A 115,343-nucleotide genomic window follows, 5' to 3' on the forward strand; every position below is an offset into this window, starting at 1 on the left:
TCTTTCATCTTCTTTTTCTTTTGATTAGCTGTCATTGTAGAAGGCCTCATTTCTAAAGATCCGAAGGCATCTTCTCCAGCTCTTTCCCACTTTTTCACCCATCTACGAACCATAGTGGGATCAGGGATTTGAAATATGGCTGATGCCTTTCGAATGGAGCAATTCTTCTCCGAAATAAATTGAATTACCCTCAGTTTAAAGGCAGAAGGATAGTTTGTATAGGGAAAGGTAAATGCTTCATCCCCATGATGACGAACTAACATTACCCAGTAACGGAGAATGGAATCGTCTATGCCAACTTGATACGCTAGGTCTCGATAACTGACTAGTTCATTTAGATAACGTTTGGCAACGTAAAGTTTATGTTCCTGTGTAAACTTGGCCATTGGTGCGGGCACCTCCTATTGTTGATTGGGGTGTCCAACAATAGGGGTGCAGCTCAAAACCGCTTCCGGGGTCTCGGCACGCCCGTTTTCCGTAGGAGTCTTCGCAGTTTCCTTCACCCTCTAAAGTAGTAAGTAGTTGACAGAGCATAATGGTTTGTGACCATCAGTTTAAAAAAAGTAAAGGATTATTAAATAAAATCAGTCACTGCAACGAATGATAAAGCAGTGGTATACGCAATCTCCACATTTCCTTTGTGATAGTCAAAGTTTTCGTCAGTTGATTGGAGCGGAAGGTGCTCGACTCCTGCGGGAAACGCTGGACAGGACGAAAAGCGAAGGCGGCTTGGTCAGGCCCGACTCGCCTTATGACCTCGAGGGGCTAGCCGCCATAGCTGGATCTTGAGACCGCGCAGGCGCAGCCGAGGAGGCTCACCGCCAGCCCCGCGGAAAGCGAGCACCTGTAGCGGAAATCAACCGCCACTCGCTACATCCAAAAGCAACAATGTTTACGAAAACAGCTTTACAAATAAAAAGACCAACTCCTTAAAGAGTGTAAGGAGTTGATCTTTTACATTTAGAATTACTGAAGTAACGCTTTGATTCTTGATACAACATTATCTGAAGTGAAGCCATACTCTTCCATGACTTTCGCTCCAGGAGCAGATGCACCATAACCATTGATCGCTAAGATGTCACCTTCATCCCCAACATAACGATCCCAACCCATTGGAGATCCCATCTCAATTGCCAAGCGCTTTTTAACTGCTTTAGGCAAGATAGATTCTTTATATTCTTTTGATTGTTTTTCGAAACGGTCCCAAGAAGGCATACTCACAACAGATACACTGATGCCGTCTTTCTCAAGTGCATTTTGCGCGTCCACGGCAAGATGCACTTCAGATCCAGTCGCAATCAAGAGCGCATCAGGTTGGTCTTTACCAGAAGCTGAAACGACATATGCTCCTTTATTTACCCCATTGTATGCTTTATCTGCCGTACCTTTAAGAGTAGGCAGGTCCTGACGGGATAGAACTAACATCGTTGGCTGATCCTTAGATTCCAAGGATAACTTCCAAGCAGCTGCCACTTCATTACCATCACCAGGGCGAATGACAGAAAGGTTTGGCATAGCACGCAGGGATGCAAGTTGTTCTACAGGTTCATGTGTTGGACCGTCTTCCCCTACAGCGATGCTATCATGTGTAAATACATACGTCACAGGTAAGCCCATTAGAGCCGCTAAACGAATAGCTGGTCTTAAATAGTCACTGAATACGAAGAATGTACCTCCGAATACATGGAGGCCACCATGTAGGGCCATACCATTCATAGCACCACCCATACCGAATTCACGAACACCAAACCAGATATTACGGCCCTCATATGATTCAGGCATGAAGTCTTTTTCATCTTTGATCATCGTTTTGTTCGAACCTGCCAAGTCAGCAGAACCACCGATGAATGAAGGAAGATTTTTAGCAATTGCATTTAATACTTCTCCTGAAGAAGCCCGGCTCGCTAATGCCTTTCCTTCTTCATAGACAGGGATGTCCTTATCCCAGCCTTCAGGAAGCTCACCTTTGATTGCTGCCTCTAATTGAGCCGCTAGTTCAGGATGATCTTCTTTATATTTAATGAATTGATTAGCCCAATCCTGTTCTTTCGCAGATCCAGCTTGTTGTATTTTTTCCTCGAAGCGGCTGTAAACTTCATCAGGAACATGGAAATCCTGGTCGAACGTCCACTGGTATGCTTCTTTAGTCAGCTTCATTTCGTCTTCACCAAGAGGGGCACCGTGAACGGCTGATTTACCTGATTTGTTTGGAGCACCGTATCCTATGACTGTCTTCACTTCGATCATTGTTGGACGGGTAGTATCTCCTTGTGCTTCTTCGATGGCTTTCGAGATTTCTTCAAGGTCATTACCATCTTCAACACGGATGTATTGCCAACCATATGATTCAAAACGTCCTTTTACACTTTCAGAGAACGATTTATCAAGGTCTCCGTCAAGTGAAATATCGTTCGAATCGTATAAGACAACAAGACGTCCTAATTTAAGGTGAGCTGCAAGCGATGCCGCTTCAGAGGATACACCTTCCATCAAGTCACCATCTCCACAAATGGAGTATGTATAGTGATCGACCATGTTGTGCTGGTCTTTGTTATATGTAGTGGCCAGATGTCTTTCGGCTAATGCCATACCAACCGCCATTGCGATTCCTTGACCAAGCGGACCTGTCGTGGCTTCTACACCAGGTGTGTGCTTGTATTCAGGGTGTCCTGGAGTTTTACTTCCCCACTGACGGAAATTCTTAAGATCGTCCATTGACACATCATAACCTGATAAATGAAGCAGGCTATATAACAGCATCGAACCATGTCCTGCCGATAAAACGAAGCGGTCACGGTTGAACCAATCAGGGTTTTTAGGATTATGGTTCATGAATCTTGTCCAGAGTGCATACGCCATTGGAGCTGCTCCCATAGGCATCCCCGGGTGACCGGAATTTGCTTTTTCAATTGCATCGATTGATAATGTACGAATTGTATTAATTGCTAATTGATCTGTGTTATCAAACATAAGTCAGACATCCTTCCTTTTAATGTACCTTATTAATATTAATCTTCTTTGGTAGTTTATACAACTATCTTGAATGATAACATGACTTTATCATCCATGAAAATAAAAAACCTTTGAACATGCCTATTTACGGGTTTATCCAATCGCTGCTGATCTCTGCCAGACGTAGTCAATCAGTGTGTGCTTGATCGTGAATAAATATCATTCATATATCCCCACCCTTTAACACACATGTAAAAAGCTGCCAGATCTCTTACAAAGAGACCTGACAGCCATTCAAATCAGTGCATTTTTTTCTTGGTTTGTATATCCTGAATCTTTTTCGGTGTTACTTCATTACCTTCCGGATCAAAGATTCTCGTATTTTCAATCGTGCCTTTCATCGATTGACGGAACGTTTCAAGGTATTCTTTCCTCAATTTAGTCTGTTCTTTAGCTTCTTGTTCTGTAAGTCCTTTTTCTTTGGACTTTTTGGCAAGTTCGTTGATTCGGTTCATTTTTGTTTTTGAAAGCATCTATAAAAACTCCTTTATTGCATAGTCAGCTAGTTCCAACAGTTGTATATTATACTACCGTCATGTTACTAGATTAAAGGAGATAAAACAAGAGTTAAGCATCTTCAAGCGAGGCCATATATTCCTTGAATCGTCTATGTACCGTTGCCTTTGAGACATCGTAGCCGAACCCCCTTAGGGTAGCTGCGATCTCAGCAAATGTCAATTCATTTTTCCTTAACCTTATAATTTCCTCGACAGGCACTTCAATGCGTTCCCTTCCATCCTGATTGCCTTTGTTTTTTAAATTTTTATGTGGTTTAAAGCCATTTCTAACAGCCCTTTGCATACCCCTTTTGATTTTCAGGTTATGAAGCTTCCTTTGATATTCCTCCACCATACTGACGATGTTTATGACCATTGAGTCGGATTCAGATAAGTGAAGTTCACCACTATGAGTCTGGCTGACAATCTTCACTTCTTCTTTTAATAAGCAGTGTATAAGGGCAATCTTCGCATTACCCCTTCCGATCCTTGTCTCGTCCTGTATGAACACAGCTTCGATCGATTGGTCTTTCACCATGTCCAAGAGTTCCAATACACCTGGACGGTCCAACTCGAATCCGCTCGCTTGGTCCTTTATGATCGCTTCGATTTCATACTGATGATCTAATGCCAATTTGACCAGTTCTTCCTCTTGACGTTCCAAGGAAGTTTCCTGCGTATTTTTCTTCGTACTTACCCTGCAGTATATTACCGCCTTCATCTTCTATCCCTCTATTCTTCATTCATGACAAGTTCATAATCTGATTGGGTGGATATGGTTGGATTTTCTATCGGCAACACAAGTGATTCTCCGGGTTTGATAGAAAAGGAGGTTAAGTCGTTTTCCTCTCCCACCCAGGCGATAAATTCTTCCACTGTCATAGAATAGTCTTCATTATACTGTTTTGCAATGGTCCAAAGAGTGTCACCATTCTTGACCGTGATACTTTGGTAGGATGGTTGGTTTGTGATATTGATTAATAAATAGACAGCGGATAAAAGAGCTAAAACAAATAATATGATTATATAAGAGAATCGAGACCAAATATGTGTTAACATATAAATTACCTCCATGCGAATGTTTGTTCTGTTTTCGATATATTCATTGTAATACGAACATCCGTTTGGTGTCAACACAAATTCGAACTTATGTTTGTATCTATTGGAAAGACATGCTATAATGGGAACATAAGATCTATAATAGAGGTGCGTGAACATGACAAAATTGTCTAAAAGACAGCAAGACATACTCCAATATATTAAAGTTTCAGTTAGAGAAAAAGGTTATCCGCCTTCCGTACGTGAAATCGGGGAAGCCGTCGGTCTTGCTTCTAGTTCCACCGTACACGGACATTTAGCCAGGCTTGAGAGCAAAGGTCTGATACGTCGCGATCCAACCAAACCAAGAGCAATTGAAATTCTGGATCTTGAAGAGGATACCATTCCTCGACAAAGAGTTGTCAATGTCCCATTAATCGGTAAGGTAACAGCCGGTCAGCCCATTACAGCAGTCGAAAACGTGGAAGAATTCTTCCCCCTCCCCGAACGGATGGCCCCTTCGGATGAACAGGTCTTCATGCTGGAAATCATGGGGGATAGTATGATAGAGGCCGGAATCCTCGACGGGGACTTTGTCATCGTACGCCAGCAGCAAACAGCCAATAATGGCGACATTGTCGTTGCCATGACAGATGAAGATGAGGCAACAGTCAAACGTTTCTTTAAAGAAAGGGACTATGTTCGACTACAGCCCGAAAATTCAACCATGGAGCCTATTATATTGAGAAATGTTTCGATTTTGGGTAAAGTGGTCGGAGTTTATCGTCAAGTGCATTAATAATCATCCCGCTACGAATTGTGCGTAGCGGGATTTTTGTTTTTTGTTAACATTTATATAGGGAATACATCTGCCAAAGGATTGAATAGGAAGTGTGGAGCATGTTCGCAGCTGCTTTATACTCAAGATCAGTATCAGGGAGTTAAGGTGTTTTATTGGTTTAACAAAGAACTAAGAGGTTGAAAATGAGACGTAGAAAGACTGGCTTCACGATGGAAAAAGTGTATAAAAACCAAAAAAACCTCGACACACAAGATGTCGAGGTTTTTTACTTCTATTAATACATTTGGATGTATTGCTCGCGCTCCCAAGGATGTACTTGTGTACGGAACATATCCCATTCGATTTCTTTTGCTTCTACGAAATGTTCGAAGATGTGTTCTCCTAGTGATTTCACGATGACTTCATTTGTCTTAAGGTTTTCAAGAGCTGCATATAATGTTGCTGGAAGATCTACGATACCTGCTTCCTCACGCTCTTTTTTGTCCATGACATAGATGTTACGGTCAATCGGTTTAGGAGCTTGCAGGTTATTCTTAACCCCATCCAATCCTGCTGCTAATAAGACAGCCATTGCAAGGTAAGGGTTTGCCGCAGGATCGACACTGCGCACTTCTACACGAGTACTCAATCCACGTGATGCAGGAATACGGATTAACGGGCTACGGTTACGTGCAGACCACGCAACATAACATGGCGCTTCATATCCTGGTACTAGTCGCTTGTATGAGTTTACAGTCGGGTTTGTGATCGCTGTAAAGTCAGTAGCATGCTTAATGATACCAGCAAGGAATTGGCGTGCTGTATCACTTAGTTGTAAGTCACCTTTTTCATCAAAGAAAGAGTTTACACCGTTTTTGAATAAGGACATATTACAGTGCATACCAGAACCATTGACACCAAATAATGGCTTCGGCATGAATGTTGCGTGTAAACCATGTTTACGTGCAATCGTTTTAACCACCAATTTAAATGTTTGAATATCGTCACAAGCTTTTAATGCATTCGCATATTTGAAATCGATCTCATGCTGACCAGGAGCTACCTCATGGTGAGATGCTTCGATTTCAAAGCCCATCTCTTCAAGTTCCAATGCGATGTCACGACGGCAGTTCTCCCCAAGATCGGTAGGAGCTAAGTCAAAGTATCCGCCGTTGTCGTTCAGTTCAAGAGTTGGTTCGCCATTTACATCTAATTTAAAGAGGAAGAATTCCGGCTCAGGTCCAAGATTGAAGTCAGTAAACCCTAGCTCTTCCATCTCACCTAAGATACGTCTTAGATTATTACGAGGATCTCCCTCAAATGGAGTGCCATCAGGATTGTAAATATCACAGATTAGTCGGGCTACTTTACCTTTTTCGGCTGTCCATGGGAATACTAACCATGTGTCTAAATCAGGGAAAAGGTACATATCTGATTCTTCAATACGAACGAACCCTTCGATTGAAGACCCATCAAACATCATCTTGTTATCCAATGCTTTTTCAAGCTGACTTAAAGGGATTTCTACATTCTTTATCGTCCCTAAAATATCAGTGAATTGTAGTCGAATGAATTTAACCCCTTCTTCATTCGCTAATCTTAACACATCTTCTCGAGTATACTTTGCCATTTACGTAATTCCTCCTCAAGTTTAATTAAAGGTTTATTTAATGAAAAAAGCGTGACATATCACCTTGACGAAGACTTGATCGATTGAAACGACCGGAATGCATCAGTTCATTTCGTAGCAATTTACGAAGTTCGTCGTCAGATAGATCCTGTCGTGCCTTTTCTTCCTTTTCATCACTTACGTCAGATACTACTTTCTTTTCATTATGACTGGAAACAGAAAAGATTTTCTTGATACCGGCCATGTTGATACCTTGATCTAACAAATCCTTTACTTCTAATAACTTATCAATGTCATTCAAGGAAAAGAGCCTGCGATTCCCCTCGGTTCTTGCCGGGTTAATCAATTGGTGCTCTTCATAGTATCGAATCTGACGAGCTGTTAAGTCCGTGAGCTGCATGACAATACTAATTGGAAACAATGCCATCGTTCGACGAATTTCACTTTCGCTCATCTTGATTCCTCCTTTTGTTTTCCTTCTTGAGTATATTATATGTAACGTCAGGAGTTCTGTCAATGAAATGTTAGATTTTCTTACATGAGAAACCAAAAGAAAAGGATAGTCAGAATTAGACTATCCAATTACTACTTTATTATCCTTTTCAAATAGTGATTAAACCTTTTTCGATCAAATTGTCTACTGCTGAACATACAGCAATTTTGACATGAGAATATGTCAATCCACCTTGGACATACGCTACATACGGTGGTCTAATTGGTCCATCAGCTGATAATTCGATGCTTGATCCTTGTATAAATGTTCCAGCGGCCATAATGACATCATCCTCATAACCGGGCATATAGTTTGGTAATGGAGTGAAATGTGAATTAATCGGGGACGCAAACTGAATCGCCTGACAAAATGCGATCATTTTTTCTCTATCGTCAAATTGCACCGATTGTATCAAATCAGTACGAGTAGCATATGGAGATGGATTCGTATTCATCCCGATTTCTGTTAACAGAGCCGATGTAAAGACTGCCCCCTTCAGTGATTGAGCGACTACGTGAGGTGCCAAAAAGAACCCTTGATACATTTCCTGCAGGCTGTATAGGGAAGCACCGGCTTCAGCTCCAATCCCTGGAGATGTCATTCGATAAGAACAGGCTTCTACGAATTCTTTCTTACCTACGATATAGCCACCAGTCTTAGCAAGTCCTCCACCCGGATTTTTTATAAGGGATCCCGCCATCAGATCCGCCCCGACATGACAAGGTTCCTGTTCTTCTACGAATTCTCCGTAGCAGTTATCGACAAATACAACGATTTCAGGATTGATCTCTTTAATGAAGGTTATCATTTCTTTTATTTCTTCTATTGTAAAGGAAGGTCGGTTTGCATACCCTTTCGAACGTTGAATTCCCACCATTTTCGTTCGTGATGATATTCTTCTTGAAACCTCTTCAAAATCGACCTTTCCTTCCATATCTAAATCAACACTTTGATAGCCAATTTGAAAGTCCTTAAGGGAACCCGTCGATTCACCCCGTTCACCGACAATTTCCTCCAATGTATCATATGGCTTTCCTGTGATGTAAAGAAGTTCATCACCTGGTCGAAGTACTCCGAATAAGGCAATGGAAATGGCATGAGTCCCGGAAATGATTTGTGGCCTTACAAGACCTGCCTCTCCCCCAAATACATCCGCGTAGATACTTTCCAACGTGTCTCTCCCTGCATCATCGTAACCATAACCTGTTGAAGGTATAAAATGCGAATCACTGACCCGGTGTTTCTGAAATGATCGCAAAACCTTAAATTGGTTACTTTCAGCACGTCCATCGATTTGCTTGTGGATTTCTTGTATGTTTTGTTCCACTTTTGTTACAAGTGGTTTTAAAGTCATTTCATTTACTAATTGTTCAAACATAAGATTTTTGTATCCCTTCTACCTTTGATATTTCTTGATGCTCCCTGCGACAGGGTGGTCTTCCAGGTAAAACCCGGTTAGTTCATAAACTGTTCTTTCTTCCAGAAAATCTAATTTCGTTAAGATAGTATCATTCTTTAGCTGAGAAAGGAGCTTTCCTTCATCTGCAGGAATGAACACATGATACTGAATCATATGTTTTTTCACGATTCCCTCTATTTTCATTAACAGTTTTCCTCGGTCTTCCTCGTTCAAGGCACTGATCTGGATAGTGTCCGATTCCCCGGAAGGAACAAAATCCGGAACCATGGCATCCATTTTGTTATAGACAGTAAGTTGTGGCAACCCTTCCATATTCAACTCGGTCAACAACGATTGTACCGTCTTCTCATGCTGGATGTAATCCGGATTGGAACTGTCTACGATATGAAGAAGAAGGTCAGCCTCCTTCACCTCTTCAAGGGTCGATCGAAATGCAGCAACCAAAGTGGTCGGTAAATCTTGAATAAAACCTACAGTATCCGTTAGTAACGTCTGATAACCACTGGGTAAAGGCATTTTTCTTGTCATTGGATCCAAGGTAGCGAATAATTGATTTTCTTCGTAGGATTCCGCCATTGAAATCCGATTGAATAAGGTGGATTTTCCAGCGTTTGTATAACCGACCAGGGCTATTTGAAAAGCTTTGTTCCGTTTTCTTCTTTCTCGGTACCTTTCTCTATGATCCACTATGATTTGTAAGTGCTTCTTAATCTCGTCGATTCGTCGATGAATATGGCGCCGATCGCTTTCCAGTTTGGTCTCACCTGGTCCCCTCGTGCCTATCCCTCCGCCTAATCTTGAAAGGGATGCGCCTTGCCCGATCAGTCTCGGAAGCAAATATTGAAGTTGAGCAAGCTCTACCTGTAATTTCCCTTCCCTGGAACGGGCACGTCCGGCAAAGATGTCCAATATCAGCTGGGTACGGTCGATCACCTTTGCGTTTACCTCTTTTGATAAATTTCTGATCTGACTGGGAGATAGTTCATCATTAAAGATGATAATATCAGGTTCAAACTGTTCTTCGAGAAGAATCAGCTCCTCCACTTTCCCTTTTCCAATATATGTACTCGGGTGAACCCGGTCACGCTTTTGAGTTATCACATTCACAACCTGACCTTGTGCGGTTTCGGTCAGCTCTTCAAGCTCAGTCAAACTATATTGAAAACGCAGGTCGTCTTCTTCGAGCTGACAGCCAACCAGTATGACTTTTTCTTTCCGTTCTTTCTTCAATCATCATCCTTCTTTCTTCATTTTTGATTCTATTTCTCATCATACCAAATCCATCTCGTAAACTCTATGTAAAAAGCAATGAAAAATGGTTGCAAAAACGCGCATTCGTGTTAAAATCAGTATGTTTGATTACGACAATAAACACACTTTCAAGATTCTACATAATGGCATGTAGCATATTGTAATAAGGTGAGAGGGGGATGTGTATGACATGGGAAGTATTGAGCATCATAGGTACCATTGCTTTTGCTATTTCAGGAGCTATCATTGCCATGGAAGAGGAATATGATATTCTAGGTGTATATATATTAGGGATTGTCACTGCATTTGGTGGAGGAGCCATTCGGAATTTACTGATCGGTGTACCAGTTTCGGCTTTGTGGGAGCAGGGCATGCTATTTCAGATTGCCCTCCTTTCCATTACAGCGGTTTTTTTATTCCCCAACAATCTTTTAAAGCATTGGAGAAGATGGGGAAATTTCTTTGATGCTATCGGGCTATCAGCTTTTGCTATCCAAGGGGCATTATATGCTTCTGAAATGAATCATCCTATCAGTGCGATTATCGTAGCAGCCGTTTTAACTGGTAGTGGCGGGGGAATCATTCGCGATCTTCTAGCCGGCCGGAAACCTTTAGTCCTGCGATCTGAAATTTACGCGGTGTGGGCAGTCCTTTGCGGAGCTACCATAGGACTTGACATTGTTCATACTGCCTTAGAACTGTATTCGCTATTCATCATTACGACGGCTTTACGCGTTCTTTCCTATTTATATAAGTGGAGGCTGCCGAATCGAAGCTTACGGGCCCATGTATAAAAAACAATGCATTCACATCTGAATGCATTGTTTTTTTATTGTTCTTATCATGACTCTGTTGTACTTTTCGTAAACACCAGGTCGTTACTGCGAATGGTTAACAGATCGTGTCGATCAAAACAATTCTCCAATAATAGTCTCATTGCCTGAGCTCTTATCGACTTTTCAAGGATGTTCCTCACATAACGGCCATTGGAAAATGCCATTGGAGATAATGTATTTTTAGCTGCATTCAAATGATCGCGAATCTTTCTTTCTGCATCATGACTCAATAAGTACTGTTTCTCATCCAACATCCTTTTACCGATTTCCATAAGTTGATCAACAGAATAGTCAGGAAAATGAAACACTAGTGGAAATCGTGATTGAAGACCAGGATTCAATGTAAGAAAGTGTTCCATCTCTCTGGAATACCCTGCCAGGATCAAGATGAAATCATGCTGCTTATCTTCCATATGTTTCACAAGCGTGTCGATTGCCTCTTTTCCAAAATCCTTTTCCCCGCCTCTTCCAAGTGAATAAGCTTCATCGATGAATAGGATGCCCCCCAAAGCCTTCTTCACCAAGTCCCTTGTTTTTTGTGCCGTATGACCTATATATTCCCCAACCAGGTCAGCCCTCTCAGCCTCGATCAAATGGCCTTTCGAGAGCACATTCATCTTCAGGAACAGCTTTCCTATTATTCTTGCAACGGTGGTTTTCCCTGTTCCCGGATTGCCTTTAAACATCATATGAAGAGCTTGTTTTCCAGCCTTCAGCCCCATAGCTTCCCTTTTTTTATTAACATATATCCAAGCATAAATTTCCTTCACCATCTTCTTCATCTCTTCCATACCAACAAGAGATCCAAGTTCTTCTTCAATTTCTTTTAATGCTACGTGCTCTTGAGGAATGGATTGAGGGATTGACTCTAATGTTTCACGGACTGAACTCCTTTTCTGAGAATTTAGCACAATGCTGATTTGACCGTTATTTTTCATTCTCATTGGTTGATCCAACTAATTCACCTCGCCATTCTAAGGACAAAATACGCTTATAGGGTGTAAGGGTGATACGCATCTGCTACTTCATCTATTTTTTTCGACAAATAAAAAGAATCCTGTCTATTCCTGCGCTTTCCCGAGAAATAAATAGAATTACGTTGTTCATGCAATGATTCGTTTATACCCTCCGTTTATTGCTTAACAAGTTTCATCAGTTAATAGCCCCTTCATATAGATTACAGGGTGCATTTTCTTGTCAAGGGAGGCATTTGATCATATCAAAAAAAGCCTCTCTTATCATCCTATTCACTTACAAATCATTTCATTAATTAATCTTTCGATAATCAAGCCAAAATAAAAAGCTGCCACAAAGGGCAGCTTTTACTATGAACCTTAATTCGTTTGTTCTTCGAAATTTATTTGAACATTTCGCTGTGGTGCGAATGTTGAGATGGCATGTTTGTATACCAGTTGTTGCTTACCTTCTGTTTCAAACAGGACGGTAAAATTATCAAACCCCTTTACCTGGCCTCTAATCTGAAAGCCATTTAAAAGGAATACTGTTACGAGTGAACCGTCTTTTCGCAATTGATTAAGGAATTGATCTTGGATATTAATGGATTGTTTCATGGTTAGTCCTCCTCTTCTATCTCTACATTTACTTATTCGACTTTAATTGAAGCTTTCCTGCAATAAATTCTGAAATATCATCAATAATTTTGGAGTGTTGACTTCCTTCCGTCATATCATACCAGGTAACAGCCATTTTATTTCTGAACCAAGTAAGTTGGCGTTTGGCATACCTTCTGGAGTTTTGCTTAAGGGTTTCAATTGCCTGATCCAGACCGATCTTACCGTCGAAGTAGTCATAAAGTTCTTTATACCCTATCGCCTGTACCGACTGAACGTCCTTTACACCTTCATCATAGAGTCCTTTCACTTCATCTAAAAGGCCAAGATTCATCATGACATCTACCCGTAAATTGATTCGTTTATATAAAATATCCCTGTCCATAGTTAGACCAACCAACGCCACATCATACTGCAGTTCATGTGATTGACCTTCCTGGTACTCACTCATGGTCTTTCCTGTACAATGAAATATTTCCAATGCGCGGATCACACGGCGTATATTGTTGGGGTGGATATTTTTCGCAGAGATAGGATCGACTTTTTCAAGCTGCTGATGGAGCCAAACGGATCCACGTTTATCTCCCTGAGCTTCCAACTCCGCCCGATACTCTTCATCGCCAGGCGTTTCTGTGAAATGGTAGTCATATAGGACCGCTTGAATGTATAGGCCAGTTCCTCCAACAATCAGAGGAATTTTCCCCCGTGAATGAATCTCGGATATCTTCTTTCTGACGAGCTGTTGAAACTCTGCTACAGAAAAAGGCTCATCAGGATCTTTTATGTCAAGCAAGTGATGGGGGATGCCCTCCATCTCATCTGTCGTTATTTTGGCAGTGCCTATATCCATTTTTCTATAGATTTGCATGGAGTCCCCACTTATAATTTCTCCATCAAACCTTTTTGCAAGCTCAATGCTCGTATTGGTTTTCCCTACAGCAGTTGGACCAATAAGAACAATCACTTTCTCTTTTTCCATTCTAGTCATATGTTCACTGCTTTCTATGTAAATGCTCTTTTACATATTATCGTACCATAATAATAGAGGCGATGAAATCACATCTTGTCAGTATTTCCTTTTCCAGTACGTTTTATTCAAACCAACTTTCTTCTTTGAAATGATTGTACCCCATTCTGAAAATGCTAAAACGTCATTTTAGCATCCGTTCCAGTTAAAACAGCTTGAAGGAGTATCTCTTCAAGCTGTTCATGTTTATTCCGGTTTCAATATCAATTGATCCCTACCTGAACTTTCAAGGGAGGTTTTATGATAATCTCCATTTACCCAGGCGTCAATTTGATCTTGATACCACTCACTTTTGTAGTGACCTGCCTGGCCTGGACCAACGATATGATAGCCACTGGACATATCTGACGTATCGATCACGAATCTCCAGGAGGCACCGTGATTGACAATCCCTTCATCATTATAACTGGCAGCTTCCACTGTCACCCTGCTCCCTCCTACAGGTACGGGCTCTTTATCATTCAAGAACCTCTTTAGGATTGGAGAAGCACTTGATAATGGGTGTTCGAAGTACACTTTATGATACATTCCCCATTCCCAATCGTTCATTGATGATCCATATGCCACCTCAAGCTCCTTCACTGCTTTTGACAGGGATGAAGCCAGAAATCTTTCATAGCCCCCACGATCTACAAACCACTGGGACTCTTCCCCGGCGTGAGCTCTGCGTAAGAGTTCATCGACTACACTTTGGCGACCTTCGAACATTTTCATCATTTCCTCAGGTACTTCGTTTTGAAAAAGTCCCGTAGATATTTCGTTCATCCACTGATGAAATATAAGGGGTGCCGCTGAATCTTTGTCATCTACATAATTCCACGAATGTAATATTTCTAGAGCATTTCTTTGTTCAGCTGTTAACGAAGCTTTCTCTAAATCCACAGTCATGATAGGAACAAATTCCCTGGCATGTAAATTCGTTTGATCCATTTGAAGTTTTTCCATATCAGAAAGAGTCAGTGTATCTTTTTCTTTCAAGTATTCTGAGATCCTCATATAGCGATACGGCTGTGCCCAATGATGACTGATATGGTATGGATAGTCGTCCGTCACGACTTTATTGTTCGCTGTAGCCACAAAGCCTGCTTCCGGGTTTATCACTTTCGGGAGTTCATCAAATGGGATGTAGCCCTGCCATTCATAATCGGGATCCCAGCCAGGAACAGGAAGAAGTCCATCCCCTTTTTTCCTGATCGGTATTTTACCATTCGCCTTGTATGCTATCGTCCCATCCTTAGAGGCAAATACGAAATTTTGTGTGGGCACATGAAAGTCTTTTAATGCTTCTTCAAATTCTGTCCAATTCTTCGCCTTGTTGATATTAATAATGGCAGAGAGTTCGAGACTCGGATCTAAGGCTGTCCAGCGCATCGAGAGCACCTTTTCGCTTTCATTTTGATGAGCAAACTCAGAAATGACCGGCCCATGCCTCGTGATGGTCACTTTATAAGGGATGGTCTCGCTGTCTTTTACTTTGATCGGTTCATCCACGATGGTCGCTTTTTCCCATTTTCCATCATACAAAAACTGTTCGGGATTTTCTGTATTTCTTTTTTCTACGTACAAGTCCTGTACATCAGGACCTGTGTTTGTGACACCCCATGCAATTTGTTCATTATGACCAAGGATGATTCCGGGTATTCCTGCAAATATCACCCCGCTCACATTTACATCCTGTGATTCAAGATGCATCTGATACCATATGGAAGGAGTCCCTAATGAAAGATGGGGATCGTCTGCTAGTAAAGGCTTACCACTCTCCGTTTTGTCCCCGCCGACCACCCAGTTATTGCTTCCATTAAATTCAGGGGGGATGACGGCTGATGCGAATGATTGCTTCAGATCGATGTTTCCTTCCCCACTATCTGAGAGGATAACAGGTGCTTCTTCCGGATAAGAAGGAAAAAGATCATATGCCTTGTCTTTTGGGAGATTCTCAAGAGCCCAGTACCGGAATGCCTGCCCCTGCCAATGACCACCTAAATCAAATGCCATATATTTACCTATCGTTAATGAATCGATCGGTGTCCATTTTTCAGGCTTGTATCCTAAGAGTGTAAATTCAAAAGGTAGTCTGCCTTCGTCTTTCGCTTCTTCTATAAATGCATTGACCCCATCAGCGTACCATTCCAGAAGCTGCTTCGATTCATTAGGATAAGCGGTAAAGGAAACCTCCGCTGCCCTCCTCAAACCAAATGTACGAAAGAATTTATCACGATCTACCGCTTTCTCTCCAACTACTTCGCTCAATCGTCCAGATGCCTGGCGACGACTTAGATCCATTTGGAATAATCGGTCCTGTGCTTGTACATACCCCTGAGCCATATAAAGGTCTTTTTCATCTTTAGCCTGAATATGAGGCACCCCTTCATCATCTCTCATAACGATTACATCATTTGATAATCCTTTCATTGAAATGGTACCTGTCGTAACCGGGAGTGATCTGTCAATGTAATAATTTACGAAGATCAAAAGTCCTAGCAGGATAAATAATATGGCTCCCGCCGTATACAATGTCAATTTCAGACGCTTATTCTTTTTCTGCCTTTGAAGCTCAATACCTCCATTCATTTCTAATCCCCCTGTAATATATAGAATTTTCCGAAAATGATGCTATATTTAATATTAGCCTTTTTGAAGGGTAATTCCTTCTCTTATACAGGAGATTTTATTTACATCCAGTCATAGGACGATCCGTGTGCTTCAATTTGGACCAAAATAATAAAAGTACGAACCCACTGGCTAAGAAGAAAAGAGAGCACGCATAGAAAAGAAAATGAATCGTAAAATACTCCAAAATCAAACCGGTTCCCATCACGGCAATACTCGAGAAAAGTGCGGTCCAAAAATGATACATCCCGATATTCTTTCCTCTTGATCCTTGTACTGTCACGTCACTGATTACCACTTTCTCTGACGTCTTTTGGAGAGCACCGAGGGTTCCAAGAACAATCTGTATGAGGTATACCTCCTGGATGGAACCTGTAGAAGGTATGAACAAGAACAAGAAACTCATACCCAAACTATATACGACTAGCAGAATTTGCCCTCCTACTATATCAGACAGTCTTCCTATGAATCGGTGACTGAGGGCTGAACTTAACGTAAACAATCCATATGCAAAACCAAAACTTGATATGTCACTACCGATGTTTTGGATAAAAAGTAAATAAAACGGAAAAGACACACTGGCTGCCACCATGGCAAAGCTTTGAGACACAATTAACCATTTCATTTTCCATACTCCTCATAAAATAAATTCACAAAACGTTCTCCTGGGTCGAATGTTCGCTTATAGTTAAAAAACTCTTCTGCATATGGATACGCTTCATGAAACTGATCGAGAGTAGGGTATTTGTAATAAGGGAGATAATAGCTTCCTCCATGTTCAATGGTGATATCGATCATGCCACGGATGGTATCACCTGTCTTCTTTTTTTCTTTTACTCCCATTCCCTGGTTGATCAACAGGACAAGTGCGAACATGTCTTCTTTCGCATAAGATAGTAATGCTTCTTCACTCCTGTTGACGTACCTTACTGTTATGTTCATTAAATTTATGTCTTCTTCCGTTAAGTACACCCTTAAATCGTCGATATATTCCTCGTACTCATCTACAGGTATAAAATACTCCTGCAAAATATCTGTGTCGTTTTTACCGTTGTATTCTAAGAACTCTGACTCTGATCGCATGACATTATTTCTGGTTTCCAGCTGACCATTACTCTTATCGAAAAATGACTTCTGCATATCCCAAAAGAGATCCTTCCCCCAATCAAAATCTCTTGAGAGACCCAGGAGGAATTTTGTTAGAAACGTATATTCTTCTTTTTTCAAAGTATTATATTCATTGTATAGCTCCTGTTGGTCACTAGCTTTGTAATTGGTCACGTACATTTCTTCCAGAAACGAATCCGGTGCAGTAGAAAGCCTTGCTAAATGCATTTTCACTTTTTCATCCGATAAGACATGCTGGTTAAAATATTCTTCATATTCATCAGATGTCATTTCCTCTGTATCCATTGTTAGTAATTCATCTGATGTAAGTTGAAGTTCAACGTCCAATATCACTCCAAACAACCCGTATCCCCCAATGACCAATGGGAAGTACTCTCTGTTCTCCTCTCTTGAAACGGTGATGATATCACCGTCTGGCTTTAACAAGCGGAACCAATTCACCGTTTCAATTAACGATCCATTCCGTATATCCCTGCCATGGGCATTAACGGATAATGACCCTCCAACTGTAAAAATATTTTGCGACTGCATCACTTTCACAGAAAGCCCATGTGGATTTACAGCTTGTTGTATATCATCCCAAGTAGCCCCACTCTCCACATGGACAGTCTTATTAACAGGATCAACACCAAGCACTTTATCAAAATTCGTCATATCCAGTACGACCCCATCAGGGTAAAACGTATGCCCGCCTTGACTATGTCTCTTACCGGCAATCGATACTTTTAGATCTTCCTCTCTTGCTTTTGTCAATGCAGCCACAATGCTCTTTTCTTCATTCCCCTTGACGACTTTTTCAATTTTTGTGGGCATTAATCTGCTGACATCTGTAATGATGTTTTTCGATTCACTATTAGTTGATTCCAACCTATATATCAACATATAGGAAATAATGATAAAAACGATTATCAACCATAATCTTCTCTTCCCCTTGATGAATGTGCACATTAATTACATCACCCTTTACTCTTTTAGTGTAATTTTACACTAACAAAAGAAATATTCAATGGATTTCTCAAAAATAAAAAGCCTCAGATTATATTAATCTAAGGCTTCTTACTCTTTACCTTGCTTTCGCAATGACTCCGTTATGAACTTTAATATAACCGTGTTGTAAAATATCCGCTCCATTTTCATATAAATACAGCCCCATTTGTTCTACATTCATTAGTTCTCGGTAAGTATGATTCATGACATCTGCCATTACTTCATAATACACTTTGGATTTAAGCTGTGCTCTTGGTGTGGTAAGTACCATATACCCACCAGGCTTTAAGAATTTACGATGCCATTCAACCACTTCAGGCTTATATTCATCCGGAAAATGTTCTAGTAATCCTACACTCAATACAATATCAAATTCTTTTCCGAAGGTTAACTCTCTAATATCCGAAACAATATAAGATATTGAAAAATCACCTTTGTAATAGGTTTTAAACCCTCCGGTTGAGGGATTTGGTCCAAGGAAAGGGTAAGAATCAGGAAATTCGTGATAACGGGTATCTCGGCAAAATGGATCATAATCCACCATTACAATTTCACTACCGGGGTAAAGAGCTGCAAGCTGCATTCCTTCATACCCTTCTGCTGCACCTAAAAATAATATCCTAGGCTTAACGACATCCAGTCCACTGAATAACGCTCTCTTTCCTCTGGGGTCCCACACTCCATCCTGAATTCGATGCACATAATTCCATAAATGTAATCTGAGATAGTCTCCCAATGCTTTTTTAGAGTTTCTCACATTCAAATTTAAAGCATTTTGGACTATGCGACTTCGCGTCCCTTTCAATTCAGAAGGAACGTCCTTCACAAACCATTCATGGAAAGAACGGTTAAACATTTCCCAAGAGGTATGGACAGGTAGTGATGTTCCATTATCTTTTTCCCAGTCTGTTTTCTCTTTAGCAAAAGTCGTAACCTGATACGGTTTTCCAACATCTTTCCAAGTTAAAGTAGACCAATCCCTGACACCCTTCACTTTCACAAATTTATTATACTCCTTCTCAGAAAACTGCCTCTTGTCTACCCGATGAGATGCCTCCAGATACGTTTCTTCCCGTAATATTTCATTGTTGATAGATGTTTCGACCTCTATCATCCAACCCTTCCTCCCTTTTTAGAGCAACATTCATTCCTCACTATATACATTAACGAAAGGTTGTAAGAAACCCTCTTTTTTTCAGTCAATATTAAACATGTTCCTATAACATCTAGTTACCATAATAATATTACAGGTAATAAAATGGAGGTACCCTCTCTCGTTTCTTCTGTGATAGATTTGGGTAGAAATATTTTAGGAGGTGAAGGACGTGCCCTTTGATTACGATCTTGACTTTGAATCCACCGACTTTCGGAAGCATCCAGAGAAATATCGGGTTGGACGCGGGGAACAAGGCGTATTACTCGTAGAACCATATAAAAGTGAAATTCTCCCCGAATGGAGATTTAAGACACCGGATATAGCTGAAAAATCATCTAACAGCATCTATTGCATGTTTCTCAAATATAAAAAGGAGAATGATTTTGTAGGAATGGACATGGCCAGGAAATTTCTTCAGATGGGGTATACACGTTCCAGACGGTACGCCAATTATCCAGGTGGGAAGAAATATAATAAAGATGGGGAGATTAACGAGCGAGAGATAGATGAACAAAAAGCTGAATCTGCTGCTATATTCGAAACTAAATGGACATTAGCAAGAGAGGATGAAGACTATTTAAAACGGAAAAAAGAACACCAAAAGAATTACGGATAATCATCAAAGGGGGAATGAACCGCTTCATGGTCCATTCCCCTCTTTCTTTACATGATTCGTTTGAACATTTTCTCCATTTCATACGTCGAGTAGTGGATGATGATGGGACGACCGTGCGGGCAGGTGAACGGGTCACTCGTCTTTCTCAGTTCGTCCAGCAATGCCTGCATGTCTTCATGGCGCAGATAATGATTCGCTTTGATGGAACCTTTACAGCTCATCATGATGGCCGCTTCTTCACGAAGTTTTTTAATATCGACTTTGTTCATTTTAATGATTTGTTCGATCATATCTTCAATGGTCTGCTGTTCCTCCCCTTTTGGAAACCATTGAGGATGTGCCCTTACTATGAAACTATTATGTCCGAAATCTTCAAGGAACACCCCGACTTCTTCAAGGAGTGAGCGATGTTCATTGATTTTGATATACTCATCCGTCGAAAACTCCAGAGTAAGGGGGACAAGGAGTTCCTGAAGTTCTTTGGCAACTTCTCCGACCTTTTCTTTATAGAATTCATACTTAATTCTTTCCTGGGCAGCATGTTGGTCAATGATATAAAGCCCACGTTCATTTTGAGCAAATATATATGTGCCGTGCATCTGCCCGACTAGATATAGAGGGGGAACCCTGGGAAGCGCATGTACATCCTCGATGTCTTCGATCGTCTTTTCTTCCTGAAGAATACCCTCCAAATTATCGGATCGCTCTCGAACTTGTGCGTCATTCAATCCTGACGCCTCAGAATCCCTGCCGGTATCGAAAGAAGGCGTCGACTCATACAAGTTAACACTCTCTTCTTTTGGAGTAAGCCGTTCTCGAACTGTCTCCTGACTACCTACCTTTACCTCTGTCGGTTTGGATGAATGGTCCAGATTCATAAAGGTTTGCTCCGATTTTGGAATCATTGCCTTAGGGCTTATGGATCCTGCGGGGATTAATTCCTTCCCTTTGAAAACCTTTTTGATCCCTTCCGTCACCAATTCGTTGAGTTCAGATTCTTTGCTGATGCGGACCTCCATCTTTGAAGGATGCACATTCACATCCACCAGGATCGGGTCCATTTCTATATTGAGAAGAACAATGGGGTGCCGCCCTATAGGAAGAAGGGTATGATACCCTTCTCCGATTGCTTTTGCCAGAGCATAGTTCTTTATGAACCTTCCGTTGATCATGGTAGAAATATAGTTCCTTGATGCCCGGGTTACTTCAGGAAGGGAAACATACCCCTTCACGTTAAAATCGAGGGATTCCATTTCAATGGGAACCATTTTCTTCGCTATCCCCACTCCATAAATGGCCGCAAGAACCTGAAGGACATCTCCATTGCCACTCGTATGCAATAAAGACTTCCCATTATGAAGGAGCTTAATTGAAACGGCAGGGTGAGCAAGCGCGATCCTGTTGACAACATCTGTTATATTCCCAAGCTCCGTATGAATGGTTTTCATATATTTCAATCGCGCAGGTGTATTGAAGAACAGTTGGGAAACTGTGATATCCGTCCCTTTTCTGGACGAAGTGTTTTCAAATGCATTCACTTCCCCACCTTCAAGTTCAATGATTGTTCCGGGTCCATCCCCCGTACTCGTTTTTAACGTGAAGTGAGAAACGGATGCAATACTCGGTAGAGCCTCTCCCCTGAAACCTAAGGTCCGGATACGGAACAAGTCATTTTCGTCTTTGATTTTACTTGTGGCATGCCTCTTAAATGCCGTTCTAACATCCTCTTCTTCAATGCCGTCCCCGTTATCTATGATGCGTATGGACTGAAGTCCTGCTTCCTCAATGTGGATCTCAATGACGTCCCCACCTGCGTCGATGCTGTTTTCCAAGAGTTCTTTCACAACTGAGGCCGGGCGCTCCACCACTTCACCAGCAGCAATCTTATTGGAAAGGGAATCATCAAGCTGGAAGATTTTCACCACAGTTTCACCCCCTTAGTTTTTTAATTTTTTTTGGATTCCATAGAGTGTGTTCATAGCGTCTAACGGCGTCATCTCCAGGATATCCAGCTTCTTAAGCTCCTCTATACATTTCTTTTCTTTAGAGTTGAGCTTTTCTTTTTTAACAGAGTTCCCTGCTTCAAAGAAGGACAACTGGGCAAGATCCGCTGTTTCCTGCTCCTCTGGAATAGCCTCTCTTGAAGCCGCTACTTCCATCGTTGTTTGGTGGTCCCCTTTTTGTTCGAGCTCAAGAAGGATTTCATTCGCTCTTTGGATTAAGGCATCAGGCAGTTCAGCAAGCTCGGCAACGTGTATACCATAACTTTTATCCGCCGCCCCTTCCTTGATTTTATGAAGGAAGACAAGCTTTCCGTTTTGCTCCATTGCACTTACATGTACATTCTTCACTTTAGGGAGCTCGGCTTCGAGCACCGTCAACTCATGATAGTGAGTGGAGAATAATGTTTTCGCACCAATATTTTCATGGATGTATTCAATGATGGCTTGTGCCAGCGCCATTCCGTCGTAAGTGGAGGTACCACGTCCGATTTCATCAAACAGAATCAGGCTCTGTTGAGTGGCATGAATGATGGCATTCTTTGCTTCGAGCATTTCAACCATGAACGTACTCTGACCGGATATTAAGTCATCCGCTGCTCCGATTCGGGTGAATACTTGATCGAATATCGGCAGATTCGCTTCACTTGCAGGCACGTAACAACCAATTTGAGCAAGGATGCTCGTCAGTGCCACCTGCCTCATATAGGTGCTCTTACCTGACATATTCGGTCCTGTAATGAGGAGCACTTCTCTATCCTGATCCATGTAACAATCATTTGGAACATACTCCTGAGCACCCATTACTTTTTCCACCACAGGATGCCTTCCTTCTTTTAATTCGATCCTTCTCTCATCATTGAATACTGGACGTGTGTAATGGCGCTTCTCGCTTACTGTAGCAAAGCACTGTAGGACATCAAGTTCGCTGACGAGTTTCGCCAATTTTTGAAGTCGGGGAATAAATTCCTTCACTCTTTCCCGAATACCAAGGAATAGTTCATATTCCAAATCCACGCTTTTTTCATCCGCTTGAAGGATAAGCGCTTCCTTCTCTTTTAATTCAGGAGTAATGAACCGTTCTGCATTCGTTAAGGTTTGTTTCCGTTCATAGCGGCCTTCTTCAAGATGATGAAGGTTTGCTCTCGTTACTTCAATATAGTAGCCGAATACACGGTTAAAACCGACTTTGAGAGACCTGATCCCGGTTCGTTCCCTTTCATCCCGTTCAAGTTTTGCAATCCATGATTTCCCGTTCTTACTTGCATCACGATACTGGTCCAGTTCAGCATGATAGCCGTCCTGAATCAAGCTTCCCTCTTTAATGGACAACGGAGGATTTTCTACTAAAGCCTGTTCCAAAAGATCTGTCAATTCTTCACAAGGATCTAGCTTGCTGACAAGATCATCGGTCGCTTCATTCTCCAGGGATTCCACTAAATGCTTTAACACAGGTACTTGCTGTAAAGATTTCTTTAACTGAATTAAATCCCTAGCATTGACATTGCCGAAGGCTACCCGTCCTGCAAGTCGCTCTAAATCGTACACTTCCTTTAACCGTTCCCTGAGATCCTGCCTTTCGAAGAAACGTTCCAATAACACTTCTACTACAGTTTGACGCTTCACGATATCCTGTTTGTGGATAAGAGGACGATCAATCCATTGCTTCAAAAGTCTTGCGCCCATAGCTGTCATCGTTTCATCAAGCAGCCATAGAAGAGATCCCTTTTTCCCTTTCGAACGAATGGTCTCCGTCAGCTCCAGATTCCTCTTTGAATAGTAATCCATTTTCATAAATTGATGAAGCTGATACGGTTCCACAATTTGCAGATGGTCCAAGCTTCTCTTCTGAGTACGGAAAAGATAATGAAACAAGATAGAAGAAGCTTTAATGAGTTTCTCTTGTTTCAGTGGATCAACAAGTTGGCTGAACGCATGTCCTATGCTAGAATCACGCTCATATGATAAGGTGACCTCGCTTCTTTCTTTGATTTTTGCCTGGACTTCTTCGGGCAATTCCGGGTGAATGACTACTTCTTTCGCGCCAATCGTGGATAATTCATTCAACAGCGCTTGCAATCCTTCCGAAACGACGGTTACCTTTGTTTCACCGGTCGATAAATCACTGTAGGCAAGACCATACGTTTGATCTTCAAAATCGCTTACGGATGCAATATAGTTGTTTTCTTTATCATTCAAGCCCTTTCCATCCATAACGGTACCTGGAGTAATGAGCTGAACAACTTCTCTTCGGACAACTCCCTTTGCATGTTTCGGGTCTTCTGTCTGTTCGCAAATCGCTACTTTGAACCCTTTATCAATCAGTTGCTCTATGTAGTTTGGAGCGGAATGATAAGGTACACCGCACATGGGGATTCGTTCCTTTCCACCACCGTCACGGCTTGTCAGAGTTATTTCAAGTTCCTGCGAGGCAGCGATGGCGTCATCAAAGAACATTTCATAAAAATCGCCTAAACGAAAAAATAAAAAGGCATCCTGATATTCTGCCTTCACTTGTAGATATTGTTTTATCATTGGAGTATATTGTGTCATGGTTTCATTCAAACCTTTCCAAGTAAATCTGCTATTTTCAACTATTCATTATATCATAAGGACAAGGGTTGAGGCATGTAGTAGATTGAGGAAGTGTATTCCCTTACCATTCGTGGATATCCATTTTCCAACAAAAAAATCCGCTCTCTATTCGTAAAGAGCGAACTTTCTTAATATCTATTCTGCTTGTTTGATCATACTTGAATCTTCGTTTAAACAATCAGACTTTTCTTTTCGTTTATACCACTTAAAGAGAAAGTAACCACCGATAAGTACAGTCCCTCCAACCAGAAGGTAAGTTTGGAGATCGCTCATCAAGGCTTGGACGGATTTCAAATTGCCATTCATCCCGACTATTAACATTGTGAGTGTAATCGGGAATATTCCAATAAAGGTCAATCCACCAAACTTCCACTTATTCACTTTGCTAATTCCTGCAATATAAGAAATATAATTACCGATGCCAAGAGGTCTTGTAATGGCTATACTCCATAAACCACATTTACGGAACCATTTCTGCCCCTTTTCCATTTTCTTTGAACTGGTTTTCTCTTTGATCTTGTCCTTCAGCTTATATCCAATTCCATATGGAATGTAACTAAAGATGGTGTAAATAATGCTGCTTGCAAATGCCAACATGAATACTTTCATCCAGGATGGATCTAATACATAACCATAAGTCAGTGTTACAAGGGCACCTGGAAATGGCAGCGAGGACGCTTCAATGGCATTTCCTGCGAATAACCCCCACATCCCCAGCTCCTTTATGAAATTCATGACAAACTCCAACATCGGTTATTTCCCTCCACAATTCATTTATCTATCCTTTTCCCTCTTTTCGAGATTAAAAACGCAAGAAAAGGATAAGTTTCCATCCTATTCAGGGGAATTTTCCCATGCTAAAAGCCCATCTCACCGGCAAAAGTTTGACCGTCGATTTTCCACTGATCCTCAGGCGTGTCTCTGAGTAAATAAAACTGGATCTTTTTTTCCTCTTGAGAGTGATCTGATTTGATCCACTTCACCCTAAACTGAAAATCCAACGCTACAAATGCAGGCAAATCCTCTACTGGCAGGATCGATCTTTGCGTAATTTGGACATGTTTCACGGAGGACAGAGCCTTACGAACCTGACCCTTGTTTCCTGTCATGATGCGTGAGAGAAGTTTTTCATCCTGTTGATTAATGGCTATTTCCAGGAAACTGATTAATTCATATGGATCTGACTGGTACAGAAATTGATCCAGTTTACCTCCCGCTTTCAATATCATGATTTTATGAGCTAAGTCTGGAGTGGGTGTCTTATGAGTTGTACTTCCATAAAAATGTACACAGAAATGGCCTGGAAAATTATTTTGGAGGGCACCTCCACCGTGTGGCATCCCATTCATGGAGGCAGAAATGAGCTTGTCGTTTACCAACACAAGAATTGCACGACGGTCCCAGCTCCAAGTCCCACCATAAATAGTTTTCATCATTTCTGTGTCTTTTTCTGTAACCGGCTGCACATCTGCATGTTTGCTTCCAGCCCTTCGTTGAACGTTAAAAGACAACCCGGTATCTACATCGATGATTGTAAAATATGAATATTTTGGAAGAATTTCTTCAACTTGATTCCAGGGCAGGATTTCCACTTGAAAACTCGGCATGGCTCCTGCAGGCTTCTCTCCGAACACTAGGAGCAATGACATAATAAGCGTAAGTCTAAAAAGCATGTACGAAACCTCTTTTTTTCTTTATTTTCTGTTCCCTGCTCATCGATTCATTCATTCAATTTTTGGCAATTCACCATGAACATGAATTTGGTCTCCATTAGAGATACTATCATCGAAAGGGAGGGTTCACATGCTTTGGGTTAAGCTTACTGCGATCTGCTTATTACTGTATCCGACAATGTCGAATGATGATCAACTACATATTCAAATGCCTGATGGGACTCATATATCCGTCGAACGTCATTCCTTAGTTGTGCCTTTGATAGATGAACCATTAATAAACGTAAGAAACTATAATCGTTTTGTTTCGGAAGTGCAGAAAAAAGTCTACACCCCTCCACAAAATGCCTATATCAACGACCTGGGAAGAATTGTTCCCGAAAAGGCAGGAAATAAACTTGACGAAAGGAAATTTCGTGAGTTGACCACTGACTACTTATATTCAAGGGGAGACAAATTATCCGATCCGCCCTTATTAACGTTGTATCCAAAAGTCGATAGCGAGATCCTTGCTCATATACGAACACAAAAAATCGGACAATATGTCACATACTTCAATCGTCATAACGAAGAGCGTACGAAAAATATATCCCTTGCAACGGAGAAAATTAATAATACAGTGGTGTTTCCCGGAGAAGTCTTTTCATTTAATAAAGTAGTTGGAAAAAGAACGAAAGAAAAAGGGTATAAAAAAGCACCGGTAATTGTAAAAGGGGAGTTATCAGAGGATATAGGTGGAGGTATCTGTCAGGTATCTTCTACCTTATTTAATGCGGTAGATCAAGCGGGTGTTGCAATATTAGAACGATATCATCACTCGAAGCGGGTTCCTTATGTCCCTGAAGGAAGGGATGCTACGGTTAGCTGGTACGGACCAGACTTCACGTTTAAGAATGCGTATAACCAGCCGCTTCTCATCCGGGCAAAAATCCTTGGTGGACAAGTAGTCGTTACGGTTCATTCATCAGACCTCATAAATGTTAGAAAAAGGAAGGTCCCAAGTGCTTCACAGGAATTACCTCAGGAAAAACAAGTCGATCACTCTGTGGAAGATTAACCTGCACCTCCCCTTTAAGGAGGTGCGGAAGGTATTAATTAAATTCTAAAAATTCAATTCGATTTCCAAAAGGATCAGATACAAAGATGCGATCTCTACCTTTGATTGGAGTATCCTCCTTTATCGTAATACCCTGCTCCGTTAGTCTCTCTCTCAAGGATGCTAAATTAGCAACAAGTAAACCAGGATGAGCTTTCGTAGCAGGAACAAAATCGTTTTGAACCCCTACATGGATTTCCTGTGGACCATATTGGAACCAACAGCCACCTCTTCCTTGCAGGTTTTCAGGCTTAGGTATTTCTGTCAATCCAAGGATGGTACCATAAAACATCCGGGCTTTCACCTCACATTCCTCCGGAGCTGCAATTTGGATATGATCGATTCCTTTAAATTCAATATTCATGTATTCTCCCCCACCTTGATTATGATTCCCCTTACATTTTACCATAATATTCTAAATTAACATCATGAATAAAGGCATCTGCTTGTGCAGATGCCTTCATCTTTGTTACGAAAGTTGTTGAATCCCTTGAATGACAGTTGAAAGTAATACATCCAGATCATCATCTTCAATGTTTAATGGAGGAGATAAGGTTAAAACATTATTGAATCCAGCGACAGTGGCGCCATTTTTTCCGATGATTACTCCATGCTGCTTACAATATCCAATAACAGCATTTACTTTATCCAGATCTAACGGTTCTTTAGTATCCTTATTACTCACCATCTCTATACCGATCAATAAGCCCTTTCCTCTTACATTTCCAACATAATGGTGATCCTGCAAATGATTTTTCAATGTATTCATTGCTTTTTCTCCAAGTTCAGCCGACCTTTCAAAAAGCTTTTCATTTTCCATGATCTCGATGTTTTTCAAGGCAAGGGCACAAGCTGCTGGATTCCCTCCAAACGTATTGATATGACGGAAATAATCATATTCTTCAGATCCTTTAAACGCATCATAGATCTCACGCTTCACTGCAGTGGCAGAAAGAGGAAGGTAGGCACTGGTGATCCCTTTAGCCATTGTAATGATATCAGGTTTCACATCATAATTCATAAAGCCAAAAGCCTTTCCGGTCCGCCCAAAACCACAAATGACTTCATCTACTATTAGTAGAGCACCATGCTTATCACAAACTTCTTTAGCTGCTTTCATATAGCCGTCCTGGGGCATGATAATTCCTCCGCCAGTGATAATCGGTTCCATGATCAAAGCTGCCACAGTTTCACTCAGTTCCCACGTCATGGCCTGATCAATGGCCATTACTCCTGGAAGTTCACTGGGGTCAGAACTTGTTTCTCCATCGCGATAAGCATCAGGCGGTGCGATATGGTGAAAGCCCGGCGCCAATGGCTCATACTTATACTTGCGCTGAGCCTGACCTGTAGCGGCTAACGCCCCCATCGAGTTACCGTGATAGCCTCTATATCTGGAAAATATTTTATATCTACCATGTTCTCCTTTTTGTTGATGATACTGACGGGCAATCTTAAAAGCCGTTTCATTTGCTTCTGATCCACTGTTCGAAAAGAAAATCACATAGTCATCACCAAGTAATTCGTTTAATTTTTCTGCAAGTTCAATAGCTGGTTGATGACTTTGAGTAAGTGGAAAATAGGCCATTTTTTTGAGTTGCTCGTAAGCAGCTTCAGCTAGTTCCTGCCTTCCATACCCAACGTTCACACACCATAATCCCGCCATGCCATCCAGAAACTTCTGTCCATCCTGGTCTGTAATCCACGATCCACTGGATTCTGTCACAACCATTGTTACGTCGGGATTATATGGTTTCATCGAGTGCCAGATGAGTTTTTCATCATTTTGCAACCATACATCTTGTGATTGACCTGCTTTTACCATGAAGGTTCCTCCTAACCTTGATTAAAAATCAAATCGGGTAGTGATCATTTTCTTCCTTGTATAGAAATTTACTCCGTCTTTCCCGTTTACATGCATATCTCCATAGAATGAATCCTTCCATCCAGAAAACGGGAAGAAGGCCATTGTTGCAGGAACACCAACATTTATACCAAGCATGCCCGCGTCTGCTTCCTCTCTGAATTGTCGTACGGCACTTGCGTCTTTCGTATAGATAGTGGCACCATTTCCGTATCTGGATTCCCGGATATAATCAAGCCCTTGATTTAAATCCTCCGCTCTCAGTAAACTGAGGACCGGGGCAAACATCTCTTCTTTTGCAATTGTCATTTCCGGGGTCACATGATCAAAAATCGTTGCTCCTAAGAAGTTACCCTCCTTGAATTCGTCCATTTCCTTCCGGCCATCCCTGATCAGCGACGCTCCTTCTTGTAATCCTTTATCTATATAGCCCAGTGTCTTCTCCCTATTTTCCTTCCGGATGACAGGTGTGAGCAGTACATCCTCATCCATCCCATTGCCAATACATAATTCATCTGCTTTTTTACTTAAAGTCTTAACAAATTCTTCATTTTCCCCAACCACTACAACTGCACTACATGCCATACATCGCTGACCTGCACTGCCAAATGCTGAACTAATGATATGCTCTGCCGCTTTATTGGGGTCTGCATCAGGCATGACGACATGATGGTTTTTGGCTCCGGATAATGCTTGCACCCTTTTCCCCTGTGAAGCAGCCTGCTGGTATACATATTTAGCTACCGGCTGGGACCCCACAAATGAGATAGCAGCAATGTCCTTATGTTCCAAAAGGCCATTCACTACATCATGGGCTCCATGCACCACATTGAGGACCCCCTGCGGCATCCCTGCTTCCGTTAAAAGCTCTGCAAGTCTATTGGCTAATATTGGAGTTCTTTCAGACGGTTTCAGCACGAATGTATTTCCGCATGCAATCGCGAGTGGGAACATCCATAAAGGCACCATCATTGGGAAGTTAAATGGTGTGATCCCCCCTACAACACCGAGCGGGTAACGAAACATCTCAGAATCGATATCTTCCGCGATCCCACTAAGCGTTTCTCCCATCATTAATGTAGGCGCACCACAAGCGAATTCAACGCATTCTAATCCGCGTTGCACTTCTCCATACGCTTCTTTAAATGATTTCCCATTTTCCTGTACGACCAATTTTGCCAACTCATCATGATTTTCTGACAATAGAGAGTGATATTTATACAAAATACGAGCTCGTTTAGGAACAGGTGTCTTCTTCCATGTTTGTGAAGCTTCCTTGGCTGCTTTTACGGCCATCGCAACATCTTCTTTAGTGGATATCGGAACTCTGGCAATCTCTTTATTCGTGGCAGGATTTAAGACTTCCAGTGTTTGTGAACTGAGAGACTCCACCCATTTTCCGCCAATATAATTCTTTAATACCGCCACATCTTTTTTGATTACTGTCATTTTCAGTTCCTCCTAATTCACTTTGTATTGGATATTCCCCAAGAAGTACAGGATCTTCTGTATGCTAGATACTTTCATTATGAAAGAAATTGGCAGTGCTTTCATTAGACATTTCGTTAAAAAGCCACACATTGCAATTGGACATAACAGCATATTGTATTGATTCATATTATTTGATAACCTCTCAGTCCATTGATCCATTCAAATTGGACGAGGGACTTACAGTATAAATTCATTGACATCAGACTTCTTCATGGATCGAAGAGGTTGCAAATATTCTTGAGCAGCAAGTAAAAACTCGATTGCCACACGTTTATCCGGTGTCATGAAATCTTCTCCGAGTAGCTCCTCCATTTTCTTAAGACGATGATAGAGTGTTTGTCTGACGATAAATAACCTTTTAGACGTTTCTTTCTTGGAGCCCTGACAAGAAAGAAATACTTTAAGTGTCTTCATCAAGTTTCCATCATGATCTCGATCATATTTCAATAAGGGAGAAAGGTACTCCTCAATCATTTCCGAAAGATTCACATTATCATTAACAATTGAAATCAACCTAAAAAGATGAAGGTCATCAAAGAAGAAAAAATGTTCATTCTCATCCTCTATACGACGGAACTTCAGCGTTTCCCGTGCAGTTTCATAGCTCTTATGGATATTCACCATCTCCGATTGATACTTACCGGTAGCAAATAGGGCATTTGACGTGTCGCTAATAAATCCTGAATTCAATATTTTTTCAAAAGCGTTGGTCAATCTGTTCTTCCATGTTCCCGTTTTCCGTTTGTCAAGCAGGATAAAAATGTAATCATTACCCAACCTTTCTGGTACCATTTGAAAGCCATGCTGCTCAAAAATACTTCCTGTCACCAGATTAAAATAAGTTAGATCGAGGGTGTCTTTCTCTTCCAGCCTATTCGTTTGGCAAATACATACGACACCTCCTTGAAAAGCCGCTTTCTGCTCAGCTATAAAGGTGGCAAGCGTTTCGTACGACTGTTCCCCTTTTAACCACGACATGATCCATTTTGATTCTTCCAGTCGCTTTTGCTCATTGAAATACAATTCTCTCATCAGACATTGTGCAAGTGCCGTAGAAGTTCGATCGAGAATTAACAACTCATATTCACTAAAAGGCGGATGGCACCTGCAGATACAAAGCTCTGCATATTCTCGGTCGAATAGGATTACTTTCGTCGATGCCAAATCATGATTGTGCGTCTCACTTTGACTTTCATATTTTTTTAAGAGCAGCTCTTCATCAATTGAGCTCATGTGTGGATGAATCTGTGCTTCTTGATCTTTCACCTGAAAGATCACCGGCACATCCAGCTCATTATGTAACACCTCCAGAATATCACTACATTGGTTGACTCCAAGAAGCATTTTATTCAAGTTCTGTGCATAAGAATCAAGTTTTTTGACCATGTCATATTGCTGATTGATGATAACTGAGTGTATATCCTGCGTTATACTGACAAAAGGGACTTCCCTTTCAAAAACAAGGATCGGAAAGTCAAACTCATCGGCGCATTTCATAACAGATTCTGGTATGGCAGAAATATTCGTATCCAGCTCGATGCAGATGGCAGCAGCTTCACATTCGACTAACTGGTGAATGAGAGAAAGGAAAGTGCCTTCCTCCTGCAGGGCAATGCCTGTTGACAGGATCAGTTCATTCCCGTTAAGAAGATTCCTTATTGAAGTGACTTCGACGATATGGACCCACTTGACTTGCCTCTTAAGACCGTTATGTCCAGCGATCACTTTTGCGTGTTCAAAATATTTTCGTTCTAGAATGTCTTCCACTGAAAAATAATAATGACTCTTCATCCTCTACTCCTTCCGCAGTAAATGGAGAAAAAGGATTGGCAGAACCAATCCTTCATCTTTCTTCAATATAGGGGATCGCAAACTGTATCTCTTCGCTCCACCATTTCACTAATTCCTCATCAGTCAGGTGATTCGACGATAATACACTTAACACCCAATCTATTAATTCATCGGATGTCTGAATCGTTCCAGGGCAGAGGATCCATTCTTTGCCTGTATGCGAATCCCTCAAGTCACTCATCAAAGTCCCCCTTTCGTTATTGAGTATGAAATAAGAGATTTGAAAAATACTTTCGTGCATTTGCCGTTTTCACATGTAGAGTGGCACTTCTTTTGTTTTCAGTGTGCTTAAATAAGACAAATGCACCACTGAGATTTTCGGTGATTTTCTCAATTTTAAAGCCTTTTTGTATAAGAAAATCTATCTTATCCCTTTCACTTAAGAACTCTTGATATTCAGACATATAGAGCCCTTCCCCTCCTTTACGTTGGACTTCAGTGAATTCCCTGAGTCTGGATTAAGTTAAACTTGTGCCTGTCGGAGATCCTTCTACAACCATTTCTTCTTCCTCCTCAATGATCCAATCACGACCTACCGACAATCCAAGGTATTTCTCATCACTCGGATCAGAAATCTCTGCCTGTTCATACTTCTTAAACCACCAGAATTTTGCTAGAACAAAATAACAAAGGGCACCGACACCAAATCCTACCAAGAACGAAAAGTTAGGAACGAAATATGAAGCGACCGCTCCAAGAATCCATGATATAAACCCTGCAAGGTTGACTCCATTCATATAGCTAAACTGTCCTCTATCTTCGTATAAATCAGGTACATTGACCCTTCGTTTTCTAATAAAGTAGTAATCTGATATTAATATGCCAACAATTGCTGATAGAATTCCTCCTACAAAGAGAAGGACCGGAATGATGACACCGAATAGGTTCCAGGGCTGAACAATCGTCCCTACGATCCCGGCAGTTAATACACCCGCCCAGAAAGGAAATTTTGGTCCGCCTACATTTGAAAAGATAGTGGCTGCCGGCACAATATTTGCAGCAATATTCGTCGACCACTGTGCCAGAACGATCATAAGGAGGAGTACTCCTAAAACAAACCCGCTTGCTGCTTCCTGCAACGCAACTACAGGATCATAGTTCAATACGGCGATATAAGATATCCCACCTATTAACACCATAAATGCTTGAGTAATCGGAAGAGCTACAAGATTACCAATCAATGAACTCCGATTTCTCTTGAACCAGTTACGTTCATTGCTTGGAGCCTTCATGAAGCGGGAAATGGAAGGGATATCGGCTGAAAGTGTCGCCCAGAATCCCATATTACTAAAGATGACAACCAGAAAAGCTGTAAAAGTGGCTGCTCCCGTTACCGGACTCTCCACCCAGCTCCAAATGTCTCTTCCTTGACTGGCAGCAGACTCAGATAAAGAAGAATACATCCATACTGAAATCAAAATGATGACAGGTGCTGCAAGATCTGCAAAACGTTCTACAGCTTTAATTCCCAGAGCTGTATTCACTAATTGAAGAACAGCAAAGATCAAGAAACAAATAAACCAATTATCAAAACCAGATAATATATTAAGAATTCCATTCATCGCTGTTGCACCAAAATAAGTGTTGATTCCAAACCACATGGAAGCCGCGAGTCCCCGGACAACTGAAGGGATGTGCGTCCCAATCGTCCCAAATGGTGCTCTCATGTAGACTGGGAATGATACTCCATGCTCGATCCCGATATCACCCGTTAAAGTAATAAAGAACCCAATGGCAAGAGAACCGATGATTGTGGCAAGAACAACGAGTGGTAATGGCAATGATACAACCCCTGCTCCCCCGATTGCGAAGGTAGCCAGTACCACAACCATGCCTACCCACATAAATGAATAACCAAGCTTTGTTATTTTTCTTTCACTTTGTTTAATTGGTAATAGATCAGGAGATTTTAAGTAATTACTTTTCAACATGAACACCCCTTATTCGTTTGCTTCGAATGGCAAAACCAATCTTATTACAAGAGAGGCAAGCTGATGGCGGTATTGAATCCCTGCCATCAGCTCACAGGAGTAGTTCTACATTTAAGATGGATGTTTTTAAATAGAATGTTTTAGGACTTGGATGATTGTAGCGCTTCACTCTCTTCATTTGAAAGAAGCTCACCGTATTTCGCTCTTTTAACATAGTTACCAGAACCCAATTTCCCTACAAACTGTTTATCTTTGATGACATATTCACCTCTTGATAAAACTGAAACCGGTTCTCCCTTCACCTTCATACCTTCAAATGGGTTATAATCAGCGGCCATATGATGAGTCTCTGCAGAAATGACTCTTTCAGTATCAGGATCAAAGATGACGATATCTGCATCAGAACCTACGGCTACTGTACCCTTCTGAGGATACAAACCAAATAACTTTGCGCTCCTTGTCGACATGATATCTACAAATTGATTCAAGCTTATTCGTCCTTTCTCAACCCCTTCTGAAAATAATATGGATACACGGTCCTCTATAATTGGTCCGCCATTCGGAATTTTAGTGAAATCTTCTTTGCCAAGATCTTTTTGGCCTTGGAAATCAAATGAGCATTGATCAGAGCCCAATGTTTGAAGCTGCCCGCTCTTCAATGCATTCCACAGAACATCTTGATTCCATTTCTCCCTTAGTGGAGGCGACCAGACATATTTGGCCCCTTCAAAGTTCGGGCGCTCTAAATAGGTTTGATCAAGGACCAGATACTGCGGGCACGTTTCTCCCCATACATTTAAACCTTTGCTTCTTGCAGCTGCAATCTGCTCCACTGCTTCAGAGCAGGAAACATGAACGACATATAATTGGGAATCCGCAAGGCCTGTTAATTTAGCTGCTCGGCCAGTAGCCTCCCCTTCTAGTTCAGGGGGTCTTGTCAGTGCATGGTAGATAGGTTCGGTTTTACCTTCTTCTAAAGCTTTTTCCGTTAAGTACTCAATGACATCACCGTTTTCAGCATGTACCATGACAAGGGCACCCAGTTCCCTTGCAGCAACCAATGTTCTAAATAGCGTTTCATCGTCTGCCTGGAATACATTTTTATAAGCCATAAATACTTTGAAAGATGTGATTCCTTCTTGGTCCATGACTTCTGGTAGTTGAGAGAGGACTTCTTGATTGATCTCCCCGATCATCAAATGGAAGCTATAATCAATGACTGCTTTATCTTTTGATTTGGCATGCCAAGTATCAATAGCATTTTGAAGCGGTTCTCCTTTATTCGTTAAACAAAAATCAATCAGTGTGGTCGTTCCTCCGAATGCAGCCGCAATCGTACCACTCTCAAAGTCATCCTTTGAAACCGTTCCTCCGAATGGCATTTCAAGATGGGTATGTGGATCAACTCCGCCGGGGAAGATAAATTTCCCACTGGCATCAATCACTTCTGCTTTGTTTGCTTCAAACCCTTTGCCAATTGCAGCAATCTTTCCGTCCTGAATGAGGACATCAGCTTTATACGTGTCTGTTGCTGTTACGATTGTTCCGTTTTGAATGATTTTATCCATTACATTACCTCCTGAATTATTTCACTGCATTCATTTTCGATCCCGATAGGTTACTCATCACAGCCTGACGATCATTCCAAGTCATCGGCATTTGGCCACTCGGAACTTCTATCATATCGATGGCACCATCAACCGGGCAGACAATCGAGCATAAATTGCACCCGACACAATCTTCTTCCCTTACCTTTAAAATGCTATTCCCGTTTGGATCCTTCAGCATGTCAATACATTGATGTGAAGTGTCTTCACAAGCAATGTGGCATTTATTGCAATTGATGCATACATCATTATTGATCTTTGCCACAACACTATAGTTAAGATCAAGATTACCCCAATCGGAAAATTTAGGAACGGATTTACCGACGATCTCCTGCACGGATGATATGCCTTTTTCATCAAGATAATTATTCAAACCATCGAGCATATCCTCCACGATCCTGAAACCGTGGTGCATGGCAGCTGTACACACCTGTACTCCTGATGCACCCATAAGCATGAACTCAACTGCATCCTGCCAGTTTGACACACCACCCATTCCTGAAATCGGGACGTTGATTCTTGGGTTCCTTGCACACTCTGCCACCATGTTAAGTGAAATAGGCTTCACAGCAGGTCCACAATATCCTCCGTGTGCGCCCTTACCACCAACGTGAGGGATGGTATTCCATGAATCAAGGTCAACTCCGGCAAGGCTATTGATGGTATTGATCATGCTTACAGCGTCGGCCCCCCCTCGTACAGCAGCCTCAGCTGTCACGGTAATATCCGTAATATTAGGGGTCAGCTTTACAATGACTGGAGTTTTTGCCACTTCCTTGGCCCAGTGGGTTTGTTTCTCTACTAACTCTGGTACTTGACCGGATGCGGATCCCATTCCCCGTTCAGCCATCCCATGGGGGCATCCGAAATTAAGTTCTAACCCGTCAACACCAACATCTTCTACCTTCTTTACAATTTCATGCCACTTCTCCTGTTTCGGTTCGACCATTAAAGAAGCAATGATGGCGTGACCTGGAAACCTCTTCTTCGTCTCGTATATTTCTTTCAGATTCACTTCAAGTGGGCGATCAGTTATAAGTTCGATATTATTGAATCCAGCTACCTTTTGGCCATTAAAGCTAACAGCTGCGAAGCGCGAGGAAACGTTTATGATAGGTTCGCCTAATGTTTTCCACACAGCTCCTCCCCAACCTGCCTCGAAAGCCCTCTGAACTTGATAACCCGAATTCGTTGGTGGTGCAGAAGCCAGCCAAAATGGATTTGGTGATTTGATGCCAGCTAAATCGATGTTTAAGTTTGCCATGAAAATCCCCCCTCTAATACACTCTTAATTCACTTCGACAGATGAACATTTCTCATGTAAATGATAGGCTGCCTGCTTTCCTTGTTCGGCTGCAGTTACGACCATGGCTTCACCTACACCTTTTCCAAACACAATATCCCCACAGGCAAAAATCCTTGGATTTGACGTTTGGAAGGTTTCACGGTCAACTTTAACGACACCATCTGAGTGTTCTAAACCGAATTGTTCGATCAAATTCAGGTGCCTGGTTTGGCCAATCGCTTTGATGACGACGTCAACCGGTAAAGTAAATTCTGAGCCCCTGACTGGGACCGGTCTTCTTCTTCCATCCTTTCCTGCTTCCCCAAGCTCCATTTTGATGCATTCAATCCCGGTAACATCACCGGCTTCATTTCCAATGATTCTCTGTGGAGCCGTCAGCCAACGGAATTCCACGCCATCCTGCTTGGCAAATTCATATTCAAAGTCATAAGCTGTCATTTCTTCTTTTGTTCGGCGGTAGAGGATTTTTACATTTTCTGCCCCTAACCGTACTGAACAAGTAGCTCCATCAATGGCTGTGTTCCCTGCACCGATCACGGCCACTTTTTTACCCACATAGTTGTGATTTAAGGTTCCACTTTTGGTTTCCTTTACAAATTCAATGGCATCATGCACACCATTCAGGTCTTCTCCTAGAATTTTTAAATCTGGAACAGAAGACATTCCGGCAGCAAGTATGACAAAGTCATGTCTTTGGGTAATATCATCAGCGGATATATCTTGACCTACCCTTACATTTGTCCGGATATCAACATTCAATTTCTTGACTTGCTCCACTTCCCAATAAGATATACTTTGAGGTAGGCGGAAGGAAACGATACCATAGGTATTTAACCCACCGGCTTCTTTTTCAGCTTCATAAATGGTGACTGCATATCCAAAACGGGCAAGTTCTCTTGCAGCTGAGAGCCCAGCTGGCCCCCCTCCGATAATCCCCACACTCTTCCCATTTGCTTCTCCTGCTTCAAATAACACCGTCTCATTATGCCTCGCCCAATCTGTTGCATACCTCTGTAAGTCGCCAATCATGATCGGCTTTGTGGAATCGTTTAATACGCAAGCCCCTTCACATAGCTCCTCTGTCGGACATACCCGGGAGCAACTAGCCCCAACAGGATTGGCAGACATGATCGTCTTTGCGGATCCCTTTAGATTCCCAGAAGCGATCTTTTTGATAAAGGATGGTATATCGATACTAGTGGGACAGGCTTGAATGCACGGGGCATCATAGCAGTACAAACAACGATTGGCTTCTTCCACTGCCTCTCTGCCCGTTAAGCCCTCATGAGCTTCAAGAAAATTCTTCTCGAGATTGAGTAACGAAGGTGTACTAGACATACTGACTTCCCCCTCTTCATTTCATAAAGATAAAAACCTCATTATGTTCAAACAATGAAACATTTCATGATATCAAGGTAGTAAAGCCGTCATATCATTATAGGTTTCCGGTCTGCGGTCACGGTAGAACTGCCACGTATCCCGTACTTCCCTTAATAATTTTTTATTCATCTCTCCTATGACCACCTCGTCGCGATCCCTACTTCCTACTGAAACAAAGCTTCCTCTTGGGTCGACCAGATACGATTGACCATAAAATTCACCCATGTTCCAGGGTCCTTCATATCCAACTCGATTGATGGCTCCTAAATAGTATCCGTTTGCCACTGCATGAGCCGGCTGTTCAAGTTTCCATAAATATTCTGAAAGGCCCGCTACAGTCGCAGATGGATTGAACACTATTTCCGCACCTTTTAACCCTAGTAACCGTGCTCCTTCAGGAAAATGTCTGTCATAACAAATATAAACCCCTACTTTAGCGTAAGCCGTGTCAAATACCGGATAACCCAGATTTCCTGGTTTGAAATAATATTTCTCCCAGAATCCGTATCCTTCTTCGCCGACTCCCACGTGGGGAATATGCTGCTTTCTGTATTTACCAAGGTACGATCCATCTGCATCGATGACAGCTGCCGTATTGTAGTATGTGGCAATGCCTTCCCGTTCATATATTGGCAGAACGATAACGACACTCAGCTCTTTGGCTAAATCCTGAAATTGTTTTGTAGTCGGGCCGTTCGGGATTTCTTCTGCAGAATCATACCATTTGGGGTTTTGCTCGGAGCAAAAGTATGGACCATAGAAAATTTCCTGCAAACATATGATTTGAGCACCCTTTTTTGCTGCATCTCTCACCAATTCCACATGCTTTTTAATTGCTTGCTCCTTATGGGTTTCAACCGCCTCACTTCCATCCACATCATGAGAAGCCTGAATCAGCCCAATCTTTACCAAATCCGACATTTCATTTCCCCCTAAACATTTAGATTATATAAAAATAGTAAGCGCTTTCATTATTTTTTGCTTCATGAACTTACACTTACTAGATTTCAAAATAGAATTAATTTCTGAATTTTTGATATTTTCACTTTATTTTAACCCTTAGTAAATTGTATTGCACTAAACATTTTGTAACATGAACGGCCTTCATCATTTGTCATTATGTATATTTTTCTTTTACATGCGTCAACTTGTCCGTTTCTCATAAAGTACCATACTCAAATTGCGAAATTTGTAGAATAATTTAATTAAATATTAAAAATATTCAGTTTTTATTCGACAAAATTCTTTGCAACCCCATCTTTCCCTTAATCGGCATGATTTCAGGTGGAGAAATCCTAATCATAAAAAACAGCCTAATCTATTGGAAAAGGCTGTTTTTTGTCGAAGCTATGAATTTACAGATCTCATTTTCAGTGATTGGTTCCTTACAGGTCTGTATTTTATTACTTGTACAATAAACCAAGTCAAAACCGCCAACCATATGATTGATCCAAGCACCATCGAAATGGAATAGGAAAGGCCAAATCCCTCTGGGGCATAAAAAATGTATGAGCTTACCACCCCTGTCATAAATAAAGCTGGCACACTGCATATCCAGTGAAACTTTGCTTTTTGTAATAAATATATGGCAGCCGTCCATAACATGACTGTCGCAACTACCTGGTTCGACCAGCCGACATATCTCCAAAGAAAAGTATAATCGATTTGAGTCAAGAGGAATGTAGGGACTGCTACTGGAACAACCAGGAGCAACGGCAACCACTTTCCTTCTACATCTTTCTTTGTTAAGTCAGTTAATAAATCAGCAAGCATCATTCGAGAGGACCTGAGAGCAGTATCCCCCGTCGTCACTGGCAGTATGATGACACCAAGAATTGCCAGCACCCCACCGAGCGTCCCTAAGGTCGTTTTACTTATTTCATTGACTACTCCTGCAGGTCCTCCCGAAGCCAATGCTTCTTGAAGCCCGCCAGTTCCATTGAAGAATGCCATACCCGCAGCAGCCCAGATCAAAGCGATGATCCCTTCAGCAACCATGGCTCCATAAAATACTTTACGCCCTTCGCTTTCTCTTTTAAGCGTCCTTGCCAAAATCGGGCTTTGTGTGGAATGGAATCCGGAAATGGCACCACAGGAAACTGTAACCATTAATAGCGGCCATAAAGGCAGTTCAGCAGGGTGCAGGTTTTTAAATGTTAGATTCGGTACAGGATGTTCAAAGAAGAATAAACCGATTCCGATTGCTACTGCCATGAAAATTAGGATTGCTCCAAAGACCGGATAAATCTTACCGATTATTTTGTTAATCGGCAATACGGTTGCAATCAGAAAATATGTAAAGATCAGGACCAGGCAGGTCATAAAATTCAGCGGAGTGACTTCTGCCATAAGTTGTGCGGGTCCCGAAGTGAATGCAGCCGCTACTAGAATCATCAATACAATGGACAAGATGTTCATAAGAGATTGAGCAGACTTACCTAAATATTTCCCTACAATGAATGGAAACTGTGCCCCATTATGTCTGAGAGAAAGCATCCCTGAGAAATAATCATGTACAGCACCAGCGAACAATGTACCTATAACAATCCACAGAAAGGCTACAGGTCCATATAATGCACCTAGAATTGCACCGAAGATCGGACCTAACCCCGCAATGTTCAAGAGTTGAACCAAACTTGCTTTCCACCAACTCATCGGCATATAATCCAAGCCATCCTTTTTAGAATATGCAGGTGTTAAATTGGAATCATCAACACCGAAAATCTTTTCTACCACCTTTGAATAAATGAAATAACCAATTACCAGAATACAGATGGATGCAAGAAATGTGAGCATCACGATGTCCTCCCTTCGCAAATTGAAATTACCGTTTATTCTAATACGGATAACGACAAAAAACAACAGAATTTTCTAAAAATAAAATGATTTCAGAATTAAAAACCACTTACACTTCTACAAAATAAGGATGACTCCAACAATGTATGCGCATACATCACCCGAAAAATTTTTTTGTTCATAATAAAAAACGCACCCCTGTCAGGAATGCGTTTCATTCAAATACAGTATTATTTTTTTAATTTTACAAATGCCTCATGTGCGTTTAAAAATTCTTTATTGTCTCTTTCAATGGCAATTTCTATGGGAGATTGTGCCTTACCTGATTGCATCTCTTGCCCGTCTCCATATGCAAGAAGCAAAGACACGATTTCTGCACTGCCGTCGAAAGCTGCAATATGTAATGGTGTGTGTCCCGATGAATCAAGCTGATTTACATTTGCACCCTGATCCAGCAAGAACTCCACTAGTTCTTTCGAAGCTTTGCCGGCAATTCCTGCATGTAAAGCTGTGTTCGATGGAATATAGGATACGTTAGAATTGGAAACGGAATTGATATCTGCCCCAAAATTAAGGAGAAGCTTGACAATTTCAAAGCGGTCAAAATGCGCAGCCACCCCAAGTGCTGTTAAACCCTGATCATTATTTGCATTACAAAGATTTGTATCATTTCTTAACGTCTGTTCTACTCTTGTTTTATTGCCCGCTTCGATTGCTTCAAAAAACTCTTGTACGGTGATAGATATCATTATTCCACCTCTTTTTAAATAATTATAAATATTCTACCAATTCTATCAAATAAAAGATAGGGGTGACCACCAATATTGGCAATCACCCCATTTGTTATTTATCCAGTTTTAATTTAGCCAATGCATCAGCTAAAGCGGAATTGACAGGCTCATCCTGTTGCTGTGTTTTTAAGTATTTATTTACATCCCTTTTTGTTGCTTTGCTATTCTTTTCTTTCTTTTTTCGATCATTAAATGTGGAGAACTTCTCTCTATGTCCGCATACACAGGTGAACATCTGTCCTTCCCCTTCTCCCCTCAAATCCAGGCGTTTGTGGCAATTCGGGCAGCGGGCATTTGTTTTTTTACTGATATTTTTACGATGTCCGCATTCCCGGTCTTTGCAGACAAGTTTCTTTCCGTGCTTATTTTTGATTTCAAGCATCAAATTGCCACAGTCAGGGCACTTTGTCCCTGTAAGATTATCATGGGAGAATTTCTTTGTAGAGTTCTTGATTTCACTGACGGATTTCTTCGTATAATCCTTAATTTCTTTCAGGAATTCCTGTTTCTTAAGAGTTCCCTTTGCAATCCTTTCAAGCTTCTGCTCCCATTCTGCAGTCAAAGTAGGCGACCTGAGTTCGAGGGGTGCCAGTTCCAATAGTTGCTTTCCTTTTGACGTAATGAGAATTTCTTTCCCTTTAGGCTCTATGACACCTGAATTGAAGAGTTTTTCAATGATATCGGCTCTCGTGGCAACGGTGCCGAGTCCCCCTGCCTCATGGATCGTGGCAATCAGGTCTTTATTACTTTCTTTCATGAACTTCTTTGGGTTCTCCATCGCGGATAATAAAGTACCTTCATTAAACCTACCTGGAGGGTTCGTCTGCCCTTCTGTTTCTTTAACAGAGCGGACAGAATAGGTACCTCCTTCTTCCATTTTCAATAGTAGTTGATCGTTTTCAGAGTCAAAATCATAGATTTCTTTCCAGCCGGGATCAACGATTCTTTTCCCTTTTGTCTGGAATGATTCTGAACCCATCTTTGCTCCTACTGTCGTTTGTTCGTATTGATAAGGAGGAAGGAATACGGCAATGAAACGCTTGACGATTAGATCATATATTTTTCTTTCCTTATCTTGTAACCGCTGAAGGGAAGGTGTTTCTTCAGTGGGGATAATGGCATGATGATCCGTGACCTTTTGATCATCAACATATGCTTTGGACAGATGCATTCGCCCCTGCAATGCCATATGTACCAATTTACGGTATGGTTGTATGTTCACAGCTTCCAATCTGTCCTTAAGTGTAGACACCATATCATTCGACAGATGTTTACTGTCTGTTCTCGGATAGGTTACCAATTTATGCTGTTCGTATAGCTTCTGCATAATCGAAAGTGTTTCTTTAGCAGAATAACCAAAGAGTTTATGTGCATCTCTTTGCAGTTCAGTCAAATCATAAAGGGACGGTGCAAAATTTTTCTTCAGTGCTTTCTTGACTGATTGAACGGTCATTTGATTTTGCCCTTTGATTGATTTCATCACAGAGGTTATTTCTTCTTTTGAAAACGTTTTTGTATCATGATTCTTATTGTTCGTCCATACAAAGGTTCCTCTGTCTGTCACAGCCTGTATCCCGTAATAAGATTGCGGTTTGAAATTCTTAATTTCTTCCTCCCTCTGAGCAATGATGCTTAGAGTCGGGGTTTGTACACGTCCGCATGACAATTGTGCGTTATGCTTGGTTGTCAACGCTCTCGTAGCATTCATCCCTACATACCAGTCGGCTTCAGATCTTGCCTGTGCTGCCTCATATAAGTTTTCGTAACTCTTTGCATCTTGGAGCTTGCGGAATCCGTCCTTGATAGCTTTGTCGGTTACAGAGGAAATCCATAAACGTTTTAGCGGTTTGTTCACACGCGCTTTCTCTATGATCCAGCGGGCAACTAGCTCACCTTCACGCCCGGCATCGGTGGCGATAACTATTTCTTTAACATCCGATCGATTCATTTGTGCTTTAACGGCGCTGAATTGTTTTCCCGTCTTCTTGATCACTACCAGATTAAGTGACGATGGAAGCATGGGTAAATCTTCAAGCTTCCATGATTTATATCGGTCATCATAGCTTTCAGGCTCTGCCAGGGTCACCAGGTGTCCAAGTGCCCATGTGACAATATAGTCGTTCCCTTCCAAGAATCCATTTCCCTTTTTCGCACATTGAAGTACTCTTGCAATATCTCTGCCTACAGAAGGTTTCTCTGCCAGGACCAAAGTCTTTTTCATGTAAAAAATCCTTTCATTACGGGGTGTTTATTTTCTATATCTTTTCTATTTTAACATACAATAAAAAGACTAGGGCATTTTGGTTCTCGGCACATGACCGGCCATTGAGTTGAAACGCTTCCTATTGTTTGATCATCATGGTCATGGCAGCTGTAGGTGATCAAGTTTAAGTCTTTCATCGAAAAAAAAACCAATCATCATGTTCTCGACGACTGGTTTTTTGCATAAAAAGAGAGCATCTGGACAGATGCCCGTTGTTTCGTTATCCCATCCTGCAGTTTTATAGCTAAGAAGAAATACTAGGAAGAGGCCGTCTTCCTAGTAAACGTTATTCTTCGTCGCCTTCTAAGAAGTCTGGATCTAACTCTTCAAATTCTTCATCATCCAAGTCGCAATCCCAATCTTCATCGTCGCAGCCTTCTGGATTCACAAGGACACATACTTTCGTTTCTCCGATAACTTCTACCAGGAATTCACGTTCTACGTGAACGATGATTTTGTTACCGTTTGGTGAAATGACCGCTTCGCAGCAATTAGGCTGTTGCAGTACTCGAGCACACACTTCAATGTCATCTAAGCAATCGGGATCACGGTATTTTAGTTTAATGCAGTCTGTATATTCTACTCTCTCCGTTACAACCGATGTCTTCGTGTTGTCACTGTGGGAGTACCATACGTTGATATCATATGATCCGTGAACTTCGACTTTCTTGCCGACTTTGTGTGCTTCATACTGATGATTGATGATCCAGCAGCCTAAAATGCTCGATGGATTATGCGGCGGGCAAATCGTATGATGAGACTGTGTAAATTTACGTCCCTTCGCTACGACCGCTTTCGTAATAATCTCTCTATATTCTGCCATTCGAGCGAACCTCCTCATTCATTTTCAATTCATCTTATGCGACTATCTAGGTGTTTGTGCGAGTAAATTTTATTACATAATGGGATTGTTGCGAGATAATGTATTGTATGCGAATACCCATTGAATGTTCCGGAATGGACTACACAGCAGTATAGAAAAATGGTAAGCTAAATTGAGAAAGTTCATGCCTGTTCAGGGTATGTATTCATTTCGTTGAGGAGGTAACACGTATGGCGAAAAGTAAAGCAAAGAAGAAAAGAGACCATCATCTCCGGAATACCGGCCAAAATGTCACGATGCGGAGGGGGATCGATCCTGATTTTTGTATGATGGTGCGTACAACGAAAACCCAAAAGGAAACATTGGCTAAAAATGAAACCAAACATAAAAAACGATCTTTGCAAGAAAAGGATATTCCTTTAAGCAAAGATCGTTTTTTATTTCTATGTCTCCCTTAGGAATTCATTCCATTATAAAATGAATAGCCCATGGATTATGAGCAGCTTCCAGGAGCAGAGTTTTTCACATTTGACCCCGTCTCACCGCGGAGCAGGTCTCCTCCTGTTGACTCGATGATATGATCAGTCACGTTATTCGATATGACCGAAGCGACAATTTGCAGTAAATCATTCACATCTGTCTGTGATTCCTTAAATTGTTGGACCACTGGAATTTCATCAATTTCCTTTTCCAGGTTTTCAATTTTGGCTTCAACCATTTTTAGAGCTTCTATCTTCCCGTAGTGTTGGAAGTTAACAGCTTGTTTTTGTAAACTCTTAATACTTGCGATCATTTCCCGGACCTTTTGATTTTCGTGAATTTGTGCTTCCGCACGCTTAAAGAAATCCACTTCCTCTGTTTCTGCAATCATGGTTGCAAGCTCTTCTGCACGCTTCATAATATCGTCTTTTGTATACTTTGCCATATTATTTCACCTCTACCGCTTCTTGAAATTCTGTTCCGATTTGGCCTTCCTCGATCATTTCCCCATCCAATGACCAGGACTTGGCATCTGTGATCTTGACTTTCACTATCTTCCCAATGGCTGTTTTAGGAGCCTTGAAGTTTACAAGCTTACTGCGTCTCGTATAGCCGGCAAGAATCTCAGGGTTCTTCTTGCTTTCCCCGTCTACTAGCACTTCAACGATTTGACCGGTATACTTCTTCATTGCTTCAGCAGAATATTCTTTCACCACTTGATTCAAGCGCTGTAGCCTCTCTTTTTTCACTTCCATCGGCACATTATCATTCATCTTCGCTGCAGGAGTACCTTCACGAGGAGAGTAAATGTATGTGTAGGCTGATTCAAAGCCCACTTTCCTGTATAACGAAAGTGTTTCTTCAAATTGCTCATCGGTTTCATTTGGATACCCGACAATGATGTCTGTTGTAAGGGCTACATCAGGCATGGCCGTCTTAATCTTTCTCACTAACTCTAAGAACTGTTCGCGGGAATATTTACGCGCCATAATTTTCAGGACGTCTGTTGAACCGGATTGAACCGGTAGGTGAATATGCTCAACCAGATTTCCCTTTTTGGCAAGTACTTCGATCAAATGATCGTCGAAATCCCTTGGATGACTCGTCGTGAATCGGATACGTGGAATATCCACTTTACGGAGATCATCCATCAGGTCTCCCAGGCCATATTCGAGGTCTTCGATATCTTTGCCGTATGCGTTAACATTTTGCCCCAAGAGAGTGATTTCTTGATATCCTTGTGCAGCCAGGTGACGGACTTCTTGAATGATCTCTTCAGGACGACGGCTTCTCTCTTTACCTCGTGTATAAGGAACGATACAGTATGTACAGAACTTATCACAGCCGTACATAATGTTGACCCATGCTTTGATGTTGCCACGGCGGACCTTTGGAAGGTTCTCAATGACGTCCCCTTCTTTCGACCACACTTCAACAACCATTGCCTTAGACATATACGCATCAGATAGGATCTTTGGAAGGCGATGGATATTATGGGTTCCAAAAATCATATCCACCTGCTGGTAGGTTTTCAGAATCTTATTCACTACAGACTCTTCCTGGGACATACATCCGCAAACTCCGATTAAAAGCTCAGGCTTTTCCCGCTTCAAATGTTTCAGATGTCCTAACTCCCCGAACACCTTATTTTCAGCGTTTTCGCGTATGGCACATGTATTCAAAAGAATGACATCTGCATCATCCGTTGAATTCGTAGGTTCATAGCCGAGAGCCATGAAGATTCCTGCCATCACTTCGGTATCATGTTCATTCATTTGGCAGCCATAGGTACGGATATAAAATTTCTTTCCTTCCCCCAGCCCCCTAAATTGATCATCAATTGTAAAGTCATTATGATATTTGATTTCTTCTTTCCCACGCTTTTTCGCATCTTTTAATGACGGCGGGTTATAGACACTTTCAAAGTACTTGCTGTAATCCTTTTCGGATTTTTGGTCCGCTGGTGATACAGACTTCGATTGTTGTCCATGTTTTCGTTGCTCTTCGTTCATGAAAAATCCCCTTTCTACCACTATAACCAAACCGTTTTCTTCTATATATAAAGCCGGCCGAATTAACAGGATATACATTGTTGCACATTACTATAGTATAAAGGTTTTCACCCCTACATACAATAGAGGTGCTTAAGTGTTGAAAAATGTTTCAATCCCATCTCAGCTAGTAAAACTGCAGTAAAGTGATAGTTTCTTTACATTTATGTTCTCCTTCGAGCCCCCAAGGTAAACACCTCCCTCTCTCGGCTCAATTCTCAAGACCAAACAACTATCAATTATGTACCTGGAATCTATTTTTATCTTTTTAGGCTAGAGGCTCAATCGAATATTCCCTTATGAACGTATGATAATTAGTAGTAAATTGTAAAGGAGTGTTAAATAATGAGTTATAGTCAGAAAGAAAAGTCCCAGGACACCTATTACCATGAGGATTATAAAAACCATAAATGCAGTGAATCTCGTCCCAGCCATTATGAAAATTGTGTCGGAGACGTTTTAGAAGCAATCCTTGAAGCCCAGGAAAAAGTAAAGAAAGACCATGGATGCAATTCATCCTGCAAAAAATCCATAGAGGATTTACTATGCGAAAAAAAGAAACACAAAAAGAATACCATTCCCTTTATTTTATATTGTGGATGCGATCCATTCAAAGGAACTGGTGTTACCGCCTATCATTGTCATACAAAGAAGAAAAAGACATTGAAATGCATTGAAACCTACGTTTTCAAAATAATAGACATTGATCATAAATGTGCGACTCTGGAATTATTGACATTTAAATCCGAACATCATAAGGGTGATTCTCACTCTCAAAATGACAGTAAATGTTCACTCACTTCACCTTGTAAACAAATTGACCACAAATGCGTGGATGACTTGATGGAAACAGGGATTTGTATAACTGTCGATTTGTCTTGTTTCTGTGCAATTACCTGCTTGCCTGCCGTTCATTTATAACACACACTCGAAAAAAAAGGTGAACGAGAGTCGTTCACCTTTTTCATCCTCCAAAAGCTTCAAGCAAATCGTCTATTTCTTTCAATCCAACGGGGGAATGTTCTTGTTCCTTTCGGCTTACGATGGTACCTTCAGGCAAGCTCTTCGGGGAATTATATCCATTTTGAAGAAGTAATCTTTTTAAATCTAATAGTTCTTCTAGTATGGTATCATCTGGTGTCATGTTAAGTTGAACAGGCTTAGAATGGTGCAAGTAATCATGCAGAGCAGAAAAAACAAGATGCATTAACGTATTGTTTCTTGAATGATAGGCAATTTGCTCTTGAATCTTAGAGGTGATGGCTTCTTCCTCCCCAGTTTTAACATTTATGAAATGTTCGGGGATCGTAAGAATCGTGTCCTGAAAGTAATCCGAGTATTTCTTAGACATGCCCATCACCCTTTAGTTTTTGTATATTCAATCTGTGCAGGATTGTTTTTTAATTGATTTAACTTTGCAAGGATCATCAATCCTGACACATTTAACTTTTCCATATTTGGAGGGAAGAACAATTCAATGGGGCGTCCTCTTTCTGCCCATTTTACGGCCGCTTCCCTAATATGAGATTCAGCAATTTTAGCCGCTCCACCTACTGCAATATATTTGACTGCCCCTTTGATTTCATTTGAGCTATTTCTAACCCGATCGAAATGTTCCAAATATTTTATGGCCAATGATTTCAACTGAGGAATAATATACTTACTAATATCCTTTTTCACGCCGGCAAATGGTTCTACATACCACTCGGATTGACCAGCTACAATTTTTTCCTCAAGTTCAGATCTTGAGTCGAACTTGTATAACTCATATTTACTCACTTTTTGTATGATATGATCTAAAAACTGATTGATCCCAAACGGCTCTCCTTCAATGGAAGCTACTGGCTTATTATTTTTGATTCCTACAAAATCGACTGAGTCTCCCCCCAGATCACCGATAAGGATTCCTTTGGCAGAATCTTGTAAGAGAGCTTCGTCTTTAACTCCCAATGTCTCTTCATCCCTTGTTAATGCCAGGTAAGCACAAGCCCCTTCAGCACCAACAATAACATCTTTAATATGAAGTCTTACAACGGTTTCTTGAGGGGCAATCATTCCTGGAACCTTGTGAAGATAAACGGTATGAGTCCCGATTAGACGACTTTTCAACGTATCTTTACGTTCTTTATACTGAGTAGTCGGTAGAGAAACTGCCAATTGATCTATATCAAAGAATACATCTATATCTGATTGATTGCTCATTACAGCATGATGGGCCAACAGTCCAAATAAAAGAGTGTAAGTACGGTCTTCATCTACTTTCTGATTATTAAAGGATGTTAAACTCACATTACGCTGTCTCGCTGCTGATTTACCTATATAAAAGATTTCTCTCTTCTCATGCAGCGCTGAACTGTTCACTTCCACAATCAAGTTGTCTCCTAATAAAACATCTTCATCATCGTAAGGTTTCTCATAAAATTCTTCATCAAATAAAGCAATGGCATTCGGCATGGAGTATTCTGTCATTTCACCATTTGTTGACACAATGGCTTTATAAAAGCTGTTCCCCAAGTCCACAGCAACATAATTATGCCTATTCATTACATCCTCCTCCTTCCTTAAAGCCTATGCCGGAATAGAAAACATCGGTGCAAGTACCCAATCATAAATTTTAAAATCCAGTATAGTAATTCAGGAAAGAGTTATTTCCTCTTGAATGATTTTCTCTAGTAAATTTCCACTCTTATACTGATTCATATAACCACTCTTAATAGATTCGCCAAGCATACTATAAAGTGTAGTAAAAATATTGTTTATTAAATAGGAGGAAAAAAAATGAGTGATTATAATAAGAATAAAAATTGTGTGAACGTAGATCAATCTGCTTCACTCGATCACTGCGACAACGCAACTGTAGACTCCATTCTTACCCCGGCCGGTGAAAGAACTGTCCATGTTCCAGTAGATTTAGGAGTATATCGTGTATCTAGTAACCTAGAAGCCCATATTAAATTTCCGGAACCTGTGATGGAAATTAAAGATGTAAAGAAGAAGGTCGAAATTGTACAATGCCGCCTAATGACTATTCCAACCAGCAATGGCGACTTCAGTGAAGACGGTGCACAATTTCCCCTGTTGTTATCAGGATATGTGCGCAAAAACATTCAATACGCTACACCATGTGGAGGAACTGGATTTGATGGATCATGTGTATCTTCTAACATTAAATCATTAACTGTCCGCGTTCCTTTCAAATGCATGACTACGATTACCCTGGAATCTCCCGTACAACTCCCAAGAACAAATAGTCGTCAGGAGTTTGACTTCTTTAGAGCTCAAGACTTAGGGACAGGCTATCCTGAAAAAGACCAATATTTATCAAATGATATCTCTCAATTCCATCAATACTGCACGAATTACTATAATCAGCTTCCATATTGTGAATTGATTTCAAGCAGCATTCTAGAGTGGGATGAATCAACAGATCGTGTATCTGATGGCCCTGTAGGTGAAGGATATTTCTATAATATGCTAGAAAAAATGTCCCTCAACTTCACCATTAAAGTATTACAAAAACAGCAAGTTCGTCTTGAAGCATTAAACGGAGATGCATAGTATTCACCAGCATTCCCCCTACTGTTAGTCATAACAACAGGGGAATGCTTTTTTCTTCACAACATTCCCCGCAGTGTTTGTGACCTGATTCAATAATTAGTCTCTTTACATATAGGCTCTGGCCCAAACAACAATCAACCTTAATCATAAGATGGCATTATCTTGCTTTAGGAGGTCCCTTATGTTTGATAACCATAATAAAATGTCAGATTGCAATGAAACGTCAAATATGAATGATTGTAAAAGCCATTGTCATCATCCAAAAGTTAGTATCGGAAAAATCGTAACTAAGGTCCCAGTTGTATTGGCTGAACTGATTCTTCAGGTAAACGTAGATGCGACGATTACCTTTCCAGAAGCCGTTTTAGAAATTAAAGATATAAAGAAAACGATAAAGTTAACACAGTGCAGGCTTCTTCTTCCTTCTAATAAACTATTTGTGAAAGGTTTTGTAAGAAAAAACATCCAATATGCAAGCCCTTGTAAAGAAATTGAAGAAACTTCCCTTTCTTCCATTGCTTCAGATCTGCACTCTTACACGGTTGATATTCCTTTTCAATGTGTGACTGACATTAAGCATTTCTTATCAATGCCTGTAATGCCTGAAGTAAATAATCGCCAAGAATTTGATTTCTTTATTTCGAAGCCATTACCTTCCGGATATCCAGAAAAGGATGAGTTACTAACACATGATTTATCTCAATTCCATCAAGAAAGTCATCAGTATTACAATGAGATCCCATACTGTGAACTAGTTTCAAGTAAAATCATTGAATGGGATGAAGCAATCGATCGCTGCCCTCTCCCTCATTCAGGGCCTATCGGAGAAGGATACTTCCGTACAATAGAAGAAAAAATGGTCATAGATTTATGTATAAAAGTCCTTCAAAATCAACAGATTCGAGTCACCTCCACTACAAACGATGATTGCGACTGAAAAAGATGATCATTCTTATAGAGAGGAGGCAAAGGATTTGGTGTAGTATCGTAACGCACCAATCACACTGATTATGAAAAATGATCAATATGATGATATTGAAAAACACTTTCTAAATAAGATGGATGAATTTCAACAAGAAAAACACAGAAAGGAAACGATTAGAAAAGATCAACCTCATCATTCATTTTCATTATTTAATCTTAATCAGAAGCACGCTCCTTCCACTGAAACGAATGTAAATAATGAAGAAGATTGTCCGACAGATTCAACATTGACTAAGGAGTTCCAAGAAGGAATTCTTTCTCAACCTACATTCTTCCCACCTCCCAAAGTGATGGATATGGAAATCATTCAAGACGGGAAAACAATTGATGAAGAATTGAAGGAAATGGTTAATCAGGGTGAAGGAATAGAGGAGGAAAACCTGCTCTCTAATCATTTCAGAGAGGATTTACATGATGAGAGGAACAAGGTTGAGCTTTCAGCTTCCGGTCACAGTGAAGTAAACGAGCTATCCTCTGGTGAGGAAGATAAAGGAAAAGAGCCTATTTCCATACGTAAAGAAATATTTATGATATTGGATGAAGAACCGGGTGAAGAATCTGCAGGAGGTTTGTCATCCAAAATATCGACCTCTAAGATAACAAAAGATAAAAATGGAGAAGTAGATTCCCTTAAAATGAAAGAAAATGACAAAAAAGAAGATGAGCACACTAACGAACAGAATGTAATATCTGAGGATCATTCTCATACTTCACGTGAGGAAGGTTGTATCAATTCTTATCTGGATTATGATCATAAAGCAAATCATCCATCTTCATTCACCCATTTCTTGGAGACAGAATACTGTGAATCAGAAAATAAATCGAATGAATTCAATGAGTCAATAAGTTCCCTGACATCTGTTCTCAAAAAAATTTCCACCGCGATGATGAAAAATGATCCGAAATATCCCGAAGAATGCGAACAGGACCGTAGTGAACTAACAGCCTTAAAAAAACATTTCGAAAATGAACTATTTTCACCAGAGCCACATACAGACGAAGCGATAGCTACTTACCCATTTGACTTTCACTTTTTAACTGTGAAGATTCCTATTGTATTGTCTACTTTAAAGATTGAATTAACCATCTTTGAGAATCTAGATTTACCCTTTCCGATTGAACATATCCAGACAATCCGTTGGTCTATTCAATCTCTTAAGACATATATCCCTTCTCCTGCTTCCATTGTATTTGTGAAGGGAACTCTCATTGCTGCAATAGATTATGTAAATCCAGGAGAAACAAGCTCTGTCCATTCAATAAAGATTCCAATTGAATGGAATCATACCTGCACACCTCGTTGGATAGTTCAACCGAAAATACCCATTTGTGTTCATAGAGAATACACCTTCTTAACAAAAAACAATCAAAGAATGACCACTCATCACGAAAGTCATGATTCCTTTTGTGATTCAATCCACCATTCACTACAAGATTTCAAGTTTATTAGTCAGGAAGAGCACCAAAAGGATGAGGTGAATTCCACCCTGAAAGTACAAGGGTTTTTAGCGTTAAGTCTGCATTTAACGCAAGAACAATTTGTCCAATTAAATGTGAATGAAGTGCTTTAAAATATGTAATATGAGGAAGGGGCACACCCTCATTGTGAATCCTTTTTTGACGTTCACCCTCCCTTTCATATATCTCAGTATTAAAAAAACGCCTAAGAGGCAGACTCTTACCTTTCTAGTCTGCCTAGGGCATTTTGAGCTAGCCATTATTGTTGAATGATGTTTCTGAAACGATTAAAGACTACTTCTGGACCTTGCTGATCTTCTCCTCCACCTGCATCAGCATCTCCAGCCATTTGTTGTTTCTTTTGGGTTAATTTAATAAGAAGGTTAATGTCCATCTTTTCAGTGATTTTATTAAAACGTCCCCAATTATCAAAGTTTTCGGTAATATCCCATTGATTCACTGCAGATGCAAGAAGTTTACATTTAATAGGCTCGTTATTGATTTCGAACGTTAATGAACCAAATTCGCAACGGGATGCACCCATTCCATCTTTGGCAAGTTCTCTTCTTTGCAAAACATTCTCCTTAATGCTGAAGTCAATTCCAAATGGTTTATTGACAGGATTAGCGAGTTTCACTCGGTCATAAGCTTTAAACGGAATGTCAATACTATAATCTTTTACTACCCCATATGAACCTTCTACATACTGAATATTCTTGTGGACAATTCCTTCCACAAATAATTTAACGTATTCTGGAAAACCTGGTACAGGTATCGCTTTACTCTGAGTAAGGGAAACGTTTTTCTCGATGTTTTTAATTGCACTTGCATAAGTTGGTAGATAAATATCTGCTTCTGTTAGGGATTGAAGAAATACATCCCCCAGAACAACCGTAACTTCTTCTAAATCAAGATCCGGTACATACGTTTCTGTAAATAAGCTTCTTGACTTTGCCATATCACTGGATGGTTGTGAAGGGCACCCGTGATATCCGAACCCGCAGCTCGTATTCTTTTTCAAATTATTCACTCCTAGTAATCATAATTAATCAATAGAAATGCCATAAATGTAGCGTAAATAGTGTATATTCCTTTTCTATTGACTTACTATAATCTATGTTTATTTAACAAAAATGAGTGGACGTGTGTCGGTAGGCTACAACATATTTCTAGTACATCTATTAATCTATGAAACATTGGAATACTCATACTCAAGAAGCTTTGATCCATATTAATTGCTTGGGATTTTGTAACCTTTACCCAAATTGCTCCATACAATAGAGTAAAAGTCTTTAGGAGGAGATTATTATAAAGGAGGAAGCCAAATTACCACCAATGTACACCACTACTGATCAAGAAGTCCTTTATTTAAAATCTGAAATAGAGAATCTGAATAAAAAGATCCGAACTCTGAAAAGCAGTTATCTGTATGCCGAAAATGAATACCATAAGGACCAACTTCAAATGGTGAAGGAGGAATTAACACTTGCTCACCATCGAATTAATGAGAACGATACAGTTGAACGGGAACTTATTGTAGATCGAAACCTGTTTAAAGAAGGGAAAGAGAAATTAGAAGACCAAGTAAGGGCACTTCATGACGCCATTCATGTAAAGGAGGAGTTATTACAGCAGCACCTAGTTGCGAAGAATGAACTCCAACAAGAACTCCTTGCCAACAAGCTGACACAAAGACAACTATCTCAAAAAATATCGGAATTAGAGAAGGACCAAAAAGAACTGTTCAGTAAAAATGAAGCAGTATCGGAGGAAAATATCCTTCACCTTAGAAAAATTGACAGCTTAAACAGTGAACTGCAAGGAAAAAAACTCCATATTTCAGATTTAAATTCAGCTTTAGCTCACTCTGAAGGTACAAAGAAAGAAATTTTTTATAACCTGATCTCAAAAACTGAAGAATTAGAAAAAGTAATGTCCGAGAGAAAACATACCCTTGATTCGTTGCAATTTGCAAAGGACCAATTAATAGAAGCAGAAAAGCAAAAGTTGGAGTACATTAAGTCATTCATCAGTCAATATCAAAAACATTTTGAAGAAAATGAATGGTGGCTGTCTTCCCAATTTGCGGATATCGATCAACGAACCAAACAACAGGATGAACGAATTGAAGCGGTTGAGCAGGATCAGGAAATTCACTTTACTCTACAGAATGAGGTGCTGAAGGAGAAGTTTGAGCAGGTTGAGCAGAGGTTTCTGAATTTCATTTCAGAGGTCGACTCCATACGTGAATATAATTCTACATTGACACATAATTTATTGGAGCTTAAGAGGCTGGTGGAGAGCCAGAAGCGCAGTCAGACTCATATTATAACTGCACGTCAAAAACCTCCTGTAGAGAAGATCTCAGCAAAGATGGAGAGTCAATGTTCTGAAGATGAGAAGGAATAAAAAAAACGATGCCACAACCATTCGTGGCATCGTTTTTTAGTTAAAATGTAATTTTGATCTTATTATTGGAGCTAAGCTGGAGCTCCTGATCTTCAAATAAAACAAACCCTATAATGGTCGATGATTCCTGTTCTTCAAGATTTTCTACCGTAAATTGCAGTCCTTCCACTGCTAGCGTTTCACCAGGAGGTATAAATGTTTCCTGTATCGACTCAATCCAATATTCTCCAGTGGAGAATGCCTTTTCAAGCCAATCCTTCCCCATATACTTCCATCCTTGTGCACCATTTTGACCTTGTATAGAAAAAATCTCGCTCATCTCAGGTGGAAGAATCTGTCCTCCAATTTCAATCTTATCAGGTGGGTCCACCCGAAAGCAGATCTTGGGATTGGATAAATCTACATTCCCTGTGTTCTTTATAAAAAGATCAGCTTTAATGGAATAACGTTCAGTTTTTCGATTCGGTATAACATTGTAATCAAAATATATTTCCGCATATAGCTTCCTTTCCTGAACTTCATGAACTTTCCGGTTTGCTTTTCGCATTTTCATCTCTTCGTACGTTTTATCATCAATTTGGATATCTTTACTTGCCTTTTTCTTCTCAACCGCTTTTGGATCAGCAGGTCCTGTTTGATTACTCTTCGTTAATAAATGGAGAATATCCAGATCCAGCAAATTGGGTTTTTGATTACCGAGAAGCGTTTTAAGGACACATTGTGTTAGAATTGCAGGCCCTTCTTTTAACAAGAACTCTTCGTCTTCGCAACTCATGGAACATCTTAAATGGGGAATAGAATGATTCTCCGGCATCAAATAGTAACCCATAAAGTGCAGCTCATCTTTATAGATTGAGAGATTTTTTTTAACATTGATGGAATTCAGTCTTTCATTATACCCAACAGATATAGTCTTGTTATCTCCCTTCGATTTACTCGACACTAAATCAATAAAGAGATCCCCGTTCCTGATCTTCCCAGTATCACTTTTTGTAGATACGTCAATTCCATAATTAGCTAATATTCCTGACACTTTTTCATCAATTTCATCGTTTATACTAACATTCGGTGTGTTTACCGATACCCATACTTTCTTTCCATGAAGCGAACTTTTCACTTCCACCATTTGTTCTTCTTCGTTCAGACGAAATTGATGATTATTCTCCGCACAATAAAGTTGGATGGCAGCTATGGAATGTGCTGGAATCGTTCCCCAATCATGATTGTTAATTTTTAATTTCATGTACATGCTCACCGCTCTTCATTCTAATTTGGTCTCTTTATCTTATGACTCAAAATGATCAACTATGATGCATGAACACGATCTCTCATTCCATGTACACCAACGGAGAATATATACATATGATAAATTGATGGATAAAAAATTAAAGGAGAGAACATGTAGTGCATAAAGATCATTCAAAGGTATCTATTATCTTTCCTGTAAAAAATGAAGGTTCCAATGTAAAAAAAACATTAAACTCGCTTTTTTCCACTGCCACTAAAATTGAATATGAAGTGATCATCGTGGACGATGCTTCTGACGATGGATGCTGTGATTTCTTGGAACAATCCCACTTTAAAAATAAAGTGAAAAAAATTCGAACTTTAGGTGTTGGGCCATCTGTAGCACGGAATATTGGGGCTGAAAACGCTACTTCTGACTATCTGATGTTTTGTGATGCTCATTTAACTTTCCAACCTCATTGGATTGATAAACTATTGACTCCTTTGAAATCCGATTTGACGGATGTTGTTTGTCCTGCAATAGCTTCTATGGATGATCCAAAGGTTATAGGGTATGGGCAAACTTTATCCAACAGCTTAAGAATTCAATGGCATAAGAAAAGGCCATATCTATTCAATACCGCGATTATTCCTGGGGGATGTTTCTTGATCAAACGAGATGTCTTCTTCAAAGTGGGCGGATTCGAAACTGGTTTTAAAACCTGGGGGCATGAAGATGTAGAATTGTCTATTAAACTGTGGTTATTCGGATACAGATGTAGCTGTGAGCCATCTGTGACGATACTGCATTTATTCAGAAAATCTCATCCATACAATGTGGATTATGACGGGGTATATTATAATTTGCTGCGGATGGCCTACCTCCACTTTGATCAGGAGAGAATTAAAAAAACCAAGGATTTGATCATTCATCGGAGTCCAAAGAAAATCGAAAGCTTGGTTCTTAAAGATGGGGTGGAAAAACGAAGAAGAGAGTATTTTCAAAAGAGGGCTTTCAATGACGAATGGTATTTCAAACATTTTAAGATATATTTTTAAAAGAAACAAACCATTTATTAAACTATCACTTAACATGCCAACGATAAAATAAGGTCGCTTCTTATTTTCCATTCTAGAAGGGTTGGTGCATTAGCAGCAGTTATAAGACAATATCGAGATAATTTCTACCAGTGACTATACTTTTATGTGATATGGAAATTCAATTATAAAAAAAATGTCAGGTATCAACCACTCCCCAAACAATATATCAAGATCTTTTTTTAAGATAGGATGTGTTATGAAATGATTAATTTTTCGATAATCATCCCTTTTCATTCAAAGGATCCCTATCGACAAAAAGCCTTAAGTGTTGTTATGAATTATTACAAAACCTTTTTTCCAAAAAGTAAGATTATAGTCGCTTCTGAAGGCAACGTTCCTTACTCAAAATCTGCCGCCATTAATAAAGCAGTAAAACAAGCAAAAACTGAACTAATTGCCATTATTGATGCAGATATCCTTTGCCCAAAAGAAACTATGGTTTCAGGTTTGAAGCTTCTTGGAATCTATCCGCTTATACTTCCATATAACAAGGTCATAGATTTATCACAACACCTGTCTCAATTAATATATGAGAAGCCACATATTTCTCTAATCCACTCCAAATTACACGGTAAGGACCGTCTTGGTAAAAAGGCGATTCCTGTAGGTGGAATAAATTTAATAAAAAAGTCATGTTTTTTGAAAATCAAAGGCTTTGACGAACGTTTTATTGGTTGGGGAGGTGAGGACGATTCATTTGTAGCTGCCAGTGACACTATTTGTGGGTCACATAAGAGATTAAATGGTTGCATTTATCATTTATGGCACCCTTCAGAGAAAGGCAAAGGGAATCCTTACTATTCAAAAAACCATCTTATTACAGAGGAATATTTTAACGCCTATAATAAGAAAGAAGAAATGATGAATATCCTTTCCAAAAGGAAGGACATATAATATCACAAACTTGAAGAAGAAAATATCTCTTCTTCATCTTACATATTTTTAATAAAAAGGAGTTCTGCTGGCATGCAGAACTCCTTTTTATCCGTAAATTTCGATATCAACCTCTTTAACTTTATTTTCACTAATTTTATAGCATCTAATATCAATATTTACTCTTTCCAAAGCTATTATGAAATAATAAATATTTTGTCTGGGAGCATGTTTAATATCATCTTCAGAAGGTATGGCTTTTCCATATGGATGTGAATGATATATCCCCACAAAGTCTTCGTTATTCCTTTTCACCTCGTTCAGTATTTTATCTTGATCGTTGAGGTCAATGGCAAAAGTATACGGACTGGGATTAGTATTTCTAGTTGGCCATATTCTGTTACATCTCGTATTAAAACCGGAAATAAATCCACATGCTTCATTAGGTAGTTCTTTATTACATTCTGCAATTAATGTTTGAAACAGTACTTTGGATATAAATACTTTCTCTTTATGCGTTACAACCGCAGCCTTTAAATTTAAACTTCGTCCGCTTCGCTTCCATTTTTTTTTGTTCTTCTTTTTTAATCCCAATGGGTGTACTTTTAGATTGCTTGTAAATTTTATTTAGATCTTTCGATTGCATCTTCTTCCCCCCTTTCAGTTTCATCGAATATATTTATTCGGGTTAAACATGGTTCTCTTCGATTCAGAAGACATAGGGATATTTCCATATTCTTCGAATTGGCTATTTACTTGAGGAGCTTGATTCTTTTGTTGTTTCATTCTGTTATAGAGGTCATTTTTCTTATTCGATTGAGATTTGAGATCTTGACGAAGTTTCACAAGTTCTTCTTCCAATTCGATTTCCCTTTGATTCTTTTCGCTTTGCTTCGCCTTATTTTTTTCATCTAATAAGGCCATCTGTCTTTCTAAATGTGACTCTCTTTGCTTAAAATCTTCAATTTGATTTTTCAATGCATGGAGTTCTTCCTCATAATGTTCCTCGATTTTTTTTAGCTCATCATGCAAGTCACTCGTTTTTTGTAAGAAATTTTGAGTGATCTCCTCTCTCGTATTGCCCATATTCAATGTTTCCTTGACTTCATTAAATTTGGAGGAATATAAGACTAATTGTTCTTCAATCAGATCAAGTTTCTTCAGAATTTCAGGATGATTATTTTCTTCTTTCCCCCATAAAAATTTCCACATTTTTGAATACCACCTTTCATTTTTCCCCACCATGTATTGTTTTCGTTGCTTTCTTAACCACTCCAGTTGAGTAGTGAAAGTGTTTGAGTATTCCTCAACCTCAATAGACATATTACTCTCTGGAAAAAAGCACCTATTTGCTTCAACCAACAAAGATAATGCATCATTTTTTATTTTTTTGAGTAGAGATTTATTGTGACTTTCAGTGCTTTCATAAATCACTCTAATCTCTGGGATGGGAGAAGGAAATGTATGTTCAGTAACTTCCCAAAAATCCCCTTGAGAGTTGTCTTCATCATTAGCATTTCGGGTTGTAGTTGCTAAGCTGATCTCCTTCAAGTCATTTTGTAACGATTCTTTTTTTAGTTCATTCTTCAACTGAATATAAAGCTCATGCTTCACTTCAAGATTTTTCAGTAAATATTCAATCTGTTCCGTCAACATCTGAATGGTATGGTGATTCTCAGCGATTTCTAATTGATAAACCTTATGCTTTGATCGTTCGCTGGACAATTCCTCTGACACTTTTCTTATCCTGTTTGAATAATGATTATAAAGCGACTCGAGTTCTTCAGATATCAAATGAATATCTTTTAATACTCCCGGAAATTCTTGTGACTTACTCCCCTCCTCGTTCATCTTTTTCATCACCTCCATTTAGTTTTTTTATTATCTTATGTATGGTTTGTATACATGTTAAAAAAAAGGAGAGAGTTACCTCTCTCCCAGATTTAATTATTCATCAATTCCACCAAGTAAGTCCGCAAATGTATCACATTCACTGAATTCTACCAATGCTTCTACTACTCCACTGTCAAAGACTACTACATTAGCAGTATTTCTTAAGATTAAGCGGAATCCTTCAGAGACTGGACCTAATAATTCTGTGAAGATTTGTAATTCGTAGAACATCTGTTCAGGAACACCATCAAAATAGCGAATTCCTTCTCCTACTGCTGTTAGTGAAAACACATCGCAAGTAACGTTGTCGATTGAAGATGGATCGAAACTAAAGCTGAAGTCAGGTTGGAAACCTGTTGCAGTCGGAGCTGGAGTCGGACCTACTTCAGTATCGGTGAAGGAGTAGGACCATGTGCTGTCTGCAAGAGAGCATTCTTGACAAATTTCTGCTCTTAAAGTGGATAGACCTGTTACCATGTCTGCTGATGTACCAGAACCGATTGTTGCAATAGTATCTTCATTTCTTGCTAGAGCAGTTGCCTGGCATTCACAGTTATCAACCGGGAATAATCCCGGACATTGACGAGGGAACTCAAGCAGGCTTAGGTCACATTTTAGTTTTTCCTCACGTACTGGAATATTGTTCGGACGTGGGAAGCAGAATTTCGCCAAAACTTCAAGTTTAACTGGATACTCAACCTGAATATCTTTACATAGTACAACTTTCAATGGGATCATTGGTCCAAATGGATCTGGGCCCATTAATACTCCCATATTAGAAGTAGCAATAACCTGAGTAGCTCTGACGTTTAAGTTTTCGTTTGTAATACCGACAGGTACACAAAGCATGATTTCGTCTGTGAACTGAGTACGAATAGTAAATGAACACTCAGCTACTCCATCAATCAGGATCGTCACATCTACAGGTACTGTCCAGACAATAAGGACTTTTCCAGGGTTACCATTTTCAATGATGGAAGCTGATACGCTGACGTCAGACGGATCTACAGGGGCAGTTTGCACCTCCACTCGTTGACCAGCTGCTAAAGCTGCACTAACTGCCGCACGACATGCTTCATCTGGAATAAAGTTCTTGTTCTCATACTTATTTGCGAAGAACACCCAGTCATAAACTTTATTTACGAAGATACATTCCGGTGCTAAATCATTGGGATCCAAAGGTATACCCGTTGGTGTTGGTGTAGGAGTCTGGGAACCCCTAATTTGTTTACGCTTCTTCAAACAAATCTTCCTTTCTTTTAATGAATATTTATATCACACTATATCCTATGGACGAGAACGAAATTGGTATAGAGTAAACACCTATTTATTCAAAAAAAAATTAATAGGCATTTGATAGTTTATTGAAAATCATCAAAAAATAGGCTGATTCTATAGACATTTGTCAGTACATCATCTTCTAAACCGACATATCATATACCATAAGAAAGGAGGAATTATGAAGAATCTTAATGAACACGTAACATTTTTTAATTATCAATAAATGAAAAATTAATATATATTTAGTTTCAAATCATATTGTTTCGCTGCTTCCTTTAAATGAATATTACGAACGTGAACGATTATCCTATCATTGCAATGATATTAATTATAAATATAAAAGCCATGTAAACGCTGGGAAGTTTACATGGCTTCTTTCATGGACAAATACCGTTCATCCCGATACTGACATATACATATTAATAGAAAATTGCCGAAAGGAGTAAATAAGCATGAGACAACTTTCTCCCTTACAGCTTCAGCAGCAAATCATTCATTACAAATCGGAAATGGAGAAGTACAGAAGAAAATGTGAAGCATTAGAGGATGAATACCTCGCGAAGAAATATATGGCCATCAAAAAAGAAAATCTTCAGTTACAATCCATGATGGAAACTCACCTTCAGGAACTGCAAAACAATGAAACACAAAAGAATCAAGAAACTTCAAAATATCTTGCCCTTCTATCCTCACAGGATAAGGAAATAAAGAAGCTACACTATTCTCTAAACCAACTGAAAGAGCAACTACGAAAACACTCACTTCATGTAACAAATTCAACAAATCAGATTGAAGAATTGAATCAGAAGAATGAGGTGCTACAAAATGAGATTCTCTCATTACAAGAAGAGAACAGTTATCTCACATATGAGAATGACTGTTTATCGAGAAGGATCATAAATTCGGAAAGTCAATTATATATAGAAGAAATCGATGCTTGGAGGCTTGAAGAGTATGTGAAGGAGCTAAAAGAAGAATTGGAATACAGGACTCAGTGCTTCCAAATTGATAAAACGTTCGCCGATGACGAAAACGGTCGAATCAGGGAAATCAATCAATTATTAGAAACGCAACTATTCTTAAAAGAAATAGAATTATACGAAACTCACAGACTCCAAACAGAATCCGAGTCTTATTATAAATACATCATTCATTTTCAAAATCAAAAAATTTCAGATGCCTTTCAAAACCAAAAAAATCAGGAATCCTCCATTCAACGAAAAGAGAATGAAATAAAACAACTCCAGGAAGAACAAACCCAATACTTCGCTTCCCTCCAAAATATAAGAAAAAACATTAAACAAATGAAAAATGAAGTTTTCATGGCCGATGAAGAATCAATTACAACAAAAGCTACATTAAGTAAATATGAGAATACAATCCAGAACCTTCAATATACGAATGCCTTGTTGATGCAAGAAATCCATAAATATAAAAACAAACTGGGTTCCTAAATGGAAACCGGTTTGTTATATTGTATAAATCCCTTCACTAGTTCCTCAATATTTCAGATTTCATGAAGTAATCTTGTTGATACTGAATCGCTTAAACTACTTGATACCAGTCCCATTGATGATCCAGGTTGTATTAGATCCAAATCGAAAATTAGAGGGTATGTATCCAACAACCATTGTACATTTTGAATCACTTAAAAAATAATAATGCCTCTTAAATCTTTATCATTATTTCATTAATTGCATCCTGAGTCTCTAATAGAATTTTATATATAATTTCAACATTTATAGGTAACCATCCACTCAATCTCAAAACCTTGTACATATGCTTATATAGTAGAAAAAAATATAAGGGTGATGATGATTATGAAACTGTGTGTTTTGGGATTGGGGTATATTGGGTTACCAACTGCAGTCATGTTTGCCCAGCATGGGTTGGAGGTTCTTGGGGTAGATATTAACGAAAATGTAATTAATAATTTAAAGAATCGTACCCTTCACATTGAAGAACCAGGATTAAGGGATCGGTTCAATTCTGTTATAGATTCAGGTAGGTTGACTGTTTCAACTGTTCCCACTGAAGCTGATGTATATATGATTGCAGTCCCTACTCCTATTACAAAAGACAAAAAAGCTGACTTATCATATGTGATCAGTGCAACAGAATCGATAATTCCTTTCCTACAAAAGGACAACCTAATTATTCTCGAGTCAACTGTTCCCCCAAGAACTACAGAGGATATTCTCGTTCCTTTACTTTCTCAATCAGGCTACAAAGTTGGAGTAGATTTACTTGTTTCCCATTCTCCAGAAAGAGTCCTTCCTGGAAGATTATTTGAAGAATTGATTGAAAATGACCGTATCGTTGGTGGTATAAATGAAGAGTCATGCTTGAAGACCGTATTTCTTTATAAAAATTTCGTAAAAGGAAATATTCACATGACTGATGCAAAGACAGCAGAAATGGTTAAACTTATTGAAAATACGTATCGTGATGTTAATATTGCGTTGGCAAATGAATTGGCTGTTATCAGTGAGCAGTTGGAAATTAATATATGGGATGCTATTAAACTTGCCAACCACCACCCAAGGGTACATTTACATTCCCCCTCATCAGGTGTAGGTGGTCATTGTATACCGATTGATCCATGGTTCCTAATTGAAAAGGCCCCTAACAATTCAGATTTAATATGTTTGGCTAGAAAAATAAATGATTCTATGCCTTTCAGAATAATTGAAATTATTGAATCAACAGTGAAAAATATCAATAATCCATGTATTACACTTTGTGGTATTTCTTATAAAGGTAATATTGATGATATTAGAGAAAGTCCGACTTTAAAGGTATATCATGAATTGATAAAAAGAGGATACTCAATTAAATTACATGACCCTCTTGTTAATACAGTATTTCCCGATAAATTTGATTCTTTAGAGAATGCATTATTAGGTTCTGATTGTTTGGTAATAATGACTGATCACACTCAATATAGAAATTTAAACTTAGTAACTTTCAAAGATTTATTTAAAACACTTAATATTATTGATACAAAAAATATTTTAAACCATAAACACTTAATGATGAACGGTTTTTATTCTATACAAATTGGAACACCAAACAAAAACGGAGGATAAATTGATATGAAACTAAATAATTTAAATGTAGCATGTATATTAGATGAATTTTCATATGAATGTTTCAGATACGATTGCAATTTGATTATGATTGGACCGAAAGATTGGAAGCAAAAACTAATGAATAATCCTCCACATTTTTTATTTGTTGAGTCTGCATGGAGAGGAAATAAAGGCAAATGGCAAAATATGATTGGAATAAATTCTTTGGATAATGAAAGAGAATTAATGAATGTCATTATTTGGTGCAAAAAGAATAAAATACCTACAGTTTTTTGGAATAAAGAGGACCCATTCCACTTCAATCATTTTATTAATACTGCAAAATTATTTGACTTCATATATACTACCGACAAAAATAGCATCACCAATTACAAAAAAATTTTAGGACATAAAAGAGTAAATACTTTACTTTTTGCAGCACAGCCCAAAATACACAATCCCATAAAAGTAGTTAATTTTAAAACTAAAAATCTATTTTTTGCAGGAACATATTATGGAAAACAGCATTTAGTAAGAAAAAGAGATATGGATTTACTACTCAAAGTATCTCATTTATACGGACTAGATATTTACGATAGGAACTTCTTATCCAAAACTACAAATTTTAAGTATCCGAGGTATTATCAACAATACATTCGAGGTTATTTAGAATATCATGATCTAATCAATGCATGTAAACAATATAAAATTGGTCTAAATGTAAATTCAATAATAAACTCCCCTACCATGTGTTCAAGAAGAGTATTTGAAATGTTGGCTTCTGGCGTTACGGTAATAAGTAATAAGTCTCTTGCTATGGAAAATCTATTCAAAGGGATTGTTAATGAATTTAACGATTCACATACATTGGTTAACCATTTAAATAAATTATTAAGAAATGATTTACTTAGAGAAAAAATTGAACTTAAAGGAATCAGGCTTATCATGGAACGTCATACCATAAAAGATCGTATAAGGCAAATTATTACTGATCTTGGAATTAATGTTCAGGAAGAAATAAAACCAATTGTTCATGTAATAGGAATTGCTAGTAACTACAAAGATATTGATAAAATAGTTATTAATTTCAAAAAACAAGTTTATATACAAAAAACTTTAACTATTATCGTTCGGGATAATGCTATTATTCCTGATAAATATAGAAATATTGAAGGGATAAAAATAATCTATATAGATAACATCTCTAATTATATTGAAAAAAACATTAAAAAAAGTGATTATATTTCTATGTTTAATCCCAACAATTACTACGGTCCAAATTATATTAGAGATTTAATCTTAGCAACAAATTACACTGAGTCTAAAATTATCGGTAAGGGATCTTATTTTATACCAACTTCCAATAATATAGGAATTCACAATAAAAAATTTGTATTTTCATACTGTGATCGAATATTAAAAGATGCCTGTATTATTGAAAAAACACTATTTAATAACCTAGTAATTTCATCAAAAGAATTCTTTAATCGAAATGAATATTTACAGGTAAAACCAAACATTTCGCAATTTTCAATAGACCCATTTAATTTTGTTTTAGGATCTAAAAATAATCACTTAAGTGAACAGTTATTGAGTAAAGCATACTACTAAAAAAATACTAATCTCTAGCCCTTACAATGGGACACTCATTAGAAAGTGTCCCATTGTAAGGGTTAATTCTATATTAAGGAATCAATCGAAGACAATTATATACACATAGTGTGGTTACATTAAACCTAATCAGTTGAAATACCAATTCAGGTCGTAACGTTAGCCGAAAAAAAAGAGATTACTACATTAGCTATGGGCTCCGGAATATTATCTCTTGCTTGAAAAAAAGTAAACTTTTAGTAACCAACAATATTTAAATGTTGATAAAAATATAAAGTACATTCAAAATGCTATTTGAAGTGTTTCGACAACTTTCACTATCCAAATAGGAATTTTTAAAAAAATGACTCGGATTAAACATTGAATGTATAGTTTCACATGGCGGAACCATTAATATCATACATAATCATAGTTACGAAATGTTTTTATAACTGTTTTCATTAAGGATTCCAATTCATGAAATAAGATGATCATTTCGCACAATACTTTTATGTTGTAAAAGAAATTATTTAATTGCATCTTCAATAATATTAATTAATTGAGTATATTCTTTTTTCAAATAATATTCTTCAAATGATTTTAATGTACTACTTCTGTTTATTAAATAAGGTTTATATAAAAGGTAAATTTTATAAAGAATTTGCATGGAAGCTTCTAAATTCTCATTGCTTACTTTTAACAAATGTTTTAGATACCAATTAGTAAAGTAGTAATTATATTTATAGAGCATGTACGACCTCAATAATCCATTATTTCTCAAAAAAAATATTCTTCTCTTCTCTAAAATATAATATTTTTCAAAAAAACTATTTGAAATGTCATTTGTTACAGAGCCCTCAACATTTGAATAATAGATTTTTATATCTGTATTAACAACTTTAGTTTTTTTAGAGTGTATTAATAATTCTTGAAAAAATAATGTATCCTCACCTAATGCTTTTTCAATCATTTTTAATTTATTCCTAATTATTATCTTTTTTCTTACTAACACCGCCTGAATACTATGTGAACTTAACTTTGACATTTTTAGATATTTTTTACCATCCATTATTAAGTTAGTGTTGCAGTTACGAAGTACTTTGTTGTAATAATCAAAGACTATTGAATTGTTATTCGATTTTTTAATATAGTTTCCTATTACCATTTCTAGAGTTGGATCCTTAAATAATTCATTATATAAAATCGCTAAACCATTATTAATGGCTTGATTATCTGGATCTAGAAAAGCAATAAAAGGTGTTGTTGATAATTCAATCCCTTTGTTTCTTGGCCTTGAAGCACTTCCGCTACCACCTTTTGAAAAAAAATAAGTTATTACATTATTATATTTTTTTTTAATATTCTTAACAATTTCTATAGTTTCTTGGTCTTCAGAACCGTCATCTATTATTATTATTTCTATTTCATTAAACAGAGAGCTATTTCTTAAACTCTTTATACATCTATTTAATAAATACTTGCCATTATTATATACAGGTATAATTACTGACATCTTATAAATTGAACTTGAAAAGGCTGGCAAGTTTTTATTTTGAGATTGATTTTCCTCCATACTATTCCCCCCCCTATACAGTGAAAGATAATTGTTACTATATGCAATAGCATATTCAGTATCCAATAAAATGTATTGGACAAATGTAGAAACAAATAAAAAATTGTTATTATTCTTCTTATATAGGTCAATAACTGTTACCTAACTTTTTCATTTACATATACTACTAATAACAATAATACTTGATAGGAGAATGCTTAAATGAAAGTTCTAATACATGGATTTTACGGTGCAGGCAATACTGGAGACGATGCAATATTGCATTCAATAATTAGTCAACTCAATAAAGTTGATATGAATGCTGAGGTTGTTGTTTCAATTAGAAGTAATAATATTAAAGCTTACTACGGAGATAAGAAAATTCGTTATGTTATGGGAAGTGATCATAAATCCATTTACGATGAAGTAAGTAGAAGCAACCTGGTTATAGTTGGAGGAGGGGGGCTATTTCAGGATTATGCTGGATTTAAACCTTATAATCTTTTTAATGGGGCTGAAGGAGCTATAAACTATTATTTCGCTCCATTACTTCTAGCAAAAATGTTAGGAAAAAAAACCATGCTATATGCCGTTGGATATGGTCCATTCTTAGACAATAATGCTGCTAAAGCAAGTGGATGGATTAGTAACTTAGCAGACGTGATAACAGTTCGGGACAATACATCAATGAAAATTCTAGAAAAAAATAACTGTTTAAAAGCTAGACTAACTGCTGATCCAGCTATAAATTTACCTTATTCCAAGTGTAATATTAGGAAGTACATTAATACAGATATATCAAACAAAAAATTGGTAGGTATAAATCTAAGACTATGGAACTATGGAGAGTACGGTACAAGTAAAGTTTACAATGTATTATTACACGTTTGTAGAGTATTAATTTCCAATTTCAATTCACATATTGTAATTATTCCGTTTAATAAAAGTAAAAAAGAAGTGGAGATGATGGAAAAATTTCATAGCCAACTCCCTAAAGAACATTCCTCTATTGTGTATTACAATTACTCTCCAGTTGAAATTAAAAGTCTATGTTCAGAATTAGACCTTATGATTGCAATGAGACTTCACGCCTCAATTTTAGCTATGGGAGCAGGTACACCTAGTATTGGTATAGGATATGATCCCAAAGTAACCGAATTCTATAATGAATTACAACTTCAACAGTTAACATTTACCATCGAGAATATCAGGGCTTCTGAAATCCTAGAAATATCAAAGAAAGTATTAGTTAATCAACAACATTGGAATAATAAAGTTAATAACAATATCCACAAATTAAAAATTCGTGATAATGAAAATTTACAATTACTAAAAAAACTATTAAACAGCTAAAATTTTATTGTTTGGAGTGTTATATATGAAAAAAAATAGACCTTTGAAAATTGTTTTTATTGGTCGTTATTCAGAAGGTTCCAATGGAATTGTTAGAAGTATTTTTATGGGGTTAAATGAATTAGGACATGTTATTCATGAAATTAATGTTTCAGAAAGACCGAATCTTTTAATAAATAGATACAATTTAAAAGGTGGCAATGGCCCTATTTATATAAAATGGAATTTAGTAGAGCTAGAGATTAAAATGTTTAAACCCGACATTATATTATTTTGTGCAGGTGGCCTAACATTTGAACCTCCTATTATAAATATACTTAAAAGAAAATGCACTATTGTAGGAATTACTCTGAGTGACCCTGATGTTTTTCCGTACACAAAAAAATACGTTCATTTATTTGATTATCATACAACAAACTCAATGGTTGCATTAAAAATGTATAAACAAAACGGGTTTAAAAATACGGTTCTTTTACCATTTGCTATAGACTCAAGATTTTTTGTACCTAGACCTGTTAACCCTTCATATAAATCAGACATTTCAATTATTGGACACTTCCGAGCAAATAGGTTACAGATTGCACAAAGATTGTTGAAAGAATTTAACACCAAAATTTATGGGAGAAATTGGCCAATTAGTTCTAATGAACCAGTCCATGGAGAAAGTTGGTTTGAAGCAGCATATTCGACAAAATTTCTAATTAATTTCCCCAAAACAGGTAAATCATTTATCAATGTAAAGGTTGGGGTCTTTGAAGCAATAGCCACTGGGCGATTACTATTTACAGAATATTTTAGCGAAATGGAACATTATTATAAATACGGAAAAGAATTAATAGGTTATAAAGGGGAAGATGACCTAATTAATAAAATTCAATACTATCTAGATAATCCATCTGAAGCCGAATCTATAGCAAAGGCAGGTCAATTACGAACTGCTACCGAACATACGTGGAGTATCAGATTGAAAAAATTCTTAGATGGTATTCAGTTGTCCCCTTATCGAAAGTGGTAACAGCATTCCGTTATTAACCTAAATGGTTTTACCCTCCAAAAAATAACATTTGAAGTTACTAAGGACTATTCCATAGAATAGTCCTTTTGTGTTTTACATAAACTCTTTCACTAATTCATCAAACTTATGTTGATCTAACCTTAAATCATGCGTGCTAAGGGGTTCTTCCGAGTAACCCGACACAAGGTCCTGGTATGACGCTTGTTGTTTGTTTTGATAAATCAAACCTGTCACAAGCCCATCCTTCTCCATTAGCGTATTCATTGCCTGTTCACGATTAGAAGGGTCATAACCTTCTACATCAGCAAGTTTAGTAAGGTTCTCTTTAAACCAATCGTACGTATTGATTTTATTATACGTTACACAAGGACTGAACACATTGATCAGGGAGAAACCTTTATGATTAAGTCCCGCTTCAATTAACGCTGTCAGTTCTTTTAAGTCAGATGAGAAACTTTGTGCTACAAAGGTTGCACCTGCTGTTAATGCCATTTCCATTGGAGCAAGAGCCGGCTCGATCGATCCCTCTGGCGTAGACTTCGTTTTAAAACCGGAGGATGAACGAGGAGACGTCTGTCCTTTAGTCAATCCATAAATCTGATTGTCCATGACGATGTAAGTCACATCGACATTACGGCGGATCGCATGGATTGTATGTCCAAGACCAATGGCAAATCCGTCACCATCGCCTCCTGAAGCGATAACTGTTAAATCCTTATTTGCCATTTTCAATCCTTGGGCAATCGGAAGCGATCGACCATGGATCCCATGGAAACCATATGAGTTAATATATCCGGATATCCGTCCGGAGCAGCCGATACCGGATACAACAGCTAACTGTTCCGGGTCAAGACCTACGTTGGCGGATGCCCGCTGAATGGCAGCTTGTACTGAGAAGTCACCGCATCCAGGACACCAGTTTGGTTTAACGTTATTTCTGAAATCTTTAAAGGTAGCCATGGATTAGTTCAACTCCTTACATCTTGAATGAATTTCGTTTGGCAAGTATGGCGTTCCATCATACTTTGTCATTTTAACAATTTTATTCCCGTATCCCACATTCATTTTAATAATGCTGGCCAGTTGACCGGTAGCATTATTCTCAATCACGACCACTTTCTTCGCAGATTGCATCAGTGGTTCTAATTCCGTAGCTGGGAAAGGATGAATTAAGCGGACGTGTGCATGGTTCACTTTCAATCCATCAGATTCCAAGCGACTCATCGCTTCTTCAATCACTCCACGTGTAGAGTTGAATCCGACTAATAGTAAGTCGGCCTCTTCATGAGGTGCATGGGTATGAATCGGATTCTGGAATTTGATCTTCTCAAGTTTACGCATACGTTTATCCATTTGGGCCTGCCTGTTCACAGGGGATTCAGATGGCTTTCCAGTTTCGTCATGCTCTACCCCCGTCACATGATGAATCCCGTTTTTCATTCCTGGGATTACACGGGGGGATACTCCATCTTCTGTTACTTCATAGCGCTTGTAATATTTTTTCGGTTCTAATTCTTCTAATTCAGACTCATTTGCAGCAAGCTTTCCTCTGCGAATCTCCACTTTACTGTAATCAAGTGGTTCCACCGTTTGTTTCCCCAGGGAAAGCTGGAGATCTGATAGAATGATGACCGGACATTGATATTCTTCCGCCAGGTTAAAGGCTTCAACAGTATCATAGAATGCTTCCTGGACGGTGCTTGGAGCCAAGACGATCTTAGGGATTTCTCCATGTGTACCATAAATCATCGCCATCAAATCGGACTGTTCCTGTTTTGTCGGCAGACCCGTAGATGGTCCCCCACGCTGAGTATCCACAACCACAAGCGGCTGTTCTGTCATTCCGGATAAACCTATTGCTTCCATCATGAGAGAAAGCCCTGGACCGGCTGAAGCCGTGAACGAACGGATTCCTCCGTAATTCGCTCCAATAGCCATTGTGGCCGCTGCAATCTCATCCTCCGTCTGAATGACGGTTCCACCAACCATTGGCAGTTTCTTAATAAGGTACTCCATGATTTCAGAAGCCGGCGTGATTGGGTAGGCCGCCATCAAACGGACGCCCCCCGCCAATGCACCAAGCGCAATGGCGTCGTTCCCAATCATAAACATACGTTTATTCCCGTCTGCTTCTTTCAATTGCAGGGAACCTACTCTATCTCCGAGTTCTGCTTTCATCGCCTCGAACCCCTGCTTAATGGCTTCCATGTTCTTCTCAACTACGGTTTCACCCTTGCGACCGAAGATTTCTTCCACTACTTCCTTAAAAACATCCGGATCGAGATTAAGTACTGCACATGTCGCACCTACTGCCACCATGTTCTTCATGAGGGAAGTTCCCAGCTCCGTTGCCAATGCAGTGAACGGAACAATATAGAGAGAGGCGTCTGTATCTTCAGGTTTCTCTGGTTTGAACTTTGCATCGGCTATTATGACGCCGTCGCTATGTAATTCCTTATAATTCACATCAATCGTTTCTTGGTCAAATGCCACCAGAATATCTAGATCGTCAGCGATCGCTCTTACTTGAGTGGTGCTTACACGAATTTTATTGTTTGTATGTCCACCCTTAATACGGGAGGAGAAATGGCGATAACCATATAAGAAGTACCCTAAGCGGTTGAGGGCCATGGAGAAGATTTCACCTGTACTCTCGATACCTTCACCCTGCTGGCCTCCAACTTTCCATGAAAGTTGTTCCTTCATTTATTACACCCCTTCAATCAATATTTGCAACATCTATTACGGAAGCATATTCTCTTAACTAGGATCATTCATCTATTTCTGTTGCATCATTTACATTTCATTTACTCTATCAGTTTATCACTTTTCCATTTAAATCACTACTGAATTGAAGAGATTATGGGTGTTAACTAGTTCATGGACATAAATAAACCACTAAAGGCGTTCCTTTAAGTGGCTGTTCCCAATATCAATCTGGCAATTTCCCAATAAAGTTTTCGTATAGGAATTTCTTTACTTGCTTATCACTATAGTAACGTAGAAGTGTATTGATTAAGTTATCATATTGGATATATGAGGATAGTCCCTGGACGGTTTCTGTAATTCCATCGAAATCGGATCCAAACCCGATATGATCTTCTCCTCCCAGACTGCATACATGTTCAATATGCCTGATCACATCAGAGATTTCCGCTGTACCCTTCTTGTTTAAAAATGGCGGAACAAAGGTAATTCCCATAACGCTGTCTTTTTTGATGATAGCCTGTATTTGTTCATTTCTTAAGTTTCTTGGATTAGGGCAGATCGAGTATGCGTTTGAGTGGGAGGCTATCGGATAATCAGCCGTATCTATCACATCCCAGAATGCTTTCTCGCATAGATGGGAGACATCTGTCCAAAGTTTTTTCTCGTTAAGAAACGAGACGATATCACAGCCAAAGTTGGTCAACCCGCCTCCCCTTGGTTCAAGTGCACCATCAGCCGCTGCGTTAGCCCAATTCCATGTTAAACCTACGGAACGAACTCCCAGTCTATACAAGATTTCAAGCTTTGTGAGATCCTCCTCCACTGCCTCTGCACCTTCGAGTGTGAGCATGGCTCCTATTTCATCTTCCTTAAGAATCTCTACATCTTTTTTTGTGGTAACTAATTTCAACTTAGGGTTCGGCTTAAGGATTTGATTATAAAACATGTTCACCATCTCAAGCGCTGCTTGAAAACGTTGTCCCGGTTTGAGATCGGATGGGATGTAAATGGCAAACAACTGAACCTTGCTTCTCCCTTGAAGGAGTTGAGGATACGTAATATGTAAGGAACCTTTGGATTGAAATGCTCCTGTTCCTGGTTCTAAGTACAGTTTCAATAAAACATCACAGTGGGCATCAAAAATCATATTGTTCGTCCTTTCAGTGTAAAATAGTTTATTTTTATAGATTAAAGGCTGTCCATTAAAGAGTCCTCTTTAATGAACAGCCTATGGTTTATTATCTTGGCTCTACGATTAACTTTATCGCCGTACGTTCTTCCCCATCAATCAGAATATCCGTAAATGCCGGGATACATATTAAATCCAAACCACTGGGAGCCACAAATCCTCTGGCAATGGCAACTGCTTTAACGGCTTGATTTAATGCACCTGCACCAATTGCCTGAATCTCTGCTCCCCCTCTCTCACGAAGAACACCGGCGAGTGCACCAGCTACAGAATTAGGATTAGATTTTGCTGAAACTTTTAATATTTCCATTCCTTTTCCTCCTTGTCATTTCCCCCATACCGTATGTCCGTGGTAAAGAACAAATTTGGTATAAATGATTCCACTGATACTATATTCAGGAAATGGACAAATCATTCCGGGAACACTAAAAAAGGAAGGAAAACATTTAATATTCTGCCATAAACGGATGGTCTTCGTTAATCAGGATACGCTCAATTTTTTTTGCTTTACCAGATTTTTGATCAATGTCGATTAAGCATGCGCTAAGGATTTTACGCCCTGCTTTCGGAACTTCAAAGCGAACGGGTAAACTTGTCTGAAATCTTCTTATAACTGAGTCTTTATTCATTCCCAGTACTTCATCATATGGCCCAGTCATCCCAACATCACACATAAAGGCAGTCCCACCAGGTAGAATACGGTTGTCTGCCGTCTGAACATGAGTATGGGTCCCAATCACCGCAGATACACGACCATCCAAGAACCATCCTACCGCCTGCTTCTCACTTGTTGCCTCTGCATGAAAATCAACGAAAATGACGGATGTTCTCTTCCTGGCTTCATCCACCAGTTCATCAAGTGCTTTGAACGGATCATCCAAAGGAGGCATAAACGTCCTTCCTTGAGCATTGATGACCGCAACCTCCTTACCATACACTTCTGCAAACACTAAACCTTTACCTGGCGTACCTTCAGGGAAATTTGCCGGTCTCACCATTTGTTTAGAAGTATCGATGAAGTCGAAAATATCTTTATTATCCCAAGTATGATTACCCAGAGTCACCATATTGGCACCATCTTGTAAAAACTGTTTATAAATCTTCTCCGTTATCCCTCTACCTGAAGCAGCATTTTCCCCATTAACGATCGTGAAATCCGGCGAATGCTTTTTCTTTAACTTCGGCAGGTATTCTGTAATCATTTCCCTGCCCATTGAGCCGACAACGTCTCCTACAAATAATATTTTCATGAAAATTCCCTTCTCCTTATGTATTCTTGACTATATTGTAACACAAATAACTTCCTGTCTATTCATCCGGAAATTATCATCTTCTACTGTTTTCCTAAACAAGAGGGACACAAACAAAAAAGCTGACTCGAAAAGGGATATCCCTTTTCGAGTCAACCTCTTATTTCGCGTATTCGACAGCTCTTGTTTCACGAATGACCGTCACTTTGATATGACCAGGATAATCGAGTTCATCTTCAATCCGTTTACGGATATCCCTTGCTAATCGGTGAGATTCTAAATCATCGATCGCTTCAGGTCTTACCATAATACGTACTTCTCGGCCAGCCTGTATCGCGAAGGATTTCTCAACGCCTTCATAAGACTCTGAGATTTCCTCAAGCTTCTCTAATCGACGGATATAGTTTTCAAGCGTCTCACTTCTTGCTCCAGGCCTTGCAGCGGATAATGCATCTGCTGCTGCGACTAGAACTGCAATGATAGACGTTGGTTCCGTATCTCCATGGTGAGAGGCTATACTATTAATGACTACAGGGTGTTCCTTGTATTTCGTTGCAAGTTCCACACCAATCTCTACGTGGCTACCTTCGACTTCATGGTCGATTGCTTTCCCGATATCATGAAGCAAACCGGCACGTTTAGCAAGTCGTTCGTCCTCTCCAAGCTCGGCTGCAAGTAGCCCTGATAGATATGCCACTTCCATTGAGTGTTTCAGAACATTTTGACCGTAACTTGTACGGTATTTTAATCTTCCCAAGATCTTGATCAAATCCGGATGGAGACCGTGTACACCAACTTCGAATGTGGTTTGTTCACCAATTTCTCGGATGTATTCATCCACTTCACGTCGGGATTTATCCACCATCTCTTCGATTCGTGCAGGGTGGATACGTCCATCCTGAACTAATTTCTCTAATGCAATTCGAGCCGTTTCTCTACGAATCGGATCAAAACCAGAAAGAATAACTGCTTCAGGAGTATCATCAATAATCAAATCAATTCCTGTAAGTGTTTCCAGCGTACGAATGTTACGTCCTTCTCGCCCAATAATTCGACCTTTCATCTCATCATTTGGTAAGTTCACAACACTAACGGTTGTCTCTGCCACATGTTCAGCAGCACAACGTTGTATAGCCAGTGAAAGGACTTCTTTCGCTTTCTTATCTGCATCTTCTTTGGCACGGGTTTCGTGCTCTCTTACCATAATAGCGATATCATGGGAGAGTTCATTTTCAACGCGGTCAAGAATGATTCCTTTCGCTTCATCACGAGTCAAGCTCGAGATACGTTCTAGCTCTGATTGTTGTGATCGTACCATCTCGTCCACTTTGCTTTCCATCTCTTCAATATGTTGTTGTCTTTCGTTAAGAGTCCCCTCTTTTCTCTCGAGTAAGGCTTCACGCTTATCAAGCGTTTCATCTTTCCGATCGAGGTTTTCCTCTTTTTGCATCAAACGATTTTCTTGTTTTTGCAATTCATTTCTTCGGTCACGAAGGTCATTTTCCATTTCTGTGCGAAGTTTATGATTTTCATCCTTTGCTTCCAAAAGTGCTTCTTTCTTCAGAGCATCTGCCTCGCGCTTCGCATCTTCTAAAATCTGCTCCGCTGAACCTTTAGCACCAGCAATCTTTGCTTCAGCAATGGACTTACGAATTAGGTATCCAACAACTACACCGACGATTAGGCCAAGCAAAATGAAGATGATTGTAATAGGTTGCATTATTTCACCTCCTCTTGCTATGAACTGTCATCATGTTTTTTACATGTCGGCTTGTACATTGCTCACTTGAACAAAATATACAGCGCTAGGCTTTCAAATATTCATTCGAAAAATTTGTAAAATATACATGTTAATTTTAAATCTCTGAAAATTTATTGTCAAGGGGTTGAGCCCTCTATCACTAGATTTCTCAAGGGTTTTTTTGCAATCGACAAAAATTGGCACTGATACGGCGGGCATGAGATTTGTTTTTAATCAAAACTTTTTTTTCATCTGTGTCTCGTTGAAAGGATGGTCTGATCATTTAGGTTCTCATTTCCACATATATCCTGTTTGAGAGAAATGGTGTTGTTTCTATTTTCAACCAATTTTTCCAATACCATACATAACAAAGAGAAGCAAGCCAATCCATGGCTGCTTCTCCCCCTCACTTAGTCTTCTAAAAGACTTAATTCACCTTGATCATCCGTTTCGGCACGGCCTGTATCCAATCCGTAATGCTCACGAATCTTTAGCATGATTTCATTGCGGACTTCAGGATTTTCTTTAAGGAAAACCTTCGCGTTTTCACGGCCTTGGCCTAAACGCTCTTCATTGTAGGAGTACCAGGCACCGCTCTTCTGAACAATGTCCAATTCAGAGCCAAGATCGACGATTTCACCTTCTTTAGATATTCCTTCCCCGTACATGATGTCAACTTCAGCCACACGGAAAGGTGGAGCCACTTTATTTTTTACGACTTTAATCTTTGTTTTGTTCCCGACCATTTCATTGCCCTGTTTAAGTGTTTCCGCACGACGAACCTCTAAACGCACGGAAGAATAGAACTTCAACGCACGTCCACCAGGAGTCGTTTCAGGATTTCCGAACATAACGCCGACTTTTTCACGGATTTGGTTAATGAAAATGGCAATGGTCTTCGATTTGTTGATAGCACCTGAAAGTTTACGTAGAGCCTGTGACATTAAACGGGCTTGAAGACCTACATGGGCATCCCCCATCTCACCTTCGATTTCAGCCTTTGGTACTAGGGCTGCAACGGAATCAATGACGATTGCGTCCACTGCTCCACTGCGCACCAACGCTTCTGCGATTTCCAAAGCCTGCTCACCTGTATCTGGTTGAGAAAGCAATAATTCATCTATGTTTACTCCGAGCTTTTGAGCATACTCAGGATCAAGTGCGTGCTCGGCATCAATGAATGCCGCTTGTCCGCCTTGAGCCTGAACCTCTGCAATCGCATGAAGTGCAACGGTTGTTTTACCGGATGATTCGGGTCCATATACCTCAATGATTCTTCCACGCGGATATCCGCCAACTCCAAGGGCAGCATCCAACGCAAGTGATCCACTTGGACATGTTACTACTTTTCTATCAGTCTGTTCCCCAAGCTTCATGATTGAGCCTTTACCAAACTGTTTTTCTATTTGTTTTAACGCCATATCTAGGGCTGCTTTACGATCGCTCACAAATCTTCCTCCTTTAAATATACATCTTGAAATGACAACTTATAAGTTTGTCTCAAATCCAACCTATCTATACTATAAACCTTTTTAATATAGAAAACAAGAAAAAAATCGAACATTCATTCGGTTTTTTCAAACCGGTTCGCGTGCTTGAATTTTCTCGTCATTGAGACCAAACAGAAGAACGGTATGCCTATAAACAAGAGCGACCTGTAAACGCCAAAAGGCTGCCCTCTAAAAAGAAGGCAGCCCATGTCTCATTCAAACTTGACTCAATTCCTTAATCAAATAATGCCAGCCATACTTCGCCGTCCTCATACGGTTCCCATTTCTTCCTCCACCAAGATTGAGCAGGAACGTCTTGGTCGTCCCTCCTTTAACGGATAATCCGATCCAGACTGTCCCGGCAGGTTTGCCTTCTAGGGGGTCAGGTCCTGCCACGCCGGTAAAGCTGATTCCTATATCAGTAGAAAAAAGCTCCCTGACGTTATCCGCCAATTCCACAGCACACTGCTCACTTACAGCAGTGTGTCGCTTTAATGTGTCGCTTTTTACAGATAGGACCTTTTTCTTCACTGCATCCTGATAACAGACCACACCACCTGCCAGAACCTCTGATGCCCCGGGAATGGATGTCAATTGCGCCTGAAAGAGTCCGCCTGTTAAGCTCTCTGCACACGATAAAGTAACGCCTTTCTGCTTAAGCAGTTTTAATCCTACTTCCACCAGGGAATCAATATCATATCCGTAGAAGTATTCCCCTACAATCTGTAAAATCTCCTTTTCTAATGCATTCACCAACGATTCAGCGATACTTTTTGACTCATGCTTTGCAGTCAGTCTCAACGTCACTTCCCCATCACCTGCAAGAGGGGCGATGGTTGGGTTGGTTTGCTGATCGATCAAATGTTCTAATTCCGTTTCCAGGTGTGCTTCTCCAATCCCAAAAAATCGGAGGACCCGTGAATAGATGACTTCTTTCTTCTTCATCAGATTTTGAATCGCCTGTTTACCATACTTATGGAACATCGGCCGCATTTCGGATGGTGGACCCGGAAGAAGCATATAAGCATTGGCACCTTTTTTTAGAAGCATCCCAGGAGCCATACCTTGTTCATTCTTCAATACATGTGCTCCGGTCAAAATAAGTGCCTGTTTTTCATTATTTGGTGTCATTTCACGATTGACTTTTTGAAAATAGTTTTTAATCGATTCCAAAGCATCCGTATCCATGCTCAGGGTCGTTCCTAATGCCTTCGCAATCGTTTCTTTCGTCAAATCATCTTTTGTGGGTCCAAGTCCCCCTGTGAATATCAATAAGTCTGATCGCTTCTTGGCTACTTCAATAGCATGCTGCAAACGACCAGGATTGTCTCCTACACTAGTGTGATAATACACATCCACACCCATTTCTGCTAATTGCTCAGAGATGTATTGAGCATTTGAATTGACGATCTGCCCAAGCAGCAATTCTGATCCAACAGCAATAATTTCTGCGTTCATCTCTATTCCCCCCTGAATTTGGTGTAAAGAAGGGGATGATCCCTATTTGGATCAATCCCCTCAAATACTTTATTATTTCGAATTCACAAATGCTTTTTTGTTATGTTTAAAGTAATCCCATCCAGACCAAATCGTAAAGAACATAGCCACCCATAGAGCAATGGTAGCAAATGGAAGGTTGATCAATTCGAATATCGCGTTGTGCAGGAGCAGAGCAGAAATCGCAATGATCTGTGCCCAAGTCTTAATCTTACCTAGTTGACCTGCTGCCACGACTTCCCCTTCTCCTGCTAATACGAGGCGAAGTCCGGTTACTGCAAACTCTCGACTGATGATGATGATAACGATCCATGAGGGAGCAAGCCCCATCTCAACCAGAACAATTAACGCTGCCGATACAAGCAATTTGTCAGCCAGTGGATCTAAGAATTTCCCCAGATTCGTCACAAGGTCCAGCTTCCTTGCATAATAGCCATCAACCCAATCCGTTGTTGCCGCAATAATGAAAATCATGGCCCCAACAAAATGCTTAACCGGCATTTGTGCTCCAAGGAACATCATTTCCCCCCAGTTCAAAGGTGCGAGCATGATGATTAGAAATAATGGAATTAAAAATATCCTTGATACTGTTATCTTATTAGGTAAGTTCACCTTTCTACCTCCAATACTTAAAAAACGCATCTACTTTTAGTATGTAAGAAAAAGGAGTTATTAAAACTCCTCTCCTGTTCATTATGGATTCGTTTGTGGTTCGTAATGAATGATGATATCCTGCCTTACGACATCCGTGGCAGAGATTTTGTATTCAAGCTGTTGACCGTTCACGGAAATATCTGTGTTTGAGGCATTACCAATAATGAGATATGCCTGTTTTTCCCCAGATAAATCAAAGTCCTTTTTATTATCCTTCTTTAATAACCCTTCGAATAGCGCTTCATCGTCGGTGTTATATACTCCTACCCACGTATCACCCTTTGCTGACAGCTGAAGCTTGAACTCATCTGCATTTTTCAGTTCATACGTCGTTTTATATCCTGAAGAGTTCACTGATTCTAAAGATTGTTCAGGCTTTGCCTCATCTTCATCAGCCTTTTGATCGTCGGAAGGGTTGTCTTCATCGGTTTGTTTCTTGTCAGGGGTTTCTTTTTCAGGCTTTTCCCCTTCGGCACTTTGATTTTCATCTACATCCACCTGGGATTGATTTTCTGATGGATTGGCCTCAGGAGCCTTGTCCCCCACTCTTCCTTGCCAAAACACCCAAAGGGCAACCAGTGCTCCTATGACAAACAGGGCTATGAGCAGCTTTGGCAGAAAATCAAATACCTTGGTCGAGCTTTCCGATACACTCTTACGGGACTGGACCCTTGAGAGAGACACCGGTATTTCATCTTCATAGGTTTTCGGGATCTCCTCCTTGTGCTCCTCGAAGATCACTTCTGGGGGAAGCCCAACCGCTTCACAGTATTGTTTAATGAATGCCCGAACATAAAATTTACCCGGCATCGCATCATAATTGCCTTCTTCGATTCCAATCAAATAGCGTTTTTGGATTTTTGTTATCCTTTGTAAATCATCAAGGCTGTAGTCTTTTGCCTCACGTGCTTCCTTTAAACGATTTCCTAATTCCGTCACCACTTAACACCTTCCAATATTAAAAATCAAAACCTCCAAAATCGGAATTTTGAAATAGATTATTTTGTTCCACTAATTCGTATGTAATTTCTTCATCAGGATCGTTTCTAAGTTCAATGATATAATCAAAATCTTCAAGTGAATATTCAGAGTTTTGAACAAAAACATCAGGATGTTCGATTACTTTCACAGCAGGTAACCTCATGATTTCCCTTACCAGCTGCCAGTGCTTCTCGCTTGCACGGCGTGTCGAAACAATACCGTCTATGATAAACAAGTTTTCGGAGGAGTATTCATCCTCGATCAATTTGCTTCTAATCGTTTGCTTTAACAATGTAGAAGAGACAAAAAGCCATTTCTTATTTGCACATACACTTGATGCCACGATGGATTCTGTCTTACCTACACGAGGCATCCCTCTGATCCCAACAAGCTTATGTCCTTCTTGCTTAAATAATTCAGCCAAAAAATCCACCAATAACCCAAGCTCATCACGAACAAACCGAAACGTTTTCTTGTCATCGGCATCTCGCTGAATATAGCGGCCGTGACGGACGGCAAGCCTGTCCCTTAATTTCGGCTCCCTGAGCTTGGTCACATTGATTGTATCCATTGTTTGAAGGATGGACTCAAGCCTCATGATCTGTTCGTCATTATTGGCAAGGAGCAGCATGCCCCTTCTTCCTTCGTCAACACCATTTATAGTCACTATATTTATAGAAAGCATTCCTAATAATGAGGAGATATCACCTAAGAGGCCAGGACGATTCTTTTGGATTTCATATTCTAAATACCACTCTTTGCGTTCCATCGTTACCCTCCTAAAGACTGTGATATTCCGATTCAAGAAAAAAACATCATTCGAAAAGTATATTTTAAACATCTAGGTATTATCATAAATGATTTTCAGGCAATAGAAAAGCAAAACCTATATAAATATGCATAATTTCTCAATTCCTAAGTGTGCTTTTTGATTGGGTGTATCAGGATATGAACATTTTCACCATACACTTTACCCTCATATAATAAAAAGGAGAGGGAAATTCCCTCTCCTTAGCGAGTACCGTTGTTGTTTACAAGTTTCACCATCATGTTCGCAATAGCATGTTGCTCTTCAGGAGAAGCGACAGACCATAAATCCGCTAATACTTTTTCCTGATCGTTCTTAGCCTCAACTTGATTGGCAAGATAGTCACCAATCTGGTATGCCAAGTCGTTTACTGTTTCATTTTCCATACCGCCGTGTTGAGCCTGGTTAAGACGGTCCCCTAAAAAGTTTTTCCAATCAGACCAGTTATCTAATACAGACATTTGTCATGACCTCCTTTATTGAAATACAATCTTAGTTTGTATCCAGGAGAAAAAATTATGCGTCATTATCAAATGGCTTCAGAACTTTTTTATGTGTGCCATCCCCCATTGACAGAGAGGGTTTGACCGGTAATATATGTAGCCTTTTTGGATATCAGGAACTGAATGGAGTCCGCAATCTCATCTGGATGAGCGAAGCGTCCCATTGGAATCTCCTCAAACATGGAAAGCCTATCTTCGTCAGTGAATCCACTCATCATATTGGTTTCTACCACTCCCGGTGCTATCGCGTTCACTCTTACCCCACTTGGAGCAAGCTCTTTACTTAAAGATTTCACGAAAGCCAATTGAGCCCCTTTGACCGTTGAATAAACGACCTCGCAGGCACCGCCTATCTGACCCCAAATGGAGCTTACTATGACGATATTTCCTTTTCTGTCTATCAACTTCGGCAAAAGTTGCTGAATGAGGAGCATTGGACTTTTGATATGAAGATTGATCATCTGATCCATGTCATTTTCTGAATGATCTTGAAAGAGCCCCCACCCGGAATTCCCACTACAATAAATAACGGCATCAAGCTGAAAAATGGACTGGACTAGTTTTCCGACTTCCTTTGGAGTGGTGAGATCGGCCCGAATAGGGATTGCCTCCACCCCAAGTCCTTCAATTTTATGTACTAATTCTTTCATTGCCTTTTCATTGGAATGGTAATGTAAATAAACATTCCAACCCTCTTCTGCAAGTGCAAGGGCCGTACTGCTTCCAATCCCGCCCGATGCACCTGTAATTAATGCATGTTTCATTCGTTTCACTCCAAACATTGATCACATAAAGAGAGGAACTACTCTTTGAAAAAGAATAGCTCCCCTATGGTCATGATTTAGGTACTACCTGACAAACGGTAAATCGTTCTTCGCTAATAATGGAATTGGCTACTGCCTGGATATCATCATACTTTAATGATTCAAGTGTCGGTACAACTTCGAATAAATCCATTTCATTAAACGCATATCGCGTGAATTGATTCGCAATGTATTCAGGAGAGTTAATGGCGCGAAGGAATGAACCGATCTTCTTCTTCTTGGTTCTTTCCAATCCTTCTTCTGTAAAAAGGGATTCCTGTTTCGCTTTCAGAAGCAGGGATTGTACCTTTTCCGCCAGTTCATCCGGCTTTTCCGTATCTCCACCGACAGTAAGGAATCCAAAGCCATTTTCCTGTGTATAGTCGTAATGGAACGTCTCATCGATTAAACCATCATTATAGAGTTCAGAATAATACGCTGAGCTCTTCCCAAATAACATGTCAAGGAAGACATTCATGGATAGCTCTTGTCTGAGCATTTCCTTGCCCTGCTGCTGTGGTTCTGGAGCTTTGAGACCAACTAAGCATTTAGGACTTTGTACGTTCATTTTTAGAACCTGTTTCTTCTCTGCCACAGTGTCAGGTTCATCCTCGAATTTCCGCTTAATTTCAGGCATTTTTTCATAATCCTTTTTTTCCTGATTTGATCGGATCTGATTCATGATCTGATCAGGATCTACTGCCCCCACCACAAACAGCAGCATATTGCTTGGGTGGTAGAATGTGTTGTAGCACTGATACAGCATATCTTTCGTAATCGGGGTAATGGACTCGATCGTACCAGCGATATCAATTTTCACAGGATGATTTTTGTACATGTTCTGGATGACCCCGAAGTATAATCGCCAGTCCGGGTTATCATCGTACATGGTGATTTCCTGACCAATGATGCCTTTTTCTTTTTCTACCGTTTTTTCTGTAAAGTAAGGGTCTTGAACGAAATCAATCAGTGTTTCGAGATTACGCTCAACATTGTTTGTACTGGAAAATAAATAAGCTGTCCTTGTAAAGGAGGTGAAAGCATTAGCCGATGCCCCTTGTCGGCTGAACTGTTGGAAGACATCTCCATCTTCTTTTTCAAACAACTTATGTTCTAAGAAATGAGCAATCCCATCCGGTACTTTGACGAAATCATCTTCACCCAGAGGGACGAAATGATTATCGATGCTTCCATACTTCGTCGTAAATGTGGCATACGTCTTATTAAAACCTTTTTTTGGGAGAATGTACACGTCCAGTCCATTTGACATTTTTTCATAATATAAATTTTCTTGTAATTGATCGAAGGAAATTTTCTTCATCATTATCCCTCCATTCCTGTTAGAAAGTAGATCGTATCAAGTTCAACCTTATTTGCTGCTTTCACTATATCTTCTTTTGTTGTTTTTTCCACTTCATCAAGCCAATGTTTCAGATCGATTTCTTCGTGAGCAACGGCGTTATGATATAGGACTTCAACCAAGCCCCTGGACGTATCGATCGTTTCTAAAAGCTGATTGCGAATGACCGCCTTCGTTTGATCGATTTCCCCATCCGTAAAGTCTCCATCCTTCATGGCTTGCAGCTGTTCGTTTATGATACCGACAGCCTGATCATACTTCTCGAATTCGATTCCGGACATTACCATCAATAATCCCTTATGACTTTCCAAACGGCTGGCAGCATAGTAAGCCAAGCTTGCTTTCTCCCTCACATTTATGAACAGTTTAGAATGGGAGAAACCGCCGAAGATCCCGTTGAATACCTGAAGTGCAAAGTAGTCATCATCCCCGTACTTCGTATGTGTGCGGTAACCCATATTGAGTTTTCCTTGTTTCACATCCTGCTTCTCTTTTATGACGTTTTCTTGTTCTTTCTTCGTCACTTCTGAAGCGCCCACTTCTTGGGGAGTACGGTCACTTAATTTAAGGAGTGAGTCACAGAGACTTTCCACTTCTCTAACCTCAACATCTCCAATCACATACAAATCAAATTGATCTTCAGACATCACTTTCTGATAATAGTCATATAATCTCTTTGCGGTAATGGCTTCCACTTCTTCACTCTCACCATTCACATGAAGAGCAAACCGTTCCCCTTTGCACATTTCTTCCACTAACCGTGAATTGGCATAGCGCATTTTATCATCATATACCGCTTCTATTCTCACCTTTTGGTTTCGCTTTTCTTTTTCAACGGTTTTCTTATCAAATTCATTATTTTCAACATGAGGATTCTGCAGGACATCTGCAAGGAATTCAATCCCTTTTTGAAGTAAAGGTTCAGAATCCTTCAGAAACTTCTCGTTGGCGATTTCAACGGACATACTGACCACATGGTACTCTCCTTTTTTACCTAAATCGACAAAAAAATTGGCACCATATAACTCATCAAGATACGAGCGTAATTCCGTTGTGCTTGGATATGTCCCTGTACTGCTCTGCATTACATGGGGTAGTAATCCCCGCAATGTAACGGTTTCCGGATCAAGGGGTGCTTTCATCTTTAATACGAGGCTGTTTGTCTTATACTTATCCGTTTGAACGATATGTAGCGTGTACCCCTGTTTCTTTTTTACTACTTCATTGATGGCTGTCATCGTACCGTCCTCCTTAGTTCCACACTTCCGTCATTTTGGATTCAAAAGTTATAAACACCCTTATTGTGCGGTATTTATGTATAACTATACATGTAGAGAGTGATTGTTTTCAAGCATCTTCCTCTGTTGGAAAAATACCCATGGAGTAAACTATAATATGCTTGTAGATTTTCCTTTATGTTTCACGGTGGTAACTCTCTTGATATAAAAAAAGGATATCCCGACATTTCGGGATATCCTTCTTGTTGTTATTCAAATGACTTAACGGTTTCCTTTGATATAAGGCGTGCCCAATGCTTTTGGTGCATCTGCACGTCCGATGAAGCCTGTAAGTGCAAGTATGGTCAATACATAAGGCGCAATCAAAAGATATACACTAGGAATATTTTCAAATAGCGGAATACTTGAGCCGATAATACTTAAACTTTGAGCGAACCCGAAGAATAAAGCAGCCCCCATGGCTCCAAGTGGATGCCATTTACCGAATATCAATGCCGCCAGGGCCATGAACCCTTGACCGCTGATTGTGGCATGACTAAAGTCTGAGGAGATTGCCTGGGCATATACTCCACCGCCCACCCCAGCAAACGCACCTGAAATGATGACACCGATATAGCGCATTTTCGTTACATTGATCCCCATTGTATCTGCTGCCATAGGGTGTTCCCCGACTGAACGGAGTCTCAGACCGAATGGCGTTTTAAACATAACGAACCAAACGATGAAGGACACTAAGATTGCTACGAATGGCGGCCAATACGTGTTGGAGAAGAAAATATCTCCAATGACAGGTATTTTGTGAAGTAAAGGGACATCGATCTTACCAAATCCTTCGGAAATGATATCGGTCTGACCTTTACCGTAGATTCTTTTAACCAGGAATAGAGTCAAGCCGACTGCAAGTAAGTTGATAGCCACACCAGAAACGACCTGATCTGCTCTGAATGTGATCGAAGCAACGGCATGAAGTATGGCAAGCAATGCTCCCATAAGCATGGCAATGATTAGTGCCACCCATGGTGTCGCTGAACCAAAAGTATCTGCGAATGCAAGGTTGAATACAATACTTGAAAATGCTCCAATGACCATTAACCCTTCAAGACCAATATTAACTACACCTGAACGCTCTGAGAACGCTCCTCCCAAAGCAGTGAAAATAAGTGGAGTCGCCCAAAGTAATGTAGACGGGATGAGAATAGTCAAAATATCAATAAAGCCCACTTATTTCACCCCCTTTTTACTAAATCGTTGAATCAGATAACGAATCATGTAACCAGATGCTACAAAGAAAATAATAAGAGCAATAATAATATCTACCAGTTCATTCGGAATTCCTGCATCGAGTGGCATATTCAGTGCCCCTACTTTAAGTCCTCCGAATAGGAGGGCAGCGAATACAACTCCAATGGCTGCATTTCCGCCTAAAAGAGCGACAGCGATACCGTCAAACCCGACTCCTGTAAATCCACCTTTAATGGAAGCGTAGCCGAATGTCCCGAGGCCTTCCATTGCTCCAGCAAGTCCTGCAAATGCACCAGAGATGACCATAGAGAGGATGATGTTCCCGTTCACGTTCATTCCTGCGTATTGAGAAGCATGCTGATTGAAACCTACTGAACGCAATTCATAACCACGGGTTGTTTTCTCGAGTAGGAACCACATAATGAATACACATGCAAGTGCGATGAAAATCCCCCAATGCAAACGGGAATAATCCGTTAAGCTTTCAAAGAATGGTGACTTCAACGAAGCCGTCTCTGCTATATAATCTGTACGATCTTTTCGATCTGTTAACACATCACGGATTATGGCATTTGTTACGTGTAGTGCAATATAGTTCATCATGATCGTGACGATAACTTCATGTACACGATATTTCGCTTTAAGTAAACCAGGGATGAAACCCCAAAGCGCTCCTGCCATTGCTGCTGCAATGATGGCAAGTGGCAGGTGAATCATCTTTGGCAAACCATCAAAGGCAACACCTACCCAGACTGCAGCCAGCCAACCAACAATCAATTGGCCTTCTACCCCGATATTGAAAAGCCCAGTTCTAAAGGCAAAGGCAACAGCTAAACCTGCCAGAATATATGGTGTGACTTGACGAACCGTTTCTCCAACATAATATATTTCACCGAAAATACCATTCCATAATGCGGAGTATCCAGCAATCGGATCATATCCACTCACAAGCATGATGATGGTTCCGACGATGATCCCCAAAAGGACTGAGATAACAGGGATTAGTATATTCGTTAATCGATTAGACATGTGCGTTTCCTCCCGTTTCCTTCCTCTTAGAACCAGCCATTAAAAGTCCAAGTTCTTGTTCGGTTGTTTCCTTAGGGTCAACAATCGCCACAATTTGACCTTCGTAAATGACGGCGATACGGTCACTTACATTCATGATTTCATCCAGTTCAAATGAAAGAAGCAGAACAGCTTTCCCATTATCCCTTTGTTCAATCAGCCGCTTATGGATAAATTCAATCGCACCTACGTCAAGACCCCTCGTTGGCTGTGCCGCAATTAATAAATCAGGATCTCTGTCAACCTCACGGCCTATTATCGCCTTTTGCTGGTTCCCTCCTGATAAAGCACGTGCAAGAGTAAACTCTGACGGGGTCCTTACATCAAACTCTGAAATTAGTTTTCTCGCTTGATTATAAATATTTTTATAACTTAGGATCCCTTTATTCGAATACGGCTTCTGGTAGTACGTTTGGAGCACCATATTTTCGCCGATTGGAAAATCAAGAACCAGACCGTGTTTATGGCGGTCCTGAGGAATATGGCCCACTCCTGATTCATAAATCTTACGGGGTTTCATATTCATTATTTCTTTGCCATTCAATTTTATCGAACCGCTGTCGACCTTATATAACCCAGTAATAGCCTCAATCAACTCGCTTTGTCCGTTCCCATCGACTCCTGCAATACCCAGGATTTCTCCTGCTTTCACTTCAAGATTCAATCCTTTAACTACAGGAACATTGCGATGATCTTTCACATTCAAATCACGAATCTCTAGTACACTATCACGCGGGGAAGCTTCTTTCTTCTCCGTTTTAAATGTGACTTCTCTCCCTACCATCAGGCTGGCAAGGTGATTCGGGTCGGTTTCCGACACTTTCACTGTGCCTATCCCTTTCCCTTTCCTGATAACGGTTACATTATCACACACTTCCATAATCTCTTTCAGTTTATGGGTGATAAGAATAATGGATTTTCCTTCTTTGATCAGGGTTTTCATGATCTGTATAAGCTCTTTGATTTCCTGTGGGGTCAATACAGCTGTAGGTTCATCGAAAATCAGGATTTCCGCTCCACGATAAAGCGTCTTTAATATTTCTACACGCTGCTGCATACCAACTGAGATTTCGGAAATTTTAGCGGATGGGTCCACTTTCAGGCCGTATCTTTCAGAAATATCCAGAATATCTTTCTCGGCTTTTTTAATATCCACCGTGCCTCCAGCCTTTGGCTCTCTTCCAAGAATAATATTCTCTGTTACAGTAAAGGTATCTACCAACATGAAATGCTGATGAACCATCCCTATTCCGAGATCATTCGCTATGTTTGGATTGGTGATATTCACTTGCTGTCCTTTAACTCGAATTTCACCTTGCTCAGGTTGGTAAAGTCCAAATAATACGTTCATCAGTGTTGACTTACCTGCTCCATTTTCACCAAGAAGCGCATGAATTTCACCTTTTTTGAGCTGGAGGGTAATATTATCATTTGCTACGATGCCGGGGAATTCTTTGCGAATATTCAACATCTCGATTACATAATCCATTGCTATTCACTCCTTGCATAGGCTGGGGATATCGATCTAGTAGTTAGAGGTCAGACCTTATAACTCTAGAAAAAAAGGGTTTCCCCTTATAAAACTCTAAATGAAAGATAGAAAGAAGTTCTATGTTTCAATTAAGGTTCTAAGTACAATTTCCTTGAAACGTCTACTTTTCACATCGGAAGACGCGTGACTCTTGTACCATTATCCAATCAGAACTTGGTTTAAAAAAGGGATAGGAGACCAGCTTTCATTGATCCCCTTATCCCTGATACATTAGCTAGCTGAGAATGATTTAGCTTCATCAAGTGATTCTGGAACAGTGATTTCTCCACTCTTGATCTTTTCTTTCCATTCATCAACTTTCTTCATCACTTCGTCTTTGTTAGAAAGCTCTTCATTAATCGGAGCTAAACCAACGCCATCTTCGTTAAGACCGTATGAGATAACCTCTCCACCTGGGAAATTGCCATCCTTCGCCTTGCTTGAAAGGTCCATAACCGCATTATCAACACGCTTTAATGAAGATGTTAAGATGATGTTGTGATCCCCGACTTTACCTTCTGCTGATTGATCAGAGTCAACACCGATCGCCCATAGTTCACGTGAAGGGTCTTTCTCTTTTAAGTCACGCGCTTCCTTGAATAGACCGTTACCAGTACCACCAGCTGCATGGAAGATTACGTCAACATCTTGGGAATACATTTTTGAAGCGATTGTTTGTCCAAGTTCAGCCTTATCAAATGCTCCTGCATAATCCGCAACGATTTCCGCATCAGGATTAACGGATTTAACACCAGCGATGAAACCTGAATGGAAACGTTCGATTACAGGGATTTCCATACCTCCGATGAATCCAATCTTGTTTGTTTTTGTTGCTAATCCAGCTGCAACTCCAGCTAGGAATGATCCTTCTTGCTCTTTAAACGTAATGCTTGCAACGTTTGGTTGTTCTACAACAGCGTCAACGATTGCAAAATGTGAATCTTTTTGTTGTTGTGCAATATCATTGACCGCACCTTGCATTAAGAAACCGATACCATATACTAAGTCAAAGTCTTGACGAGCTAAAGTGTTTAAGTTCGTAGCATAGTCAGCATCAGATTGGGATTGTAAGTAGTCAAATCCTTCTTTACCTTTTTCTAAGTCGTATTCTTTACCGAATGCTTGAAGTCCTTCCCAAGCTGATTGGTTGAATGATTTGTCATCTACCCCACCAACATCTGTTACCATTGCTACTGTAAATTGATCTTCTTTCTTGCCTTCACCACTAGATGTACCTTCTTTGTCCTCGCTTGTCCCACAAGCACCTAATAATGTACCTGCTGCCAGAACAAATGACAACGCTAAACCAAATTTACGTTTTTTCACCTAGAGTACCCCCTATTATTGTAATAAATTAGTAGTAAGATAGATTGTTGTTATACGCGCTTTCTTAATACCTGGAAGCTAAATTTGTCTGATCTGAAATAGTTTACGGAATACAGGATCGGCTCATCATTTTCATCAAAATGCATTTGCTTTAAAACGAGTAAGGCCGTTTCCGGTTCGCAATTTAGAATAGGGGAGATTTTATCGTGATATCCCATTGGCTCTATTTGTGCTACCGCATGAGTGATTCTTTTATTCTCTCGTTTTTCGAGAACGGTGAAAATCGAATTATCCTCGTGTGTGAAATTCCTCGGCATTACCTTTTCAGGAATCTTATCCACACAATAGACAACCGGTTCCCCATTAGCGGTTCGAACTCTTTCAATCAGGATCACGTCGTCCTCTTCATTGCATGTAAACCTTTTCACATCATCCTCAGTAGCTTCTTGAGTTGTTGAGCTTAAGAAAATGGTCCCTGGCTCCATACCAGCCTGCTTAATCATGTTCGTTACACTGTTTAACTGCTCGATACCGGAAGTAAAGAGCGGCTTCGCGTTTACAAATGTACCAACTCCATGACGTCGTACGATGACACTTTCTTCCTCAAGAATTCTGAGAGCTTCCCTTAGAGTAGCTCTACTTACGCCTAATTGTTTGGAGAGATCAAATTCTGATGGGAGTTTTTCTTTTTCTTTGTATACTCCCGCTTCGATATCCTTCTTCAAACGGTCAATTACTTGTAAGTATAAATGCCTATTGTCTGTTTTTATTGTCACTGGAACCACCACCACATTTTCTCAAGACATCAGACCTCTGATGTATATCTTTCCTACTAATCGAAAATACTATAACACTTTTCTTTTGATAAATAAATAGCATTGTGTGATTTTGTCGAAAAAAATGATTAGAATGACAATTTAGAATCCTTTTTTGTAAAAAATTAGGATAAAAATTGCTTTTGAATGGGTTTTCATGGGATATATTAACTGTAATTTTACATTCGTATCGTATTTTATTATCAAACTTTACATGCACACAACAGTGTCTTTACAATTGAAAACGCTTTTAATAGTATAACATATTGGTGGATAACTATTGATATTATTAAATTTATTGTGTTCAAATGGTATTTCCTTCAAAAAACGATCACAAAAATAGGTGTGTTATCCTATTCGGATTGAATAGGATAACACACCTTTTATTTTACGAACTTTGTTCTTCTGATGGCTTGCCTACCAAGACGGTTCTCGGCTTGCTGCCCTCATAAGGGCCTACCACTCCCCTTACTTCCATTTCATCGATCAATCTGGCAGCTCTCGTATAGCCGATCCTGAATCTTCTTTGAAGCATGGATACAGAGGCAGTCTGCATTTCAGCAATTAACTGGACGGCGTCATTATATAATTCGTCTTCGACTTCACCTGACTTCTCATCCTCCTGCACTTCATCAGGAATCATTTCTTCCTGATATTGCGCCTTTTGTTGAGAAATGACAAAATCAACGATCTCTTCTACTTCTTCATCTGATAAGAAAGCTCCTTGAACCCTTGTCGGCTTCGATGCCCCGACGGGCATGAAGAGCATATCTCCCCGGCCCAAAAGCTTCTCTGCACCACCTGAATCCAAGATGGTCCTCGAATCCGTTTGAGAGGATACGGCAAAGGCAATCCGTGATGGGATATTTGCTTTAATGACTCCTGTGATAACATCTACAGAAGGACGCTGCGTCGCAATGATTAGATGGATCCCTGCCGCACGTGCCATCTGAGCAAGCCGTGTGATGGCATCCTCCACGTCGCTCGAGGCCACCATCATCAAATCGGCAAGCTCATCGACAATGACCACAATGTAAGGAAGAAGAGGCTGCTTATCATCGTTCTCGATATTCTGTCTCTTAACATAGTCATTATAGCCTTCAATATTCCTTGTGCCCGTATGAGAGAATAGTTCATACCTTCGCTCCATTTCACTTACAACCTTTTTCAAAGCCTGAGAAGCTTTTTTGGCATCCGTTACAACAGGGGCCAGGAGATGGGGTACACCGTTATAGACATTCAACTCCACCATTTTCGGATCAATCATCATTAGCTTTACTTCATGCGGTTTTGCCCTCATGAGAATACTGGTTATGATACCGTTGATGCAAACACTCTTCCCGCTTCCTGTCGCACCTGCCACTAATAGGTGAGGCATTTTATTCAGTTCGGCCAGAACCGCTTCGCCTGTAATATCTCGTCCCAATCCAATCTGCAGCTTGGCATCGGGCTTATTGTGTTCCTTCGCTTCGAGAACTTCCCTAAGGGACACCATGGCCACTTCCGAATTGGGAACTTCGATACCGATGGCGGATTTACCAGGAATCGGCGCTTCAATCCGAATATCCTTCGCTGCAAGGGCTAATGCAAGGTCGTCACTCAGGTTGACGATGCGACTTACTTTCACACCCACATCGGGATGCACTTCATATTTTGTAACAGCAGGTCCCAGATGGACTTGTGTCACTTTTGCCTTTACCCCAAAGCTCTGAAACGTTCTCTCGAGCTTTGCGGCGTTGGCATGGATTAATTGGTACTCATTACTTTGATCTGTTTTTCTGGGACTTTTCAATAATGTGATCGAAGGAAGCTTGTAATCCTTATTTTCTACCTCTGTAAAGGTGATTGGAGGTGAATCCGGTTCCCCTACAGACTCGGTATGGTTTTGTGGAACACTGACTTCTTTCTCTTCTTTTGTACCTTCGGTGGATGGAGTTGGGTCATCTTTAGGAGGTACACCGTATGCACGTTCCGCGAAATTCGAGATGATCGGCTCCCTCTTTTCTTCCTCCTGTGAAGGCGCTGATGCCACGACTTCCTCTTTCACTGGTGCCTCTTTCTTCTTCTTTTCCCTCGTCTCTTTTTTCTTGGACTGCTCTTCTTTCCATTCACTCATATCCTGTTTGAATGCCGACCATTGTCCACCCATGAATGTACCGAATCGCTTTCCGGCTCGTCCAAGAACATCGCCTAAGGACTTACCCGTCACTAATATGATCCCGATCATGATGAAGGTTGCACTCACGATCCTTGCTCCTTGTGAATCAAAAAGAAAATAGGATACAGCAAATAGGATGCTCCCTATCATTCCCCCTCCAAGGTCCGAAGTGCTGGAATCGCCCCTTACATCCATCCAATACAAATCCCATGTATTCATAATGACACTGGGATTAGCGAAAGAGCCACCATTTGAAAGGAGGTCAAATAATTTCACATGGCTAAGTAGGAGAAAACTCGCAATAATGATATACACGCCTACCAGTCTGCGGCTGAATAACATGGGGACTTCCCTTTTAATCATGAGATAGCCCGCTACGTAAAGCATCCACAGCAAGGCAATCATGTACCACTCTCCCAGGAAAAAACGATAAAAATACACAATCGCCTTTCCAACTGCACCCAGCTCTATGATGGAAATCAAACTTAATGCAGCCAGGATCAGACCGATGATCTCATACTTGATCGTCTGTTTTAGAGTGGAACTCGTTTGAGAACGTTTTTTTCTTCTTTTTCGTTTTGCCAATCCATTCACCTAAATTCTATTGAAGTCTACCTTGTTATGTACATAAAGATGAAGAAAGGGCTGACCCTTTGGGGCAATGTGTGTGCCTAAGGTGTCAGACCCTTCCCGTGTACTTATCGAATCAATCTATCGTCTTCCAGTAATATTATAGCATAACCACTATTTCGGGAAAATCCTCTTTCTCACTCAATTGTTGATAAATTCTCCCGGGCATATTTGATCATTCATATAATGTGCCGGATCGCTGCTCATGACCCTGATGATACGGTATTTATTCTCTACTTGCTGAACGAGTAGAGGCACGCCCTGATAGTCCATCATCATTTGGCCGCTGAATTCATTTACATCTGTCGGGAATACAAGATCATTGGGAACGACAGTATACAGTATCATTGTACCAGCCCTTCTTGTTGATCAGACTGCTTCTTCATCTCTATCATTTCATTGATCTTTTTAATGGCAGTCCCGATCCCACCAATTCCATCGATCAGCCCGTATTCTACTGCATCATCCCCCACCACATTGGTACCGATATCCCTGGTGAGGTTCCCTTTTGCAAACATCAAGTCTTTAAAATCTTCTTCCGTGATGTTGCTGTGTTTCGTAACAAAGCTTACCACCCGTTCCTGCATCTTATCCAGATACTCAAACGTTTGTGGTACTCCAATTACCAGACCCGTTAATCGAACAGGGTGGATCGTCATGGTTGCTGTGCTTGCAATGTAAGAAAAGTCGCATGATACAGCAATGGGGACACCTATACTATGTCCTCCTCCAAGCACGACTGATACGGTGGGCTTGGATAATGAGGCGATCATTTCGGATATGGCTAATCCCGCTTCCACATCGCCCCCCACTGTATTCAATATCACAACTAGCCCTTCTATTTTTGGATTTTGTTCAATGGCTACAAGCTGTGGAATGACATGTTCATACTTTGTTGTTTTATTTTGGGGCGGGAGCTGCATATGCCCTTCTATTTGTCCGACAATCGTCAGGCAGTGGATGTTGGAGTCTTGAGAAAGTTGTGGAACATTCGTCTGTCCAAGTTGCTGAATCTTTTCCATTAAACCAGATGGCTTGTCTTTTTGATCATCCTGCCCCTTGTTTGGCTCGTCCTGCATATGTTCATGATTTTGTTCCATGAAAACATCTCCTTTTCATTCCCATTCTCTTGTTATTATTTTAATTCAGGAGTGTTTTCATACTGTTTTCTTTCGTGTTAAATAAATATAGGGCTATTTGATAATCCAAATAGCCCCATTCATTATACTTCCATGATGATCGGTAGGATCATCGGTCTTCTTCTTGTTTTATTGAATAGATAATGATTCAATTGATCACGGATGTCCTGCTTGATGGCAGTCCATTCGAAGGAGCCTTTTTGCAGATAAGAATGGACCACATCTGTCACGATGCCCCCGGCACCTTCGATCAATTCTTCGGACTCCCTTACATAAACAAACCCACGTGAAATAATTTCAGGTCCAGCGAAGATTGATTTGGAACGTCGGTTGATGGTCACGACAACCGTAAATACACCGTCTTCCGATAATAATTTACGATCCCGAAGAACAATGTTCCCAACATCGCCGACACCAATTCCATCGATCAGTACATTTCCTGCCTGTACACGACCGCTCATTCTCATCTTACCGTCCTTGTATTGGAGCACATCACCTTTATCCAAAATAAAAATCTGCTTATATGGAAGTCCTGTATCATGTGCCAGCTGGGTATGGGCGACTAACATCTTATATTCACCCTGGATGGGGATGAAGTACTTTGGTTGCATGATATTTAACATGAACTTTAAGTCTTCCTGACTTCCATGACCAGACACATGGACTTTCTTTGTCGCTGTCAATACATTTGCCCCTGCTCTATAAAGCATGTCGATCGTTCTGCCTACAATCACTTCCATTCCAGGTGATGGCGTTGCCGTAATGAGGACTGTGTCTCCTTCTTCAATGTTCACCAGACGATGAGAACGCTTGGACATACGTTGAAGTGCTTCAAAAGGTTCTCCCTGTGTGCCTGTGGCGATGATGAGAATTTCATCTTTAGGATAATCACCGATTTCATCCATTCCGATGATCAGTTCATCCCGGACATGGAGATATCCCAGTTTCAAGGCAACATCATAGACTCTCTTCAAACTCTTACCAACTACAACGACTTTACGATTATTTTGATCCGCTGCATCGAAAACTTGTTGAAGCCTTATTAAATTGGATGCAAAACATGCTACAATCACTCTGCCAGACGCACTGCGCAATGCATTCGTGATATGTTGCTCAATGACTGATTCGGATGTAGTAAATCCTGGTCTCTCTGCCTCTTTACTATCAGACAAGAGACATAGAACACCCTTCTCACCGATTTGCGCCATCTTGCCTAAATCCGGTCTGTAAAGATGTTTAGCTGATTGATCAAACTTAAACTCTCCTGTATGGACGATGATTCCTTCAGATGTATGTATACATATCCCGACCGAATCAGGAATGCTGTGTGTAGTCTTAAAAAAAGTGACATTTACGCCATCGAAAGTGAGATAGCTGTCTGAGTGAACGGTATAGAATTTCACATCCTCCCTGACATTCTCATCCTTCAACCGGGCCTTTACAAGGGCATTTGTCAAGCGTGTACCATAGACAGGAGCTTTGATCTTACTTAAAACATATGAAATTGCACCGATACTGTCCTCATGTCCATGAGTCAGGAAGATCCCTCTCACCCTTTCTTTATTTTCCAGTAAATATTGAATATCCGGGATAACGATGTCGATTCCCAGCATTTCATTTTCTGGAAACATCAGTCCCGCGTCGATCACAAAAATTTCGTGATCCACTTCAATCACGTACATATTCTTACCGATTTCTCCCACTCCACCAAGAGGTATTACTTTAATACTTTCATTCTTTGTCTTACTCACCATTATGTCCTCCTATGCTGTTCCTTCCCCGATCTTAAATCAGTTATATCCATTATACTTGATACTATTTTGGGAGCACAACCAAATTTATCCTCCCTCAACAAGATTAGGTAAAAGACTGCAATCATTTATACTACGTTACTATTTCGATACATTAAGAGGAATTCCTTCTTCTTTCGGGTAATATATGCCTCACTGATATAAGACAAAAAGAGACCGTAAAGGAACATCCCTTCACGGTCTAATATGTTAAGTCAGTGGCCTATGTTTATGATAAAGCTTCTAACAATTGAGACAGTTTTGCCCTTTCCACTTCAGTTAGTGGAATTAACGGTAGGCGCACAGAGCCGACGTCAAGGCCTTTCATCTGCAATGCCGTTTTGACAGGAGTCGGGTTCGGGCTAGTAAACAGGCCTTTCATGATCGGAAGTAGTCCTTGATGCATGCGTGCTGCATCTGAAAGGTTTCCATTTAAAAAGGCTGAAACCATTTCCTGCATTTCGTTTCCGATGACATGGGAAGCAACAGATACTACTCCCTCACCACCAATGGACAATACAGGTAAGGTAAGACCGTCATCCCCGCTGTACAACTTAAATCCGTCTGACGTCTCGGAAATAATGGCAGTCATACTGTCCAAATCTCCACTTGCTTCTTTGACAGCAACGATGTTATCGATCTTTGAAAGACGAATAATCGTCTCAGGTGACATGTTGACACTTGATCTTCCAGGAATATTATAGAGCATGACAGGTAAGGACGTTGATTCGGCAATCACCTTAAAGTGCTGATACATTCCTTCCTGACTCGGCTTATTATAATACGGTGCCACAAGCATGACTGCATCCACGCCTGCCTCTTCAGCCTTCTTGGTCAGCTCGATTGAGGCATGGGTGTTATTGCTTCCCGTACCGGCAATGACAGGAACCCTACCATCCACCACTTTCACCACATGTCGGAATAAGGCAACCTTTTCTTCTTTCGTTAAAGTAGGTGATTCTCCAGTAGTCCCGGCTACTACGAGCGAATCCGATCCGTTATCAATCAGATACTGGATCAATTGCGTCGTTTTAGTAAAATCAATATTTCCTTTACGGTCAAATGGTGTAACCATTGCCGTAGATACACGGCCAAAATTCAATCTAGTCACTCTCCTCGTAAGTTTATCCCACTCTGAATACAGCGCTTCTCTCTTGTAATTGAAAGGTATCATGAAGTGCATTAATGGCTTTAATCAAATCCATTTCTTTCACGAGTACCCAAATGGTTGTATGACTATCCGCAGACTGCAGTATGCGGATCCCTTCATTGGAAAGGGAGGAAACGATGGCAGAGGTCACACCGGGGACTCCTGTCATCCCGGCTCCAACCACTGAGATCTTTGCACATTCTGATTCAATAACGGGGTTGTGTCCTATTTTCCTTAGAACGCTGATTGCATCTTCTGCCACGGATGAACCCACCGTGTACACGACACCTCTTGGGGAAATGTTAATGAAATCAACACTTATCTCCTCTTTGGCCATCGCTTTAAATACTTCTGCTTGGAGATTGTACTGATCTTCCTTAGCAAAGACTTTAATTTGCGTGAGGTTGGATACATGAGCAATCCCTGTGACGGGATGGCTTCTGAACTCTTTGTGTGCTTTTGTATTTTCAAGGGTTGTAACCAGGGTACCTTCACCATTTGAATAGGTCGAACGAATCCTGATTGGCACATTCGAATTCATAGCAATTTCAACCGCCCTCGGATGTATCACCTTCGCTCCTTGGTATGCCATATTACACACTTCGTTATAAGAAACAACCGTTATGGGTCTTGCTTTGGATGATATTCGCGGATCGGCAGTCATGACACCTTCCACGTCTGTGAATATATCAATATAGTCCGCTTTTAATGCAACTCCAAGAGCGGAAGCAGAAGTATCGCTTCCTCCTCTGCCAATGGTTGTGACATCCCCATCTTTTGTCGCTCCCTGGAAACCTGCCACCACCACGGCATCATGATGCTCGAGTTCTTTTACCAGTCTGCTGCATTTCATCTCTACTATCTTTGCATTATTAAAATCATTATTCGTCCGGAACCCGGCTTGCGCGCCTGTAAGGGCTGTTGACCGAATTCCATGCTCAAGCAGCATGTTGGAAAATACCAGACTTGATATGATTTCTCCACAGGACAATAGTAGGTCCTGCTCCCTCTTACTGATCGAAGTATTCCTTCCACCAATTAATGATAAAAGGGAGTCCGTCGCGTAAGGTTCACCTTTCCGTCCCATTGCCGAAACCACTACCACTACTTTATAACCTTTATCGATTGCTTGTTTCGTGTGGGCAAGTGCCTTCAGTCGGCTTGCCTCGTCACGTACAGATGTTCCACCAAATTTTTGAACGATCACTTTCATGACTACACCTCATTGTCATATGTTCAAGAGGTATGAGAAAACGAGTAGTGGAATTATTCAGATCAGCTGGATGGACCCCTCTTTATTACTTTATTAGGCCAAGCTTCATTAAACTTTCTGCGATTTGAACTGAGTTCCAAGCGGCTCCCTTCAGTAAGTTGTCAGACACAACCCACATATGGAAGCCTTTGTCTTCATCAAGATCTTTACGCACCCTACCAACAAATACATCCGGTTTTCCTACGGCATGGGCAGGCATCGGATAAATTTGTTCTTCAGGATTGTCTTCCAAGGTCAACCCTGGTGCTTCCTCTAGAAGAGCATGGATATCTTTCACTGAAACAGAATCCTTCTCAATTTCAATATATACACTTTCAGAGTGACCTGTTACAACTGGTAATCTTACACATGTTGCAGATACCTTTAACGAAGGCATATGCATGATTTTTTTCGTTTCGTTGATCATTTTCATTTCTTCAAACGTAAAGCCGTTGTCTTGAAATGTATCAATTTGAGGAATGGCATTGTATGCTATTTGATAATGTTTTTTGTCCCCTTTCACAGGTAACACAGCAGGTTCAAATGATTCACCTGATAAAATGGCCTGTGACTGTGAGTGAAGTTCATCAATTGCAACCGCACCTGCACCTGAAACGGCCTGATAAGTAGACACGATCACTTTCTTCAGTCCATACTGCTTGCGGATTGGCTCAAGCGCCGCAACCATTTGTATCGTAGAACAATTAGGATTGGCAATAATTCCATTATGATCTTTCAAATCTTCTTCATTCACTTCCGGAACAACAAGCGGAACATCCGGATCCATTCGGTACGCACTCGTATTGTCGACAACAATAGCCCCGCGCTTTACGGCTTCAGGAGCAAGAAGTTTGGATACACTTCCCCCAGCACTGAATAAAGCGATATCGACTCCTTCAAAACTTTCAGGCTTTGCTTCTTCTACCGTCCATTCTTTCCCTTTAAACATAACAGTGGATCCTGCAGAACGTGCTGATGATAATAAGGTCAATTGATTTATCGGAAAATCCCTTTTTTCTAAAGTTTGAAGCATTTGTTGCCCTACGGCACCAGTGGCACCCACAACAGCTACATGTAATCCCGTTGTATTCAAAATCTTCTCTCCTTCCAACCATTCAGTAATACCATAGTACAATAGGTAAAGTAATTTAATCTATTACTATAATAAAGAATATTTTAACATAAACAATTATTCGACAATAGGAATTTTTTTATTTCCAAGTACCATCATTTCACGAATCTCTTCTACGTGCATGAAAAGAAGGTCATCTGAATGGGATAAGGTGATGACCTTCTTGATGTATTAATCCAAATATCTTTCGATGACGACGGGTTGCAGTTGCCTTCCTTCCATCGCTGCTTCTATCGTTTCCTGAATCAGAGTCATTCTCGCCACCATCGATTTCGGTTTAGCTTCAGGTGCATCCTGCCCAAATGGAATAAAATATATATCTTTAGTCGAAATCAACCGCATCAGATTCACACCATTCAATCCAAGAGCATCATTTGTAGAAATACCGAGCACCACAGGACGATGATTGCGAATTGTCGCTTTGGCTGCCATCAACACAGGAGAATCGGTCATGGCATTGGCAAACTTACTCATTGAATTTCCTGTAAGAGGCGCAATCACCATGCAGTCCAGTGGTATTTTTGGACCAAGCGGTTCTGCCTTGACGATTGAATCGATTACTTTATGTCCTGTAACGTCTTCAATACGCTTAATCCAATCTTCGCCTTTACCGAATCTTGTCTCAGTATTCATAACGGTTGAGGTTACAATCGGCATGACTTCCGCTCCGTTATTGACTAATCGTTCGATTTCAGGGAAAACAGCATCATACGTACAATGGGATCCAGTCAGACCAAACCCGATTCTTTTTCCTTTCACACTCATGATGAACTCTCCTTTCTTGAATCAAAATCTTCCTCTAATAATTGACAAAGGACATTCGCCAGGATCTGTCCTGCCGTTTTAGGTGCTACAATCCCTGGCAGCCCTGGTGCTAACAATGCTTTGATCCCTCGCTTCTCTGCATAACGGAAATCTGTACCGCCAGGTTTTGAAGCCAGATCGATAATTAACGTATGGGCAGGCATTTTGGCTATGACCGCTGCCTTCACTATATGCACTGGAATTGTGTTGATACAAATGTCACAATTCTCTACTTCTTTTTCTAACGCATCTAAGTGGAATGGAACTAAACCCATTTCGGTCACCCGGGCAAGATGCTCACTTTTGCGCACCCCAACCTTCACCCTTCCGCCTAAATGATGAAACGTTCTGGCTACACTCATACCCACTCTCCCTAGACCCAATATGACAATCTCAGATCCATGTATAGTAAAGTCAGTATGTTGAATAGCCATCATAATCGTTCCTTCAACTGTAGGAATGGAATTATAGATGGCAACGTCGTCTCTTTCAAACAACTGAACAAGTTTCCGGTTCGTTGATGACATGATTTGATCCAAGTACACATTACTAATTCCTGAATAGATCGTACAGTGCTCTGGCGTATCAGATACTATTTCCTCCGTTAACGTGATTTTCTCATTAGAAAAAATCGTATCTATTTCTCCTTGTAGATTCGTGCCTGGTACAGGTAAGATAATGGCATCTATTACCGAGAAATCCACTTCATCAATTTTTTCCTTTGTGGCACCTGTAAAGGCATGATCTAGTTGTTCAAAACCTACGAGTGATATTTTGGCATCCAATTCTGTAAGTTTCCGAATAATCTCAAGTTGACGTGCATCTCCGCCTAGAACTGCGATCTGCATTCCGGTCAGCATCACTGATTTCACCTACTTTTTACATAATCGCTATTCTAAATCCCTTTTCACTTCAACAGTGTATGTTGCACTTACCCAATAGGTGAGAAGAAATGAGGTGTATGTAAGTTCGATAAAGATGGCAAAAAAAAAACGGGGCAGCCCCGTTTTTTTACTTTAATCCAAAATCCAATTAGTCTTCCGATACTTCCAAAATGATCATGTCTGCCCCAATCGTCCTGATTTGATGCCATGGCACCCGGATTTCTCCCCCTTGCTTTCTCAGCCATTTGCCTGTCGGTATAATCAGAGCATTGATGCTCCCTGACTTATCATTGAACTCAAGGTCCGTTTGCCCAAGAATGCCCAGCCGTTCCGCTTTTTTATAGTCAACGATCTCTTTCCCGCTTAATTCGCTTAACCTCATGGTTGGTATCCCTCCAAAACGTTCTCTTTAGTACAATGTATACACTGTCCATCATTTTAGAAGAAAAACTTTATCATCACCGTGAGATGTTCAAAAAAAAACAGACTCTAAAGAGTCTGTTTTCCGATCATTTACGCATATTTTCAGGAAGGATTCCATCAGGGCTGATAAGGGAGGATGCATAGTCATCAGTAAAGATGTCCAAGGCAAGCCGGTTGACTTTATCCATTGTCACACCATCGATTTCCTCGACGATTTCATCCAGGGTTCTGTGCCGCTTTAAGAGTAATTCATTCTTACCATTCCTGCTCATACGGCTGTTGGTGCTCTCCAGGCTCAGCATGAGGTTCCCTTTTAATTGCTCTTTACTGTTAAGCAATTCTTTAGATGTAATTCCTTCTGCTTTGAGGGTCTCAAGTGTATTGTGAATCGTTTCAAATAATTGATCTAATTGATTGGCCCCCGTACCTCCATAAAGAGTCACCATTCCACTGTCTTCGTATGCGGAATGATAAGAAAATACGGAATACGCAAGCCCTCTCTGCTCGCGAACTTCCTGGAACAGGCGGGATGACATACTGCCACCCAATACATTGTTTAACACAATCAGATTGTATATATCTGGATGACCGATTTTCAGACCATCGAAACCTAAACATAAGTGGGCTTGTTCTGTATCTTTCTTACGGGCAAGCTTATTATGGTGAAAGACGGGTTTCACACGATCCTCTGGCCCTTTACCACCTTCATAGGAACCGAATAGCTTTTCGACTTCTTTAATGAAGGATTCATCCACATTTCCTGCAACAGACACGACTACCTGATCAGGTGTATACATGTCATGCATATATTCTTTTAATTTGGCCTGATTGAATGTGTTTAAAGTGTCTTCTGTACCAAGGATCGGATACCCAAGTGGATGCTCTTCATAAATGGCCTTGCTTAGTAAGTCGTGAACAATATCGTCCGGAGTATCTTCATACATTTTTATTTCTTCATACACCACATTTTTTTCTTTTGTCAATTCTTCTTCAACATACGTAGAATTAAAAAACATATCTGAAAGTGTATGTAATGCGTAATCTGCATGGTTGTCCAAGACTTTTGCATAGTAGCATGTGTATTCCTTTGATGTAAATGCATTTACCTGTCCGCCTATGCTATCGAACGACTCTGCTATTTCACGAGCAGTCTTTGTCTTTGTACCTTTGAAAAACATATGTTCCAGGAAATGGGAAATCCCATTATTATGTTCCGTTTCATTACGTGAACCGGTACCTATCCAAACCCCGATTGCTACGGAGCGAACGTGTGGAATTTCTTCCAGCACGATTCGCAGTCCGTTTTGGCATGTATATTTCTTAATCAAGAAAGTTCCTCCTATTCATGATGCAATGTTACTGCTTCTTCTTACTATTTCCTTGTTGAGACGAATTATCGGCATCATCTACGATTCTCTCTTCTTTCACCAGACTTGAGATCGTTCCGAGCCTTAGATTTTTTTCTTTAATTTGAAGGATCAGCGCATTTAAGGAATTGGCTGTTGAAGCTGTAGGATGCATGAGCACAATCGCCCCATTATGCATCTTTCGCATCACACGATCGATCAATACGCTGGGCTCTGGTTTCTGCCAATCAATCGTATCTACGCTCCACATGATAGTCCTCATCTGCATCTCATCGGCAATATTGATTACTTCATCCCGGTAGCTTCCGCTCGGTGGAGCAAACCATTTCACTTTTTCCCCCGTGGTCACTTCGATCATTTCATTCGTCTTTTTTAATTCTTCTCTTACCTTTGCGGTTTGAAGTGTCTTCATATCCGGATGCGAATAAGAATGATTCCCCACTTCATGTCCTGCATCCACGATCATCTTTGCTAAGTCCGGGTTATTCTTTACCCATCTCCCCTCTAGAAAGAACGTAGCATATACCTGGTGTTTTTTCAAAGTTGCAAGCATATCGGGAATATATTCATTCCCCCACGCCACATTGATGATAAAGGACACCATTGGCTTATCAGGATTCCCCCGATAGACTGGTGAAGCGGGTAAATCAGGTAAATGCTTCTCTGGAGGGACTTGTTTGTAAACCAGTTTATCTTCTTCAAACGATTTTTCTTTCTTCATATTTTGCAGAGATGCCTCAACGTCCACTTTTAAACCATTATATCCTGGTGTAGCTTTCCAAACCGTATCAATCACAGCATCCTGAGCTGGAATTTCTCTTAATTTTGCTTCCTCTTTTACCCTAAGGGTCAGATCCGTTTCCCCATTTCCCCCACTTACTACGATTGCATCTTGTTTTAACCCCGTCACATACTGATCTGATAAAGGATTCTCTACAACTACTAAAGTCAGAATAGCAATTAGACTAATTCCAATCAAGTATTTTTTTTCCATCCCTGTCCACCTTCCTTCTCCTAAAAACATATGTAGGAGAGGAACAGCCTAGAACATCCGGCAAAAAAGCAATGGTACAGATAAAAAAAAGCTGTCCCGGAGGAGAAATTGCTCCTTACAGGACAGCCTGCCATTCTAAACGATTACCCTTCGTTTTGTTCTTCCTTTTCACGCTGTTCTTTCAGAACAGCTTTTCTAGATAAGTTCACTCTTCCTTGATTATCAATATCCAGTACCTTTACAAGGATTTCATCGCCGATCGCAACCACATCTTCCACTTTACGGATACGTTCTTCTGCAAGCTCTGAAATGTGGACAAGGCCGTCTTTTCCGCTGAAGATTTCTACAAATGCACCGAATTTCTCAATTCGTTTCACTTTTCCAAGATACATTTGTCCAGCTTCCACTTCTCTAACGATATCTTCGATGGTCTTCTTAGCTACTTTATTCATTTCTTCATCAGTAGAAGAAATGAATATTGTTCCATCCTGCTCGATATCGATCTTAACACCCGTTTCATCAATGATCTTATTGATTTGTTTCCCACTTGGTCCAATAACATCACGAATCTTATCAGGATTGATATGCATCGTTAAGATCTTAGGAGCATATTGTGACAGACTTGTTCTTGATTCACCGATCGTGGCTAACATGCTCTCAAGAATTTGCATTCTTCCTTTTTTCGCTTGTTGAAGGGCTTCTTCAAGGATTTCACGGGAAAGTCCTTCAATCTTGATGTCCATTTGAAGAGCGGTTACCCCTTTAGATGTCCCGGCTACTTTAAAGTCCATGTCACCCAGATGATCTTCCATCCCTTGAATATCCGTTAAAATAGAATAATTTTCACCGGATTTAATAAGACCCATTGCGATACCGGCTACTGGTGCCTTAATTGGAACCCCCGCATCCATCATCGCCAATGTACTTGCACAAATACTCGCCTGAGAGGTCGAACCGTTTGACTCGAGTACTTCCGAAACAAGGCGGATTGTATAAGGGAAGTCTTTTTCATTTGGAATAATAGGATCCAGCGCTTTTTCTCCCAGTGCCCCGTGTCCGATTTCACGACGGCCCGGCCCTCTGATCGGCCCTGTCTCCCCAACACTGAATTGAGGGAAATTATAATGGTGCATGAATCGTTTTGATTCTTCAATTCCTAATCCGTCCAGTACCTGAACATCCCCTAGAGCACCTAATGTACAAATACTTAGCGCCTGAGTTTGTCCACGTGTAAATAATCCTGAACCATGTGTTCTTGGCAATAAACCGACTTCAGATGAAAGTGGACGGATTTCGTCTACTTTACGACCATCAGGACGGACTTTGTCTTCTGTAATCAAGCGGCGCACTTCATTCTTCACAAGTTTGTCCAATACTTTCTTTACTTGCTTCAGAGTGTCTTCATCCGCTTCTTTTTCTTCTTCATAAACAGCCTTCACTTTATCTTTAACAGCCTTGATGGCTTCTTCACGTGCATGCTTTTCTTGAACTTGGATTGCAGGAATCAGTTCGCTTTCACACAGTGAACGAACTTCTGTTTCAACATCTTGATCCAGTTCAACAAGTTGAATGTTCAATTTCTCTTTACCAACTTTAGCGACGATTTCCTCCTGGAAAGCCACTAAACGCTTGATTTCTTCATGACCGAACATGATCGCTTCAAGCATTGTTTCTTCTGGGACCTCATCTGCACCGGCTTCTACCATGTTGATGGCATCTTTCGTACCAGCGACAGATAAATGAATTTCACTCTTCTCCAATTGCTCGACTGAGGGATTAATGACGAACTCCCCATCGACAAGACCAACGATAACTCCGGCAATCGGTCCTTCAAATGGAATATCAGACACTGAAAGTGCCAGGGAAGAGCCAAACATAGCTGCCATCTCAGATGAACAGTTTTGGTCTACACTCATCACAATGCTGATTACTTGAACTTCATTTCGGAATCCATCTGCGAACAAAGGACGGATGGGACGGTCAATTAAACGACTGGCAAGAATGGCTTTTTCACTTGGTCGTCCCTCGCGTTTAATAAATCCTCCAGGGATTTTACCCACTGCATATAGTCTTTCTTCATAATTAACTGTTAATGGAAAGAAATCCAAAGGTTTTGGCTCTTTTGAAGCTGTAGCACTACTTAATACCGCAGTATCACCATAGCGTACCATTACCGCTCCATTTGCTTGTTTGGCGAATTGGCCAACTTCAACCGTTAATTCTCTTCCGGCCCAATCAATGGAAAAGGTTTGTTTAGTTTGTTCCATAAAGTGTACCCCTCTCTTTATATATCACTAAAGGGTTCGGCCTATACCCAACCCGGATAAATACTAAAAATAATCTATATCATGCACATTTGCGCTGTTATATTCCTTTGAATGAAATCTGCTGACTATGTAAATACAGGATGCTGCATCATAGTGGATGATTGAACCGTACAGTAGTCAATCGAGTAATCTATGTACATATTATGTATTTTAGACAAAAACAATCAAGTTGAATACTTGAAATCAAGAAAATGTATAAAAAGAAGTGGAGGATCATACAAAGATTTCCACTTATGAAAGCTAAAGAAAAAGCGGGACATAATCCCGCTTCCTTTGTCTGTTTATCGACGTAAACCTAATTTGTTAATTAACTCACGGTAGCGTTGTACATCTTTCTTACGTAGGTAAGATAAAAGATTACGACGGTGACCTACCATTTTAAGAAGACCGCGACGAGAGTGGTGATCTTTCTTGTGAACGCGTAAGTGATCGTTCAGATTGTTAATTTCTTCAGTTAGGACAGCAATTTGAACTTCTGGAGATCCAGTATCGTTCTCATGTACTTTGTATTCACTGATTAGTTCGTTTTTACGCTCTTTAGTGATAGCCATCCTTTTCACCTCCTAATAATTTCTTTCAAATCCCCTGTTACTGAGCAACCGTTGGTGAATCGTGATGCCAAGCAAAGGTTCATTTCATACGCTATTTAGAATACTACTCTTTCATATAAAAATCAAGTATAATCCTCAAATTTTCATAAAGTAGTCTATTGCCTGGTCCTTGTCTTTCTGGATTTGAGAGATTAATTCCTCAATTCCAGAAAACTTCTGTTCGTCCCTGATCCTATCATACCATTCTATGAACACTTCTTCTCCATATATGGAAGTATGAAAATCGAAAAGATGTACTTCAATGGAGAGGGAATAGTCATCGGGATTCTTGAATGTCGGTTTATACCCGATATTGCAAACACCGTTGAACCATTTATCATGAATTTTCATTCTAACCGCATAGACTCCTACCTTTGGCGTCAAATAATTGTCGGATAGTTCAATATTGGCTGTGGGGAATCCTATTTTCCTCCCTCTTTTATCTCCATGGATGACCGTTCCCTTCATTTTATATGGTCTTCCAAGAAGCTTATGAACCCTATATACATCCCCTTCTTTAAGGCTTTCTCTTATAAGGGTGGAACTCACTTTCAAATCCAGATCATCATCCGTCAGCTTAGAAATGATTGTGGATGTAAACATATCACGGGAATGGAATGGCAGGGTTTCCATCGTCCCCTTCCCTAATCTTCCATATGAATAATCATATCCCGCCACTACATGCCTTACGTTAAGTCCGATAATATATTCGTCAACGAAGTCCTGTGGGATTAAACTCGCAAAATCTGAGGTGAAGCGGACAATGAATAAATAATCCACACCCAGATCTTCGATGATTTCTTTTTTATCTTCTAAAGGCGTTATATAGTTTATGTGTTTATGCTTGTGGCCCAACACAACGGAAGGATGGGGGTCAAATGTCATCACTGCGCTGCATATGTCCATATCATTCGCTTTTTCTACAGCTGCCCTGATCACCCTTTGGTGGCCCTTATGCACTCCATCAAAATACCCAAGGGCGAGTACAAGGGGTGGAAAATCATTCTTACTAATTGAATGTGGATGATGTACAGTTATTACTTTCACAGTATTTCACCTTTTTCACTAGTCGTTGAAGAGTACTTTGACAGGCTTGATAATCCCAGGTTTGTCCGGATGCGGCTGATAGATGGCAATGGCTTTATCTTGATATTCCATCACTATCTCAGGTCCGTCAGGCCAATCCTCAGGCTCTTCTAAGCGTGCTCCGTTCTTCACTTTCTCTGCTAATGTATCACTAATTGTCATTTTCGGCAAATGAGAAAGCCCCAATTCCAAGGGGAGAAGAAGGCTTTGTTGTTGATCGTTCAAAACGGACTCTTGAATTTCTTCGAAAGTGAAACAATGTTCTTTTCTAAAGCCGGCTGATTGTGTTCTGGTAAGAGCGGACATATGTGCTGGATAACCCAACTTATTTCCGATTTCAACAGCAAGAGTTCTGACATACGTCCCTTTACCACAAACAACTTCAAAGGAGAAGGAAGGGTCTTCTGGATCCAGTTCAATCCAATCGTCCAGTAATTGAAGTTTATGGATAGTGACGATCCTTGAAGGTCTTTCCACCTCCACCCCCTGTCTTGCGTATTCATATAAACGCTTCCCGTTCACTTTGACCGCTGAAAACATGGGTGGAGTCTGTGTAATTTCACCCGTCATACTTTGAAGAATTTCTTCAACCTCTGTTCTTGTTATCACTCGGTCGATTTCCTTTTCTTTCACTTTCTCTCCCCAAGCATCTTCTGTTGTAGTGGAATAACCGAGCGTAACGTCCCCTTCATAAGTCTTCCCGGATGCTGTTATATACTCTGCTATTTTGGTTGCTCTTCCAATACAAATAGGCAGTACTCCTGAGACTTCCGGATCCAGGGTGCCTGTGTGACCGACTTTCTTCGTTCTTAGAAGCTTCCTAAGCTTAAAAACACAATCATGGGACGTCATTCCCCGTGGCTTCCATAGGGGCAGGATACCATTCATCTTCATTCCTCCAATACATTATGTAGAATATTCAATCGGCGAAAACACAAAGGGCTGACCCAATGGAAGTGTACTTCCGTCCGGATCAGCCCTTTCATGTTACTCTTCTGTATCTTTAGACTCTTCTGGTTCATCTTGAACTTTTCTTAATAAAGACTCAATATGATTACCATAATCAATCGATTCATCAAACTCAAAAATAATTTCAGGTGTTTTACGAAGACGGATTCTTTGTCCGACTTCAGAACGGATGAATCCTTTTGCCTTCGCGAGACCTTTGAGAGTGTTCTCCCTTTGGTCCTCTCCACCCAGAACGGTAATATACACTTTTGCCTGTTGTAAATCTCCGGATACCTGTACATCTGTAACCGTTACAAAGCCAATGCGTGGATCCTTTATTTTTCGTCCGATAATATCGCTGAGCTCTTTCTTCATTTGCTCGCCAACACGATTCGCACGATGGCTCATCAATATCACCTCATATATATACTAATAATGATTTTACGTTGAAACATAAGTCGTTCATTACAATGACTCGAATTGGGTTTCCAGTCGTTCCCACTCAGGAAAAGAATCTATGAATTTCAATGCATGTTCGATTTCTCGTTCACTCGCTCCTTTGGAGGAGGCTACGGCAACAATGGCAATCTTTGTTCGCTGCCATACATCCTGGTGATCGATTTCCGCAACTGATATATTGAATTTCTGTTTAAGGCGTGACATGATCCTCTGCAGGACCGCCCGTTTTTCTTTTAACGAGTGAGAATCATAAATCATACACTCACATTCAACATATGAGATCATTTACGTGTAATTTCCTCCATGATGAAGGCTTCGATGACGTCGCCTTCTTTCACATCATTAAAGTTCTTGATCGTAATACCACATTCATACCCTTTAGCAACATCTTTAGCATCATCTTTAAAACGTTTAAGGGCATCGAGTTCACCTTCAAAGATGACGATTCCGTCACGAATCAGACGAACTCCGCTATCACGAGAGATTTTACCCTCTGTTACATAGCTTCCCGCAATTGTACCGACTTTAGACACTTTAAATGTTTGACGGACTTCTGCCTGACCGATGATTTTCTCTTCGAATTCAGGATCAAGCATCCCTTGCATAGCCGCTTCAATTTCTTCCATTACTTTATAGATGATGCGGTGCAAGCGAATTTCTACACCTTCAGCTTCGGCAGTGCGCTTTGCATTCACATCAGGTCGTACGTTGAAACCGATGACAATGGCATTTGATGCCGACGCCAGTGTAATATCAGATTCGTTGATCGCTCCAACACCCGTATGAATGATTCGAATATTTACACCTTCGACTTCGATCTTCATTAATGACGCTGCAAGGGCTTCAACCGATCCTTGAACATCTGCTTTGAGCACAAGGTTCAGGTCCTTCATTTCTCCCTGTTTCATTTGTTCAAACAGGTTCTCAAGACTTACCTTTGATTTCTCGCCACGCTGAGCTTGGAGTGCCTGGGATGCACGGGCTTCACCTACTGATCGTGCTGTCTTCTCGTCTTCGAATACGACAAAACGATCCCCTGCTTGAGGAACATCATTCAATCCTGTAATTTCAACAGGAGCAGATGGTCCAGCTTCTTTCACTCGACGGCCAAGGTCATTGACCATCGCACGGACACGACCGAATGTATTTCCTACTACGATTGGATCACCGACTTTAAGCGTTCCGTTTTGAACGAGTAAAGTAGCAACAGATCCACGGCCTTTATCCAATTGAGCTTCAATGACAGTTCCCTGTGCAAGACGGTTTGGATTTGCTTTAAGCTCTTCCACTTCACTTACAAGAACGATCATTTCAAGGAGATTGTCGATACCGTCACCAGATAATGCAGATAATGGAACGAAGATTGTGTCTCCACCCCATGCTTCAGGAACCAATTCGTATTCTGTCAGCTCCTGCATCACACGATCTGGATTGGCAGCTTCCTTATCCATTTTATTGACAGCGATGATGATCGGTACTTCAGCCGCTTTTGCGTGGTTGATCGCTTCAACCGTTTGTGGCATGACACCGTCGTCAGCCGCTACAACGATGATCGCAATGTCCGTAACCTTTGCACCGCGTGCGCGCATTGTTGTGAAGGCAGCATGTCCCGGAGTATCAAGGAAAGTGATTTTCTTACCATCCACTTCAACTTGATAAGCACCGATATGCTGAGTGATACCGCCCGCTTCTCCTGCCGTCACTTTCGTATTGCGGATCGAGTCAAGAAGAGTTGTTTTACCATGGTCGACGTGACCCATGATCGTTACAACAGAAGGACGTTCTTCCACTTGATCTTCTGTATCCTCTGTGAAATATACTTCAAGGTCAGTAGCATCCACTTTAATTTCTTCTTCTACCTCGACTCCGTATTCCCCTGCAATCAATTCGATTGAATCTTTGTCCAGTTCCTGATTGATCGTAGCCATGACACCAAGCATGAACAACTTCTTAATGATTTCAGAAGGTTCTTTATGAAGTTTTTTGGCAAGTTCTGAAACCGTTAATGACTCTGAGAACGTTATTTTTGCAGGAAGCTCTTTCTTCTTGGCAGGCTGTTGTTGTTGTTGAGGAGCCTGTTTTGTATTTTTATTTTGTTTATTTTGTCTATTGTTTTTGTTTTTATTATTATTGAAGACCTTCTTCTCCTTTGATTGGTGCTGTTGTTCGTGTTTCTTTCCTTCTCGGCTTTTCGGTGCTGTTTTCACTTTTTCCTTATTAGGAGCTTCTTCTGACTTGGATGCATTTGACTTGGCATCCTTTTGGGCTTTATTCCCGGTAGAATTGCCTTTATACATCGCGTCCAATTTTGTTACTGCGTCGTCTTCTATAGTTGCCATATGGTTTGATACCTCAATATTCAGCTGCTTTAATTTTTCGATCACATCTTTGCTTGAAACATTATATTTTTTTGCATATTCGTATACACGCATCTTGCTCATATGTTCACCCCCACTGAGATTCATCGAGCAGTTCGGATAATTTCCCGGCAAAGCCTGCATCCATGACGGCTACGACTACCCTGGCCTCTTTTCCAATAGATTGACCTAACTCATGCCTGTTTTCCACTAAGCATACCTGGACATTGTA

General features: G+C 40.2%; 102 protein-coding genes (1 of these 102 running past the window's edge). 17 read left to right on the top strand and 85 right to left on the bottom strand.

The window, feature by feature from the left end:
• The 5 genes from ACIGG7_RS10000 to yneA form a co-directional block, all read right to left on the bottom strand.
• The coding region (locus ACIGG7_RS10000; protein ID WP_397549689.1) for a helix-turn-helix domain-containing protein at window positions 1–386 on the bottom strand (386 nt) is incomplete at its 3' end.
• Between the two features lie 580 nt (window positions 387–966).
• Entirely contained in the window at window positions 967–2,970 is a 2,004-nt protein-coding gene (gene tkt / locus ACIGG7_RS10005) for a transketolase (RefSeq protein ID WP_397549690.1), read from the bottom strand.
• A 281-nt stretch (window positions 2,971–3,251) separates the two neighbouring features.
• The gene (locus tag ACIGG7_RS10010; protein ID WP_224941009.1) at window positions 3,252–3,485 is read right to left on the bottom strand and encodes a DUF896 domain-containing protein; all 234 of its coding nucleotides are present in this window, start codon (window positions 3,483–3,485) and stop codon (window positions 3,252–3,254) included.
• 94 nt (window positions 3,486–3,579) lie between these two features.
• Window positions 3,580–4,230 (bottom strand): YneB family resolvase-like protein, encoded by a 651-nt coding sequence (locus ACIGG7_RS10015; RefSeq protein WP_397549691.1) that lies wholly within the window; start codon window positions 4,228–4,230, stop codon window positions 3,580–3,582.
• Window positions 4,231–4,241: 11 nt separating this feature from the next.
• Window positions 4,242–4,568, bottom strand: coding sequence for a cell division suppressor protein YneA (gene yneA / locus ACIGG7_RS10020; RefSeq protein ID WP_224941011.1), 327 nt, complete (start codon window positions 4,566–4,568; stop codon window positions 4,242–4,244).
• Between the two features lie 157 nt (window positions 4,569–4,725).
• Here yneA and lexA point away from each other — a divergent pair, with 157 nt between their 5' ends.
• Complete coding sequence (gene lexA / locus ACIGG7_RS10025; protein ID WP_224941012.1) at window positions 4,726–5,346, top strand: transcriptional repressor LexA; 621 nt, start codon at window positions 4,726–4,728, stop codon at window positions 5,344–5,346.
• A 277-nt stretch (window positions 5,347–5,623) separates the two neighbouring features.
• Here lexA and glnA read toward each other — a convergent pair whose 3' ends face one another.
• The 4 genes from glnA to hflX form a co-directional block, all read right to left on the bottom strand.
• The gene (gene glnA, locus ACIGG7_RS10030) at window positions 5,624–6,958 is read right to left on the bottom strand and encodes a type I glutamate--ammonia ligase (protein WP_397549692.1); all 1,335 of its coding nucleotides are present in this window, start codon (window positions 6,956–6,958) and stop codon (window positions 5,624–5,626) included.
• A 37-nt stretch (window positions 6,959–6,995) separates the two neighbouring features.
• The gene (locus ACIGG7_RS10035) at window positions 6,996–7,412 is read right to left on the bottom strand and encodes a MerR family transcriptional regulator (protein WP_224941014.1); all 417 of its coding nucleotides are present in this window, start codon (window positions 7,410–7,412) and stop codon (window positions 6,996–6,998) included.
• A gap of 148 nt (window positions 7,413–7,560) precedes the next feature.
• The gene (locus ACIGG7_RS10040) at window positions 7,561–8,829 is read right to left on the bottom strand and encodes a methionine gamma-lyase family protein (protein WP_397549693.1); all 1,269 of its coding nucleotides are present in this window, start codon (window positions 8,827–8,829) and stop codon (window positions 7,561–7,563) included.
• Window positions 8,830–8,847: 18 nt separating this feature from the next.
• Entirely contained in the window at window positions 8,848–10,101 is a 1,254-nt protein-coding gene (gene hflX / locus ACIGG7_RS10045; RefSeq protein ID WP_397549694.1) for a GTPase HflX, read from the bottom strand.
• A 206-nt stretch (window positions 10,102–10,307) separates the two neighbouring features.
• Here hflX and ACIGG7_RS10050 point away from each other — a divergent pair, with 206 nt between their 5' ends.
• Window positions 10,308–10,916 carry a trimeric intracellular cation channel family protein gene (locus ACIGG7_RS10050; RefSeq protein WP_397549695.1) on the top strand — a complete coding sequence of 203 codons (609 nt, stop codon included), beginning with the start codon at window positions 10,308–10,310 and terminating at the stop codon, window positions 10,914–10,916.
• A 47-nt stretch (window positions 10,917–10,963) separates the two neighbouring features.
• On the opposite strand, the gene spoVK is transcribed toward ACIGG7_RS10050, so the two are convergent.
• The 7 genes from spoVK to ACIGG7_RS10085 form a co-directional block, all read right to left on the bottom strand.
• Complete coding sequence (gene spoVK, locus ACIGG7_RS10055; protein WP_224941018.1) at window positions 10,964–11,914, bottom strand: stage V sporulation protein K; 951 nt, start codon at window positions 11,912–11,914, stop codon at window positions 10,964–10,966.
• Between the two features lie 378 nt (window positions 11,915–12,292).
• Complete coding sequence (gene hfq / locus ACIGG7_RS10060) at window positions 12,293–12,529, bottom strand: RNA chaperone Hfq (protein WP_206850853.1); 237 nt, start codon at window positions 12,527–12,529, stop codon at window positions 12,293–12,295.
• A gap of 28 nt (window positions 12,530–12,557) precedes the next feature.
• The gene (gene miaA, locus ACIGG7_RS10065; RefSeq protein ID WP_397549696.1) at window positions 12,558–13,517 is read right to left on the bottom strand and encodes a tRNA (adenosine(37)-N6)-dimethylallyltransferase MiaA; all 960 of its coding nucleotides are present in this window, start codon (window positions 13,515–13,517) and stop codon (window positions 12,558–12,560) included.
• Window positions 13,518–13,742: 225 nt separating this feature from the next.
• On the bottom strand, window positions 13,743–16,127 hold the full coding sequence (locus tag ACIGG7_RS10070) for a penicillin acylase family protein (RefSeq protein WP_397549697.1): 2,385 nt from the start codon (window positions 16,125–16,127) through the stop codon (window positions 13,743–13,745).
• A 97-nt stretch (window positions 16,128–16,224) separates the two neighbouring features.
• The gene (locus ACIGG7_RS10075; protein ID WP_224941019.1) at window positions 16,225–16,791 is read right to left on the bottom strand and encodes an MFS transporter; all 567 of its coding nucleotides are present in this window, start codon (window positions 16,789–16,791) and stop codon (window positions 16,225–16,227) included.
• Window positions 16,788–18,230, bottom strand: coding sequence for an FAD-binding oxidoreductase (locus ACIGG7_RS10080; RefSeq protein ID WP_397550040.1), 1,443 nt, complete (start codon window positions 18,228–18,230; stop codon window positions 16,788–16,790). The genes ACIGG7_RS10075 and ACIGG7_RS10080 overlap by 4 nt, the downstream gene beginning before the upstream one ends.
• A 127-nt stretch (window positions 18,231–18,357) precedes the next feature.
• Window positions 18,358–19,395, bottom strand: coding sequence for a class I SAM-dependent methyltransferase (locus tag ACIGG7_RS10085; protein ID WP_397549698.1), 1,038 nt, complete (start codon window positions 19,393–19,395; stop codon window positions 18,358–18,360).
• A gap of 211 nt (window positions 19,396–19,606) precedes the next feature.
• Between ACIGG7_RS10085 and ACIGG7_RS10090 the strand changes: the two genes are divergently transcribed.
• Entirely contained in the window at window positions 19,607–20,053 is a 447-nt protein-coding gene (locus tag ACIGG7_RS10090) for a DUF4385 domain-containing protein (protein ID WP_224941022.1), read from the top strand.
• A gap of 47 nt (window positions 20,054–20,100) precedes the next feature.
• On the opposite strand, the gene mutL is transcribed toward ACIGG7_RS10090, so the two are convergent.
• The 4 genes from mutL to ACIGG7_RS10110 all read right to left on the bottom strand — a co-directional run bounded on the left by mutL (window position 20,101) and on the right by ACIGG7_RS10110 (window position 26,321).
• On the bottom strand, window positions 20,101–21,978 hold the full coding sequence (mutL, locus tag ACIGG7_RS10095; protein ID WP_397549699.1) for a DNA mismatch repair endonuclease MutL: 1,878 nt from the start codon (window positions 21,976–21,978) through the stop codon (window positions 20,101–20,103).
• A 12-nt stretch (window positions 21,979–21,990) separates the two neighbouring features.
• The gene (gene mutS / locus ACIGG7_RS10100) at window positions 21,991–24,606 is read right to left on the bottom strand and encodes a DNA mismatch repair protein MutS (protein ID WP_397549700.1); all 2,616 of its coding nucleotides are present in this window, start codon (window positions 24,604–24,606) and stop codon (window positions 21,991–21,993) included.
• Between the two features lie 177 nt (window positions 24,607–24,783).
• Window positions 24,784–25,383: a DedA family protein gene (locus tag ACIGG7_RS10105; protein WP_397549701.1), complete on the bottom strand. Its 600-nt coding sequence runs from the start codon at window positions 25,381–25,383 to the stop codon at window positions 24,784–24,786.
• Window positions 25,384–25,505: 122 nt separating this feature from the next.
• Entirely contained in the window at window positions 25,506–26,321 is an 816-nt protein-coding gene (locus ACIGG7_RS10110) for a hypothetical protein (protein WP_397549702.1), read from the bottom strand.
• A 130-nt stretch (window positions 26,322–26,451) separates the two neighbouring features.
• Here ACIGG7_RS10110 and ACIGG7_RS10115 point away from each other — a divergent pair, with 130 nt between their 5' ends.
• Complete coding sequence (locus ACIGG7_RS10115; protein WP_224941027.1) at window positions 26,452–27,378, top strand: VanW family protein; 927 nt, start codon at window positions 26,452–26,454, stop codon at window positions 27,376–27,378.
• A gap of 34 nt (window positions 27,379–27,412) precedes the next feature.
• Here the strand turns inward: ACIGG7_RS10115 and ACIGG7_RS10120 are convergent, their stop codons facing one another.
• The 15 genes from ACIGG7_RS10120 to ACIGG7_RS10190 all read right to left on the bottom strand — a co-directional run bounded on the left by ACIGG7_RS10120 (window position 27,413) and on the right by ACIGG7_RS10190 (window position 45,520).
• Complete coding sequence (locus tag ACIGG7_RS10120) at window positions 27,413–27,781, bottom strand: VOC family protein (RefSeq protein WP_224941028.1); 369 nt, start codon at window positions 27,779–27,781, stop codon at window positions 27,413–27,415.
• A 105-nt stretch (window positions 27,782–27,886) separates the two neighbouring features.
• The gene (locus ACIGG7_RS10125) at window positions 27,887–29,242 is read right to left on the bottom strand and encodes an aspartate aminotransferase family protein (RefSeq protein ID WP_397549703.1); all 1,356 of its coding nucleotides are present in this window, start codon (window positions 29,240–29,242) and stop codon (window positions 27,887–27,889) included.
• Window positions 29,243–29,263: 21 nt separating this feature from the next.
• Window positions 29,264–30,730, bottom strand: a complete 1,467-nt coding sequence (locus tag ACIGG7_RS10130) for a CoA-acylating methylmalonate-semialdehyde dehydrogenase (RefSeq protein WP_224941030.1) — start codon at window positions 30,728–30,730, stop codon at window positions 29,264–29,266.
• Between the two features lie 219 nt (window positions 30,731–30,949).
• Window positions 30,950–32,563 carry a PucR family transcriptional regulator gene (locus tag ACIGG7_RS10135; RefSeq protein ID WP_397549704.1) on the bottom strand — a complete coding sequence of 538 codons (1,614 nt, stop codon included), beginning with the start codon at window positions 32,561–32,563 and terminating at the stop codon, window positions 30,950–30,952.
• 52 nt (window positions 32,564–32,615) lie between these two features.
• On the bottom strand, window positions 32,616–32,804 hold the full coding sequence (locus ACIGG7_RS10140) for a hypothetical protein (protein ID WP_224941032.1): 189 nt from the start codon (window positions 32,802–32,804) through the stop codon (window positions 32,616–32,618).
• Between the two features lie 16 nt (window positions 32,805–32,820).
• Window positions 32,821–33,027: a hypothetical protein gene (locus ACIGG7_RS10145; protein ID WP_224941033.1), complete on the bottom strand. Its 207-nt coding sequence runs from the start codon at window positions 33,025–33,027 to the stop codon at window positions 32,821–32,823.
• A 54-nt stretch (window positions 33,028–33,081) separates the two neighbouring features.
• Window positions 33,082–34,554 carry an NCS1 family transporter gene (locus ACIGG7_RS10150; RefSeq protein WP_397549705.1) on the bottom strand — a complete coding sequence of 491 codons (1,473 nt, stop codon included), beginning with the start codon at window positions 34,552–34,554 and terminating at the stop codon, window positions 33,082–33,084.
• Between the two features lie 140 nt (window positions 34,555–34,694).
• The gene (gene hydA / locus ACIGG7_RS10155; protein ID WP_397549706.1) at window positions 34,695–36,122 is read right to left on the bottom strand and encodes a dihydropyrimidinase; all 1,428 of its coding nucleotides are present in this window, start codon (window positions 36,120–36,122) and stop codon (window positions 34,695–34,697) included.
• A gap of 16 nt (window positions 36,123–36,138) precedes the next feature.
• Entirely contained in the window at window positions 36,139–37,425 is a 1,287-nt protein-coding gene (preA, locus tag ACIGG7_RS10160) for an NAD-dependent dihydropyrimidine dehydrogenase subunit PreA (RefSeq protein WP_397549707.1), read from the bottom strand.
• Window positions 37,426–37,449: 24 nt separating this feature from the next.
• Window positions 37,450–38,805: an NAD(P)-dependent oxidoreductase gene (locus ACIGG7_RS10165; RefSeq protein ID WP_397549708.1), complete on the bottom strand. Its 1,356-nt coding sequence runs from the start codon at window positions 38,803–38,805 to the stop codon at window positions 37,450–37,452.
• A 72-nt stretch (window positions 38,806–38,877) separates the two neighbouring features.
• A complete protein-coding gene (locus ACIGG7_RS10170) occupies window positions 38,878–39,768 on the bottom strand; it encodes a nitrilase-related carbon-nitrogen hydrolase (RefSeq protein ID WP_397549709.1) in 891 nt (296 codons plus the stop codon).
• A gap of 426 nt (window positions 39,769–40,194) precedes the next feature.
• Window positions 40,195–41,643: a carbon starvation CstA family protein gene (locus tag ACIGG7_RS10175; RefSeq protein WP_397550041.1), complete on the bottom strand. Its 1,449-nt coding sequence runs from the start codon at window positions 41,641–41,643 to the stop codon at window positions 40,195–40,197.
• Window positions 41,644–41,873: 230 nt separating this feature from the next.
• Window positions 41,874–42,392 (bottom strand): ankyrin repeat domain-containing protein, encoded by a 519-nt coding sequence (locus ACIGG7_RS10180; RefSeq protein ID WP_224941038.1) that lies wholly within the window; start codon window positions 42,390–42,392, stop codon window positions 41,874–41,876.
• A 94-nt stretch (window positions 42,393–42,486) separates the two neighbouring features.
• Window positions 42,487–44,655 (bottom strand): DNA topoisomerase III, encoded by a 2,169-nt coding sequence (locus ACIGG7_RS10185; protein ID WP_397549710.1) that lies wholly within the window; start codon window positions 44,653–44,655, stop codon window positions 42,487–42,489.
• Between the two features lie 328 nt (window positions 44,656–44,983).
• The gene (locus ACIGG7_RS10190; protein WP_138777630.1) at window positions 44,984–45,520 is read right to left on the bottom strand and encodes an outer spore coat protein CotE; all 537 of its coding nucleotides are present in this window, start codon (window positions 45,518–45,520) and stop codon (window positions 44,984–44,986) included.
• A 230-nt stretch (window positions 45,521–45,750) separates the two neighbouring features.
• Between ACIGG7_RS10190 and ACIGG7_RS10195 the strand changes: the two genes are divergently transcribed.
• On the top strand, window positions 45,751–45,978 hold the full coding sequence (locus tag ACIGG7_RS10195) for a hypothetical protein (protein ID WP_397549711.1): 228 nt from the start codon (window positions 45,751–45,753) through the stop codon (window positions 45,976–45,978).
• A 35-nt stretch (window positions 45,979–46,013) separates the two neighbouring features.
• On the opposite strand, the gene ACIGG7_RS10200 is transcribed toward ACIGG7_RS10195, so the two are convergent.
• Both ACIGG7_RS10200 and miaB read right to left on the bottom strand, forming a co-directional pair.
• The gene (locus ACIGG7_RS10200) at window positions 46,014–46,445 is read right to left on the bottom strand and encodes a YlbF/YmcA family competence regulator (RefSeq protein ID WP_224941041.1); all 432 of its coding nucleotides are present in this window, start codon (window positions 46,443–46,445) and stop codon (window positions 46,014–46,016) included.
• 1 nt (window position 46,446) lies between these two features.
• Window positions 46,447–48,012 carry a tRNA (N6-isopentenyl adenosine(37)-C2)-methylthiotransferase MiaB gene (gene miaB, locus ACIGG7_RS10205; protein WP_224941042.1) on the bottom strand — a complete coding sequence of 522 codons (1,566 nt, stop codon included), beginning with the start codon at window positions 48,010–48,012 and terminating at the stop codon, window positions 46,447–46,449.
• Window positions 48,013–48,396: 384 nt separating this feature from the next.
• Between miaB and ACIGG7_RS10210 the strand changes: the two genes are divergently transcribed.
• The gene (locus ACIGG7_RS10210; RefSeq protein WP_397549712.1) at window positions 48,397–48,972 is read left to right on the top strand and encodes a CotY/CotZ family spore coat protein; all 576 of its coding nucleotides are present in this window, start codon (window positions 48,397–48,399) and stop codon (window positions 48,970–48,972) included.
• A 43-nt stretch (window positions 48,973–49,015) separates the two neighbouring features.
• On the opposite strand, the gene ACIGG7_RS10215 is transcribed toward ACIGG7_RS10210, so the two are convergent.
• Together ACIGG7_RS10215 and ACIGG7_RS10220 are read right to left on the bottom strand one after the other, a co-directional pair.
• Window positions 49,016–49,402: a hypothetical protein gene (locus tag ACIGG7_RS10215; protein ID WP_224941044.1), complete on the bottom strand. Its 387-nt coding sequence runs from the start codon at window positions 49,400–49,402 to the stop codon at window positions 49,016–49,018.
• 5 nt (window positions 49,403–49,407) lie between these two features.
• A complete protein-coding gene (locus ACIGG7_RS10220) occupies window positions 49,408–50,595 on the bottom strand; it encodes a ParM/StbA family protein (RefSeq protein ID WP_397549713.1) in 1,188 nt (395 codons plus the stop codon).
• A 234-nt stretch (window positions 50,596–50,829) separates the two neighbouring features.
• Between ACIGG7_RS10220 and ACIGG7_RS10225 the strand changes: the two genes are divergently transcribed.
• From ACIGG7_RS10225 to ACIGG7_RS10235, 3 genes are all read left to right on the top strand, one after another.
• Entirely contained in the window at window positions 50,830–51,609 is a 780-nt protein-coding gene (locus ACIGG7_RS10225) for a CsxC family protein (RefSeq protein WP_397549714.1), read from the top strand.
• 181 nt (window positions 51,610–51,790) lie between these two features.
• Window positions 51,791–52,546: a CsxC family protein gene (locus ACIGG7_RS10230; RefSeq protein ID WP_397549715.1), complete on the top strand. Its 756-nt coding sequence runs from the start codon at window positions 51,791–51,793 to the stop codon at window positions 52,544–52,546.
• Window positions 52,547–52,619: 73 nt separating this feature from the next.
• On the top strand, window positions 52,620–54,164 hold the full coding sequence (locus ACIGG7_RS10235) for a hypothetical protein (RefSeq protein WP_397549716.1): 1,545 nt from the start codon (window positions 52,620–52,622) through the stop codon (window positions 54,162–54,164).
• A 146-nt stretch (window positions 54,165–54,310) separates the two neighbouring features.
• On the opposite strand, the gene ACIGG7_RS10240 is transcribed toward ACIGG7_RS10235, so the two are convergent.
• A complete protein-coding gene (locus tag ACIGG7_RS10240; RefSeq protein WP_397549717.1) occupies window positions 54,311–55,072 on the bottom strand; it encodes a CsxC family protein in 762 nt (253 codons plus the stop codon).
• A 314-nt stretch (window positions 55,073–55,386) separates the two neighbouring features.
• Between ACIGG7_RS10240 and ACIGG7_RS10245 the strand changes: the two genes are divergently transcribed.
• Window positions 55,387–56,460 carry a coiled-coil domain-containing protein gene (locus tag ACIGG7_RS10245; protein ID WP_397549718.1) on the top strand — a complete coding sequence of 358 codons (1,074 nt, stop codon included), beginning with the start codon at window positions 55,387–55,389 and terminating at the stop codon, window positions 56,458–56,460.
• Between the two features lie 40 nt (window positions 56,461–56,500).
• On the opposite strand, the gene ACIGG7_RS10250 is transcribed toward ACIGG7_RS10245, so the two are convergent.
• Window positions 56,501–57,703 carry a hypothetical protein gene (locus ACIGG7_RS10250; RefSeq protein WP_397549719.1) on the bottom strand — a complete coding sequence of 401 codons (1,203 nt, stop codon included), beginning with the start codon at window positions 57,701–57,703 and terminating at the stop codon, window positions 56,501–56,503.
• Between the two features lie 161 nt (window positions 57,704–57,864).
• Here ACIGG7_RS10250 and ACIGG7_RS10255 point away from each other — a divergent pair, with 161 nt between their 5' ends.
• Both ACIGG7_RS10255 and ACIGG7_RS10260 read left to right on the top strand, forming a co-directional pair.
• Window positions 57,865–58,746, top strand: coding sequence for a glycosyltransferase (locus tag ACIGG7_RS10255; protein WP_397549720.1), 882 nt, complete (start codon window positions 57,865–57,867; stop codon window positions 58,744–58,746).
• A gap of 243 nt (window positions 58,747–58,989) precedes the next feature.
• The gene (locus tag ACIGG7_RS10260) at window positions 58,990–59,682 is read left to right on the top strand and encodes a galactosyltransferase-related protein (RefSeq protein ID WP_397549721.1); all 693 of its coding nucleotides are present in this window, start codon (window positions 58,990–58,992) and stop codon (window positions 59,680–59,682) included.
• 87 nt (window positions 59,683–59,769) lie between these two features.
• Here the strand turns inward: ACIGG7_RS10260 and ACIGG7_RS10265 are convergent, their stop codons facing one another.
• The 3 genes from ACIGG7_RS10265 to ACIGG7_RS10275 all read right to left on the bottom strand — a co-directional run bounded on the left by ACIGG7_RS10265 (window position 59,770) and on the right by ACIGG7_RS10275 (window position 62,796).
• Entirely contained in the window at window positions 59,770–60,255 is a 486-nt protein-coding gene (locus ACIGG7_RS10265) for a M67 family metallopeptidase (protein WP_397549722.1), read from the bottom strand.
• Between the two features lie 72 nt (window positions 60,256–60,327).
• Window positions 60,328–61,521 carry a hypothetical protein gene (locus ACIGG7_RS10270; protein WP_397549723.1) on the bottom strand — a complete coding sequence of 398 codons (1,194 nt, stop codon included), beginning with the start codon at window positions 61,519–61,521 and terminating at the stop codon, window positions 60,328–60,330.
• An 87-nt stretch (window positions 61,522–61,608) separates the two neighbouring features.
• Complete coding sequence (locus tag ACIGG7_RS10275) at window positions 61,609–62,796, bottom strand: hypothetical protein (protein WP_397549724.1); 1,188 nt, start codon at window positions 62,794–62,796, stop codon at window positions 61,609–61,611.
• Between the two features lie 491 nt (window positions 62,797–63,287).
• Here ACIGG7_RS10275 and ACIGG7_RS10280 point away from each other — a divergent pair, with 491 nt between their 5' ends.
• From ACIGG7_RS10280 to ACIGG7_RS10290, 3 genes are all read left to right on the top strand, one after another.
• A complete protein-coding gene (locus tag ACIGG7_RS10280) occupies window positions 63,288–64,289 on the top strand; it encodes a coiled-coil domain-containing protein (RefSeq protein ID WP_397549725.1) in 1,002 nt (333 codons plus the stop codon).
• Between the two features lie 366 nt (window positions 64,290–64,655).
• The gene (locus ACIGG7_RS10285) at window positions 64,656–65,924 is read left to right on the top strand and encodes a nucleotide sugar dehydrogenase (RefSeq protein ID WP_397549726.1); all 1,269 of its coding nucleotides are present in this window, start codon (window positions 64,656–64,658) and stop codon (window positions 65,922–65,924) included.
• Between the two features lie 6 nt (window positions 65,925–65,930).
• A complete protein-coding gene (locus ACIGG7_RS10290; RefSeq protein ID WP_397549727.1) occupies window positions 65,931–67,517 on the top strand; it encodes a CgeB family protein in 1,587 nt (528 codons plus the stop codon).
• 505 nt (window positions 67,518–68,022) lie between these two features.
• On the opposite strand, the gene ACIGG7_RS10295 is transcribed toward ACIGG7_RS10290, so the two are convergent.
• Window positions 68,023–69,069 carry a glycosyltransferase family 2 protein gene (locus tag ACIGG7_RS10295; RefSeq protein WP_397549728.1) on the bottom strand — a complete coding sequence of 349 codons (1,047 nt, stop codon included), beginning with the start codon at window positions 69,067–69,069 and terminating at the stop codon, window positions 68,023–68,025.
• Window positions 69,070–69,270: 201 nt separating this feature from the next.
• Here ACIGG7_RS10295 and ACIGG7_RS10300 point away from each other — a divergent pair, with 201 nt between their 5' ends.
• Window positions 69,271–70,401: a polysaccharide pyruvyl transferase family protein gene (locus ACIGG7_RS10300; protein ID WP_397549729.1), complete on the top strand. Its 1,131-nt coding sequence runs from the start codon at window positions 69,271–69,273 to the stop codon at window positions 70,399–70,401.
• Between the two features lie 25 nt (window positions 70,402–70,426).
• The gene (locus ACIGG7_RS10305; protein ID WP_397549730.1) at window positions 70,427–71,416 is read left to right on the top strand and encodes a CgeB family protein; all 990 of its coding nucleotides are present in this window, start codon (window positions 70,427–70,429) and stop codon (window positions 71,414–71,416) included.
• A 93-nt stretch (window positions 71,417–71,509) separates the two neighbouring features.
• On the opposite strand, the gene ACIGG7_RS10310 is transcribed toward ACIGG7_RS10305, so the two are convergent.
• The 40 genes from ACIGG7_RS10310 to ACIGG7_RS10505 all read right to left on the bottom strand — a co-directional run.
• Window positions 71,510–72,376, bottom strand: coding sequence for a 2-oxoacid:ferredoxin oxidoreductase subunit beta (locus ACIGG7_RS10310; RefSeq protein ID WP_397549731.1), 867 nt, complete (start codon window positions 72,374–72,376; stop codon window positions 71,510–71,512).
• A 3-nt stretch (window positions 72,377–72,379) separates the two neighbouring features.
• The gene (locus ACIGG7_RS10315) at window positions 72,380–74,122 is read right to left on the bottom strand and encodes a 2-oxoacid:acceptor oxidoreductase subunit alpha (RefSeq protein ID WP_397549732.1); all 1,743 of its coding nucleotides are present in this window, start codon (window positions 74,120–74,122) and stop codon (window positions 72,380–72,382) included.
• 226 nt (window positions 74,123–74,348) lie between these two features.
• Window positions 74,349–75,272, bottom strand: a complete 924-nt coding sequence (locus ACIGG7_RS10320) for a dipeptidase (RefSeq protein ID WP_224941070.1) — start codon at window positions 75,270–75,272, stop codon at window positions 74,349–74,351.
• Window positions 75,273–75,363: 91 nt separating this feature from the next.
• A complete protein-coding gene (gene spoVS / locus ACIGG7_RS10325) occupies window positions 75,364–75,624 on the bottom strand; it encodes a stage V sporulation protein SpoVS (protein WP_034760060.1) in 261 nt (86 codons plus the stop codon).
• A gap of 136 nt (window positions 75,625–75,760) precedes the next feature.
• Complete coding sequence (locus ACIGG7_RS10330) at window positions 75,761–76,564, bottom strand: TIGR00282 family metallophosphoesterase (RefSeq protein WP_224941071.1); 804 nt, start codon at window positions 76,562–76,564, stop codon at window positions 75,761–75,763.
• Between the two features lie 160 nt (window positions 76,565–76,724).
• Window positions 76,725–78,284, bottom strand: a complete 1,560-nt coding sequence (gene rny / locus ACIGG7_RS10335; RefSeq protein ID WP_397549733.1) for a ribonuclease Y — start codon at window positions 78,282–78,284, stop codon at window positions 76,725–76,727.
• Window positions 78,285–78,715: 431 nt separating this feature from the next.
• A complete protein-coding gene (gene recA, locus ACIGG7_RS10340; RefSeq protein WP_224941073.1) occupies window positions 78,716–79,753 on the bottom strand; it encodes a recombinase RecA in 1,038 nt (345 codons plus the stop codon).
• Between the two features lie 258 nt (window positions 79,754–80,011).
• Window positions 80,012–81,253, bottom strand: coding sequence for a competence/damage-inducible protein A (locus tag ACIGG7_RS10345; protein ID WP_397549734.1), 1,242 nt, complete (start codon window positions 81,251–81,253; stop codon window positions 80,012–80,014).
• A gap of 72 nt (window positions 81,254–81,325) precedes the next feature.
• Complete coding sequence (gene pgsA / locus ACIGG7_RS10350) at window positions 81,326–81,904, bottom strand: CDP-diacylglycerol--glycerol-3-phosphate 3-phosphatidyltransferase (protein WP_397549735.1); 579 nt, start codon at window positions 81,902–81,904, stop codon at window positions 81,326–81,328.
• Between the two features lie 81 nt (window positions 81,905–81,985).
• A complete protein-coding gene (locus tag ACIGG7_RS10355; protein ID WP_397549736.1) occupies window positions 81,986–82,885 on the bottom strand; it encodes a helix-turn-helix domain-containing protein in 900 nt (299 codons plus the stop codon).
• A gap of 19 nt (window positions 82,886–82,904) precedes the next feature.
• Window positions 82,905–83,696 (bottom strand): DUF3388 domain-containing protein, encoded by a 792-nt coding sequence (locus ACIGG7_RS10360; RefSeq protein WP_219168814.1) that lies wholly within the window; start codon window positions 83,694–83,696, stop codon window positions 82,905–82,907.
• A gap of 242 nt (window positions 83,697–83,938) precedes the next feature.
• Entirely contained in the window at window positions 83,939–84,196 is a 258-nt protein-coding gene (locus ACIGG7_RS10365; protein WP_397549737.1) for a DUF3243 domain-containing protein, read from the bottom strand.
• An 89-nt stretch (window positions 84,197–84,285) separates the two neighbouring features.
• Entirely contained in the window at window positions 84,286–85,002 is a 717-nt protein-coding gene (gene ymfI, locus ACIGG7_RS10370) for an elongation factor P 5-aminopentanone reductase (protein ID WP_397549738.1), read from the bottom strand.
• A 70-nt stretch (window positions 85,003–85,072) separates the two neighbouring features.
• Window positions 85,073–86,362 (bottom strand): EF-P 5-aminopentanol modification-associated protein YfmH, encoded by a 1,290-nt coding sequence (gene yfmH, locus ACIGG7_RS10375; RefSeq protein ID WP_224941356.1) that lies wholly within the window; start codon window positions 86,360–86,362, stop codon window positions 85,073–85,075.
• A 2-nt stretch (window positions 86,363–86,364) separates the two neighbouring features.
• Window positions 86,365–87,639, bottom strand: coding sequence for an EF-P 5-aminopentanol modification-associated protein YfmF (yfmF, locus tag ACIGG7_RS10380; RefSeq protein WP_224941079.1), 1,275 nt, complete (start codon window positions 87,637–87,639; stop codon window positions 86,365–86,367).
• Window positions 87,640–87,900: 261 nt separating this feature from the next.
• Entirely contained in the window at window positions 87,901–88,860 is a 960-nt protein-coding gene (locus ACIGG7_RS10385) for an ABC transporter permease (RefSeq protein ID WP_397549739.1), read from the bottom strand.
• Complete coding sequence (locus tag ACIGG7_RS10390) at window positions 88,861–89,910, bottom strand: ABC transporter permease (protein WP_224941081.1); 1,050 nt, start codon at window positions 89,908–89,910, stop codon at window positions 88,861–88,863.
• Entirely contained in the window at window positions 89,903–91,438 is a 1,536-nt protein-coding gene (locus tag ACIGG7_RS10395; RefSeq protein WP_397549740.1) for an ABC transporter ATP-binding protein, read from the bottom strand. The genes ACIGG7_RS10390 and ACIGG7_RS10395 overlap by 8 nt, the downstream gene beginning before the upstream one ends.
• Window positions 91,439–91,711: 273 nt before the next feature.
• Window positions 91,712–92,806, bottom strand: a complete 1,095-nt coding sequence (locus ACIGG7_RS10400) for a BMP family lipoprotein (RefSeq protein ID WP_224941083.1) — start codon at window positions 92,804–92,806, stop codon at window positions 91,712–91,714.
• A 50-nt stretch (window positions 92,807–92,856) separates the two neighbouring features.
• A complete protein-coding gene (locus ACIGG7_RS10405) occupies window positions 92,857–93,582 on the bottom strand; it encodes a GntR family transcriptional regulator (RefSeq protein ID WP_224941084.1) in 726 nt (241 codons plus the stop codon).
• A gap of 427 nt (window positions 93,583–94,009) precedes the next feature.
• Entirely contained in the window at window positions 94,010–96,364 is a 2,355-nt protein-coding gene (locus ACIGG7_RS10410; protein ID WP_224941085.1) for a DNA translocase FtsK, read from the bottom strand.
• Between the two features lie 186 nt (window positions 96,365–96,550).
• Window positions 96,551–96,757: a YlzJ-like family protein gene (locus ACIGG7_RS10415; RefSeq protein ID WP_224941086.1), complete on the bottom strand. Its 207-nt coding sequence runs from the start codon at window positions 96,755–96,757 to the stop codon at window positions 96,551–96,553.
• Window positions 96,754–97,488 (bottom strand): ClpP family protease, encoded by a 735-nt coding sequence (locus ACIGG7_RS10420; protein WP_224941357.1) that lies wholly within the window; start codon window positions 97,486–97,488, stop codon window positions 96,754–96,756. The genes ACIGG7_RS10415 and ACIGG7_RS10420 overlap by 4 nt, the downstream gene beginning before the upstream one ends.
• 143 nt (window positions 97,489–97,631) lie before the next feature.
• Complete coding sequence (locus ACIGG7_RS10425) at window positions 97,632–99,299, bottom strand: ribonuclease J (protein WP_397550042.1); 1,668 nt, start codon at window positions 99,297–99,299, stop codon at window positions 97,632–97,634.
• Window positions 99,300–99,567: 268 nt separating this feature from the next.
• Window positions 99,568–100,440 carry a 4-hydroxy-tetrahydrodipicolinate synthase gene (gene dapA / locus ACIGG7_RS10430; RefSeq protein WP_224941088.1) on the bottom strand — a complete coding sequence of 291 codons (873 nt, stop codon included), beginning with the start codon at window positions 100,438–100,440 and terminating at the stop codon, window positions 99,568–99,570.
• Between the two features lie 22 nt (window positions 100,441–100,462).
• Window positions 100,463–101,701 (bottom strand): aspartate kinase, encoded by a 1,239-nt coding sequence (gene dapG, locus ACIGG7_RS10435; RefSeq protein ID WP_224941089.1) that lies wholly within the window; start codon window positions 101,699–101,701, stop codon window positions 100,463–100,465.
• A gap of 85 nt (window positions 101,702–101,786) precedes the next feature.
• The gene (asd, locus tag ACIGG7_RS10440) at window positions 101,787–102,836 is read right to left on the bottom strand and encodes an aspartate-semialdehyde dehydrogenase (protein WP_397550043.1); all 1,050 of its coding nucleotides are present in this window, start codon (window positions 102,834–102,836) and stop codon (window positions 101,787–101,789) included.
• A 207-nt stretch (window positions 102,837–103,043) separates the two neighbouring features.
• Window positions 103,044–103,637: a dipicolinate synthase subunit B gene (gene dpaB / locus ACIGG7_RS10445; protein ID WP_224941090.1), complete on the bottom strand. Its 594-nt coding sequence runs from the start codon at window positions 103,635–103,637 to the stop codon at window positions 103,044–103,046.
• Entirely contained in the window at window positions 103,634–104,536 is a 903-nt protein-coding gene (gene dpaA, locus ACIGG7_RS10450) for a dipicolinic acid synthetase subunit A (RefSeq protein WP_397549741.1), read from the bottom strand. The genes dpaB and dpaA overlap by 4 nt, the downstream gene beginning before the upstream one ends.
• Window positions 104,537–104,708: 172 nt before the next feature.
• A complete protein-coding gene (locus ACIGG7_RS10455; RefSeq protein WP_098351732.1) occupies window positions 104,709–104,942 on the bottom strand; it encodes a YlmC/YmxH family sporulation protein in 234 nt (77 codons plus the stop codon).
• A gap of 127 nt (window positions 104,943–105,069) precedes the next feature.
• Window positions 105,070–106,311, bottom strand: coding sequence for a M16 family metallopeptidase (locus ACIGG7_RS10460; protein WP_224941092.1), 1,242 nt, complete (start codon window positions 106,309–106,311; stop codon window positions 105,070–105,072).
• A 28-nt stretch (window positions 106,312–106,339) separates the two neighbouring features.
• Complete coding sequence (locus ACIGG7_RS10465) at window positions 106,340–107,344, bottom strand: polysaccharide deacetylase family protein (protein WP_397549742.1); 1,005 nt, start codon at window positions 107,342–107,344, stop codon at window positions 106,340–106,342.
• Between the two features lie 143 nt (window positions 107,345–107,487).
• Complete coding sequence (gene pnp / locus ACIGG7_RS10470) at window positions 107,488–109,611, bottom strand: polyribonucleotide nucleotidyltransferase (RefSeq protein ID WP_224941094.1); 2,124 nt, start codon at window positions 109,609–109,611, stop codon at window positions 107,488–107,490.
• A 341-nt stretch (window positions 109,612–109,952) separates the two neighbouring features.
• Window positions 109,953–110,222, bottom strand: a complete 270-nt coding sequence (rpsO, locus tag ACIGG7_RS10475; protein ID WP_034760125.1) for a 30S ribosomal protein S15 — start codon at window positions 110,220–110,222, stop codon at window positions 109,953–109,955.
• A 135-nt stretch (window positions 110,223–110,357) separates the two neighbouring features.
• Window positions 110,358–111,308, bottom strand: a complete 951-nt coding sequence (ribF, locus tag ACIGG7_RS10480; protein ID WP_224941095.1) for a bifunctional riboflavin kinase/FAD synthetase — start codon at window positions 111,306–111,308, stop codon at window positions 110,358–110,360.
• Window positions 111,309–111,326: 18 nt separating this feature from the next.
• Window positions 111,327–112,235, bottom strand: coding sequence for a tRNA pseudouridine(55) synthase TruB (gene truB, locus ACIGG7_RS10485; RefSeq protein WP_397549743.1), 909 nt, complete (start codon window positions 112,233–112,235; stop codon window positions 111,327–111,329).
• Window positions 112,236–112,334: 99 nt separating this feature from the next.
• Window positions 112,335–112,703: a 30S ribosome-binding factor RbfA gene (gene rbfA / locus ACIGG7_RS10490; protein WP_224941097.1), complete on the bottom strand. Its 369-nt coding sequence runs from the start codon at window positions 112,701–112,703 to the stop codon at window positions 112,335–112,337.
• Between the two features lie 57 nt (window positions 112,704–112,760).
• Window positions 112,761–113,039 carry a DUF503 domain-containing protein gene (locus ACIGG7_RS10495; protein WP_397549744.1) on the bottom strand — a complete coding sequence of 93 codons (279 nt, stop codon included), beginning with the start codon at window positions 113,037–113,039 and terminating at the stop codon, window positions 112,761–112,763.
• The gene (gene infB, locus ACIGG7_RS10500; protein ID WP_224941099.1) at window positions 113,036–115,195 is read right to left on the bottom strand and encodes a translation initiation factor IF-2; all 2,160 of its coding nucleotides are present in this window, start codon (window positions 115,193–115,195) and stop codon (window positions 113,036–113,038) included. Before infB ends, ACIGG7_RS10495 begins: the two co-directional genes overlap by 4 nt.
• A 4-nt stretch (window positions 115,196–115,199) precedes the next feature.
• Window positions 115,200–115,343, bottom strand: the 3' portion of a protein-coding gene (locus tag ACIGG7_RS10505) for a YlxQ family RNA-binding protein (protein ID WP_397549745.1). Its footprint extends 174 nt past the window's final position; only the last 144 of its 318 coding nucleotides appear in the window; its start codon lies beyond the right edge, outside the window; the stop codon is at window positions 115,200–115,202.

It is taken from the genome of Rossellomorea sp. NPDC077527 (assembly GCF_044542955.1).
GTDB lineage: Bacteria > Bacillota > Bacilli > Bacillales > Bacillaceae_B > Rossellomorea > Rossellomorea aquimaris_E.

Coding starts and splice junctions, on each gene's coding strand:
- tkt (WP_397549690.1), bottom strand. CDS start 2,970: ATGTTTGATAACACAGATCAATTAGCAATTAATACAATTCGTACATTA.
- ACIGG7_RS10010 (WP_224941009.1), bottom strand. CDS start 3,485: ATGCTTTCAAAAACAAAAATGAACCGAATCAACGAACTTGCCAAAAAG.
- ACIGG7_RS10015 (WP_397549691.1), bottom strand. CDS start 4,230: ATGAAGGCGGTAATATACTGCAGGGTAAGTACGAAGAAAAATACGCAG.
- yneA (WP_224941011.1), bottom strand. CDS start 4,568: ATGTTAACACATATTTGGTCTCGATTCTCTTATATAATCATATTATTT.
- lexA (WP_224941012.1), top strand. CDS start 4,726: ATGACAAAATTGTCTAAAAGACAGCAAGACATACTCCAATATATTAAA.
- glnA (WP_397549692.1), bottom strand. CDS start 6,958: ATGGCAAAGTATACTCGAGAAGATGTGTTAAGATTAGCGAATGAAGAA.
- ACIGG7_RS10035 (WP_224941014.1), bottom strand. CDS start 7,412: ATGAGCGAAAGTGAAATTCGTCGAACGATGGCATTGTTTCCAATTAGT.
- ACIGG7_RS10040 (WP_397549693.1), bottom strand. CDS start 8,829: ATGTTTGAACAATTAGTAAATGAAATGACTTTAAAACCACTTGTAACA.
- ACIGG7_RS10050 (WP_397549695.1), top strand. CDS start 10,308: ATGACATGGGAAGTATTGAGCATCATAGGTACCATTGCTTTTGCTATT.
- hfq (WP_206850853.1), bottom strand. CDS start 12,529: ATGAAACAATCCATTAATATCCAAGATCAATTCCTTAATCAATTGCGA.
- miaA (WP_397549696.1), bottom strand. CDS start 13,517: ATGACTAGAATGGAAAAAGAGAAAGTGATTGTTCTTATTGGTCCAACT.
- ACIGG7_RS10070 (WP_397549697.1), bottom strand. CDS start 16,127: ATGAATGGAGGTATTGAGCTTCAAAGGCAGAAAAAGAATAAGCGTCTG.
- ACIGG7_RS10075 (WP_224941019.1), bottom strand. CDS start 16,791: ATGAAATGGTTAATTGTGTCTCAAAGCTTTGCCATGGTGGCAGCCAGT.
- ACIGG7_RS10085 (WP_397549698.1), bottom strand. CDS start 19,395: ATGATAGAGGTCGAAACATCTATCAACAATGAAATATTACGGGAAGAA.
- mutS (WP_397549700.1), bottom strand. CDS start 24,606: ATGACACAATATACTCCAATGATAAAACAATATCTACAAGTGAAGGCA.
- ACIGG7_RS10105 (WP_397549701.1), bottom strand. CDS start 25,383: ATGAATTTCATAAAGGAGCTGGGGATGTGGGGGTTATTCGCAGGAAAT.
- ACIGG7_RS10110 (WP_397549702.1), bottom strand. CDS start 26,321: ATGCTTTTTAGACTTACGCTTATTATGTCATTGCTCCTAGTGTTCGGA.
- ACIGG7_RS10115 (WP_224941027.1), top strand. CDS start 26,452: ATGCTTTGGGTTAAGCTTACTGCGATCTGCTTATTACTGTATCCGACA.
- ACIGG7_RS10120 (WP_224941028.1), bottom strand. CDS start 27,781: ATGAATATTGAATTTAAAGGAATCGATCATATCCAAATTGCAGCTCCG.
- ACIGG7_RS10125 (WP_397549703.1), bottom strand. CDS start 29,242: ATGGTAAAAGCAGGTCAATCACAAGATGTATGGTTGCAAAATGATGAA.
- ACIGG7_RS10130 (WP_224941030.1), bottom strand. CDS start 30,730: ATGACAGTAATCAAAAAAGATGTGGCGGTATTAAAGAATTATATTGGC.
- ACIGG7_RS10135 (WP_397549704.1), bottom strand. CDS start 32,563: ATGAAGAGTCATTATTATTTTTCAGTGGAAGACATTCTAGAACGAAAA.
- ACIGG7_RS10140 (WP_224941032.1), bottom strand. CDS start 32,804: ATGAGTGACTTGAGGGATTCGCATACAGGCAAAGAATGGATCCTCTGC.
- ACIGG7_RS10145 (WP_224941033.1), bottom strand. CDS start 33,027: ATGTCTGAATATCAAGAGTTCTTAAGTGAAAGGGATAAGATAGATTTT.
- ACIGG7_RS10150 (WP_397549705.1), bottom strand. CDS start 34,554: ATGTTGAAAAGTAATTACTTAAAATCTCCTGATCTATTACCAATTAAA.
- hydA (WP_397549706.1), bottom strand. CDS start 36,122: ATGGATAAAATCATTCAAAACGGAACAATCGTAACAGCAACAGACACG.
- preA (WP_397549707.1), bottom strand. CDS start 37,425: ATGGCAAACTTAAACATCGATTTAGCTGGCATCAAATCACCAAATCCA.
- ACIGG7_RS10165 (WP_397549708.1), bottom strand. CDS start 38,805: ATGTCTAGTACACCTTCGTTACTCAATCTCGAGAAGAATTTTCTTGAA.
- ACIGG7_RS10170 (WP_397549709.1), bottom strand. CDS start 39,768: ATGTCGGATTTGGTAAAGATTGGGCTGATTCAGGCTTCTCATGATGTG.
- ACIGG7_RS10175 (WP_397550041.1), bottom strand. CDS start 41,643: ATGCTCACATTTCTTGCATCCATCTGTATTCTGGTAATTGGTTATTTC.
- ACIGG7_RS10180 (WP_224941038.1), bottom strand. CDS start 42,392: ATGATATCTATCACCGTACAAGAGTTTTTTGAAGCAATCGAAGCGGGC.
- ACIGG7_RS10185 (WP_397549710.1), bottom strand. CDS start 44,655: ATGAAAAAGACTTTGGTCCTGGCAGAGAAACCTTCTGTAGGCAGAGAT.
- ACIGG7_RS10190 (WP_138777630.1), bottom strand. CDS start 45,520: ATGGCAGAATATAGAGAGATTATTACGAAAGCGGTCGTAGCGAAGGGA.
- ACIGG7_RS10195 (WP_397549711.1), top strand. CDS start 45,751: ATGGCGAAAAGTAAAGCAAAGAAGAAAAGAGACCATCATCTCCGGAAT.
- ACIGG7_RS10200 (WP_224941041.1), bottom strand. CDS start 46,445: ATGGCAAAGTATACAAAAGACGATATTATGAAGCGTGCAGAAGAGCTT.
- miaB (WP_224941042.1), bottom strand. CDS start 48,012: ATGAACGAAGAGCAACGAAAACATGGACAACAATCGAAGTCTGTATCA.
- ACIGG7_RS10210 (WP_397549712.1), top strand. CDS start 48,397: ATGAGTTATAGTCAGAAAGAAAAGTCCCAGGACACCTATTACCATGAG.
- ACIGG7_RS10215 (WP_224941044.1), bottom strand. CDS start 49,402: ATGTCTAAGAAATACTCGGATTACTTTCAGGACACGATTCTTACGATC.
- ACIGG7_RS10220 (WP_397549713.1), bottom strand. CDS start 50,595: ATGAATAGGCATAATTATGTTGCTGTGGACTTGGGGAACAGCTTTTAT.
- ACIGG7_RS10225 (WP_397549714.1), top strand. CDS start 50,830: ATGAGTGATTATAATAAGAATAAAAATTGTGTGAACGTAGATCAATCT.
- ACIGG7_RS10230 (WP_397549715.1), top strand. CDS start 51,791: ATGTTTGATAACCATAATAAAATGTCAGATTGCAATGAAACGTCAAAT.
- ACIGG7_RS10235 (WP_397549716.1), top strand. CDS start 52,620: ATGAAAAATGATCAATATGATGATATTGAAAAACACTTTCTAAATAAG.
- ACIGG7_RS10245 (WP_397549718.1), top strand. CDS start 55,387: ATGTACACCACTACTGATCAAGAAGTCCTTTATTTAAAATCTGAAATA.
- ACIGG7_RS10250 (WP_397549719.1), bottom strand. CDS start 57,703: ATGAAATTAAAAATTAACAATCATGATTGGGGAACGATTCCAGCACAT.
- ACIGG7_RS10260 (WP_397549721.1), top strand. CDS start 58,990: ATGATTAATTTTTCGATAATCATCCCTTTTCATTCAAAGGATCCCTAT.
- ACIGG7_RS10270 (WP_397549723.1), bottom strand. CDS start 61,521: ATGAAAAAGATGAACGAGGAGGGGAGTAAGTCACAAGAATTTCCGGGA.
- ACIGG7_RS10280 (WP_397549725.1), top strand. CDS start 63,288: ATGAGACAACTTTCTCCCTTACAGCTTCAGCAGCAAATCATTCATTAC.
- ACIGG7_RS10285 (WP_397549726.1), top strand. CDS start 64,656: ATGAAACTGTGTGTTTTGGGATTGGGGTATATTGGGTTACCAACTGCA.
- ACIGG7_RS10290 (WP_397549727.1), top strand. CDS start 65,931: ATGAAACTAAATAATTTAAATGTAGCATGTATATTAGATGAATTTTCA.
- ACIGG7_RS10295 (WP_397549728.1), bottom strand. CDS start 69,069: ATGGAGGAAAATCAATCTCAAAATAAAAACTTGCCAGCCTTTTCAAGT.
- ACIGG7_RS10300 (WP_397549729.1), top strand. CDS start 69,271: ATGAAAGTTCTAATACATGGATTTTACGGTGCAGGCAATACTGGAGAC.
- ACIGG7_RS10305 (WP_397549730.1), top strand. CDS start 70,427: ATGAAAAAAAATAGACCTTTGAAAATTGTTTTTATTGGTCGTTATTCA.
- ACIGG7_RS10310 (WP_397549731.1), bottom strand. CDS start 72,376: ATGGCTACCTTTAAAGATTTCAGAAATAACGTTAAACCAAACTGGTGT.
- ACIGG7_RS10315 (WP_397549732.1), bottom strand. CDS start 74,122: ATGAAGGAACAACTTTCATGGAAAGTTGGAGGCCAGCAGGGTGAAGGT.
- ACIGG7_RS10320 (WP_224941070.1), bottom strand. CDS start 75,272: ATGATTTTTGATGCCCACTGTGATGTTTTATTGAAACTGTACTTAGAA.
- spoVS (WP_034760060.1), bottom strand. CDS start 75,624: ATGGAAATATTAAAAGTTTCAGCAAAATCTAATCCTAATTCTGTAGCT.
- ACIGG7_RS10330 (WP_224941071.1), bottom strand. CDS start 76,564: ATGAAAATATTATTTGTAGGAGACGTTGTCGGCTCAATGGGCAGGGAA.
- rny (WP_397549733.1), bottom strand. CDS start 78,284: ATGCAACCTATTACAATCATCTTCATTTTGCTTGGCCTAATCGTCGGT.
- ACIGG7_RS10345 (WP_397549734.1), bottom strand. CDS start 81,253: ATGAACGCAGAAATTATTGCTGTTGGATCAGAATTGCTGCTTGGGCAG.
- ACIGG7_RS10360 (WP_219168814.1), bottom strand. CDS start 83,696: ATGGAACGCAAAGAGTGGTATTTAGAATATGAAATCCAAAAGAATCGT.
- ACIGG7_RS10365 (WP_397549737.1), bottom strand. CDS start 84,196: ATGTCTGTATTAGATAACTGGTCTGATTGGAAAAACTTTTTAGGGGAC.
- ymfI (WP_397549738.1), bottom strand. CDS start 85,002: ATGAAACATGCATTAATTACAGGTGCATCGGGCGGGATTGGAAGCAGT.
- yfmH (WP_224941356.1), bottom strand. CDS start 86,362: ATGAAGAAAATTTCCTTCGATCAATTACAAGAAAATTTATATTATGAA.
- yfmF (WP_224941079.1), bottom strand. CDS start 87,639: ATGACAGCCATCAATGAAGTAGTAAAAAAGAAACAGGGGTACACGCTA.
- ACIGG7_RS10390 (WP_224941081.1), bottom strand. CDS start 89,910: ATGTCTAATCGATTAACGAATATACTAATCCCTGTTATCTCAGTCCTT.
- ACIGG7_RS10395 (WP_397549740.1), bottom strand. CDS start 91,438: ATGGATTATGTAATCGAGATGTTGAATATTCGCAAAGAATTCCCCGGC.
- ACIGG7_RS10415 (WP_224941086.1), bottom strand. CDS start 96,757: ATGATACTGTATACTGTCGTTCCCAATGATCTTGTATTCCCGACAGAT.
- ACIGG7_RS10420 (WP_224941357.1), bottom strand. CDS start 97,488: ATGCAGGACGAGCCAAACAAGGGGCAGGATGATCAAAAAGACAAGCCA.
- dapG (WP_224941089.1), bottom strand. CDS start 101,701: ATGAAAGTGATCGTTCAAAAATTTGGTGGAACATCTGTACGTGACGAG.
- dpaB (WP_224941090.1), bottom strand. CDS start 103,637: ATGAGTGTGAAAGGAAAAAGAATCGGGTTTGGTCTGACTGGATCCCAT.
- dpaA (WP_397549741.1), bottom strand. CDS start 104,536: ATGCTGACCGGAATGCAGATCGCAGTTCTAGGCGGAGATGCACGTCAA.
- ACIGG7_RS10455 (WP_098351732.1), bottom strand. CDS start 104,942: ATGAGGTTAAGCGAATTAAGCGGGAAAGAGATCGTTGACTATAAAAAA.
- ACIGG7_RS10465 (WP_397549742.1), bottom strand. CDS start 107,344: ATGGAAAAAAAATACTTGATTGGAATTAGTCTAATTGCTATTCTGACT.
- pnp (WP_224941094.1), bottom strand. CDS start 109,611: ATGGAACAAACTAAACAAACCTTTTCCATTGATTGGGCCGGAAGAGAA.
- rpsO (WP_034760125.1), bottom strand. CDS start 110,222: ATGGCTATCACTAAAGAGCGTAAAAACGAACTAATCAGTGAATACAAA.
- truB (WP_397549743.1), bottom strand. CDS start 112,235: ATGAATGGTATCCTGCCCCTATGGAAGCCACGGGGAATGACGTCCCAT.
- rbfA (WP_224941097.1), bottom strand. CDS start 112,703: ATGAGCCATCGTGCGAATCGTGTTGGCGAGCAAATGAAGAAAGAGCTC.
- ACIGG7_RS10495 (WP_397549744.1), bottom strand. CDS start 113,039: ATGATCTCATATGTTGAATGTGAGTGTATGATTTATGATTCTCACTCG.
- infB (WP_224941099.1), bottom strand. CDS start 115,195: ATGAGCAAGATGCGTGTATACGAATATGCAAAAAAATATAATGTTTCA.